Annotated in this window: 74 protein-coding genes, 1 other RNA gene and 2 pseudogenes (1 of these 77 only partly in view); 40 read left to right on the forward strand and 37 right to left on the reverse strand. The window is 67.4% G+C overall.

Going from position 1 to position 81,557, the window contains the following annotated elements:
* The 5 genes from leuS to HWX36_RS24920 all read left to right on the forward strand — a co-directional run.
* Nucleotides 1-503: the 3' portion of a leucine--tRNA ligase gene (gene leuS / locus HWX36_RS24900; RefSeq protein ID WP_175955682.1), read on the forward strand. Its footprint begins 2,092 nt before the window's first position; only the last 503 of its 2,595 coding nucleotides appear in the window; the start codon falls outside the window, past its left edge; it ends in the stop codon at nt 501-503.
* Nucleotides 504-541: 38 nt separating this feature from the next.
* A complete protein-coding gene (gene lptE, locus HWX36_RS24905; protein ID WP_175955683.1) occupies nt 542-1,096 on the forward strand; it encodes an LPS assembly lipoprotein LptE in 555 nt (184 codons plus the stop codon).
* A gap of 18 nt (nt 1,097-1,114) precedes the next feature.
* A complete protein-coding gene (gene holA / locus HWX36_RS24910) occupies nt 1,115-2,209 on the forward strand; it encodes a DNA polymerase III subunit delta (RefSeq protein ID WP_175955685.1) in 1,095 nt (364 codons plus the stop codon).
* 138 nt (nt 2,210-2,347) lie between these two features.
* The gene (locus HWX36_RS24915; RefSeq protein ID WP_175955687.1) at nt 2,348-3,619 is read left to right on the forward strand and encodes a glutamate-5-semialdehyde dehydrogenase; all 1,272 of its coding nucleotides are present in this window, start codon (nt 2,348-2,350) and stop codon (nt 3,617-3,619) included.
* A gap of 19 nt (nt 3,620-3,638) precedes the next feature.
* Entirely contained in the window at nt 3,639-4,061 is a 423-nt protein-coding gene (locus HWX36_RS24920) for a CopD family protein (protein ID WP_144245423.1), read from the forward strand.
* 98 nt (nt 4,062-4,159) lie between these two features.
* On the opposite strand, the gene HWX36_RS24925 is transcribed toward HWX36_RS24920, so the two are convergent.
* Complete coding sequence (locus HWX36_RS24925; protein WP_175955689.1) at nt 4,160-5,008, reverse strand: MurR/RpiR family transcriptional regulator; 849 nt, start codon at nt 5,006-5,008, stop codon at nt 4,160-4,162.
* Between the two features lie 293 nt (nt 5,009-5,301).
* Here HWX36_RS24925 and edd point away from each other — a divergent pair, with 293 nt between their 5' ends.
* The 4 genes from edd to HWX36_RS24945 all read left to right on the forward strand — a co-directional run bounded on the left by edd (nt 5,302) and on the right by HWX36_RS24945 (nt 9,903).
* Nucleotides 5,302-7,158, forward strand: a complete 1,857-nt coding sequence (gene edd / locus HWX36_RS24930) for a phosphogluconate dehydratase (RefSeq protein ID WP_175955691.1) — start codon at nt 5,302-5,304, stop codon at nt 7,156-7,158.
* Between the two features lie 19 nt (nt 7,159-7,177).
* A complete protein-coding gene (gene eda, locus HWX36_RS24935; RefSeq protein ID WP_011350938.1) occupies nt 7,178-7,804 on the forward strand; it encodes a bifunctional 4-hydroxy-2-oxoglutarate aldolase/2-dehydro-3-deoxy-phosphogluconate aldolase in 627 nt (208 codons plus the stop codon).
* Between the two features lie 220 nt (nt 7,805-8,024).
* Nucleotides 8,025-9,386, forward strand: coding sequence for a GntP family permease (locus HWX36_RS24940; protein WP_175955693.1), 1,362 nt, complete (start codon nt 8,025-8,027; stop codon nt 9,384-9,386).
* A 13-nt stretch (nt 9,387-9,399) separates the two neighbouring features.
* On the forward strand, nt 9,400-9,903 hold the full coding sequence (locus HWX36_RS24945; RefSeq protein ID WP_175955695.1) for a gluconokinase: 504 nt from the start codon (nt 9,400-9,402) through the stop codon (nt 9,901-9,903).
* A 74-nt stretch (nt 9,904-9,977) separates the two neighbouring features.
* Here the strand turns inward: HWX36_RS24945 and HWX36_RS24950 are convergent, their stop codons facing one another.
* On the reverse strand, nt 9,978-10,625 hold the full coding sequence (locus HWX36_RS24950; RefSeq protein ID WP_175955697.1) for a TetR/AcrR family transcriptional regulator C-terminal domain-containing protein: 648 nt from the start codon (nt 10,623-10,625) through the stop codon (nt 9,978-9,980).
* A gap of 277 nt (nt 10,626-10,902) precedes the next feature.
* On the opposite strand from HWX36_RS24950, the gene HWX36_RS24955 reads away from it, so the two are divergent.
* A complete protein-coding gene (locus HWX36_RS24955) occupies nt 10,903-12,324 on the forward strand; it encodes an FAD-dependent oxidoreductase (RefSeq protein ID WP_175955699.1) in 1,422 nt (473 codons plus the stop codon).
* 76 nt (nt 12,325-12,400) lie between these two features.
* On the opposite strand, the gene purB is transcribed toward HWX36_RS24955, so the two are convergent.
* Complete coding sequence (gene purB, locus HWX36_RS24960; RefSeq protein WP_175955701.1) at nt 12,401-13,789, reverse strand: adenylosuccinate lyase; 1,389 nt, start codon at nt 13,787-13,789, stop codon at nt 12,401-12,403.
* Nucleotides 13,790-14,012: 223 nt separating this feature from the next.
* On the opposite strand from purB, the gene HWX36_RS24965 reads away from it, so the two are divergent.
* The 6 genes from HWX36_RS24965 to HWX36_RS24990 all read left to right on the forward strand — a co-directional run bounded on the left by HWX36_RS24965 (nt 14,013) and on the right by HWX36_RS24990 (nt 19,898).
* Nucleotides 14,013-14,966 (forward strand): LysR substrate-binding domain-containing protein, encoded by a 954-nt coding sequence (locus HWX36_RS24965; RefSeq protein WP_105815965.1) that lies wholly within the window; start codon nt 14,013-14,015, stop codon nt 14,964-14,966.
* A 276-nt stretch (nt 14,967-15,242) separates the two neighbouring features.
* Complete coding sequence (locus HWX36_RS24970) at nt 15,243-16,529, forward strand: Glu/Leu/Phe/Val dehydrogenase (RefSeq protein WP_175955703.1); 1,287 nt, start codon at nt 15,243-15,245, stop codon at nt 16,527-16,529.
* Nucleotides 16,530-16,780: 251 nt separating this feature from the next.
* A complete protein-coding gene (locus HWX36_RS24975; protein WP_175955705.1) occupies nt 16,781-17,674 on the forward strand; it encodes a glutamate/aspartate ABC transporter substrate-binding protein in 894 nt (297 codons plus the stop codon).
* A gap of 84 nt (nt 17,675-17,758) precedes the next feature.
* On the forward strand, nt 17,759-18,499 hold the full coding sequence (locus HWX36_RS24980; RefSeq protein WP_175955707.1) for an amino acid ABC transporter permease: 741 nt from the start codon (nt 17,759-17,761) through the stop codon (nt 18,497-18,499).
* Nucleotides 18,499-19,176, forward strand: coding sequence for a glutamate/aspartate ABC transporter permease GltK (gltK, locus tag HWX36_RS24985; protein WP_175955709.1), 678 nt, complete (start codon nt 18,499-18,501; stop codon nt 19,174-19,176). The genes HWX36_RS24980 and gltK overlap by 1 nt, the downstream gene beginning before the upstream one ends.
* Nucleotides 19,173-19,898 carry an amino acid ABC transporter ATP-binding protein gene (locus HWX36_RS24990; RefSeq protein ID WP_011350949.1) on the forward strand — a complete coding sequence of 242 codons (726 nt, stop codon included), beginning with the start codon at nt 19,173-19,175 and terminating at the stop codon, nt 19,896-19,898. The genes gltK and HWX36_RS24990 overlap by 4 nt, the downstream gene beginning before the upstream one ends.
* A 92-nt stretch (nt 19,899-19,990) precedes the next feature.
* Here HWX36_RS24990 and HWX36_RS24995 read toward each other — a convergent pair whose 3' ends face one another.
* The 3 genes from HWX36_RS24995 to HWX36_RS25005 form a co-directional block, all read right to left on the reverse strand.
* Nucleotides 19,991-25,261 (reverse strand): autotransporter outer membrane beta-barrel domain-containing protein, encoded by a 5,271-nt coding sequence (locus HWX36_RS24995; protein WP_175955711.1) that lies wholly within the window; start codon nt 25,259-25,261, stop codon nt 19,991-19,993.
* Nucleotides 25,262-25,458: 197 nt separating this feature from the next.
* Nucleotides 25,459-25,773 (reverse strand): hypothetical protein, encoded by a 315-nt coding sequence (locus tag HWX36_RS25000; protein ID WP_175955712.1) that lies wholly within the window; start codon nt 25,771-25,773, stop codon nt 25,459-25,461.
* Nucleotides 25,774-25,901: 128 nt separating this feature from the next.
* Nucleotides 25,902-26,813: a class II glutamine amidotransferase gene (locus HWX36_RS25005; RefSeq protein ID WP_175955714.1), complete on the reverse strand. Its 912-nt coding sequence runs from the start codon at nt 26,811-26,813 to the stop codon at nt 25,902-25,904.
* Between the two features lie 205 nt (nt 26,814-27,018).
* On the opposite strand from HWX36_RS25005, the gene pyrC reads away from it, so the two are divergent.
* The 3 genes and pseudogenes from pyrC (at nt 27,019) to rnpB (ending at nt 28,774) form a co-directional block, all read left to right on the forward strand.
* Nucleotides 27,019-28,083 (forward strand): dihydroorotase, encoded by a 1,065-nt coding sequence (gene pyrC, locus HWX36_RS25010; protein ID WP_046544943.1) that lies wholly within the window; start codon nt 27,019-27,021, stop codon nt 28,081-28,083.
* 13 nt (nt 28,084-28,096) lie between these two features.
* A pseudogene (locus HWX36_RS25015) lies at nt 28,097-28,350 on the forward strand (DUF3025 domain-containing protein); the annotation flags it as partial.
* 12 nt (nt 28,351-28,362) lie between these two features.
* An RNA gene (gene rnpB, locus HWX36_RS25020) (RNase P RNA component class A) lies at nt 28,363-28,774 on the forward strand.
* 70 nt (nt 28,775-28,844) lie between these two features.
* On the opposite strand, the gene HWX36_RS25025 is transcribed toward rnpB, so the two are convergent.
* Together HWX36_RS25025 and HWX36_RS25030 are read right to left on the reverse strand one after the other, a co-directional pair.
* A complete protein-coding gene (locus HWX36_RS25025) occupies nt 28,845-29,309 on the reverse strand; it encodes an OsmC family protein (protein WP_175955716.1) in 465 nt (154 codons plus the stop codon).
* Nucleotides 29,310-29,719: 410 nt separating this feature from the next.
* The gene (locus HWX36_RS25030) at nt 29,720-30,025 is read right to left on the reverse strand and encodes a DUF1090 family protein (RefSeq protein ID WP_175955718.1); all 306 of its coding nucleotides are present in this window, start codon (nt 30,023-30,025) and stop codon (nt 29,720-29,722) included.
* Between the two features lie 311 nt (nt 30,026-30,336).
* Here HWX36_RS25030 and rplM point away from each other — a divergent pair, with 311 nt between their 5' ends.
* From rplM to erpA, 3 genes are all read left to right on the forward strand, one after another.
* On the forward strand, nt 30,337-30,765 hold the full coding sequence (rplM, locus tag HWX36_RS25035; RefSeq protein WP_009687896.1) for a 50S ribosomal protein L13: 429 nt from the start codon (nt 30,337-30,339) through the stop codon (nt 30,763-30,765).
* An 11-nt stretch (nt 30,766-30,776) separates the two neighbouring features.
* On the forward strand, nt 30,777-31,169 hold the full coding sequence (gene rpsI / locus HWX36_RS25040; protein WP_011883283.1) for a 30S ribosomal protein S9: 393 nt from the start codon (nt 30,777-30,779) through the stop codon (nt 31,167-31,169).
* Between the two features lie 218 nt (nt 31,170-31,387).
* Complete coding sequence (gene erpA / locus HWX36_RS25045) at nt 31,388-31,759, forward strand: iron-sulfur cluster insertion protein ErpA (RefSeq protein WP_011350956.1); 372 nt, start codon at nt 31,388-31,390, stop codon at nt 31,757-31,759.
* A 113-nt stretch (nt 31,760-31,872) separates the two neighbouring features.
* On the opposite strand, the gene HWX36_RS25050 is transcribed toward erpA, so the two are convergent.
* Nucleotides 31,873-33,021, reverse strand: a complete 1,149-nt coding sequence (locus tag HWX36_RS25050; protein ID WP_175955720.1) for an anhydro-N-acetylmuramic acid kinase — start codon at nt 33,019-33,021, stop codon at nt 31,873-31,875.
* Between the two features lie 142 nt (nt 33,022-33,163).
* On the opposite strand from HWX36_RS25050, the gene tyrS reads away from it, so the two are divergent.
* The 3 genes from tyrS to HWX36_RS25065 are packed head-to-tail and all read left to right on the forward strand — an operon-like array spanning nt 33,164 to nt 35,546.
* Complete coding sequence (tyrS, locus tag HWX36_RS25055) at nt 33,164-34,405, forward strand: tyrosine--tRNA ligase (RefSeq protein ID WP_039361454.1); 1,242 nt, start codon at nt 33,164-33,166, stop codon at nt 34,403-34,405.
* Nucleotides 34,402-34,860, forward strand: a complete 459-nt coding sequence (dtd, locus tag HWX36_RS25060) for a D-aminoacyl-tRNA deacylase (protein ID WP_048251602.1) — start codon at nt 34,402-34,404, stop codon at nt 34,858-34,860. Before tyrS ends, dtd begins: the two co-directional genes overlap by 4 nt.
* 23 nt (nt 34,861-34,883) lie before the next feature.
* Nucleotides 34,884-35,546, forward strand: a complete 663-nt coding sequence (locus tag HWX36_RS25065) for a histidine phosphatase family protein (RefSeq protein ID WP_175955722.1) — start codon at nt 34,884-34,886, stop codon at nt 35,544-35,546.
* Between the two features lie 59 nt (nt 35,547-35,605).
* Here the strand turns inward: HWX36_RS25065 and HWX36_RS25070 are convergent, their stop codons facing one another.
* The 10 genes from HWX36_RS25070 to HWX36_RS25115 form a co-directional block, all read right to left on the reverse strand.
* The gene (locus tag HWX36_RS25070; protein ID WP_175955809.1) at nt 35,606-36,733 is read right to left on the reverse strand and encodes a ParB/Srx family N-terminal domain-containing protein; all 1,128 of its coding nucleotides are present in this window, start codon (nt 36,731-36,733) and stop codon (nt 35,606-35,608) included.
* 152 nt (nt 36,734-36,885) lie between these two features.
* Entirely contained in the window at nt 36,886-37,839 is a 954-nt protein-coding gene (locus tag HWX36_RS25075; protein ID WP_175955723.1) for an oxygenase MpaB family protein, read from the reverse strand.
* 24 nt (nt 37,840-37,863) lie between these two features.
* Nucleotides 37,864-38,934: a Holliday junction branch migration DNA helicase RuvB gene (gene ruvB, locus HWX36_RS25080; protein WP_175955725.1), complete on the reverse strand. Its 1,071-nt coding sequence runs from the start codon at nt 38,932-38,934 to the stop codon at nt 37,864-37,866.
* 119 nt (nt 38,935-39,053) lie between these two features.
* The gene (gene ruvA, locus HWX36_RS25085; protein WP_175955727.1) at nt 39,054-39,635 is read right to left on the reverse strand and encodes a Holliday junction branch migration protein RuvA; all 582 of its coding nucleotides are present in this window, start codon (nt 39,633-39,635) and stop codon (nt 39,054-39,056) included.
* Between the two features lie 154 nt (nt 39,636-39,789).
* Nucleotides 39,790-40,332: a crossover junction endodeoxyribonuclease RuvC gene (gene ruvC / locus HWX36_RS25090; protein ID WP_175955729.1), complete on the reverse strand. Its 543-nt coding sequence runs from the start codon at nt 40,330-40,332 to the stop codon at nt 39,790-39,792.
* A 151-nt stretch (nt 40,333-40,483) separates the two neighbouring features.
* Complete coding sequence (gene purH, locus HWX36_RS25095; protein WP_175955731.1) at nt 40,484-42,049, reverse strand: bifunctional phosphoribosylaminoimidazolecarboxamide formyltransferase/IMP cyclohydrolase; 1,566 nt, start codon at nt 42,047-42,049, stop codon at nt 40,484-40,486.
* 44 nt (nt 42,050-42,093) lie between these two features.
* The gene (locus tag HWX36_RS25100) at nt 42,094-42,327 is read right to left on the reverse strand and encodes a Fis family transcriptional regulator (protein WP_006476892.1); all 234 of its coding nucleotides are present in this window, start codon (nt 42,325-42,327) and stop codon (nt 42,094-42,096) included.
* Nucleotides 42,324-43,391: a tRNA dihydrouridine synthase DusB gene (dusB, locus tag HWX36_RS25105; RefSeq protein WP_085041740.1), complete on the reverse strand. Its 1,068-nt coding sequence runs from the start codon at nt 43,389-43,391 to the stop codon at nt 42,324-42,326. Before dusB ends, HWX36_RS25100 begins: the two co-directional genes overlap by 4 nt.
* Nucleotides 43,392-43,515: 124 nt before the next feature.
* Nucleotides 43,516-44,703, reverse strand: a complete 1,188-nt coding sequence (locus tag HWX36_RS25110; RefSeq protein WP_175955733.1) for a UbiH/UbiF/VisC/COQ6 family ubiquinone biosynthesis hydroxylase — start codon at nt 44,701-44,703, stop codon at nt 43,516-43,518.
* 40 nt (nt 44,704-44,743) lie between these two features.
* Nucleotides 44,744-46,129: an aminopeptidase P N-terminal domain-containing protein gene (locus tag HWX36_RS25115; protein WP_175955735.1), complete on the reverse strand. Its 1,386-nt coding sequence runs from the start codon at nt 46,127-46,129 to the stop codon at nt 44,744-44,746.
* A 184-nt stretch (nt 46,130-46,313) separates the two neighbouring features.
* Here HWX36_RS25115 and HWX36_RS25120 point away from each other — a divergent pair, with 184 nt between their 5' ends.
* On the forward strand, nt 46,314-46,928 hold the full coding sequence (locus HWX36_RS25120; protein ID WP_175955737.1) for a glutathione S-transferase N-terminal domain-containing protein: 615 nt from the start codon (nt 46,314-46,316) through the stop codon (nt 46,926-46,928).
* Nucleotides 46,929-47,039: 111 nt separating this feature from the next.
* Here HWX36_RS25120 and HWX36_RS25125 read toward each other — a convergent pair whose 3' ends face one another.
* The 3 genes from HWX36_RS25125 to HWX36_RS25135 all read right to left on the reverse strand — a co-directional run bounded on the left by HWX36_RS25125 (nt 47,040) and on the right by HWX36_RS25135 (nt 50,438).
* A complete protein-coding gene (locus HWX36_RS25125) occupies nt 47,040-48,659 on the reverse strand; it encodes an FMN-binding glutamate synthase family protein (protein WP_175955739.1) in 1,620 nt (539 codons plus the stop codon).
* 118 nt (nt 48,660-48,777) lie between these two features.
* The gene (mnmA, locus tag HWX36_RS25130; protein WP_175955741.1) at nt 48,778-49,932 is read right to left on the reverse strand and encodes a tRNA 2-thiouridine(34) synthase MnmA; all 1,155 of its coding nucleotides are present in this window, start codon (nt 49,930-49,932) and stop codon (nt 48,778-48,780) included.
* Nucleotides 49,929-50,438: an NUDIX hydrolase gene (locus HWX36_RS25135; protein ID WP_175955743.1), complete on the reverse strand. Its 510-nt coding sequence runs from the start codon at nt 50,436-50,438 to the stop codon at nt 49,929-49,931. The genes mnmA and HWX36_RS25135 overlap by 4 nt, the downstream gene beginning before the upstream one ends.
* Before the next feature lie 277 nt (nt 50,439-50,715).
* On the opposite strand from HWX36_RS25135, the gene HWX36_RS25140 reads away from it, so the two are divergent.
* The 3 genes from HWX36_RS25140 to HWX36_RS25150 are packed head-to-tail and all read left to right on the forward strand — an operon-like array spanning nt 50,716 to nt 53,651.
* Nucleotides 50,716-51,855, forward strand: coding sequence for a Re/Si-specific NAD(P)(+) transhydrogenase subunit alpha (locus HWX36_RS25140; RefSeq protein ID WP_175955745.1), 1,140 nt, complete (start codon nt 50,716-50,718; stop codon nt 51,853-51,855).
* 18 nt (nt 51,856-51,873) lie between these two features.
* The gene (locus HWX36_RS25145; RefSeq protein WP_175955748.1) at nt 51,874-52,200 is read left to right on the forward strand and encodes an NAD(P) transhydrogenase subunit alpha; all 327 of its coding nucleotides are present in this window, start codon (nt 51,874-51,876) and stop codon (nt 52,198-52,200) included.
* Nucleotides 52,197-53,651, forward strand: a complete 1,455-nt coding sequence (locus tag HWX36_RS25150) for an NAD(P)(+) transhydrogenase (Re/Si-specific) subunit beta (RefSeq protein WP_175955757.1) — start codon at nt 52,197-52,199, stop codon at nt 53,649-53,651. Before HWX36_RS25145 ends, HWX36_RS25150 begins: the two co-directional genes overlap by 4 nt.
* A gap of 60 nt (nt 53,652-53,711) precedes the next feature.
* Here the strand turns inward: HWX36_RS25150 and HWX36_RS25155 are convergent, their stop codons facing one another.
* Nucleotides 53,712-54,632, reverse strand: a complete 921-nt coding sequence (locus HWX36_RS25155) for a LysR family transcriptional regulator (RefSeq protein WP_175955759.1) — start codon at nt 54,630-54,632, stop codon at nt 53,712-53,714.
* A gap of 81 nt (nt 54,633-54,713) precedes the next feature.
* Between HWX36_RS25155 and HWX36_RS25160 the strand changes: the two genes are divergently transcribed.
* Entirely contained in the window at nt 54,714-55,637 is a 924-nt protein-coding gene (locus HWX36_RS25160; RefSeq protein WP_175955761.1) for a carbon-nitrogen hydrolase family protein, read from the forward strand.
* Nucleotides 55,638-55,716: 79 nt separating this feature from the next.
* Here HWX36_RS25160 and HWX36_RS25165 read toward each other — a convergent pair whose 3' ends face one another.
* Nucleotides 55,717-56,403 carry a YafY family protein gene (locus HWX36_RS25165; protein ID WP_175955763.1) on the reverse strand — a complete coding sequence of 229 codons (687 nt, stop codon included), beginning with the start codon at nt 56,401-56,403 and terminating at the stop codon, nt 55,717-55,719.
* A 73-nt stretch (nt 56,404-56,476) separates the two neighbouring features.
* Entirely contained in the window at nt 56,477-56,887 is a 411-nt protein-coding gene (locus HWX36_RS25170; protein ID WP_175955765.1) for a VOC family protein, read from the reverse strand.
* Between the two features lie 169 nt (nt 56,888-57,056).
* Between HWX36_RS25170 and HWX36_RS25175 the strand changes: the two genes are divergently transcribed.
* Nucleotides 57,057-57,389, forward strand: coding sequence for a winged helix-turn-helix domain-containing protein (locus HWX36_RS25175; protein ID WP_175955767.1), 333 nt, complete (start codon nt 57,057-57,059; stop codon nt 57,387-57,389).
* Nucleotides 57,382-57,846: an SRPBCC family protein gene (locus HWX36_RS25180; RefSeq protein ID WP_175955769.1), complete on the forward strand. Its 465-nt coding sequence runs from the start codon at nt 57,382-57,384 to the stop codon at nt 57,844-57,846. The genes HWX36_RS25175 and HWX36_RS25180 overlap by 8 nt, the downstream gene beginning before the upstream one ends.
* A gap of 96 nt (nt 57,847-57,942) precedes the next feature.
* On the opposite strand, the gene HWX36_RS25185 is transcribed toward HWX36_RS25180, so the two are convergent.
* From HWX36_RS25185 to HWX36_RS25210, 6 genes are all read right to left on the reverse strand, one after another.
* Nucleotides 57,943-59,244: a class I SAM-dependent RNA methyltransferase gene (locus tag HWX36_RS25185; protein WP_175955771.1), complete on the reverse strand. Its 1,302-nt coding sequence runs from the start codon at nt 59,242-59,244 to the stop codon at nt 57,943-57,945.
* Between the two features lie 165 nt (nt 59,245-59,409).
* Nucleotides 59,410-61,533 (reverse strand): site-specific recombinase, encoded by a 2,124-nt coding sequence (locus HWX36_RS25190; protein ID WP_175955773.1) that lies wholly within the window; start codon nt 61,531-61,533, stop codon nt 59,410-59,412.
* 470 nt (nt 61,534-62,003) lie between these two features.
* Nucleotides 62,004-62,729 carry a PqiC family protein gene (locus HWX36_RS25195; protein ID WP_175955775.1) on the reverse strand — a complete coding sequence of 242 codons (726 nt, stop codon included), beginning with the start codon at nt 62,727-62,729 and terminating at the stop codon, nt 62,004-62,006.
* Nucleotides 62,726-64,345: an MlaD family protein gene (locus tag HWX36_RS25200; protein WP_175955777.1), complete on the reverse strand. Its 1,620-nt coding sequence runs from the start codon at nt 64,343-64,345 to the stop codon at nt 62,726-62,728. The genes HWX36_RS25195 and HWX36_RS25200 overlap by 4 nt, the downstream gene beginning before the upstream one ends.
* Nucleotides 64,338-64,967, reverse strand: a complete 630-nt coding sequence (locus tag HWX36_RS25205; protein ID WP_175955779.1) for a paraquat-inducible protein A — start codon at nt 64,965-64,967, stop codon at nt 64,338-64,340. Before HWX36_RS25205 ends, HWX36_RS25200 begins: the two co-directional genes overlap by 8 nt.
* Nucleotides 64,964-65,629 (reverse strand): paraquat-inducible protein A, encoded by a 666-nt coding sequence (locus HWX36_RS25210; protein ID WP_175955781.1) that lies wholly within the window; start codon nt 65,627-65,629, stop codon nt 64,964-64,966. The genes HWX36_RS25205 and HWX36_RS25210 overlap by 4 nt, the downstream gene beginning before the upstream one ends.
* Nucleotides 65,630-65,887: 258 nt before the next feature.
* On the opposite strand from HWX36_RS25210, the gene HWX36_RS25215 reads away from it, so the two are divergent.
* The 4 genes from HWX36_RS25215 (at nt 65,888) to HWX36_RS25230 (ending at nt 69,123) form a co-directional block, all read left to right on the forward strand.
* Complete coding sequence (locus HWX36_RS25215; protein ID WP_175955783.1) at nt 65,888-66,448, forward strand: cytochrome b; 561 nt, start codon at nt 65,888-65,890, stop codon at nt 66,446-66,448.
* An 8-nt stretch (nt 66,449-66,456) separates the two neighbouring features.
* Nucleotides 66,457-67,017 (forward strand): YceI family protein, encoded by a 561-nt coding sequence (locus HWX36_RS25220; protein WP_175955785.1) that lies wholly within the window; start codon nt 66,457-66,459, stop codon nt 67,015-67,017.
* Between the two features lie 65 nt (nt 67,018-67,082).
* Nucleotides 67,083-67,664: a YceI family protein gene (locus HWX36_RS25225; protein WP_175955787.1), complete on the forward strand. Its 582-nt coding sequence runs from the start codon at nt 67,083-67,085 to the stop codon at nt 67,662-67,664.
* A 181-nt stretch (nt 67,665-67,845) separates the two neighbouring features.
* Complete coding sequence (locus tag HWX36_RS25230; RefSeq protein ID WP_175955789.1) at nt 67,846-69,123, forward strand: MFS transporter; 1,278 nt, start codon at nt 67,846-67,848, stop codon at nt 69,121-69,123.
* A gap of 18 nt (nt 69,124-69,141) precedes the next feature.
* Here HWX36_RS25230 and HWX36_RS25235 read toward each other — a convergent pair whose 3' ends face one another.
* The 6 genes from HWX36_RS25235 to queA form a co-directional block, all read right to left on the reverse strand.
* Nucleotides 69,142-70,722 carry a S41 family peptidase gene (locus HWX36_RS25235; RefSeq protein ID WP_175955791.1) on the reverse strand — a complete coding sequence of 527 codons (1,581 nt, stop codon included), beginning with the start codon at nt 70,720-70,722 and terminating at the stop codon, nt 69,142-69,144.
* 188 nt (nt 70,723-70,910) lie between these two features.
* On the reverse strand, nt 70,911-71,861 hold the full coding sequence (gene secF, locus HWX36_RS25240) for a protein translocase subunit SecF (RefSeq protein WP_175955793.1): 951 nt from the start codon (nt 71,859-71,861) through the stop codon (nt 70,911-70,913).
* Nucleotides 71,862-71,879: 18 nt separating this feature from the next.
* Nucleotides 71,880-73,901 carry a protein translocase subunit SecD gene (gene secD / locus HWX36_RS25245; protein ID WP_175955796.1) on the reverse strand — a complete coding sequence of 674 codons (2,022 nt, stop codon included), beginning with the start codon at nt 73,899-73,901 and terminating at the stop codon, nt 71,880-71,882.
* A gap of 106 nt (nt 73,902-74,007) precedes the next feature.
* Nucleotides 74,008-74,331, reverse strand: coding sequence for a preprotein translocase subunit YajC (yajC, locus tag HWX36_RS25250; RefSeq protein WP_006476868.1), 324 nt, complete (start codon nt 74,329-74,331; stop codon nt 74,008-74,010).
* A 232-nt stretch (nt 74,332-74,563) separates the two neighbouring features.
* A complete protein-coding gene (gene tgt / locus HWX36_RS25255; protein ID WP_175955797.1) occupies nt 74,564-75,751 on the reverse strand; it encodes a tRNA guanosine(34) transglycosylase Tgt in 1,188 nt (395 codons plus the stop codon).
* 153 nt (nt 75,752-75,904) lie between these two features.
* Nucleotides 75,905-76,972 carry a tRNA preQ1(34) S-adenosylmethionine ribosyltransferase-isomerase QueA gene (gene queA / locus HWX36_RS25260; RefSeq protein ID WP_175955799.1) on the reverse strand — a complete coding sequence of 356 codons (1,068 nt, stop codon included), beginning with the start codon at nt 76,970-76,972 and terminating at the stop codon, nt 75,905-75,907.
* Between the two features lie 167 nt (nt 76,973-77,139).
* Here queA and recG point away from each other — a divergent pair, with 167 nt between their 5' ends.
* The 4 genes and pseudogenes from recG to HWX36_RS25275 form a co-directional block, all read left to right on the forward strand.
* Nucleotides 77,140-79,446, forward strand: coding sequence for an ATP-dependent DNA helicase RecG (gene recG, locus HWX36_RS25265; protein ID WP_175955802.1), 2,307 nt, complete (start codon nt 77,140-77,142; stop codon nt 79,444-79,446).
* Nucleotides 79,447-79,571: 125 nt separating this feature from the next.
* Nucleotides 79,572-80,531 (forward strand): hydrogen peroxide-inducible genes activator, encoded by a 960-nt coding sequence (locus HWX36_RS25270; RefSeq protein ID WP_043189592.1) that lies wholly within the window; start codon nt 79,572-79,574, stop codon nt 80,529-80,531.
* A gap of 392 nt (nt 80,532-80,923) precedes the next feature.
* On the forward strand, nt 80,924-81,052 hold the full coding sequence (locus HWX36_RS37685) for a hypothetical protein (protein ID WP_279613401.1): 129 nt from the start codon (nt 80,924-80,926) through the stop codon (nt 81,050-81,052).
* Nucleotides 81,053-81,172: 120 nt separating this feature from the next.
* Nucleotides 81,173-81,557: pseudogene (locus HWX36_RS25275) on the forward strand (catalase-peroxidase); the annotation flags it as partial.

Consider the following 81,557-nt stretch of genomic DNA (forward strand, 5'->3'; position numbering starts at 1 on the left):
CCGCGCTCGGCGAAGCCGACAAGGCGCTGCGCCGCGAGATCTACAACGTGCTGAAGCAGGCCGATTTCGACTACCAGCGCTTGCAGTACAACACGGTCGTGTCGGCTGCGATGAAGATGCTGAACGCGATCGACGGCGCGAAGGGCGCGACGCCCGGCGTGCTGCGTGAAACGTACGGCGTGCTGCTGCGCGTGCTGTACCCGGTCGTGCCGCACGTCACGTTCGAGCTGTGGAAGGCGCTTGGCTACGCGGACGAATTCGGGCCGCTGCTCGACGCACCGTGGCCGAAGGTCGACGAGGCCGCGCTCGAGCAGGCCGAGATCGAACTCGTGCTGCAGGTGAACGGCAAGGTGCGCGGCGCGCTGAAGGTGGCGAAGGACGCGAGCCGCGAGGCGATCGAAGCCGCGGCAGTGGCCGACGACGCGTTCGCGAAGTTCAGCGACGGCAAGCCGGCGAAGAAGATCGTCGTCGTGCCGGGCCGCCTCGTGAACATCGTCGTCTGACGGCCGCTGGCCGTCGGACGTACCCAGAAGGAGCGAAGGTGATCCGCAGATCGTTTTTGATGCTCGCTGTCGGCAGCGCGGTTGCGCTGTCGGCATGCGGCTTCCAGTTGCGCGGCCAGCAGGACTACGCGTTCAAGCACCTGCTGATCGCCGGCGCGCCGGCGCCGGTCGAGGCGCGCCTCGTGCGCCTCGTCGAGGCCGGCAGCGACACGAAGATCGTCAAGTCGGCGGACGACGCCGATGCCGTGCTGCGCATGTGGGAGTCGCGTGGCCAGAACACGCTGACGCTCAACAAGTACGGCTCGGTGCAGGAATACGCGCTGTTCTATACGCTGAACTACACGCTGACGAGCAAGGACGGCACGGTGCTGATCCCGCCGAGCGCGATCGCGCTGAACCGCGCGATGACGTACAGCGACCAGTACACGAACGCGAAGGCGCAGGAAGCCGACATCCTGTACGGCGACATGCAGAACGATGCGGTCGACCAGCTGATGCGGCGTCTCGCGATCGTCCATTCGCTGACGCCGGCGCCGGAAGACGTGGTGCCGGGCGTCGCACCGCGCGCGCCGCTGCCGCCGCCGCCGCTCTGATCGACGGCGCACGTATCGATGCAACTGCGACTTGATGCGCTGGAGCCGCACCTCGCGAAGGGGTTGGCCGGGCTCTATACCGTCTACGGCGACGAGCCGCTGCTCGCGCAGGAAGCGTGCGACCGCATTCGTGCGGCCGCGCGCGCGGCCGGTTTCACCGAGCGTTCGGTGCATACGGTCGAGCGCGGCTTCGACTGGAGCGTGCTGCTCGGCGCAACCCAGGCGATGTCGCTGTTCGGCGAGCGCCAGCTGATCGAGCTGCGCATTCCGTCGGGCAAGCCCGGCAAGGAAGGCGCCGATGCGCTGAAGACGCTCGCGGCCACGCCGAACCCCGACGCGCTGATGCTCGTCACGTTGCCGCGCCTCGACGCGGCCACGCAAAAATCCGCGTGGTTCACCGCGCTGCAGAACGGCGGTGTCGCGCTGAAGATCGATCCGGTCGACCGCGCGCAACTGCCGAACTGGATCGGCCAGCGCCTCGCGATGCAGGGCCAGCGCGCCGCGCCTGGCGAGGACGGGCGGCGTGCGCTGCAGTTCATCGCCGAGCGCGTCGAAGGCAACCTGCTTGCCGCACACCAGGAAATCCAGAAGCTCGGGCTGCTGTATCCGCAGGGGGCGCTGTCGTTCGAGCAGGTGCACGACGCGGTGCTGAACGTCGCGCGTTACGACGTGTTCAAGCTGAACGAAGCCATGCTCGCCGGCGACGCCGCGCGGCTCGCGCGGATGATCGACGGGTTGAAGGGCGAGGGCGAGGCGATCGTGCTCGTGATGTGGGCCGTCGTCGAGGAATTGCGCACGCTGCTGCGGATCAAGCGCGGCACGACGGCCGGCAAGCCGCTGGCGACGCTGCTGCGCGAGAACCGCGTGTGGGGGCCGCGCGAGCGGCTGGTCGGCCCCGCGCTGAATCGCGTGTCCGAAGCCGTGCTCGAGAAGGCGCTGGCGTTTGCCGCGAAGCTCGACCGTCAGGTCAAGGGGCTCACGGCCGTCGCACCGGGCCGCCGCACGCAGGACGAACCGCCGCCCGATCCGTGGGACGGGCTGTTCCAGCTCGCGATGACGGTGGCCGGTGCCCGCGGCGAGCGACCGCCGACCGCGGGGCGCGTGCGACGCTAAGTCCCGTCCGGGCCTTCAGCGCGCGCTGCGCAACCCGCTTACAATGTTTCGATAGCTGGCGCGGCTCTCCGGCCGCCGCCGCTCACGCTTCCCCACGAATTCATGCCGCCCAGCGCGGCGCGCTTCTCGAGTCACACGATGGATATCGATCAGTACATGACCGACCTGGGCCGTCGCGCCCGGCACGCTTCCCGCGCGATGGCGCGCGCCAGCACGGCCGCGAAGAACGCGGCGCTCGACGCCGTGGCGCGTGCGATCGAACGCAACGCGCAGGTGCTGAAGGACGCGAATGCGCGCGATGTCGCTCGTGCCCGTGAAAAGGGGCTCGATGCGGCGTTCGTCGATCGCCTGACGCTGTCGGACAAGGCGCTGAAGACGATGGTCGAGGGCTTGCGCCAGGTGGCGGCGCTGGCCGATCCGATCGGCGAGATCGGCAACCTCAAGTACCGCCCGAGCGGGATTCAGGTCGGCCAGATGCGCGTGCCGCTCGGCGTGATCGGCATCATCTACGAATCGCGCCCGAACGTCACGATCGACGCGGCTGCGCTGTGCCTGAAGTCGGGCAATGCGACGATCCTGCGCGGCGGCTCCGAAGCGCTCGAATCGAACGCGGCGCTCGCGAAGCTGATCGGCGAAGGGCTCGAAGCAGCCGGCCTGCCGCAGGACGCGGTGCAGGTCGTCGCGACGGCCGATCGCGCGGCGGTCGGCAAGCTGATCACGATGACCGAATACGTCGACGTGATCGTGCCGCGCGGCGGCAAGAGCCTGATCGAGCGCCTGATCAACGAGGCGCGCGTGCCGATGATCAAGCACCTCGACGGCATCTGCCACGTGTACGTCGACGAACGCGCCGATCTCGCGAAGGCGCTGACCGTCTGCGACAACGCGAAGACGCACCGCTACGGCACCTGCAACACGATGGAGACGCTGCTCGTTTCGAGCGGTATCGCGGCGACGCTGCTGCCGCCGCTCGGCAAGCTGTATCGCGACAAGCAGGTCGAACTGCGCGTCGATGCGGCCGCGCGCGCGGTGCTCGCCGATGCGGGTGTCGGCCCGCTCGTCGATGCCACCGAGGAAGACTGGCACACCGAATATCTCGCACCGGTGCTCGCGATCAAGGTGGTCGACGGCCTCGACGCCGCGATCGAGCACATCAACCATTACGGCTCGCACCACACGGACGCGATCGTCACCGAGGATCACGACCGCGCGATGCGGTTCCTGCGCGAGGTCGATTCGGCGAGCGTGATGGTCAACGCGTCGACGCGCTTCGCGGACGGCTTCGAATTCGGCCTCGGCGCGGAAATCGGCATCTCGAACGACAAGCTGCACGCACGCGGCCCCGTCGGCCTGGAAGGGCTGACGTCGCTGAAGTACGTCGTGCTCGGACACGGCGAAGGCCGCCAGTAAACAGCGAGGCACACAACCGATGGCGATGCTCTGGGTCAAGACGTTCCATATCGTTCTGATCGCCGCGTGGTTTGCAGGGTTGTTCTACTTGCCGCGCATCTACGTGAACCTGGCCATGGAAACCGATCCGGCCGCCGTGCGGCGCCTGCTGCTGATGGCGCGCAAGCTGTTCCGCTTCATGACGATGATCGCGGTGCCGGCGCTGGCCTGCGGGCTGTGGCTCTGGCTCGCGATCGGCATCGGGCAGGGGCAGGGCTGGATTCACGCGAAGGTGACGGTCGTGCTGCTGCTCATCATCTATCACGCGTATTGCGGGCACCTGCTGCGGGTGTTCGAGCGCGGCGAGAACCGCCGCACCGACAAGTGGTATCGCGTGTTCAACGAGCTGCCGGTGCTCGGCATGCTCGCGGCGGTCGCGCTGGTCGTGATCAAGCCGTTCTGAGCGGTTTGGCCGGAGAGGTTGCCCGGCACCGCCCGATGTGCAACGGCGCCCCGCGGGGCGCCGTTTGTCGTTTACGCGCGGTCGGCAGCAGTGCCGGCTCAATCCTTCGCGCCGTCGTCGATCCGGCGGCGCGTGATCGCCTCCTTCGCGCGGCCGACCCGCTCCATCAGCGCCGGGCCGCGCGACAGCGCGACGCCGACCGCGAGGATGTCGCCGATCGCGAGATGCGACATCCGCGACGTCATCGGCGAGAACACGTCCGTTTCCTCCGCAACGTTCGACGCGAGGCTCACCGTCGCGAGCTTCGCGAGCGGCGAATGGCTCTGCGTGATCGCGACGACCTTCGCGCCGCACGCGAGCGCGGAGCGCGCGGCGTCGACGATGTCGCGCGTGCGGCCGGTGTTCGAGATCGCGACGACGACGTCGTGCGGCCCGAGCAGCGCCGACGACATCGAGAACGTGTGCGGATCCGAATACGCGACGCTCGGCACGCCGAGCCGGAAGAACTTGTGCTGGATGTCCTGCGCGGCGATGCCCGAGCCGCCGGCGCCGTAGAACTCGATCCGCGAGGCGTTCGACAGCAGCGCAATCGCCTCGGCAACGCTGCCCGCGGACAGGCTGTTGCGCACCTCGATCAGCGCCCCGATCGTGCGGTCGAACACCTTGCCGATGATGCCGGGCGCCGGTTCGTCGGGCTTGACGTCGCGATACACCGACGACACGCCCGGCGCGACGCTCTGCGCGAGCCGGATCTTGAATTCGCGAAAGCCGCTGCAGCCGAGCGCCTGGCAGAAGCGGGCGATCGTCGGCTGGCTGACGCCCGCGCGCGTCGACAGCTCGGTCATCGCGAGGTCGAGCACCTCGCGCGGCGCGGCGAGGATGTAGTCGGCGAGCTTGCGCTCGGACGGGCGCAACTCGGCGCGGATCGCTTCTATGCGGGGCAGCATGGGACGGCAGGCAGAAATCGGGTTCGGATGAGCGAGTGTATCGCAATCGAAGTGTAGAAAATCTACATAAAAATACTAGCGTTACTACGGTGCTCTCGGCGCAGCGATGGCGAGAGGGATTAGGGTTTTCACTAGGAAAAGCCTTGCTGGTGGCGGGAATAAGGGTTGCGCGCGAATCGATCGGCATTGCATGCTTGTAGTTTTTCTACTAGACTGGCTTCGTTCTGTCGACGCGTTCGACCGTCCCCACGATTCCAACCGCCGGTGTCGGCCGGCATATAGGAGCGCCCAGCATGACGTCGCTGCACCCCACTCTGGCGAAGGTCACCGCACGCGTGATCGCCCGCAGCCAATCGACCCGTTCCGCCTATCTGCAGCGCATCGACGGCGCGCAGGGCAAATTTCCGGCGCGCGGCGTGCTGTCGTGCGCGAACCTCGCGCACGGCTTCGCCGGCCTCGAAGGCAACGACAAGTTCGCGATCAAGGCGATCCGCGAGCCGAACATCGGCATCGTGTCCTCGTACAACGAGATGCTGTCCGCGCACGCGCCGTACAAGGATTTTCCGGACATCATCAAGGCCGCCGCGCGCGAGAACGGCGGTGTCGCGCAGTTCGCGGGCGGCGTACCGGCGATGTGCGACGGCGTCACGCAGGGCAACCCGGGGATGGAGCTGTCGCTGTTCTCGCGCGAGGCGATCGCGATGGGCACGGCAATCGCGCTCACGCACAACATGTTCGACGCGGCGCTCTGCCTGGGCATCTGCGACAAGATCGTGCCGGGCCTGCTGATCGGTGCGCTGCAGTTCGGCCACCTGCCGACGATCTTCGTGCCGGCCGGCCCGATGACGAGCGGCCTGTCGAACGACGACAAGGCGAAGATCCGCCAGCAGTTCGCGACCGGCCAGGTCGGCCGCGATGCGCTGCTCGAAGCCGAATCGGCCGCGTATCACGGCCACGGCACCTGCACGTTCTACGGCACCGCGAACAGCAACCAGATGCTGATGGAGCTGATGGGGCTGCACCTGCCGGGTTCGGCGTTCGTCCACCCGCACACGCCGCTGCGCACCGCGCTGACGGCCGAGGCTGCGCGCCGCGTACTCGACCTGACCGTCGAGCGCGGCCACTACACGCCGATCGGCCATGTGATCGACGAGAAGGCGATCGTCAACGGGATCGTCGCGCTGCTCGCGACGGGCGGCTCGACCAACCACACGCTGCACCTCGTCGCGATCGCGCGCGCGGCCGGCATCCTGATCGACTGGGACGATTTCGACGAACTGTCGGCCGTCGTGCCGCTGCTCGCGAAGATCTACCCGAACGGCAAGGCCGACGTGAACCACTTCCACGCGGCGGGCGGCGTCGCGTTCCTGGTGCGCAACCTGCTCGAAGGCGGGCTGCTGCACGAGGACGTGACGACGGTGGCCGGCAAGGGACTGTCGCACTACACGAAGGAGCCGAAGCTGATCGACGGCAAGCTGACGTGGGTCGACGGCGCGGCGGAGAGCCACGACACGAAGGTGCTGCGCGGCATTGGCGACCCGTTCCAGCCGGACGGCGGCCTGCGCCTGATGCAGGGCCGGCTCGGCCGCGGCGTGATCAAGATTTCGGCGGTCGCGCCCGAGCACCGCAAGGTGAGCGCCCCCGCGATCGTGTTCGATTCGCAGGAAGCCGTGCAGGAAGCATTCGATCGCGGCGAGCTGAAGCGCGACTTCGTCGCGGTGGTGCGCTTCCAGGGTGCGCGCGCGAACGGGATGCCCGAGCTGCACCGTTTGACGCCGCTGCTCGGCGTGCTGCAGGATCAGGGCTTCCATGTCGCGCTCGTCACCGACGGCCGCATGTCGGGCGCGTCGGGCAAGGTGCCGGCCGTGATCCACGTGTCGCCCGAGGCGCTGCTGGCGGGCCCGCTCGGCAAGGTGAAGACGGGCGATACGCTCGTGATCGACGCGGAAGCCGGCGTGCTCGACATCGAGGTCGACGCCGCCGAATGGCAGGCGCGCCCGGTCGCGCAGCCGCTGCACCAGGCCGAAAACGAAGTCGGTTTCGGGCGTGAGCTGTTCGGCGTGTTCCGCGCGGCCGCCGCGCCGGCCGAGCAGGGCGCATCGGTTTTCGGCGCGCTGGTCGGCGAAACGGCCGCCCACGTCGCCGCATGAATTTCAAGGAGCCAATTCAATGAAGACGATTGCTGAAATCGTGAAGCTGGGCCCGGTCATCCCGGTGCTCGCATTCGACTCGGTCGAGCAGGGCGAACACGTGTCGCGCGCGTTGCACGCGGGTGGCGTGAAGGTGCTCGAGATCACGCTGCGCACGCCGGCCGGCCTGGAGGCGATCCAGCGTGCGAGCCAGCTCGCGGACGACATCGTCGTCGGCGTCGGCACGATCACGAAGCCGGAGCATTGCGAGCAGGCGAAGCGCGCGGGCGCGAAGTTCGGCGTGTCGCCGGGCCTGACGAAGGAGCTGCACCTCGCGTCGCTCGACGCGGGCCTGCCGCTGCTGCCGGGCGTGATGACGCCGAGCGACATCATCCAGGCGCTCGAATTCGGCTACGAGATCGTGAAGTTCTTCCCGGCTCAGCAGGCGGGCGGCGTACCGATGCTGCAGGCGTTCCACGGCCCGTTCCCGGCGCTGAAGTTCTGCCCGACCGGCGGCATCACCGTCGAAACGGCGCCGAATTTCCTGAAACTGCCGAACGTCGTGTGCGTCGGCGGTTCGTGGCTCACGCCGAAAGCCGCGCTCGCCGCGCAGGACTGGGCCGAAGTCACGCGTCTCGCGCAAGCCGCGAGCCAGCTCCCTCGTTAAGACTTGTACGAAATGATGGTTTGACCCTCGGAAAGCGAGCCTTAGTGCTTGTTTTGCCGAGGGTTTTTGCTGATGGAACCGGTTCTATCCGCGAACCGTAAAGATAAGTAAAATTCAGCGTCCTGACGGGGTGGGTACCCCCCCGTGTTTCGGAGACCTGCATAGCCGGGCATACTCGCAACAACTCGCCCGGTTCGAACAATCCAAGGAGGAGTGCCACATGGGGGCTGTCCAAGGCAGCATGCTGCTCGTATTCACGCTGATCGCGATCGCCGCGCTGATCCTGATGATCGCGCGCTTCAAGATCTACCCGTTCCTGGTGCTGATCATCGTCTCGCTCGGCCTCGGCCTGGTCGTCGGCATGCCGATGGACAAGATCGTCAAGTCGTTCGAGGCGGGCACCGGCGGCACGCTCGGCCACATCGCGATCGTCGTCGGCCTTGGCACGATGCTCGGCAAGATGATGGCCGAATCGGGCGGCGCCGAACGGATCGCGACCACGCTGATCGACTGGTTCGGTGAAAAGAACATCCACTGGGCGATGATGTTCGTCGCGATCATCGTCGGCCTGCCGGTGTTCTTCGAAGTCGGCTTCGTGCTGCTGATCCCGATCGCGTTCAACGTCGCGAAGCGCACCGGCAAGTCGCTGCTCGTCGTCGGCCTGCCGATGGTGGCCGGCCTGTCCGTCGTGCACGGCCTGATCCCGCCGCATCCGGCCGCACTGCTGGCCGTTCAGCAATACGGCGCCGATATCGGCAAGACGATCGCGTTCGGCCTGATCGTCGGCGTGCCGACCGCGATCATCGCGGGCCCGCTGTTCGCGCTGACGATCTCGAAGTTCGTGAAGCTGCCGGAGAACAACCCGCTCGCCGCCCAATTCGTCGACACCCACACGGATGGCCGCAAGCGTGAACTGCCGAGCTTCGGCATCACGCTGTTCACGATCCTGCTGCCCGTCGTGCTGATGCTCGTCGGCAGCTGGGCCGACCTGCTGTTCGCACCGAAGTCGCTGCCGAACAACCTGCTGCGCTTCGCCGGCAACTCGGACGTCGCGCTGCTGATCGCCGTGCTCGTGAGCTTCTTCACGTTCGGCAAGCTGCAGGGCTTCAACCGCGACCAGATCCAGAAGTTCTGCGGCGAGTGCCTGGCGCCGATCGCCGGCATCACGCTGATCGTCGGCGCGGGCGGCGGCTTCGGCGGCGTCTTGCGCGACAGCGGGATTTCGCAGCAGATCGTCGAAACCGCGAAGCACGCGCACCTGTCGCCGCTGCTGCTCGGCTGGTTCGTTGCCGCGCTGATGCGTCTCGCGACGGGTTCGGCGACGGTCGCGATGACCACGGCCTGCGGTATCGTCGCACCGATCGCGGCGGCGGCCGGCACGACGGTCAGCCCGGAACTGCTGGTGCTCGCCACGGGCTCGGGCTCGCTGATCTTCTCGCACGTGAACGACGGCGGCTTCTGGCTGATCAAGGAATACTTCGGGATGACGGTCGGTCAGACGTTCAAGACCTGGTCGTTGCTCGAAACCATCATCTCGGTGCTTGGTCTTGGCTTCACGCTGCTGCTGAGCATGGTTTTGTAACAAGGGGTAGTCAATGATTCTGATCGCAATGGGCGTGTCGGGCGCGGGCAAGTCGCGAATTGGCGAAATGCTGGCGGAACGCCTGTCGTGCAGCTATACCGATGGCGACGCGTTTCACAGCGCGGCGAACAAGGAAAAGATGCACCACGGCATTCCGCTGACCGACGACGACCGCTGGCCGTGGCTGCGCACGATCCGCGCGGCCATCGAGGAAAAGCAGCGTGCCGGCGAGACGGCCGTGTTCACGTGCTCGTCGTTGAAGCGCTCGTACCGCGACGTGCTGCGCGGCACCGACACCGACGTGCGGTTCGTGTATCTGAAGGGTTCGTTCGAGGTGTTGCACGAGCGCCTGAAGAGCCGCACCGGCCATTTCTTCGATCCGTCGCTGCTGAAGAGCCAGCTGGACACGCTCGAGGAGCCCGGCCCGGACGAAGCGATCGAGGTCAGCATCGAGCTGACGCCGGAGCAGATCGTCGATCAGGTCATGCTGAAGATCGGCCTCGCGCAGCAGCACTGAGCGCGATTCTCGGCAATCGTCAGCAAAAGGCGTCCTTCGGGGCGCCTTTTTCGTTGGTGCGGCCCGCGGCCCGGTCAGGCCGCGCGTGCCTGCGTCGCGATGCCGTCGAGCAGCACGTCGAGCATCGTGTCGTGCACAGCTGCCGGATCGAGCTGCGCATAGAGCGGGGCGGCTGCCTTGACGAGCGGATGCGCGGCGTCGGACAGCGCTGCCATTTCCGCGAGCTCGACGTCGTTCGCGGCGCGCGTGAGGCCGCCGGCTTCGGCAGCGGCAAGTCCGATCACGCTCGCATACCAGCCGACGCACACCGACGGCAGCGCCGCGCGCGGGAGGCCGGCGTCGGCCAGCGCGCGATGCACGGCCTCGATGTGCGCGAGATCGGCCGGCCCGGTACTCATGTGCCGCTGCAGCAGCGCGAACGCCGCCGGGTAGCGCAGCGCGAGCGCGCGGTACTGGCGTGCGAGGTCGCGCAGCCGTTCGCGCCACGGTAGCGTGGCGTCGACCGGCACGAGCGAGCGCGACAGCGCGTTCGCGATCGCGCGGCTCAGGCCTTCCTTCGACTTGAAGTGATACAGCACGCTCATCGGGTCGCAGCCGACCGACTGCGCGAGCTTGCGTACGCTGAACGCGGCTTCGCCGACGTCTTCGAGCAGCGCGAGCGCGGCTGCGACGATTGCATCCTTGTCGAGGCCGCGCGGGCCCTGGGCGGGTTTGTCTTTCATCGATGCGGGCTGGCGTGCCGATACGGCGCCGGCTGTAAACTTGACGAAAGTTCATTCTACACTGTAGAATTATTTCTGCGGTGTAGAAATTGGGTGTCCCGGCACCTTTCAAGACGTGCTTTCGCACAGTCCGGGATCCAGGCGGCACGAGCGTGCCCGCCGTCAACACGGGCCATCACGCCCCTTTTTTTCGTTGACACCCAAGTGGAACCGGCTGCCCCACCCGCGAAGCCAGAAGGCTCTTCGACAGGCGGCCCAAGACCATGCAAGTGCAATCATGACTTTCAACCATCAACCCCTGATCCAGGGCGAATCGCGTTTCGAACAAACGCAACTGAACATCGAAAAAGACAATTGGAACTGGTGCGAGCCGGCCCGCTACGATGGCGAGCGCCCGGCCAACTGGTACGAGGCGTCTCTGTCGCGTCATGCGAACGTCGCGCCGCTCGCGCACGACGCCGAATGCGACGTGCTCGTGATCGGCGCGGGCCTGCTCGGCGCGTCGGCCGCGCTGCATCTCGCGGAAGCGGGCGTCGACACGATCCTCGTCGACAAGCATCACGTCGGCTCGGCCGCATCGGGCCGCAACGGCGGGCAGCTCACGCCCGGCCTCGCGCGCTGGGAAGCCGCCGACATGATCGACTACCTGTCGCATGACGACGCGAAGCGGCTGTGGCGCTTCGCATCGGCCGAATCGATGGACCTGATCGATGCGATCGGCGCACGTTACGCGCTCGAACTCGACCGCAAGCGCGGCCACATTACGGCGGCGGTGCACCCGGGCCACATGAGCGCGCTGCTGGACGGCGCGGATGCGCGCCGTCATCTCGGCGACGCGGGCGTGACGCTCGTCGGCCGCCATCAGCTGCACGACGAATACGTGCGCTCGGGGCTGTACCACGGCGCGGCGATCGACGCGCTCGGCGGGCAGATTCATCCGCTCGCGCTGGTGCGCGGCCTCGTGCACGGCTTCCGGCTGAACGGCGGTGCGCTGTTCGAGGGCACCGAGGTGCTCGAACTCGACGAGACGCCGAACGGCGTCGTCGCTACGACGCCGGGCGGCACGATCACCGCGCGCAAGGGCGTCGTGCTCGCGCTGCACAACACGACGTTCCGGCTGCTCGACGACGGTGGCGCGACGACCGTGCCGTTCTTTACCTACGTGAGCGTGACGGCGCCGCTCGACGTCGATGTCGCGACGCTGATGCCGGCCGGCATGCCCGTGTACGACACGCAGTTCCAGATCGACTACTACCGGCCGGTACGCGGCAACCGCCTGCTGTTCGGCGGGCAGGGCACCGGCACGTGCTGGGCGCAGCCCGACGTGAACGCGTACCTGCTGACGCGGCTGAACGCCGTGTTCCCGCAGCACGACGGCCGGTTCGCGCTCGACTACTGCTGGAGCGGCGTCAGCGACTTCACGCTGAACGGCGCGACCGATAGCCGCAAGACCGACGGCCGCGTGCCGATGTACATGGTGCAGGGCTGGAGCGGTCACGGCGTCGCGCAGACGGTGCGGATCGGCAAGGCGATCTGTGACGATTTCGTCGGCCGCAACGACGATTTCTCGATGCTGACCGGCATCGACCATCGCGCGATTCCGCTCGGCCGCCAGTTGTCGCCGATCGCGATTCCCGCCGCGAAGGCCGCGATGAGCGTGATGAGCGCGCTCAACCCGGGGCGGATGATCTCGTTCTGACCGGCGGCTGCAGGCAACGAAAAAGCCCGATGCGATTGCTCGCATCGGGCTTTTTTACGTGCGGCGGCGGTGGCGCTTACGCGATCCGCTTCGCGAGTTCGACGGCCTTGCCGATGTACGACGCAGGCGTCATCGCGAGCAGGCGATCCTTCGCATCCTGCGGGATCGCGAGCGTGCCGACGAATTCCTGCAGCGCTTCGCGCGTGATGCCCTTGCCGCGCGTCAGCTCCTTCAGCTGCTCGTACGGGTTCTCGATGCCGTAGCGGCGCATCACCGTCTGCACCGGCTCGGCGAGCACTTCCCAGCAGTTGTCGAGGTCTTCGTTCAGGCGCTGCGGGTTCACTTCGAGCTTGTCGAGGCCGCGGATCAGCGAGTCGTACGCGAGCAGCGAGTAGCCGAGCGCGACGCCCATGTTGCGCAGCACCGTCGAGTCGGTCAGGTCGCGCTGCCAGCGCGACACCGGCAGCTTGTCGGCGAGGTGGCGCAGCGTCGCGTTCGCGAGGCCGAGGTTGCCTTCCGAGTTCTCGAAGTCGATCGGGTTGACCTTGTGCGGCATCGTCGACGAGCCGATTTCGCCGGCCTTCGTCTTCTGCTTGAAGTAGCCGACCGAGATGTAGCCCCACACGTCGCGGTCGAGATCGAGCAGGATCGTGTTCGCGCGCGCCACGGCGTCGAACAGCTCGGCCATGTAGTCGTGCGGCTCGATCTGGATCGTGTACGGGTTGAACGTGAGCTTCAGGCGGTTCTCGATCACGTCGCGCGAGAACGCTTCCCAGTCGAATTCCGGATACGCCGAGAGATGCGCGTTGAAGTTGCCGACCGCACCGTTCATCTTGCCGAGGATCTCGACCTTCTCGATGCGCGCGATCGCGCGGGCGAGGCGGGCCGCGACGTTCGCGAGTTCCTTGCCGAGCGTCGTCGGGCTGGCCGGCTGGCCGTGCGTGCGCGACAGCATCGGCTGCTCGGCGTGTGCGTGCGCGAGTGCGACGAGGCGCTGGTAGACCGTGCGCAGTGCCGGCAGGATCACGTGTTCGCGCGCGCCGGCGAGCATCATCCCGTGCGACGTGTTGTTGATGTCTTCCGACGTGCACGCGAAGTGGATGAATTCGCTGGCCTTTTCGAGTTCTTCCTGGCCCTTCACCGATTCCTTCAGCCAGTATTCGACGGCCTTCACGTCGTGGTTCGTCACGCGCTCGATTTCCTTGATGCGGGCGGCGTCGTGCGCGGTGAAGCGCTCGGCGAGCTGCAGCAGGAATTGTTCGGACGCGTCGGAGAAGCGCGGGACTTCGGCGAAGCCGGCGCGCGACAGCGCGATCAGCCAGTGCACCTCGACGGTGACGCGGTGGCGCATGAAGGCGGCTTCGGAGAGCCAGTCGCGCAGCGCTTCGGTCTTGCTGGCGTAGCGGCCGTCGATGGGCGAAAGCGCGGTGAGGGCGAAAAGCGTATCGGGACGAGTGTCGGACATGATCGGGCGGGCCTTGGGGCCGGGTCGAGCGAGGGGGAAGGAGAATCCGGCATTTTACCATTGGCGCGGGACAATCCCGGTCGCGCGCCGCCGGCGGGCGCCGCCGCGTGCGGACACCGCGCCGGCGCCCGTTCGCGGCGGGGCGCCGGGCCGCTCGCCGCACCGCCGGCCGGGCCGGCGCGCCGGTAGAATGCAGGCTTCTTCCCGACCGCCGCCCGCCTGCATGGAACTGAAATGGCTCGAAGACTTCGTCTCGCTCGCGGAAACGCGCAGCTTTAGCCGGTCCGCCGAGCTGCGGCACGTGTCGCAGCCGGCGTTTTCGCGGCGCATCCAGGCGCTCGAGGCATGGCTCGCGACCGAACTGATCGATCGTTCGGTCTATCCGACGCGGCTCACGCAGGCCGGGCAGATCTTCTACGAACAGGCGCTGACGATGCTGTCGCAGGCGCACGAGGCGCGCACGCTGCTGCGCGGCCATGTCGGCGCGCCGGTGCCGACGATCGAGTTCGCGGTGCCGCACACGCTGTCGCTCACGTATTTCCCGCGCTGGCTGCAGCGGATCGAGGCGAAGATGGGCCAGGTCCACACGCGGCTGCGCGCGCTGAACGTGCACGACGCGGTGCTGTCGCTCGTCGAGGGCGGCTGCGATCTCGTGATGGGCTACCACCACCCGAGCCATCCGGTCGCGCTCGATCCCGCGCGCTACGACATGCTGATCCTCGGCAGCGAGCCGATCAGCCCGTTCTCGGCGCCGGGCCGCGCGGGGCGGCCGCGCTATACGCTGCCCGGCACGGCCGACGCGCGCGTGCCGTACCTGTCGTATACGCCGAACGCGTATCTCGGCCGGATGACGGAGGTCATCGTCGCGAATGCGTCGACGCCGCTGTTCCTCGATCGCGTCTATGAAACCGACATGGCCGAAGGGCTGAAGGCGATGGCGCTCGCGGGCCACGGCATCGCGTTCCTGCCGCACAGCGCGGTCGAGGATGCGGTCGCGGGCGGCCGCCTGATCCGGCTCGACCGGTCGGTGCGTGGCGGCGCGCATCCGTTCACGCTGACGATGGAGATCCGGCTGTACTGCGACAAGCTCGCGCTGCAGGGCGACGATCCGCGGCAGAAGCTCGTACGCGCGCTGTGGGACGTCGTGCGCGACGAACTGCGCGAAACCGCGGGTTAACCGTGGGCGGTTAACCGCGACCGCGCGGGCCGGCCGGCTGTCGTCGAGCTTGCGCCGCCTGTCGGGCGGCTGTCCGCCAGCCCTCCCGCATCCTGGAAACACGACTTTTCACGCACGCGATGCACGATCGATCGCGTGCGTTCTTGCGCAAATCGACCGGAGATTTGCGATAAATCGCGATCATGCAAGAAACGCATAATCGAATAAGCAAACGGCATTGGATAAAAAAAACGGGTTTTTCGACAATGTGCGCACCTGTTGACCGTTGGAGCATCCATGTCTTCGCAATTGCAGTCCATCCCGTCCTACCTGCACGCCGACGATCTCGGCCCGTGGGGCAACTACCTTCAGCAAGTCGATCGCGTCGCGCCGTACCTCGGCTCGCTGTCGCGCTGGCTCGAAACGCTGAAGCGCCCGAAGCGCATCCTGGTCGTCGATGTGCCGATCGAGCTCGATAACGGTACCGTCGCGCACTTCGAAGGCTATCGCGTGCAGCACAACGTGTCGCGCGGCCCGGGCAAGGGCGGCGTGCGTTACCACCAGGACGTGACGCTGTCGGAAGTGATGGCGCTGTCCGCATGGATGTCGGTCAAGAACGCGGCCGTGAACGTGCCGTACGGCGGCGCGAAGGGCGGTATCCGCGTCGACCCGCGCAAGCTGTCGCGTGGTGAGCTCGAACGCGTGACGCGTCGCTACACCAGCGAAATCGGCATCATCATCGGCCCGAACACCGATATTCCGGCGCCGGACGTCAACACCAACGAACAGGTGATGGCGTGGATGATGGATACCTTCTCGATGAACCAGGGCCAGACGTCGACCGGCGTCGTGACCGGCAAGCCGATCGCACTCGGCGGTTCGCTCGGCCGCAAGGAAGCAACGGGCCGCGGCGTGTTCGTCGTCGGCTGCGAAGCGGCGAAGAAGAAGGGCCTCGAAATCGCAGGCGCACGCATCGCGGTGCAGGGCTTCGGCAACGTCGGCGGCATCGCGGCGAAGCTGTTCCAGGAAGCGGGTTCGAAGGTGATCGCGGTGCAGGATCACACGGGCACGATCTACCAGCCGGCCGGCCTCGATTCGAACAAGCTGCTCGACCACGTCGCACGCACGGGCGGCGTCGCGGGCTTCGAAGGTGCGGAGCCGATGCCGAATGACGAGTTCTGGACCGTCGAAACCGACATCCTGATCCCGGCGGCACTGGAAAACCAGATCACCGAGAAGAACGCAGCGAAGATCCGCACGAAGATCATCGTCGAAGGCGCGAACGGCCCGACGACGACGGCGGCGGACGACATCCTGACCGCGAACGGCGTGCTCGTGATCCCGGACGTGATCGCGAACGCGGGTGGCGTGACCGTGTCGTACTTCGAATGGGTGCAGGATTTCTCGAGCTTCTTCTGGACGGAAGACGAGATCAACCACCGTCTCGAGCGCGTGATGCGCGAAGCGTTCTCCGGCGTGTGGGCAGTCGCGGAAGAGCACAAGGTGTCGGTGCGTACGGCAGCGTTCATCGTTGCGTGCAAGCGCATCCTGATGGCGCGTGAAATGCGCGGCCTGTACCCCTGATCGGCGGTTGCCGATTTCAGATCGGTTGACTACGATCAATCCATGACGCAATCCATCCGGTTGCGTGCATGAACCCTCGCGGGCGGTGCCGAATCCGGCACCGCCCGCGTGCGCATTCAGGCGCCGGAAGAGGGGGCGAAGCCGGGAGGAAGGTTTCGCGCGGCGCGATTCGCAGTGCGGTAAACAACCAGTACTTTCAAAAATATTACTTTGATACACTGGCGCGGGTTTTAGCCAAGGAGATGACCAAAATGAAATACCAAAAGGCAGTCCTGATGGTCGCGGCGCTTTGCGCGTTCGCAAGTGGCGCACATGCTCAGGAGACGGGCACGCTGAAGAAGATCAAGGACACGGGCGTGATCGCGCTGGGACACCGCGAGTCGTCGATTCCGTTCTCCTACTACGACGAAAAGCAGCAGGTGGTCGGTTATTCGCGCGACTTCCAGATGAAGGTGGTCGACGCGGTGAAGAAGAAGCTGAACCTGCCGAACCTGCAGGTGAAGAACATCCCGGTCACGTCGCAGAACCGCATTCCGCTCGTGCAGAACGGCACGGTCGACATCGAGTGCGGCTCGACGACCAACAACACCGAGCGCCAGCAGCAGGCCGCCTTCTCCGACACGATCTTCGTGATCGGCACGCGCCTGATGACGAAGAAGGATTCGGGCGTCAAGGATTTCGCGGACCTGAAGGGCAAGACGGTCGTGACCACCGCCGGCACGACGTCCGAGCGCCTGCTGCGCAAGATGAACAACGACAAGCAGATGGGCATGAGCATCATCAGCGCGAAGGATCACGGCGATTCGTTCAATACGCTGGAGTCGGGCCGCGCGGTCGCGTTCATGATGGATGACGCGCTGCTCGCGGGCGAACGCGCGAAGGCGAAGCAGCCGGGCGACTGGGTGATCGTCGGCACGCCGCAATCGGAAGAGGCGTACGGCTGCATGATGCGCAAGGGCGATGCGGACTTCAAGAAGGTCGTCGACGACGCGATCTCGCAAGTCGAGAAGTCGGGCGAAGCCGCGAAGATCTACACGAAGTGGTTCGAGAACCCGATCCCGCCGAAGGGGCTGAACCTGAACTTCCCGCTGTCCGAATCGATGAAGAAGCTGTACGCGAACCCGAACGACAAGGCGCTCGACTGAGCACACGGCCGTTGATGCAGAAATGACGCTAATGAGACGGAAGAGGCCCCGCTTCTTCCGTCTCTTTTTGCTGGAGTCTTGCCCATGTCTTACCACTGGAACTGGGGCATCTTCCTGAGCCCCGTGTCGACCGGCGAGCCGACGACTTATTTCGGATGGCTGATGTCCGGCTTCTGGGTGACCATCGAAGTGTCGCTCGTCGCGTGGGTCATCGCGCTGATCGTCGGTTCGCTGTTCGGCGTGCTGCGCACGGTGCCGAACAAATGGCTGTCCGCGATCGGCACCGTGTACGTGTCGATCTTCCGGAACATTCCGCTGATCGTGCAGTTCTTCGTCTGGTATCTCGTGATACCGGAGCTGCTGCCTGCGTCGATCGGCACCTGGATCAAGCAGTTGCCGCCCACCACGCAGTTCTTTACCGCGTCGATCATCTGTCTCGGCCTGTTCACGGGCGCGCGCGTGTGCGAACAGGTGCGCTCGGGGATCAACGCGCTGCCGAAGGGCCAGCGCGCCGCCGGCCTCGCGATGGGCTTCACGCAATGGCAGACGTACCGCTACGTGCTGCTGCCCGTTGCGTACCGGATCATCGTGCCGCCGCTCACGTCGGAATTCCTGAACATCTTCAAGAACTCCGCCGTCGCGTCGACGATCGGCCTGCTCGACCTGTCCGCGCAAGCGCGCCAGCTCGTCGACTACACCGCGCAGACCTATGAGTCGTTCATCGCGGTCACGCTCGCGTACGTGCTGATCAACCTCGTCGTGATGGCGCTCATGCGCTGGATCGAAGGCCGTACGCGGCTGCCCGGCTATATCGGAGGCAAGTGATGCATCAGTTCGACTGGAGTAGTATTCCCGGCGCGCTGCCGACGCTGTGGACGGGGGCCGTCGTCACGTTCCAGATCACGCTGATCGCGATCGTGGTCGGGATCGTCTGGGGCACGCTGCTGGCGCTGATGCGGCTGTCGGGCGTGAAGCCGCTCGCGTGGTTCGCGCAGGGCTACGTGACGGTGTTCCGCTCGATCCCGCTCGTGATGGTGCTGCTGTGGTTCTTCCTGATCGTGCCGCAGCTGCTGCAGGGCGTGCTCGGGTTGTCGCCGACGATCGACATCCGTCTCGCCTCGGCGATGGTCGCGTTCTCGCTGTTCGAAGCCGCGTATTATTCCGAGATCATCCGCGCCGGCATCCAGGCGGTGCCGCGCGGGCAGGTGAACGCCGCGTTCGCACTCGGCATGAACTACGCGCAGGCGATGCGCCTCGTGATCCTGCCGCAGGCGTTCCGCGCGATGGTGCCGCTGCTGCTCACGCAGGCGATCGTCCTGTTCCAGGATACGTCGCTCGTGTACGTGATCAGTCTCGCGGACTTCTTCCGCACGGCGGCCAACATTGGCGATCGCGACGGCACGACCGTCGAGATGGTCCTGTTCGCCGGCGCATGCTATTTCGTGATTTGCTCGTTGGCGTCTGTTCTCGTCAAGAGTCTCCAGAAAAAGGTCACACGATGATTTCCATCAAGAACGTTTCGAAGTGGTACGGCCAGTTTCAGGTCCTCACCGACTGCACGACCGAGGTCAAGAAAGGCGAAGTGGTCGTCGTGTGCGGCCCGTCGGGTTCGGGTAAATCCACGCTGATCAAGACCGTGAACGGCCTCGAGCCGTTCCAGCAGGGCGAGATCCTCGTGAACGGCCAGTCGGTCGGCGACAAGAAGACGAACCTGTCGAAGCTGCGCTCGAAGGTCGGGATGGTGTTCCAGCATTTCGAGCTGTTCCCGCACCTGTCGATCACCGAGAACCTGACGCTCGCGCAGGTCAAGGTGCTCGGCCGCGGCAAGGACGAGGCGAACGAGAAGGGCATGAAGCTGCTCGATCGAGTCGGCCTGAAGGCGCATGCACACAAGTTCCCGGGCCAGCTGTCGGGCGGCCAGCAGCAGCGTGTCGCGATCGCGCGCGCGCTGTCGATGGATCCGATCGCGATGCTGTTCGACGAGCCGACGTCCGCGCTCGACCCCGAGATGATCAACGAAGTGCTCGACGTGATGGTCGAACTTGCGCAGGAAGGGATGACGATGATGGTCGTCACGCACGAGATGGGCTTCGCGAAGAAGGTCGCCCATCGCGTGATCTTCATGGACAAGGGCGCGATCGTCGAGGACGACCGCAAGGACGATTTCTTCTCGAATCCGAAATCGGAACGCGCGAAGGACTTCCTCGCGAAGATCCTGCACTGAGCGTTCGCGCGCGTCGGCGCCGCATGCGCGCCGATACGAAAACCGCCCGGCCGAGCGCCGGGCGGTTTTTTTTCGTCCGCGGCCAGCAGGCGTTACCAGCTGTAGCGGTAGCCGACCTGCCCGACGATGCCGCGCCGGTAATCGCCGCCGATGTTGCGCGCGATCTTCGCGTTCGCGTACAGCTCGCCCGACTTGCCGAAACCCGCGGTCACGCCGACGCCGAGCTCGTACCACGTGCGGCCGAGATGCGTGGCGAACGGCGTGCCGCCGACGACGGTCTGGCCCGGCGACAGGAAGTCGTGCAGCACGTCGGCCGTGAAGTACGGCGTGGCGGCACCGCCGCCCGAATCCGACTGGAGGTTCGGCCGGAAGATGCGCACGCCGACGCGACCGCGCAGCGCGTTCGTCGCCGTGCCCGATACCGCCGACACGTTGTCGTTGAAGCCGTTCAGCTTCAGGTACTGATACATCAGTTGCGCCTGCGGCTCGACCGCGACCGGCAGCGCGCCGATCGCGAACGGCTTGCCGACTTCCTGCGACAGCGCGACGCCGAAGCCGTTCTGCGACGCCTCGTTGCCGTAGCTGTCGCGATAGCGGTTGCCGTAGTGCGTGACCTGCCCGACGCTGTCGAAGTACGTGCCGTCGGACAGATACTTCGTCCAGTAGCCGCCGATGCCCTGCGCGTGCATTTCGACCGAGCCCGTCGACGTCGACAGGTTGGCCGTATCGGCGCGCGCCATGTCGCCGAAGCTTGCGTTCGATACGCCGATGCTGGCCGTCACGCCCGCATGCGTGCTGCCGCCGCCGTTCGGCGCCTGGTCGAGCGTCCAGTCCTTGCCGAACTGCGCGAAGAACGTGCGCTCGTCGGCCGCGAAGCGGCCCGCGTTCGCGTCGAGACTCTGGCCGCCGATGCGCCCCCACACGCCGTCGCGATTGCCGGGCTGCTGCTTTTCGAGGTTGGTGATGTCGCCGACGCGTTCGTGCAGCTTGCCGAGCGTCGAGAAGCCGTAGTCGGCGTTGAGCAGCGGCGTGAGTGCATAGCCCGAGACACCGGGGCGATACGCGATCGTGCCGCCGTTGTTGCCGTTCCCTGTGTTGCCGCCGTCACCGTTACCGGACGGGTGGATCGGGTCGCCGGGGTCCGAGGGGTCGAGTTGCGAGCGCAGGTACCAGCCGTTCGCGTCGCCTTGCCCGCCGCGATAGAGCCGGTATTCGTACGCGCCCGCCTGCACGGGGCCCGCGAGCTGGAATGCCGATGCGGTGGTCGTGCCGCCGTTGGCCGTGACGACCACCGGAATCCCGTCGCCCTTCGTCTGCGCGCCGGTGCCGGCCGTGTTGGCGATCTTCAGGCCCGTCGTGCCGCTCGCGGCGCCGCCATTCACGATCACCCGATCGGTCGGCGAGGCGTCGGCGCCGAGGAACGTGTTGAGCGCGATCGTGCCGCCGTTGCCGACGTAGCTGCCGGTCGTCAGCGTCTTGTAGCTGCCCGCGAGCGTCGGCGAACCGGTCGGTGCGGCGAATGCGACGAGGCCTGCGTTGTTCAGGCTGCTCAGCACGGAGCTGCCCGTCATGCGCCACGTGCTGGTGTTGTCGACGGTCAGCGCGACCGGATCGATCTTGCCGGTCAGCGTCGTGCCGTTCGCAAGGAACACGTTGCCGGCGCTCGATGCGTCGGAGACGATGTCGCCGGCCAGGTTCACGGCCAATGCGGTGAAGGTGGCGTTGCTGCCGTTCGACAGGTCGAGCAACGTGCCATTGCCGGCCGTCACGACCGTGCCGTTGCGCACGGCGATGTCGGCCGTGCCGCCGCGCACGGCGAAGGCCGGCCCGGTGACGGACGTGACGCTGCCGCCGTCGACGAGTACCGAGCTCGTCGCGCCGTTTGCGAGCGTATCGGACGCCAGTATGCCGGCCGTCGCGCCCTTGAGCGTCGTGCCGGTCAACGCGAGCACGCCGCCGCTGTCGGCGGTTGCGCCGTTGCCGGCGGCGCTGGCGACCGTCGAGCCCGTATCGCCGATGGCGCCGCCGTTCTGCGCAACGAGGCCGTCGGCCGTCGTGCCGGCCGTGGTGATCTTCGCACCCGACAGCAGTGCGGTCGCGCCGCCGGTCGTCACGATCGCGGCCGAACCCGCGCCGGTCGTCGCGACGGTCGTGCCGTTGGCCGCCAGCGTCGAATCCGCGCCCGACACGAAGAAGCCGCGCGCGTTGTCGCCGGTGGTGCTGACGACGGTCGCCGCATCGGCCGCGATGCGTGCGCCGGCGCCCGTCGACGACAGGCCGTCGGCGCCGCCGCCGGTCGTGCCGATCCGCGTGCCGGACAGCGCGATCGTTGCGTTCGTGCCCTGGTTGTCGATCCCCTTGCCCGAGCCGCCGACCGCGATCGACGTCGCGCCGGCCGCGAGCCCGCCGCCCGTCACGGTCGAGTCGATCAGCACGCCGTCGGCGCTGCCGTTCGCGATCACGGTGCCGGCGCCCGACAGCGCGACCGATGCGCCGGTGCCCGTCAGGTGGACGCCCGCGATGCCATCGTCAGCCTCGATCGAACCTGCGTTGGCGAGCGTCGCCGACGCGCCCTGGACGAGCGCGCCGGTGCCGTCGGAGACGCGGATCGTCGACAGGTTGTTCACGGTGCCGAGCGTGCCGATCGCGACGCCCGTCGAGCCGGCGCCCGTCAGCAGCACGGTGTCGCGATTCTCGAGCGTGCCGAGGTTTTGTGCGACGAAGCCCGTCACGCCGGCCGTCGACGACGTGACGGCGGCGTGGTTGGCGAGCGTCGTCGCGACCGGTGCGCCGGCATTGGCGCCGGCGAGGTCGTGCGCCTGGCCGTCGACGACACCGGCGATCGCACCGGCCGCGTTCAGGTTGATCGTCGCGCCCGCATCGATCGTGCCTTGCGCGCCGCCTTCGACCGCGATCGCGATGCCGTTCGCGCCGTTGACGTTGTAGGTTGCGTTGCCGGTCGACAGCACGGTGCCGGCATCGGTCGCGAGCACGCCGTGCGCGCGCTGGCCGTTGACGTCGGTCGTCAGCGCGCCGGCCGTCGACGCGCCCGTGTAGGCCGCGCCGCCCGCGACGCGGAACAGCGTCGAATCGTCGGTGTCGACGCTGACGTGCTGCGCGGCAACGTTGATCTTCGAGCCCGCGCCATAGGCATAGAAGCCGATCTGGTTGGTGCCCGACATGAACGCGGGCACGGCATTGGCGCCGACGTCGATCGTCGCGCCCGAGCGTGCATGCACGCCGATCGCGCCGGCGCCCGTCAGGTTGAGCGCACCGTCGAGCGTGGCTTTCGCGAGCGGCCCCTCGGCCCACACGCCGTAGTTGCGCGTGCCCGAGGCGGGATCGAGGCCGCCGGCCACGTTGATCGTGCCGGTCGAGGTCGCGGCCGTCGCGGTCGTGCCGGTTCCGACGACCATGATGCCGATGCCGTTGACGCCATTCAGCGTGATGGTGCCGGTGTTGGTCACGGTCGCGGCCGTGTTGGCCGCGAGCATGCCGACGTTGGCGAGCGGCGTGCCGGACGCCGCGCCGTTGACGACGATCGCGCCCGCGTTGTTCAGCGTGCCGGAGGACGAGCCGATGCTCGCCAGCGCGGCGCCGTTCTGCGTCTGCGAGCCGATCACGATCGTGCCGAGGTTGCTCGCGGTGCCCGATGCCCCGAGCAGGATGCCGTACGCGTGCGCGGACAGCGCGACGTCGTTCACGGCTTCCGGCGCGCCGGCGTCGTACTGGGCTGCGCGGCCGATGTAGATCGTGCCGCCGGCTTCGTTCGTGAAGCTGCCGCCGGCGACGAGGCCGCCGATCACCTGGCTGTCGAGCGTCGTCGCGTTGACGCCGACGTTGATCGTGCCGGCGTTCGATGCGCTCGCGCCGTCGGTCGCGGCCACCGCGTAGTTCTGCAGGTCGAGCCGGTTGCGGATGAGATCCCATGCGCCGACGTTCATCACGCCGTTGTTGACGAACGTGGTGCCCGCGCCGTTTGCGTACACGCCGCTGCCTTCGACGTACGTGTCGAGGCCGAAGTTGTCGGGCCGCGCGGCGCCGCCCGTGCCGACGTCGTCGCCGACCGTATAGCCGGACGAAATCGAACCGTTGTTGACGCCGCTCGCGCCGCTCAGCAGGCGCACCAGCGTAAAGTCGCCCGACAGGCGTCCGTCGTTGATGAAGTGCGCGCCGTTCTCCGCGATGACGGCGGCGCTCGCATCGATCGTGTTGGAGCCGCGGAAGTCGATCTGGCCGTCCTTGCCGATGTGCAGCGTCGCGTTCGCGCCCGTGCCGTGCATCGCGGACGGGTAGTTTCTGGGCAGCGCGTTCTTGTCGCCGGGCGACACGTCGTTCGCATACTCGAAGGTCTGCGGGGAGAGCGTCACGGCCTGGCCGAATGCGTTGTCGTAGGCGGCCTGCGAGCCGAGCGCGCCGTTCGCGACCGAGCGCACGAGAAAGTTGTTGTATGCGGCGAGCGACGCGGCGTCGGTGACGGTCCACGTGCTGCCGTCGAACGCGGTGAAGGTGCCCGCGTAGGTCGGCACGTCGAGCTGGACGCTGCCGACGGGGCCGCCGCTCGCGAGATAGTCGCCGGTGATGAACCAGATCTGGTTCCGCGAATTCCAGTTGATGACGCTCGGCGCCGAGCCGGTGCCGTCCGCGTAGGCGAGGTCGGTCTGCTTGGCCGCGATCGTCATGACGTTGCCGGCCGCCGTGGGCGCGTTCGCCGGGTTGCCGATCGATATGTCGAGCGTGCCGCCCGAGTTCTCGACCGTGCCGATCCGCGTGTTCACGTACTGGTTGCCGTTCACGTCGTGGTAGACCTGCACGATGGTCGAGCCTGCGACCGACGAAGTGAACGCGGACGAATCGTAGGTGGCGACCGACGTGCGGCCGCCCGTGATCGAATCGGGGGTGCCGATGCTTTGCGTCTTGCCGCCGAGCGTCAACAGCGGCTGATTCGGGTTGCCCGAAATGATGGACGTGTTGCCGAGCGGCATCGGCGTGTAGCCCATGTCGCCGGTCGCGCCGGTCCATGGGCCGGTCAGGCTGACCCGGTCACCGCCCGACACGGTCGTGGCGCCGACCAGGTTGTCGTTGACGGTCGGGCTGAAACTGCCGAGCGTGCAGGTGCCGCCGCTCGCGACGGCCGCGCCGCTGCCGCACGTCGATGCGTACGCGGAGCTGGCCGACAGCGCGGCCAGCGCGGCGCCGACTGCCGCGATGCGAAGCGAGATCCGGCGCGTTGTCGCGTGTGCGGCGCGGCGGCTCGCGCAGGATGAGCCGCCCGAACGTTTGCCGCGCGCCCGTGCCGTTTCCGCAACCGCGACCCAGCAACCGGTGGTCTCGCTCCATATCGATCGAAATGAGTGATTCACGACAAGCCCCTCTCTCTTGTTTTGATGTGGTTTTCACCGCGGCGCAGTGAAATCGCAACCGGCGGTGGAGAATGGCGTGAATGGAGCGCGGCGGCCGTGGCCGTTTCTCCGCCAATCGCAATTCGTTACACCGAGGATGGGCGGAGTCTATTGATCGGACGGGCGGTTGATTGTCGGGAAGCTAACAAATGCGGCAATCATGCCGTTTTCATCGGGTATTTTTTGGTTATGTGATGAATCGAACTGAAAGCCTTGATGGATAAGGATTCGGCGGGCTTGAGCGATGCGAGGGCGCGATTGCTGGATCGGTGAGGTGGCGTACGGTTTGCGCCGGATTGGCGCGTTAAAATGCGGTCCGCCAGATTATGGGCAGACTGGGCGCCGTGTTTTTTTTCTGTCTTTTGATTATTTTCGCTTGAAAATAAATCGAATCGGGCAAATGTCGTGCTGCGTCGCTTTGATATACCGGACTGTGATCCGGATGAAGCGAGGTCGGTGCCGGGTTGGGCCATTTGCTCCGACGGCAAGCGTTGCCGTCTCGCCTGCGCACGAAGCCGCCGCCGCGATCGGACGCGGCGGGCCATCGACTTGCCGCGCAGTGGCGAAAAGCTAAAGGGAAGAGGGCGCGGGCGTGCCGGGCTCAGAAGTCGATCGCGTCGTCGGAATCGACTTCGGCGGCAGTGGCGAGCGCCTCGCGTGCGCCGCGCGGTGCCGACGCCGATGCGTCGAGCGCCGGATTGCGCAGCTTCTCGAGCACGCATTCGGGCACCGGGATCCGCATCCGCGCGGCGACGTCGCCGCACTGGAACATGATCAGCTCGCCCGGTTCGAACGCGGTCCAGACCTCGTTGTCGGTGAGCGGCTGTGTCGCGATCACGGCGACCCGATCCTCGGGCGTCGTGTATTTCGCGAAGTCGATCGACAGGTCTTCGTCGACGAGGTGCGCCGTCGAGAACGGCCAGCGCCGCACGAGGTAGTGCAGCCGCGTCGAGCAATGCGCGAACAACGCCTGGCCGTTCGACATCAGGAAGTTGAACACGCCGTGATCGGTGATGCCGCGCGTCAACTCGCCGACGCGCTCGAACAATTCGGGCAACGGCGGCTGCGCGCCGGGGAACGCTTCGCGCAGCCCCTGCATCAGCACGCAGAACGCCTGTTCGCTGTCGGTCGTGCCGACCGGATGGTAGACGCTGCCGTCCATGTCCGGTGCGTAGCCCTGCAGGTCGCCGTTGTGCGCGAAGATCCAGTGCCGGCCCCACAGCTCGCGCATGAACGGATGGCTGTTCTCGAGCAGGATGTGGCCTTGCGTCGCCTTGCGGATGTGCGCGATCGTGTTCTTGGACTTGATCGGGTAGCGCTTCACCATTTCGGCGATCGGCGACGTGGCCGAGGCCTGGTGATCGATGAACAGGCGGCAGGCCTTATCCTCGAAGAACGCGATGCCCCAGCCGTCGGCATGGTGATCGGTGAGCCCGCCCCGGGCCGCGAAACCTGTGAAGGAGAATGTGACGTCCGTCGGCGCGGCGCAGTTCATTCCTAAGAGTTGGCACATTTTACTTGGGGCAGCAGGCTGAGGCGGGGGGTAACGAACCGGGCGAACCCCGGTACAATGCGGCTTCTAGCATATCACCGAGCCCTGAGCGGAAAAAAGCGGATTCCGCCGGCCGAAGGCCCCGTGTTGCGGTTTGCCGTCAGTCGGCCCGCGCACGCGCGATCCGGCCCCGCCGATGGCCCGGCCGTTCCTCACGACGCCTCCTATGACTGCCTCGAACGCTTCCTCCCCGGCGACGCTCTCGCTCGCCCGTCCCGACGACTGGCACCTGCACCTGCGAGACGGCGACATGCTGGCCGCCGTGCTGCCGCACACCGCACGCCAGTTCGGTCGCGCAATCGTCATGCCGAACCTGAAGCCGCCGGTGACGACCACCGCGCAGGCGCAGGCCTATCGCGAGCGCATCCTCGCCGCGCTGCCGGCCGGGATGACGTTCGAACCGCTGATGACGCTGTACCTGACCGACAACACGCCGCCGGACGAGATCCGCCGCGCGCGCGAAAGCGGCTTCGTGCACGGCGTGAAGCTGTATCCGGCAGGCGCTACGACGAATTCCGACCACGGCGTCACCGATCTCGCGAAATGCGCGAAGACGCTCGAGGCGATGCAGGAAACCGGCATGCCGCTGCTCGTGCACGGCGAGGTGACCGATGCGTCGATCGACTTGTTCGACCGCGAGAAGGTCTTCATCGACCGCGTGATGACGCCGCTGCGCCGCGATTTCCCGGGCCTGAAGGTCGTGTTCGAGCACATCACGACGAAGGACGCGGCCGACTACGTGCGCGACGCGGACGCGGCGCCCGGCCTGCTCGGCGCGACGATCACCGCGCATCACCTGCTGTACAACCGCAACGCGCTGTTCGTCGGCGGGATTCGCCCGCATTACTACTGCCTGCCGGTGCTGAAGCGCGAGACGCATCGCGTCGCGCTGGTCGAGGCCGCGACGTCGGGCAACCCGCGCTTCTTCCTCGGTACCGACAGCGCGCCGCATGCGCGCGACGCGAAGGAAGCCGCGTGCGGCTGCGCGGGCTGCTACACGGCGCTGCACGCGCTCGAACTGTATGCGGAAGCGTTCGATCACGCCGGCGCGCTCGACAAGCTGGAAGGCTTCGCGAGCTTCTTCGGTGCCGATTTCTACGGGCTGCCGCGCAGCGCCGAGACGGTCACGCTGCGTCGCGAGGCATGGGAACTGCCGCGCGAGATCTTCGCGGGCGATACGCCCGTCGTGCCGCTGCGCGGCGGCGAGACGATCGGTTGGAAACTGGCGTGACCTTCACGCCGCCGCGCACACGTGGGGCATCGAAGTGAGTGCCGACCATTTTCGTGGTCCGACGCGCAACGCATCGCGTGTGTCGACCCGCGCGTTGCGGCCGAACTCGCGGCGCGCACACTGACGGGCCGCGCGCTCGCATCGCTCCCGGGGCTCGGCGCGCCGGGTGGGTGCGACGCGAATGCCGAGGTTGCGTTCTACGACGATCCGGCCGTGTTTTGCAGCGGCGGCCGCTCGCGTGCTGCCGGCGGCGGCGCGCAGTGCTAGAATGCGCGTCGCAAAGCAGGCCAGGCAGTCGCGGCCTCGCCGCCTTCGGGCGCGCGGGGGCGAGGAAAGTCCGGACTCCACAGGGCAGGGTGATGGCTAACGGCCATCCGTGGCGACACGCGGAACAGGGCAACAGAAAGCAAACCGCCGATGGCCCGGCGCAAGCCGGGATCAGGTAAGGGTGAAACGGTGCGGTAAGAGCGCACCGCGGCGACGGCGACGTTCGCCGGCACGGTAACCTCCACCCGGAGCAATTCCAAGTAGGCAGGCGCGCATTTTCGGATGCAGGACGGGGCCCCCGTCTCGTCTGCGGGTAGGAAGCTTGAGCGCGTCAGCAATGGCGCGCCTAGAGGAATGGCTGCCACGCGTTGTGTGCTTCGGCGCGCAGCGTGCACAGAATCCGGCTTATCGGCCTGCTTTGCCGTTCGAATGTGAAAGAGGGCCGGCGTCTCCCCATGGAGCGCCGGCTTTTTTCATGCGCGCTCGCCGCGCGTTCAGGCAGCGACGATGTCGAACGAGTGCGTGAGTTCCGCCGTCTTCGCGATCATGATCGACGCGGAGCAATACTTGTCGTGCGACAGGTTGATCGCGCGTTCGACCGTGGACGGGTTCAGGTTGCGCCCGGTGACGGTGAAGTGGAAGTGCACCTTAGTGAACACCTTCGGGTCTTCACTCGCGCGCTCGGCCTTCAGCGTGACCGAGCAGCCGCTGACTTCCTGGCGGCTCTTCTTCAGGATCAGCACGACGTCATAGGCCGTGCAGCCGCCGGTGCCGAGCAGCACCATTTCCATCGGGCGCGGCGCCAGGTTGTGACCGCCGCCTTCGGGCGCGCCATCCATCGTAACGAGGTGGCCGCTGCCGGTCTCGGCGGAAAACGCCATGCCGTCCTGGCCCATCCAGCTTACTTTGCATTCCATGCTTGCACTCCAGCGTTGCCTGATTCGGGTTCGATCCGGCATTGTAGCCCGCTGCGCAACGGTCGGCTGATGCGCTGCACGACGCGCAATGCCGGCGCCTCGCGCGTGGCGCGCCGGACGGCCAATTCCCTCTCGCATTTAGGGGTTTTGCTCTAGAAGAGGGCGATTCCTGAGCCAGCTTTCCGGAACCAGGCGATTGATTTTAAAGGGAAAACACATTTTTCAAACGCGCTGCGAGAAATTCCGCATTATGGTATTTGATTTCGTAATGCAAATTTTCTTGTGGAGTCGGCGGCGCGTTCGTATAATGAGCCTCATTGGTTGTCGCGCTGCGGCAACCTCCGAATGTCTCCTCCACCCTCCTCCTATGGTGGATTAAGCCCGAACCATCCGTTCGGGCTTTTTTTCGTCCCATGCAAGCATCGGCGCGCGGTTTGCGCGCCTCGGCATCGTTAAACGGGCTGCTTTGCAGCCGGCTGCGATGTCGTGCCGGACGGCGTGCCGGGCGAGCGTACGTCAGGTGCCGGCGCGTGGACGGCCGACGCGTGGCCCCCGCGTGCGCAGAAGTGGCGGACGCGTTCGCGCACTGCGCGCAGGCGGGCGACGCGATCCTCGGCATGGGCGGCGCGGGCTTCGGCAATGCGCGTATCGAGTGTGTCGAGCTTGGCTTCGCAGTCGGCGCGGGCGGCGGCGGCAGCAGGCGCCGCGGCGGCCAGCAGCGCGGCCGCAAGGAAGGGCGTAAGTCGTTGATTCATCATGCTTGTTTGTTGTTTTCCGTATTCGGCCGGTCTGGCGCGGGCGGGTCATGCGCCGCGCTTCGATGGGTGCCTCCCCGGGCGCTCGGTTCGCCTGGCTTGTCGGGGCACGAACGGATTTTGGCCCATTTCGGCCGCCTTGGGCACGGGAAGCGGATTCCCTTTGACCGCGTTGCCGTATTTCCTTTATAATTCAGGGCTTTTCCGCATTCATGCCCACGGAAAAAGAACAGGGAGAGCCTGCACCGCGCCTCGAAGCGCACACAGACAAGCAGGAAGAACACATCGGGCAAAGCAATTTTTTTGGATCGATCATGAAGACGTTTTCCGCAAAAGCCCATGAGGTGACGCGCGAATGGTACGTGATTGACGCGACGGATAAGGTTCTCGGCCGTGTTGCCAGCGAAGTGGCACGCCGTCTGCGCGGCAAGCACAAGCCTGAGTTCACCCCGCACGTCGACACTGGTGATTTCATCATCATCATCAACGCAAGCAAGTTGAAGGTCACGGGCAACAAGACTCTGGACAAGAAGTACTACCGTCACTCGGGTTACCCGGGCGGTATCTATGAAACGACGTTCGGCAAGATGCAAGAACGCTTCCCGGGCCGCGCGCTCGAGAAAGCGGTCAAGGGCATGCTGCCGAAGGGCCCGCTCGGCTACGCAATGATCAAGAAGCTGAAGGTCTACGCTGAAGCGACGCATCCGCACTCGGCTCAACAGCCGAAAGCGCTCGAGATCTAAGGGGAGCCCACATGATCGGTAACTGGAACTACGGTACGGGCCGCCGCAAGAGCGCAGTCGCACGTGTCTTCATCAAGGCTGGCAAGGGCGACATCATCGTCAACGGCAAGCCCATCGCTGACTACTTCTCGCGCGAAACGTCGCTGATGATCGTGCGTCAACCGCTGGAACTCACGAACCACGGCCAGACGTTCGACATCAAGGTCAACGTCAACGGCGGCGGCGAAACGGGTCAGGCAGGTGCAGTGCGCCACGGCATCACCCGTGCGCTGATCGACTACGATGCGACGCTGAAGCCGTCGCTGTCGAACGCAGGCTTCGTCACGCGCGATGCACGTGAAGTCGAGCGTAAGAAGGTCGGTCTGCGCAAGGCACGCCGCGCCAAGCAGTTCTCGAAGCGTTAATTCCGCTTCATGGCCTCGCCGCTCCCGGGCGGCGTCCGCCGGAAAAACCGCCAGCGTTCGCGTTGGCGGTTTTTTTATGTCCGTTTCCAGGCGCGTGCCGCCGCGGCCCGCGCGGGCGCGTTTGATGAAATCGACAAGAACCTATTGATTTCATGGACATCAGCACGATCTTCTGATCGGCCCTACAATAGCGGCTAAAGCTTTTTGGAGAGTTCGCAATGAACGCTGTTACCGAATCCGCAGCAACGACGGCCGAAATGCCGGTTCCGTTCGTCTTCACCGACGCCGCGGCCGACAAGGTCAAGCAACTGATCGACGAAGAGGGCAATCCCGACCTGAAGCTGCGCGTGTTCGTGCAGGGCGGCGGCTGCTCCGGCTTCCAGTATGGCTTCACGTTCGACGAGGAAGTCAACGAGGACGACACCGTGATGAACAAGAACGGCGTCCAGCTCCTGATCGACTCGATGAGCTACCAGTACCTGGTCGGCGCCGAGATCGACTACAAGGATGACCTCAACGGCGCCCAGTTCGTGATCAAGAACCCGAACGCGAGCACCACCTGCGGGTGCGGCTCGTCGTTCTCGGTCTGAGCGCACGGCAATTCCGCGCCGGTTCGCCGGAATGAAAAACGGGGCTTCATGCCCCGTTTTTTAATGCCCGCGCGCAATGGCGATGCGGCGCCCGCCGTGCGGCAGGCGTCGCGTCAGCGCGGATAGAGCGCGCCGAGCACGCGGTTGCCGGCCGCCCCGGTGACCGTCGCGAGATTGCCGGGCTGGCGTGCGGCGAAGCGGTACGCGAGCCACGCGAATGCGAGCGCTTCGACCTGCTGCGGCGGCACGCCGAGTGCGTCCGTCGTATCGACCGTGGCCGGCACGCCGGCCGCGTCCAGCGCATGCCGAAGCGCGTCGAGCAGCACCGGATTGCGTGCGCCGCCGCCGCATACGAACACGGCCTTGCAGCCCGCCGCGTGCTGCGCGATCTCGCGTACGACCGACACGGCGGTGAGCGCGGTGAGGGTCGCCTGCACGTCCTCTGGCGCGAGCTGTGCGAACGCGGCGAGCTTCGCGTCGAGCCATGCGGGATTGAACAGGTCGCGCCCGGTGCTTTTCGGCGGTGGTGCGGCGAAATACGGCTCGTCGAGCAGCGCGTCGAGCAGCGGCGCATGGACGGTGCCGCGCGCGGCGAACTTGCCGCCGTCGTCGTATGGCTTGCCGAGATGGCGGGTCGCCCATTCGTCGAGCAGCGCATTCGCGGGGCCGCAGTCGAAGCCGCGCACGTCGCCGCCTTCGCCGGGCAGGATCGTGATGTTGCTGATCCCGCCGAGATTGCAGACGACGCGCGCCTCGCCCGGCGCGCCGAACACCGTGGCATGGAAGGCCGGCGCGAGCGGCGCGCCATGGCCGCCTGCCGCGACGTCGCGGCTGCGGAAATCGGCGATCACGTCGACCTGGGTCAGCTCGGCGAGCAGTGCCGGGTTGTTGATCTGGCGTGTATAGCCGCGCTCGGGGCGATGACGCACGGTCTGGCCGTGCACGCCGATCGCGCGGATCTCGTCGCGCGACAGGCCGGCCTTGCGCTGCAATTCGTGGCAGCACACCGCATAGCGCGTGACCAGCGCGTTCGCCGCGAGCGACTCGCGGTCGATTTCGTCATCGCCGGGCTGCTGCAGTGCGAACAGCGCGTCGCGCAGCGATTGCGCGAAGCCGACGAACGCTTCCGCGAGCACGTTCGGCGCCTTGCCGGCCTCGAAACGGACGGCGACGCCATCGACGCCGTCCATGCTGGTTCCCGACATCAGCCCGAAGTAGATGCCGTCGGCCGGATGGGCGTGTTGCGGCTGTCGTTGCGGCACGTTGGGTTCTCCTGGATCGTGCGGCGCGGGCCGGTGCCGCGCGCCTTGCGCCCGATTATCCGCGCAACGTGACGCGCCGTTAAGCGATGGGCGCGCAAGTTATGGGAAAATCCCTGTCTTTGCGACATTCTTCCTGGCACCGATGAGCACCGAACCCAGTTCCAAGCCCGTTTTCCCGATCACCGACGAAGTCCGGCATGCGCTCGCCGTCACGAAGCGCGGCGTCGACGAACTGCTGGTCGAGGAAGAGTTCGCGCAGAAGCTCGCGCGCAGCGCGGCGACGGGCACGCCGCTTCGCATCAAGCTCGGCCTCGACCCGACCGCGCCTGACATCCACATCGGCCATACGGTCGTGCTGAACAAGATGCGTCAGCTGCAGGACCTCGGCCACACGGTGATCTTCCTGATCGGCGATTTCACGTCGCTGATCGGCGACCCGTCGGGCCGCAACGCGACGCGCCCGCCGCTCACGCGCGAGCAGATCGAATCGAACGCGAAGACCTACTTCGAGCAGGCCGCGCTCGTGCTCGACCGCGACAAGACGGAAATCCGCTACAACAGCGAATGGTCGATGCCGCTCGGCGCGGACGGGATGATCAAGCTCGCGTCGCGCTACACGGTCGCGCGGATCCTCGAGCGCGAGGATTTCACGAAGCGCTTCCAGGGCGGCGTGCCGATCTCGATCCACGAATTCCTGTACCCGCTGATGCAGGGCTACGACTCGGTCGCGCTGAACGCCGATCTCGAGCTCGGCGGCACCGACCAGAAGTTCAACCTGCTGGTCGGCCGCGAGCTGCAGAAGCAGTACGGCCAGGAACAGCAGTGCATTCTCACGATGCCGCTGCTCGAAGGCCTCGACGGCGTCGAGAAGATGTCGAAGTCGAAGGGCAACTACGTCGGCATCAGCGAGCATCCGAACGACATGTTCGGCAAGCTGATGAGCATCTCGGACACGCTGATGTGGCGTTACTTCGAGCTGCTGTCGTTCCGCCCGATGGACGAGATCGCCGGCTTCAAGCGCGAGATCGAAGGCGGCCGCAACCCGCGCGATTTCAAGGTGCTGCTCGCGCAGGAAATCGTCGCACGCTTTCACTCGCAGGCCGACGCCGAGCGTGCGCTCGAGGACTTCAACCACCGCGCGAAGGGCGGCGTACCGGACGACATTCCGTCGGTCACGCTCGCGGGCGCGCCGCTGGCGATCGGCCAGCTGCTGAAGCAGGCCGGCCTCGTGCCGTCGACGAGCGAGGCACTGCGCAACATCGAGCAGGGTGGCGTGAAGATCGATGGCGCGACCGTGTCGGACAAGGGCCTGAAGGTCGAAGCCGGCGAGTTCGTCGTACAGGTCGGCAAGCGCCGCTTCGCACGCGTCACGCTGACCGCATGATCGCGCTGATCCAGCGCGTGAAGCGCGCCGACGTGCGCGTCGGCGAGCGCACGACCGGCGAGATCGGCGCGGGCCTGCTCGCGCTGGTTTGCGCGGAGCGTGGCGACACCGACGCAGCGGCCGACAAGCTGCTCGCGAAGATGCTCGGCTATCGCGTGTTCAGCGACGCCGCCGGCAAGATGAACCTGCCGGTGTCGAATATCGATGGCGAGGGCCGCGCAGGCGGCCTGCTGCTCGTGTCGCAGTTCACGCTGGCGGCCGATACCAACAGCGGGCTGCGTCCGAGCTTCACGCCGGCCGCGCCGCCCGACGAAGGCGCGCGGCTGTTCGACTATTTCGTCGCGGCCGCGCGTGCGCGCCATCCGGTCGTCGAGACGGGCGAGTTCGGCGCCGACATGCAGGTGTCGCTCGTCAACGACGGCCCCGTGACATTCTGGCTGCAAGTGCGGCCCTGATTCTTCCCCGGAGACGCGCCGCGATGGCCACCACGCAGATTCTTTTCATCCGCCATGGCGAGACGGCCTGGAATCGCATCAAGCGTATCCAGGGTCATATCGACATCCCGCTGGCCGAAACGGGCCTCGAGCAGGCGCAGCGGCTTGCCGTGAGGCTCGCGCGTGAGGCGCGTGACGGCGCACGGCTCGACGCGATCTATTCGAGCGACCTGATGCGCGCGCAGCAGACCGCGCAGCCCTTCGCCGACGCGCTCGGGCTTTCGCCGCGGCTGCGAGAAGGGCTGCGCGAACGTTCGTACGGCCAGTTTCAGGGGCACGACAGCGCCGAGATCGAGACGTTGTTCCCCGACGCCTACGCTGCCTGGCAGACGCGCGACCCCGGCTTTGCGCCGGAAGGCGGCGAGTCGCAGCGCGAGTTCTACCACCGCGTGCTGCATGCGCTCGAACCGATCGTGGCCGAGCATCCGGGCGGCCGGATCGCGTGCGTCGCACATGGCGGCGTGCTCGACAGTGTGTACCGGTTTGCGAACGGCATCGAACTGTCGGCACCGCGCAACTATCCGCTGCTCAATACGAGTATCAACGTCGTCGATTACGTCGATGGCCGCGCGCAGATCGTGCAGTGGGCCGACGTGTCGCACCTGGACGCCGCAAGCGACGACGACGGGTATCGCAAGGTACTCTGAGCCCGCAGCCCCGTCCGGCGTCGCCGGCCGGGGCTTTCTTCCTGCGCGGCGCTGGCGGCTTATTGCGGCAGTGCGTGGCGCGTCTTGTAGTCGAGCGCGTACGCGATCTTGCCGGGCTTGTCCGCCGTGATCGGCTGGCGCAGCTTGTCGAATTCTCCCTTGTTGTACTTCTTCCCGCCGTTGATCGCGTCCGCGCGCCCGAGGTCGGCGCCCGTCTTGCCATCGATCACCGGGTCCGTGGCCGCGACCATGCGCGTCGACGCATTCCAGACCGCGTTCAGGTAGCCCGTGTCGGCCTTCGCCGGATCCGGGTCGGTCGTGCCGGCGCGCGTCAGGTCATAGCCGGCGAGCGCGAACGTGCCCGGTTGCGCGCGCAGCCAGTCGGCCCAGTAGAACTCGAGGTAGTCGGTGGCTTGTGCGGGCTTGCTGTAACCGATGTCGCGCGTGAAATAGACGAGCGAGCGGTAGCGGTCGTTCGTCATCCCGAGCTTCAGGCCGAGCCCGGTCGGCAGTTGCGCGGTCGTGATCGCGTTGCCGTCGCCGTTCTTGAGGCGCAGATAGCCTCGGCTCTGCATCTGCTGCCAGAACGCATCGCCCGAGTAGTCGCTGAGGTTGTCCTTGACGACGACGTGCACGTGCAGCGTCGGGCCGCCGTCGGGCGTCTCGTAGTAGGTCGACAGGCCGTGGTGGCCGTCGGTCAAGTACAGCGCATCGCCGTTCGGGCCGATCACGACCGGGTTCAGCACCGAGCGGTCGCGGGCGTTCGCGTCGGTCGTCGCGCACGTGTAGCTCGCGGGCTCGCGCAGCGTCGACCTGGCCGTGTAGCCGCCCGAAGCGACGCCGCCGAGACCTTCGTCCGCGCAGAAGTCGTCGAATTTCTTGTCGGGTTGCAGTTCGTAGCGGCCGAGCTTGTAGTAAATCTGGTCGTAGCCGATTGCGCCCTGCGTCGGGTGGAGGTCGCCGAGCGTCACGTCGATCAGGTCGCCCGCGCGAGCGGCCTTCCACTTGCCCGGTTGCGGCGTGACGGTGGCGGGCGGCGTGGGGGCCGGCGTGGTCGGGGTGCCGACAGAAGGCGTTTGTGCGTCCGAACGCGCGACGGCGGCGACATCGTCGCCTCCGCAGGCGGCGAGGGCGAAGACGGTGAACAGGCTGGCGGCAAGGGCGAAACGGATCGGCAGGCGTGGCATCGCTGGCATCGGGTGTCGGTCGGGTTGGCGGGACACCGCGCGGGTCACGGGCAGGCGTGACGTACGGCACGTGCGACCGTGCGCGGGTGCAAGCCCGTCAGCTTGTCACAGGTATTTGACAGTAAATTGAAATAATAAGAGGAAGCGGATCGTCAGGCTGGCGGAGTGCCGTCGGGCGGTGTCGCAGTGGCGCGGCGGCGCGCACGTTTTGACGCGCCGTTCACGAGCGCCCAGCGGAGCACGGGTGCGACGACGCGTATGCCGGGCCGGACCACCGCGCGTCGCAGCGGTGCGAACGCCGATACGCCGAGCATGCGCTGCGCCCACGGCGGCAGCAGGTCGATTCCCGCATGCATCACCAGCGACGCGGCCGGCCGCAGCGCGGGCTTCGCGACCGGCACGTTCAGCAGGATGGACATCACGTCGAACGTGCGCGGCCCGGCCTCGAGCGCGGGCTGCATGCGCGCGAGATAGGCGGCCACCTCGGCACGCGAACGGGGCACCTCATGTGCGCCGAGCAATTCGGCGATCAATGCCGTTTCGGCGTAGTAGCGGTCCTGCAACTCGCCCGGCAGCGCCGGATTCACGTAGCGCAGATGCGCGGCGAGGAAACTCGACACTTCCGCGACATGCACCCAGGTCAGCAGCGCCGGATCGTCCGCGCGGTATGGCCGACCGTCCGGCGCGGTACCCGATATGTGCGCGTGGATCGATTTCACGCGCTCGATCAGCGCGAGTGCGTCCGCGCGACTGCCGAACGTCGTCCCCGTGATGAACGTGGCGGTGCGCCGCAGGCGGCCGAGGATGTCGGTGCGGAACGACGAGTGATCCCAGACGCCCGCGAGGGCGAGCGGGTGGAGCGCCTGCAACAGCAGCGCGGCGATGCCGCCCGTCATCATCGACGTGAAGTCGGCATGCACGCGCCAGCAGACGGCATCGGGGCCGAACAGCCCCGGGTCTCCCGGCGGCGAAGAGAGGTCGAGTGACGGGCCGCCGCCGCCCGCTGTCAGGTGCGTGACGCCGGCCACGAGCCGCTTGCGGATCGGCTCGGCCCAGCGCGGGCCCGGCGCGGGTGCGGCAGGGTGGGAGCTGGGCGGTGTCGTCATGGCGGGTGCGGCTCGGGCGACGGGTTACTTCCCGTCGGGGGTATCCCACTCGCCGCGTTCGGTGCGGCCGGTGTCGGGTACGGAAAGCCCGAAGTGGCGATACGTGAGCAGCGTCGCGACGCGACCGCGCGGCGTGCGCTGCAGGAAGCCCTGCTGGATCAGGTACGGTTCGAGGACGTCCTCGATCGTGTCGCGCTCTTCGCCGATCGCCGCCGCGAGGTTGTCGATACCGACCGGGCCGCCGTCGAACTTGTACAGGATCGCCTCGAGCAGCTTGCGGTCCATCAGGTCGAAGCCGACCGGATCGACGTCGAGCATCGCGAGCGCGGCATCGGCGACGGCCGAGGTGATCTGGCCGTCGGCTTTTACTTCCGCGAAATCGCGCACGCGGCGCAGCAGCCGGTTCGCGATCCGCGGCGTGCCGCGCGAGCGCTTCGCGATTTCGAGCGCGCCGTTCGGATCGATCTGCGCGTTCAGCAGCGACGCCGAGCGCCGCACGATGCGCGACAGCTGGTCGGCGTCGTAGAACTCGAGGCGCGCGACGATTCCGAAACGATCGCGCAGCGGGTTGGTCAGCATCCCGGCGCGGGTGGTGGCGCCGACCAGCGTGAACGGCTGCAGGTCGAGCTTCACGCTGCGCGCGGCCGGGCCTTCGCCGATCATGATGTCGATCTGGTAATCCTCGAGTGCCGGATACAGGATTTCCTCGACGACCGGCGACAGCCGGTGGATCTCGTCGATGAACAGCACGTCGTTCGCTTCGAGGTTCGTCAGCAGCGCCGCGAGGTCGCCCGCGCGCTCGAGCACGGGGCCCGACGTCTGGCGCAGGTTCACGCCCATCTCCCGCGCGATGATGTGTGCGAGCGTCGTCTTGCCGAGGCCCGGCGGCCCGAACAGCAGCACGTGGTCGAGCGGCTCGGAGCGGCGCTTGGCGGCTTCGATGAAGATCTCGAGCTGGCCGCGCACCTTTTCCTGGCCGACGTAGTCGTCGAGCTGGCGCGGCCGCAGCGCACGTTCGAACACCTCCTCGTGCGACGAGGCGGGTGAGGCGGCGATGATCCGCTGCTCGGTGGCGAGTTTGTCGGTTTCAATCATGCGGCCATTGTACCGCGCGCCGCTGTCCCGCCTACCTGGCCGAACGGCCGACTGGCGAGCGCCGCGCGGCCGCGCGACACTGGCTTCAACGCACCGGTTGGCGGCGCGTCAAGCGGGCGTTACACCTTCGACAGCGCCTTCAATGCGAGCTTGATGCCTTCGGATACGCCGGTACCCGCCGGCACGTTCTTGATCGCGGCAAGGCCTTCCTTTTCGGAATAGCCGAGCGCAAGCAGCGCGTTGAGGATGTCGGTCGCGTGGTCGGACTGCGATGCGGCGCCGGCGAGCGCGCCGAGATCGGCGCCGAGCTTGCCCTTCAGTTCGAGCAGCAGGCGCTCGGCCGTCTTCTTGCCGATGCCGGGCACGCGCGTGAGGCGCGCGGCGTCCTGCATCGTCACGGCCTGCGCGAGTTCCTGCACGCTCATGCCGGACAGCACGGCGAGCGCCATGCGCGCGCCGATGCCGGTGATCTTCAGCAGCTCGCGGAAGGTCGTGCGCTCCTGCGGCGTGAGGAAGCCATACAGCAGATGCGCGTCCTCGCGGACGATCTGCTGCGTGAGCAGCACGACGCGCTCGCCCGTTTGCGGCAGGTTGTAGAAGGTGCTCATCGGCACGTCGATTTCGTAGCCGACGCCGTTGCAGTCGACGAGCAGGTGAGGCGGGTTCTTTTCGAGCAGGATGCCGGCGATGCGACCGATCATGGATGGCGGGATACGAGGAAGAAAGCGCGAGTGTAGCGCACGCGCGGCGCCATGCCGACGGGATCGGCCATCGGGCCGGGGCGATGCGCGTCGCAAGTGCGTCGCGCGCTGGCGCGGCGGCCGATCCGGCGTGCCGCGTGAGGGCGCGCCGGTGTCAGCCGACCAACCGCCCGCGCCGCACGCGCAGCCCCTTCTTCGCGAGCGCGGGCGCGAGGCCGCCGAGCGCGCTGAGCGTGTCGCCGCCGTGCGCGTGGCAGATCGCCATGCCGAGCGCATCGGCCGCGTCGGAGCCCGGTTGTCCGGAGAGGTTGAGCAGCCGCGTGACCATTTCCTGCATCTGAGTCTTGGTCGCGCGGCCGTAGCCGACCACCGCCTGCTTGAGCTGCAGCGCCGTGTATTCGGCCACGGGCAGGCCGCCCGCGACGAGGCCGCAGATCGCGGCGCCACGCGCCTGGCCGAGCAGCAGCGTCGACTGCGGGTTCACGTTGACGAACACTTTTTCGATCGCGGCCTGGTCGGGGGCATGCTCGCGCACGATGGTCGATACGCCCTGGAAGATCGTGCCGAGGCGGGTGGCCAGGTCGGCGGTCGGCGTGCGGATCACGCCGCTCGCAACATACGCGAGCCGGTGGCCGCTGACGTCGATGACGCCGAAGCCGGTGACGCGCAGGCCGGGGTCGATGCCGAGAATTCGCATGGGTAGGGAGAAAAGCCTGATGCAGCGATACTACAACGAATGGTGCGGTGCGCTGGCCGCACGGCCGCGTACGAGGGCGCGGCGCAATAAAAAACCCGGCGGGTGCAGCGCCGCCGGGTTGTCGTGCAGCGGCCGCGCGGGCCGCGCGCGATCAGTGACGGAAGTGGCGCACGCCCGTCAGGATCATCGCGATGTTGTGCTCGTCGGCTGCCGCGATCACTTCGTCATCGCGCATCGAGCCGCCCGGCTGGATCACGCAGGTCGCGCCGGCCGCCACGACGACGTCGAGGCCGTCGCGGAACGGGAAGAACGCATCCGATGCCACAGCCGAACCGGCCAGCGTCAGGCCCGCGTTCTGCGCCTTGATGCTCGCGATGCGCGCGGAATCGACACGGCTCATCTGGCCTGCGCCGACGCCGAGCGTCATGCCGTTGCCGCAGAACACGATCGCGTTCGACTTCACGTACTTCGCGACACGCCAGGCGAACAGCAGGTCGTCCATTTCCTTCGGCGTCGGGTGGCGCTTCGTGACGACGCGCAGCTCGTGCGGCTGCACGTTCTTCGAGTCGAGCGACTGCACGAGCAGGCCGCCGCCCACGCGCTTCAGGTCGAACGCGTTATGGCCGTCGCCCAGCGCGATTTCGAGCAGGCGCACGTTCTGCTTCGCGGCGAACACCTGCTTCGCGGCGTCGGAGAACGACGGAGCGATCAGCACTTCGACGAACTGCTTCGCAACCGCTTGCGCGGCCGCTTCGTCGACTTCGCGGTTGAACGCGATGATGCCGCCGAAGGCCGACGTGGGATCGGTCTGGAACGCCTTCGCGTACGCGTCGGCCGAATCGTTGCCGACCGCGACGCCGCACGGGTTCGCATGCTTGATGATCACGCAGGCCGGCGCGTCGAACGTCTTCACGCATTCCCACGCCGCGTCCGAATCGGCGATGTTGTTGTACGACAGTTCCTTGCCCTGCAGCTGGCGGTAGTTCGCCAGCGCGCCGGCCGGCGTCGCGAGGTCGCGGTAGAACGCGGCGCTCTGGTGCGGGTTCTCGCCGTAGCGCAGGTCCTGCACCTTGTCGAACGCCATGTTCAGCGTCGCCGGGTACGCGCTGCGCGATGCGTGCTTCAGCTCGTCGGTCAGGCTCGTCAGGTAGTTCGTGATCGCGCCGTCGTATTGCGCGGTGTGCGCGAACACCTTCGTCGCGAGGCGGAAGTTGGTCGCATAGCCGACCGCATTGCCGTTCGCCTTCATTTCATCGAGCACGACCGCGTAATCGGCCGGATCGACGACGACCGTCACGTCGCGGTGGTTCTTCGCGGCCGAGCGCAGCATCGTCGGGCCGCCGATGTCGATGTTCTCGATCGCGTCGGCGAGCGTGCAGTCGTCCTTCGCGATCGTCGCGACGAACGGGTACAGGTTCACGACGAGCAGGTCGATCGTCGGGATGCCGTGCTGTTCCAGCGCCTGCATGTGCTCGGGCAGGTCGCGGCGAGCCAGGATGCCGCCGTGCACCTTCGGGTGGAGCGTCTTCACGCGCCCATCGAGCATTTCCGGGAAGCCCGTGTAATCAGCCACTTCGGTAACGGGCAGGCCCGCGTCGGCGAGCAGTTTCGCGGTGCCGCCCGTCGACAGCAGCTTGACGCCGAGGTCGGACAGCGACTTCGCGAAGTCGACGATGCCGGTCTTGTCGGAAACGGAAATGAGCGCTTGCTTGATCATGATGGAACCACCAATAGCCAGGGAAATGGGGACGGGACGGCCGCCTACAGCAGGCCGTGCTGCTGCAGTTTCTTGCGCAGCGTATTGCGATTGATGCCGAGGTACTCGGCGGCGAGCGACTGGTTGCCGCCTGCCTGTACGAGCACGACCTCGAGCATCGGCTTTTCGACGCAGGACATCACCATTTCATAGACGTCGTGCGGATTGGAGCCGTCTAGATCCCGGAAATACACGTCCAGGCTCTCGCGGACACATTGTTCGATGTTGTGCTTGCTCATGCTGCTAACTGGTTATGGTCGTCCGACTCGCCCTGGCCGTTTTCCTCTTCGTCATCGACGTAGACGAGGTGGTCCGACAGCGCCTTTTGCGCCTCGAAGAAGGCATTGACGGCGGCGAGCTGCTCGCGGGTGGAATCGAGCGTGTTCATCCTGTGCCGGAACCCGTTGGCACCGGAAAGGCCGCGAGTGTACCAGCCGATGTGCTTGCGCGCAGTACGGACTCCCGTGAATTCACCATAGAAAGCGTAGTGGTCTTCCAGGTGTTCGTTCATCACGTGCTGGATCTCGTCGATCCGCGGCGGGGGCAGCAGCTCGCCGGTTTGCAGGAAATGGTCGATTTCGCGGAACAGCCATGGCCGACCTTGCGCGGCACGACCGATCATCAGTGCGTCGGCGCCGGTTGCGTCGAGCACGGCCTTCGCCTTCGCGGGCGACGTGATGTCGCCGTTCGCGACCACCGGAATCCGCACCGCCGCCTTCACGGCCGCGATGGTTTCGTATTCGGCGTCGCCGCGGTACAGGTCGGCGCGCGTGCGGCCGTGCACGGTGAGCATCGAGATGCCGGCGGCTTCGGCCAGGCGCGCGACCGTGATCGCGTTCTTGTGCTCGCGATCCCAGCCCGTGCGGATCTTCAGCGTGACGGGCACCGCATCGGGCCCCGTGCCGACCGCCGCGACGACGGCCTCGACGATGCGCTGCACGAGCGGCTCGTTCTGCAGCAGCGCGGAGCCGGCCGCGACGTTGCAGACCTTCTTCGCCGGGCAGCCCATGTTGATGTCGATGATCTGCGCGCCGTTGTCGACGTTGTAGCGGGCCGCTTCGGCCATCATCGCGGGATCGGCGCCGGCGATCTGGACCGCAATCGGCTCGACCTCGCCTTCGTGGTTCGCGCGCCGCATCGTCTTCGCGCTTTTCCACAGCTGCGCATTGGACGCGACCATCTCGGACACGGCGTAACCGGCTCCCAGCCGCTTGCAGAGCTGGCGGAACGGACGATCCGTGACGCCGGCCATCGGGGCGACGAACAGGTTGTTACGCAATACGTGAGGGCCGATAACGGGCATCGCAATGGCACCGCCTGCGGCGGGCGCGGGCAGGGAAGAGGCAGACGGAAACGCGCATTTTACCGTATTCCCATGCCCCGCCGATTTGACCCGGTTTGAGTGGCGCGACTGTGCGCGCCGCGCGTCAGTTGCGCTGGCCGAACATCATCTGGCGCGCGATCGCCTTCTTGAGCGGCGGCACGAACTCGAGCGCGGTGAGCGCGGCGCCGCGCAGCAGCGGGAGCGGGCCCGAGTCGATCGTGAACAGGCGAGCCAGCGTGTCGGTCGCGCCGATCGTGAAGCGCCGGTCGAGTGCGCGTCGCGCGTTGAAGGTGGCGAGCGCGGTGGCTTCGAAGCCTTGCGCGGACAGCGTATCGACGAGCGTATGCGCATCGCGCAGCCCGAGGTTGAGCCCCTGGCCGGCGACGGGGTGCAGGGTTTGGGCGGCATTGCCGACGATCGCGACGCGGCCGTTGACGAGCGTCTGCGCGGCGTTCAGGCCGAGCGGGAACGACGCGCGGCCCGCGATCGCGACGAACGCGCCCATGCGTTCGCCGAACGCGGCGCCGAGCTCGCGCAGAAATACGTCGTCGGGCAGCGCGGCACGGCGCGCGGCTTCGCCGGGCGCGCAGCACCAGACGAGCGCGTACTCGGCCTGGCGCGGCCCGCCGAGCGGCAGCAGCGCGAGCGGGCCTTCGTGCGTGAAGCGTTCCCACGCGACGTTCGGGCGCGGCGCCGATACGGTGACCGTGCCGACGAGCGCGGTCTGCCCGTAGTCGCGGCGATGCTTGGCCGTATCGGCCTGCTGTTCGTGGAACAGCCCGCCTTCGGCGTTGATGGCGATGCGTGCGCGCAGCGTGCGCTCGCCTTGCGGGCCGTCGAGCGTCAGCGTGACGCCGTCGGCGTCCTGTTGCGGCGCGCGCGCGGTGGTCGACGTGAGCCAGTCGACGCGCGTGCCGCGCACGGCGCCCGCGAGCGCCTGCATGAGCGAGCCGTAGCGCACGACATAGCCGAGCGCGGCGAGGTCGTGCTCGTCGCGGTCGATCAGCGTGCGGCCGAAATGGCCGCGCTGCGAGACGTGGATGTGTTCGATCGGCGTCGCGTCGGCGGGCCACGCGAGGGTGTCGAGCAGCACGCGGCTGCCGTGCGACACGGCGATCGCACGCGGATCGTTCGCGCTCGCGGCCGGTTCACGTGCATCGATCAGGGCGATCGATGCGTGCTGCGTCGCGCTGCGGCGCGCGAGCCAGCCGGCGAGCGCGAGCCCGACGGGGCCCGCGCCGACGATGGCGAGGTCATAGGCCGGCGTGGCCGGGGAGGATGCGGTCGTCATCTTGATTCGTGAAACGGAGGTAACGGTCGGCGATAGCCGGTCATGCGCCCGCGCGCATCAGCGCTTCGATCTCGTCCGCCGCGACGGGCACGCCGCGCGTGATCAGCTCGCAGCCGTGCTCGCGAACGATCGCGTCGTCCTCGATGCGGATGCCGATGTTCCAGTACTCGGGCGGCACGTCGTCGGCGGCGCGCACGTACAGGCCCGGTTCGATCGTCAGCGTCATGCCGGTTTTCAGCGTGCGCCAAGGCAGCGCGCCGTTGGCGTCACGCTCGGCGAGCCGCTCGCGGTAGTCGCCGCAATCGTGCACGTCCATGCCGATCCAGTGGCCGGTGCGGTGCATGTAGAAGCGCGCGTACGCGCGCTCGGCGATCACGTCGTCGACGTTCGAGAAGCGCGTTTTCGGGATGATGCCGGTGTCGAGCAGCCCCTGCGCGAGTACGCGCACGGCGGCGTCGTGCGGCGCCTCGAACGGCACGCCGGCGCGGGTCGCGTCGATCGCGGCCTGCTGCGCGGCGAGCACGATGTCGTACAGCGTGCGTTGTGCAGGCGAGAAGCGCCCGTTGGCCGGGAACGTGCGCGTGATGTCCGACGCGTAGCCGTCGAGTTCGCACGCGGCGTCGATCAGGATCAGGTCGCCATCTTTCGCGACCGCATTGCCGGCCGGGTAGTGCAGCACGCACGCGTTCGCGCCGGCCGCGACGATCGAGCCGTACGCGGGCGACTGCGCGCCATGCTTGCGGAATACGTACAGCAGCTCGGCCTCGAGTTCGTATTCGCGGATGCCGGGGCGGCACGCCTGCATCGCACGGCGGTGCGCGAGCGCGGAGATGTGCGCGGCGCGCATCATGATCGCGAGCTCGTGCTCGTCCTTCACGAGCCGCATGTCGTCGAGCAGCGGCGTGAGGTCGAGCATCGCGTCCGGCGCGGCGACGCCCGTGCGCGCCAGCGTGCGCACCGCGTCGATCCAGCCCGCGAGCTGCCGGTCGAAGTCGGCCGATGCGCCGAAGCGGTAGTGCACGGTGCCCGCGTCGGCGAGCAGGCGCGGCATCTCGGTGTCGATCACGTCGACCGCGAACGCCGCGTCGAAGCCGAACGCGTCGCGCGCGGCTTCGGGCCCGTAATGGAAGCCTTCCCAGATTTCCCGGTCGGCATTCTTGCCGCGGCAGAACAGGATCGACTCCGGCGCGCCGTGCGGCGCGGCCGCGTTCAGCACGAGGACGGCATCCGGCTCGCTGAAGCCCGTCAGGTAGTGGAAGTAGCTGTCGAACCGGTACGGATAGTCCGTATCGCGGTTGCGCGGCACTTCGGGCGCGGTGGGGACGATGGCGACGCCGCCGCCGGCGGCACGCAGTGCGGCAAGCACGCGTTCACGGCGCTGGCGGTAGACGTCGACGGCGATGGCGGTATCGAGGGGCGCGTTCATTCGTGCGATTGTAGCGCCGCGGGACGCCGTGCGTGAGAGAGGGGGCGGGAAGCGGCCCTGGAAGGGCCGCGCGGCGGTTGTTGCAAACCATCCACAGGCCGTTCGGGCGATTTTCTGTCGCGCGACGCTGGCCGGTTATGATCGGCGACAACGTATACTCTCGGCGGTTCCCTTAAAAAGGCAGATGATGAAATTAATCGGTTCGCTCAGCAGCCCGTACGTCCGCAAGGCGCGGATCGTGCTGGCTGAAAAGAAGATCGACTACAAGCTGGAGCTCGAGAACGTGTGGGCGCCGGAGACGGATATTCATGCGTCGAATCCGCTCGGCAAGGTCCCGTGCCTCGTGATGGAAGACGGTGCCGCGGTGTTCGATTCCCGCGTGATCTGCGAATACGTCGATACGCTGTCGCCGGTCGGCAAGCTGATTCCGCCGTCGGGCCGCGAGCGCGTCGAGGTGCGCTGCTGGGAAGCGCTGGGCGACGGCGTGCTCGACGCGGCGGTCGCGATTCGTCTCGAACACACGATGCGCGACGAGGCGCAGCGCAGCGCGAGCTGGATCGCGCGCCAGCAGCGCAAGATCGACGACGGTCTCGTCGCGATGTCGCAGGGTCTCGGCGGCAAGACGTGGTGCGTCGGTAATCATTACTCGCTCGCGGACATCGCGCTCGGCTGCGCGCTCGGCTATCTCGACTTCCGGATGCCCGAGGTCAATTGGCGCGATCGCCATCCGAACCTTGACAAGCACTTCGCGAAGCTGCTGCAGCGGCCGTCGTTCGCCGACACGCTGCCGCAGAACTGAGCCGCACGCGACGCATTCGCGCGTTGACGGATTCGGCAGACAAAAGAAAAGCGCCCCGCGGGGCGCTTTTCTTTTTGCCGGGCCTCCCCGTGGCGGGGGAGGTCGCCCGCGTCATTCGATCGACGCGTACACGGCCTCGCCGAGCGTGAACGAATCGCTGCGCGCAATCGGCCACCACTTGTCGTACAGCGTAAAGCCGCACGTGTTGCCGTCGAGCAGCGCGCCCGGCTTCAGGTACTTCAGCAACTGCGACATCAACCGGACCTCGTGCGGCGCGATGCGCTGCACGATGTGATGCGCACGCAGCTCCGACGGATGCGCGAGGCCGGCTGCCTGCACGAGCTCCTGCAGCGCGTGCAGCGTATTGCGGTGGAAGTTGTATACGCGCTCGGCCTTGTCGGGCACGACGAGCGCGCGCTGGCGCACCGGATCCTGCGTCGCGACGCCGGTCGGGCAACGGCCCGTGTGGCAGGTCTGCGCCTGGATGCAGCCGACCGCGAACATGAAGCCGCGCGCCGAGTTCACCCAGTCCGCGCCGATCGCGAGCGTGCGGGCGACGTCGAACGCACTGATGATCTTGCCGCTCGCGCCGATCTTCACGCGATCGCGCACGCCGATCCCCACGAGCGTGTTGTGCACGAGCAGCAATCCTTCCTGCAGCGGCACGCCGACGTGGTCGGTGAATTCGAGCGGCGCCGCGCCCGTGCCGCCTTCCGCGCCGTCGACGACGATGAAGTCCGGCACGATGCCGGTCTCGAGCATCGCCTTCGCGATCCCGAAGAATTCCCACGGATGGCCGACGCACAGCTTGAAGCCGGTCGGCTTGCCGCCCGACAGCGTGCGCAGCCGTTCGACGAATTCGAGCAGCCCGCGCGGCGTGGAGAACTCCGAGTGCGTCGCGGGCGAGATGCAGTCCTTGCCCATCGGCACGCCGCGCGTCTCGGCGATTTCCGGCGTGATCTTCGCGGCCGGCAGCACGCCGCCGTGGCCGGGCTTCGCGCCCTGCGACAGCTTCACCTCGATCATCTTGACCTGCGGATCGGCGGCCTGCTTCGCGAACCTGTCGGGGTTGAATGTGCCGTCGTCATTGCGGCAGCCGAAGTAGCCGGACGCGATTTCCCAGATGATGTCGCCACCGTTTTCGCGGTGGTACTTCGACAGCGAGCCTTCGCCCGTGTCGTGCGCGAACCCGCCTTTCTTCGCGCCGAGGTTCAGCGAGCGGATCGCGTTCGCGGACAGCGAGCCGAAGCTCATCGCCGAGATATTGAAGATCGAAATGTCGTACGGCTGCGCGCGATTCGCGCCGACGCGGACGCGGAAATCGTGGTTCGGCAGTTTCGTCGGCGCGAGCGAGTGGCTGATCCATTCGTGCGCGACGGCCTTCACGTTCAGCTCGGTGCCGTACGGGCGATTGTCGGCGACATTTTTCGCGCGCTGGTAGACGAGGCTGCGCTGCGCGCGCGAGAACGGCTTCTCGTCGGTGTCGTCCTCGACGAAATACTGGCGGATTTCAGGTCGGATGAATTCGAACAGGAAGCGGAAGTGGCCCCAGAGCGGGTAGTTGCGCAGGATCGCGTGGCGGTCCTGCCTCAGGTCGTACAGGCCGAGCGCGACGAGGGCGAAGGGAATGATGACCCAGAACCAGGAAAGCGCGTGGATCGAGGCGAGCGCGGCCGCAGCGACGAGCAGCAGGACCGCAAACCACATCGCCAGATAGCGTCGTGAAAGCATGGGGACTCCGTAAGAATCTTGAAATACCGCCATGCGTGCGCTGCGCGGCGGCGTGCCGGCCGCGGCGGAATCGTGTTCTGCCGGGCGCGGCGTGCCGCAAGTCTAAACCGAATAGGTGTCAGCGTGCTTCGGCGAGCGCCCGCGCGGGGCCGTCCGCCGGGGCGGGCGGGCTGGCGGCAGCGGATTCGATGATCCCACCGCCGAGGCAGATCTCGCCGTCGTACAGCACGGCGGACTGGCCGGGCGTGATGGCCCACTGCGCGTCGTCGAACGCGAGCGAGAAGCGCGCTTCGCCTGCCGGGCCGGGCGTGGCGGCGCCGAATGCGCACGCCGCGTCGGCCTGCCGGTAGCGGGTCTTCGCGCCGCACGTGAAGCCTTCGGCCGGCGGTTCCCCGGCAACCCAGCTCACGTTGCCGGCGACCAGCTCGCGCGCCAGCAGCCACGGATGATCGTGCCCCTGCACGACGTACAGCGTGTTGGACGCGATGTCCTTCGCGGCGACGAACCACGGATCGCCGTTGCCGCTCTTGCTGCCGCCGAGGCCGATGCCCTTGCGCTGGCCGAACGTGTAGAACGCGAGACCGATGTGCTCGCCGACGACCTTGCCGTCCGGCGTCTTCATCGGGCCGGGTTTCGTCGGCAGATAGCGGTTCAGGAAATCGCGGAACGGCCGTTCACCGATGAAGCAGATGCCGGTCGAATCCTTCTTCTTCGCGTTCGGCAGCCCGATTTGCGCGGCGATCTCGCGCACCTTCGTCTTCGGGATCTCGCCGAGCGGGAACATCGACTTCGACAGTTGCGCCTGGTTCAGCCGGTGCAGGAAGTACGACTGGTCTTTCGTATGATCGAAGGCCTTCAGCAGTTCGAAACGCCCGTCGCGCTCGCGCACCCGCGCGTAGTGGCCGGTCGCGATCATTTCCGCGTCGAGCGACATCGCGTGATCGAGGAATGCCTTGAACTTGATTTCGGCGTTGCACAGCACGTCGGGGTTCGGCGTGCGGCCGGCCGAGTATTCGCGCAGGAATTCGGCGAACACGCGGTCCTTGTATTCGGCGGCGAAGTTGACCGCTTCCACGTCGATGCCGATCAGGTCGGCCACCGACACGACGTCGATCCAGTCCTGGCGCGTCGAGCAGTATTCGCCGTCGTCGTCGTCTTCCCAGTTCTTCATGAACAGGCCGACCACGTCGTAACCCTGTTCCTTCAGCAGCCACGCGGTCACCGACGAATCGACGCCGCCCGACATGCCCACCACTACACGGCGCTTGCTCATTTGTTGACCGCCTGACGTTCGAATGATTCGGGGCGCGGCGCGACCGAATGCGTGTGCACGAAATCGAGCGGAATGCGCCGCCCGGCGAGGTAATCGTCGACGCAGCGCATCACCGCGGGCGAGCGATGGCGCCCGCCGCACGCGCGCACTTCGTCGGCGGTCATCCACAGCGTGCGGACGATGCCGTCGTCGAGCGCATGGCCCGCGATCGGCTCGCCGGCCGTGCCGCAGAACGTGAAGCGCAGGTAGGTCGCGCCGGCGGTGCCGGGGCGGTCGTAGTGCGCGAGATAGACGCCGACGAGCGCGTCGGGCGTGAACGGGTGCGCGGTTTCCTCGAGCGTTTCTCGGATCACGGCGTCGGCCAGCGTTTCGCCGGCTTCGAGATGGCCTGCCGGCTGGTTGATGCGCAGGCCCGACGAGGTTTCTTCCTCGATCATGAGAAAGCGGCCGGCGTGCTCGACGAGCGCGGCGACCGTCACATGCGGGGTCCAGATTTCGGGTTTCATGGTTCGGCATTTTACCGGTTGCGCCCGAACGCTGCCGGTCGCTACGCTAAACGAATCGGACCCTTTCAATTCGTTTGTCTTGCCGATACGCGGCGACGCCGGACGGGCCGGCATCAATATCTCGCACGACCGTGCGGAGCCTGCCGGTACGGCCCTCGCTTTCGCCTAAAGTGAGGATGAGCGTCGTTGCTCGTGAGCCGGTGGTGAGCCTGCCCGGCCCGTTGTGCAGCAGAAGTCGTCAGAAACGAAATACCGGCAATGACTGGAGGGACCGACGATGCATATTGGCGTGCCCGCTGAAACGCGGGCGAACGAGGCGCGTGTGGCTGCGACGCCGGAAACCGTGAAGAAATACGCGGCGGCCGGGCATCGGGTCAGTATCGCGAAAGGGGCCGGCATCGCGGCGAGTTACCCCGACGAGGCCTATGCGGCCGCCGGGGCCGACCTGACCGGCCAGTCGGCGGCTTTCGATGCCGACATCGTGTTGAAGGTCCAGGCGCCGACCGACGCGGAACTGCCGTTGCTCAAGCGCGGCTCCGTGCTGGTCGGCATGCTCGAGCCGTTCAACGGCGAGCAGGCGGCGACGCTCGCCGCGGCCGGCGTGACGGGCTTCGCGCTCGAAGCCGCGCCGCGCACGACGCGTGCGCAGAGTCTCGACGTGCTGTCGTCGCAGGCGAACATCGCGGGCTACAAGGCCGTGCTGGTGGCCGCGGCGCTGTATCCGCGCTTCTTTCCGATGCTGATGACGGCCGCGGGCACCGTGAAGGCCGCGCGCGTGCTGATTCTCGGCGCGGGCGTCGCGGGCCTGCAGGCGATCGCGACCGCGAAGCGGCTCGGCGCGGTGATCGAGGCGTCCGACGTGCGGCCGGCCGTGAAGGAGCAGATCGAGTCGCTCGGCGCGAAATTCGTCGACGTCCCGTATGAAACCGACGACGAGCGCGAGGCGGCGCAGGGGACGGGCGGCTACGCGCGCCCGATGCCGCCGTCGTGGCTCGGCCGCCAAGCCGCGCTCGTGCACGAACGCGCGAAGCAGGCCGACATCGTGATCGCCACCGCGCTGATTCCCGGGCGCCCCGCACCGACCTTGATTTCGGTCGAAACCGTGCAGTCGATGAAGCCGGGCTCGGTGCTCGTCGATCTGGCGGCCGGCCGCGGCCCGGAATTCGACGGGCGCAAGAGCGGCAATTGCCCGTTGACGGTTGCCGACCAGGTGATCGTGCACCACGGCGTGACGATCGCGGGCTACACGAATCTCGCGTCGATGGTCGCGGCGGATGCGTCGGCGCTGTATGCCCGCAACCTGCTCGACTTCATGAAGCTGATCGTCACGAAGGACGGCACGCTGAACATCGACCTGACCGACGACATCGTCGCCGCGACGCTCCTGTGCCGTGACGGCGAAGTCGCGCGCAAGTAACCGGGGGAGGAGGCGGCCATGGAAGTCATCAATCACACGGTGATCAACGTGATCATCTTCGTGCTGGCCGTGTACGTCGGCTATCACGTGGTATGGAACGTCACGCCGGCGCTGCATACGCCGCTGATGGCCGTGACCAACGCGATCTCGGCGATCGTCATCGTCGGCGCGATGCTGGCGGCGGCGCTGACCGTCGGCACGACCGGCAAGGTATTCGGCACGCTCGCGGTCGCCCTTGCGGCCGTCAACGTGTTCGGCGGCTTCCTCGTGACGAGGCGCATGCTCGAGATGTTCCGCAAGAAGGCGCCCAGGCAGGCCGGGGGCGGCAAGGAGGGCGCGCGATGAGCATGAACGTCGTCACGCTGCTGTACCTCGTCGCGTCGGTGTGCTTCATCCAGGCGCTGAAGGGCCTGTCGAACCCGAAGAGCGCGCGGCGCGGCAACCTGTTCGGGATGGCCGGGATGGCCATCGCGATCCTCACGACGATCGCGCTGATCGTCAGGCAGGCCGCGTGGCTCGGCGCGAACCTGCCGCTCGGCATCGCGCTGGTGCTCGGCGCGCTGATCATCGGCGGCGGCGTGGGCGCGTTCGTCGCCGCGCGCGTCGAGATGACGAAGATGCCGGAGCTCGTCGCGGCGATGCACTCGCTGATCGGTCTCGCGGCCGTGTGCATCGCGTATGCGGTGGTGTCGGAGCCGGAAGCGTTCGGGCTCGTGCCGCAGGACGCCGTGTCGTCGAACTTCATCCCGTACGGCAACCGCGTCGAGCTGTGCGTCGGTTCGGTCGTCGGCGCGATCACGTTCTCCGGTTCGGTGATCGCGTTCGGCAAGCTGTCGGGCAAGTTCCGGTTCCGGCTGTTCCAGGGCGCGCCGGTCGTGTATGCGGGCCAGCACCTGCTCAACCTGATGCTCGCGCTCGCGATGCTCGGCTTCGGCATCCTGTTCTTCATCACGCAGTCGTGGCTGCCGTTCATCATCATGACGGCGATCGCGTTCGCGCTCGGCGTGCTGATCATCATCCCGATCGGCGGCGCGGACATGCCGGTGGTCGTGTCGATGCTGAATTCGTACTCCGGGTGGGCAGCGGCCGGCATCGGCTTCTCGCTGAACAACGCGATGCTGATCATCGCCGGCTCCCTCGTCGGATCGTCGGGCGCGATCCTGTCGTACATCATGTGCCACGCGATGAACCGGTCGTTCTTCAACGTGATCCTCGGCGGCTTCGGCGGCGACGCGGCGGCGGGTGGCGCGGCCGGTGCGAAGGAGCAGCGGCCGGTGAAGTCGGGCTCGGCTGAAGACGCGTCGTTCATGCTCGGCAACGCGGAAACGGTCGTGATCGTGCCGGGCTACGGGCTGGCCGTGGCCCGTGCGCAGCACGCGCTGAAGGAGCTGACCGACAAGCTGATCGAGAAGGGCATCGACGTGAAGTACGCGATTCATCCGGTCGCGGGGCGGATGCCGGGCCACATGAACGTGCTGCTCGCGGAAGCGGAAGTGCCGTACGAGATCGTGCACGAGATGGAGGACATCAACGGCGAATTCGGCCAGGTCGACGTCGTGCTCGTGCTCGGCGCGAACGATGTCGTGAATCCGGCCGCGAAGAACGATCCGGCGTCGCCGATCGCGGGGATGCCGATCATCGAGGCGTACAAGGCGCGCACGGTGATCGTGAACAAGCGCTCGATGGCGGCCGGCTACGCGGGGCTCGACAACGATCTCTTCTACATGGACAAGACGATGATGGTGTTCGGCGATGCGAAGAAGGTCATCGAGGACATGGTGAAATCGGTCGAGTGACGCACGCGCCGGCCATGCGGCTGCCAGCTTCGATTCATGGCCGGCGTGACCGGGTTTTTTTCATGGCGCGACGAGATGTGCGACGCACGCGGCGATCGTGTCGCGTACGCGCACGATCGCCGGATCGCGCTGCGTGCTCGTGCGCCAGCCGATTTCGACCGGGTAGCGCGGCAAGTCGAGCGGGCATGCGAGCGCGCGCAGCGGCGTGGATTGCGCGATCGCGCGTGCCGCGTGCGCGGGGATCGTCGCCACCGCATCGGAGCCGGCGAGCAGGTACGGCAGCGCGGCGAAATGCGTGGTCGATGCCGCGACGCGCCGCTTGTGGCCGAGCGTGGCCAGCGCCTCGTCGACGATCCCGATCACGCCGCCCGACGACACGAGCAGGTGGTCGCGCCGCAGGAAATCGGCGAGCGTCAGCGCGCGCGGGGCCCGCTCGCGGGCGGCCGGATCGATCAGGCACGCGTAGCCGCCCGTCGCGACCGCGCGCCGGCTGAGCCCGTTCGCCGAGAAGCCGCCCGACGCGATCGCGAGGTCCACACCGTGACGCAGCAGCGCGTCGCCGGCGATGCCGCTGTGCGTCTGCCGGAAGATCAGCCGGATGCCGGCGGCTTCCCGCGCGACGGCGTCGATCAGCGCGCGGCCGAGCGCGATCTCGAAGTCGTCCGACAGCCCGATCGAGATCGTGCGGCCGATGCGGTCGCCGCCGTCGGCCGCGATCGCGAGACTTTCGCGGCAACGGTCGAGGGCGTCGGACAGGATCGGCTTGAGTTCGTCCGCGCGTGGCGTCGGCGCGAGCCCGCGGCCGGTGCGCACGAACAGCGGATCGGCATAGATCACGCGCAGCCGCGCCAGCGCCGCGCTCACCGCCGACTGCGTGAGGCCGAGCCGCAGCGCCGCGCGGCTCGCGCCGCCTTCCTCGTACAGCGCCTCGAACACTTTCAGCAGGTTCAGGTCGAGGCTGGCGATATCATCCGCATTCATGACACTTATCGTTCTATCGATTTGATCGATGACATCATATCGATAAAGATGGCGTTACCCCATTCACCGGAGACGCCCCCCATGCCCACCTCAGTCATCGCCGCGCTGCAGATCGGTGCATCGCCCGCCGGCACGCGCGCCACGCTCGACACGATCCTCGGCTACGAAACCGCGATCCGCGACAGCGGCGCGTCGCTCGTCGTGCTGCCCGAGGCCGTGCTCGGCGGCTATCCGAAAGGCGAGATCTTCGGCACGCGGCTCGGCTACCGGCTGCCTGAAGGCCGCGACGCGTATGCGCGCTACGTCGCGCAGGCGATCGACGTGCCGGGGCCGGAAACCGACGAGCTGGCTGCGCTGTCGCAGCGCACGGGGGCGAGCCTCGTGGTCGGCGTGATCGAGCGCGGCGGCAGCACGCTGTACTGCACGGCGCTGTTCTTCGATCCGCGCGACGGGCTCGTCGCGAAGCACCGCAAGCTGATGCCGACCGGCACCGAGCGCTTGATCTGGGGGCAGGGCGACGGCTCGACGCTGCCCGTCGTCGACACGGCTGCGGGCCGTGCAGGCGCCGCGATCTGCTGGGAGAACCACATGCCGTTGCTGCGCTGCGCGATGTACGCGAAGGGCGTGCAGATCTGGTGCGCGCCGACCGTCGACGAGCGCGACGTCTGGCAGAGCGCGATGCGGCATATCGCGCACGAAGGGCGCTGCTTCGTCGTCAGTGCGTGCCAGGTGCAGCCGTCGCCGCGCGCGCTCGGCATCGACGTGCCGGGCTGGGATCCGGAGCGGCCGCTGATCCGCGGCGGCAGCGTGATCGTCGGGCCGCTCGGCGACCTGCTGACGCAGCCGCTGATCGGCGAAGCCGGGCTCGTGGCCGCACGCATCGATACCGATGAACTCGTGCGGGCGCGCTACGACTTCGACGTGGTCGGGCATTACGCGCGCCCCGATGTGTTCTCGCTGCACGTCGACGAGCGGGCGAAGCGGACCGTGGTGTTCGGCGGGTAGGGAGGGGTGGGCCGGGCGCCGCACGGCGGCCCGGAACATGAACGGCGGCGGCGCGCGGCACGCACGCCGTCGTACCGCGTCAGCGCATCGGCGCTTCCGCGATCCGCAGGTAGTCGGCGATCCGCCGCCCTTCCATGTCCGGAAACTGCTCGTGCACGATGACGTCGCCCATCCGCGCGATGTCGAAGGTGCGGAAATCGCCGCGCAGTTCGCACCACGCGCCGATCGTCCAGCGCCCGCCCCAGTAGACGAGCCCGAGCGGCCACACGCGGCGTTGCGAATGCGCGCCGAGCCGGTCGCGGTAGTCGAAGCTGACGACGTGGCGCGTGTCGATGGCCTGGTGGATCGCGTCGACCTTCGCGCAAAACGTCTCGTCGATGTGGAACGACGGCGCGAACACCGGCAGGCGGTCGAGCGCCGTGCGCTTGTCGGCCGGCATCGCCGACGCGATCTTCGCGAGCGCCGAACGCGCGCCGCTCGCGAAGCGCGCACCGCCCCAGGTTTCGAGCATGCGCGCGCCGGTGGCGAGTGCAGCGAGTTCCTCGGCCGTGAACGTGAGCGGCGGCAGGCTCGCGTTGCGGTTCAGCCGGTAGCCGATGCCGGCTTCGCCTTCGATCGGGACCCCTGACAGTTGCAGGTCGCGCACGTCGCGATAGACCGTGCGCGGCGACACCGACAACCAGTCGGCCAGCTGCTGCGCGGTCGTGAGACGACGCCCGCGCAAGAGCTCGGCGATCTGGAACAGGCGGTCGGCACGGCGCGTCATGACGGCACCTCGATTCCAACGGCGGTGGGGACTTCGCGATGATAGCGCCGCGCGGGCGCGACGGCCGCCGTGCTCAGTGGCATTTCGGCGCGTGCAGGCCGACGCGGTTGCCTTCGGTGTCGATCAGGTAGCCGACGTAGCCGTAGTTGTTCGGCAGCTCGACGACCGAGCCCTGCACGACGCCGCCCGCGCGCTTCGCGCGTTCGAGCGCGGCGACGACCGATGCGCCGGCGTTCAGGTAGACGAGCACGCCGTTTGCGCTCGGCTTGAGCTGCTGCGGATCGAACACGATGCTGCCACCCGTGCTCGATGCGTCGCGGTCGAACGTGGCCATCGGCACGCCGCCGATGACTTCTCGCTGGAGCGTCGTCTGCAGCACGGTTTCGTAAAAGCGGATCGCCCGGTCGAAATCGAGGGACGGAATGTCGAACCACGCGATCGCGCGCTCCAGGGTGGGGGTGGCAGTGGCCGTTGCGGATGTCATGACGCGCTCCTAGTTGCGTTGTTATTCGGGTTCCGTGCGGAAACCGGCGTTGCATTGCGCCGGGATTGCAGTGTGATCGCGGCCTGCTGACACCGTATTGTCAGTAGAGTTGTCACCCTTGAAATGCAACCATTTGGTTGCAAAATAAGCTCATTGACCCGGGAGTGGCATGGATCTCGTTTTCAGGGCGCTGGCCGATGCCACGCGCCGCCAGTTGCTTGATTTGCTGTGCGCGAAGAGCGGACAGACCCTGTCCGAGCTGTGCGACGGGCTCGCGATGAGCCGGCAGGCCGTGAGCAAGCATCTCGCGCTGCTCGAGGCCGCGAATCTCGTCGCGACGACGTGGCGCGGCAGGGAGAAGCTGCATTACCTGAATCCGGTGCCGATCCACGACATCGCGGAACGCTGGATCGGCAAGTTCGAGCGTCAGCGCCTGCAGGCGCTGGCGGACCTCAAGCGCGGGCTCGAAGCGGCCGGCGATTCTGGAGACAACGATGAGTAATCCCGCCTTTGTGTACGTGACGTTCATTGCATCGACGCCCGAGCGTGTGTTCGATGCGCTCACCAACGCCGAGCTGACGAAGGACTACTGGGTGCGGCACCGCAACGCGTCGCCAGACTGGCGGCCGGGCTCGCGTTGGGAACATCAGGACTACGACGATCCGGCGCGGGTCGACATCGTCGGCGAAGTGGTCGAGAACGATCCGCCGCACCGGCTGGTCGTCACGTGGCGCTCGCCGTCGGGGGAGAGCCGGGAATCGCGCGTGAGCTATGTCGTCGAGCCGCACGAGGGCGTCGTGAAGCTGACCGTCACGCACGAGGGGCTGGTGCCGGGCTCGGAGATGGATCGCAGGATTCGCGGCGGGTGGCCGGTCGTGTTGTCGAGTCTCAAGACGCTGCTCGAGACGGGGCAGGCGCTGCCGTTCACGATGGGGCGCTGGGAGTGCTCGAAGCACTGAAACGAAACGCCGCCGTTGCCGCGGGTGCGGTAACGGCGGCGCTCCGGTTGCCGCAGAGGGGCCGCGCAAGCGGCCCCATCGCGATCATGAGGCGGACTACGCGTCGCCTTCCGGTGCGGCCGGGCGCGCCTTCACGCTGCCGGCGATCAGGTCGAAGCGGAACAGCCGGCATTCGAGCGCGCCGTTGAACAGCGGCGTCTTCGCCGATTCGCGCAGCCGCAACTGGCCCGGCAGCGAACGGTCGGACGTCAGCAGGAACGCCTGCCAGCCCGTGAAGCGCTGCTTCAGCGCATCGCCGAGCGCGTTGAAGAACTCGCTGTCCGGTGCGTCGGTGTGGGTGCGGCGGAATGCGTCATCGTTGCCGCGGTTGCGGCCCGTCTCGCGCACCTCGCCGCGCGCGCTGCGGCCGCGCACTTCGATCCGTTCGCCGTACGGCGGGTTCGCGAGGAGGATGCCCGGGCCGTCGCACGGCGGCGTCATCCCGCGTGCGTCGACCTGCTTGAGCCATACCGACGGCACGCCTGCACGCTCGAGGTTCGCGCGCGCTTTCTCGAGCATGTCGCCCGAGATGTCGCTGCCGTACACGCCGAGCGTTTCGCCGCGCTTGCCGCGCGCCGCGCGCTTCGCGTCCAGCGCCGGGACCTTCAGCCCCTGCCACGCGGTGATGTCGTATTGCTTGAGTTTCTCGAAGCCGAACCGGCGCTCGACGCCCGGCGCCACGCCTAGCGCGATCTGCGCGGCTTCCGCGAGGAACGTGCCGCTGCCGCACATCGGGTCGTACAGCGCCGTGCCGGGCGTCCAGCCCGTCAGGCGCAGGATGCCGGCCGCGAGGTTTTCGCGCAGCGGCGCCGCGCCCTTGTCGAGACGCCAGCCGCGCTTGAACAGCGGCTCGCCCGACGTGTCGAGGTACAGCGTGCACTCGCCCGCCGTCAGGAAGGCGAACACGCGCACGTCCGGCGCGCCGGTGTCGATGCTCGGGCGCGCGCCGGTCTTGTCGCGCATCCGGTCGCAGATCGCGTCCTTCACGCGCAACGTCGCGAATTCGAGGCTCTTCAGCGGCGACTTGATCGCGGTGATGTCGACGCGCAGCGTCTGCGTCGCCGCGAACCAGCGCTCCCACGGCTGCTCGAGCGCGAGCGCGTAGACGTCCTGCTCGTTGCGGTACGCGCGGTGGGCGATCTTCAGCAGGACCCGGCTCGCGATCCGCGAATGGAGGTTCGCGGCCATGCCGGCAGCCCAGCCGCCGCTGAAGTGGACGCCGCCCGGCACCTGCGCGCCCGCAGTGAACGGCGCGCCGTTCAGGTGGCGGCCGGCGATTTCGGCCAGCTCGGCGGCAAGCGCCGCTTCGAGGCCGCGCGGGCAGGGGGCGAAGAATTCGTACAGGGTGGGCGAGGACATAAGGCGGGTGGGGACGTGCAAAAGTCCACTATTGTACGCGGCGCGGGCGGCCGGGGCCGGCGTTGCGTCGCGTTTCGATGCCGCGGCGCGGGCCCGGGCGCCGCGCAGGCGTGTCGGAAGGCCGCGCGGCGGCGCAAGGGCGGGCGCCGCCATGCCGCCGCAAGGTCAGTGCGAGCCCGGCTGGCCGGCGCGCGCGGCCTGGCCGCTGCCTGGCCAGAACAGCGCGAGCGGATTCGACAGCACCGTGCGGACGATCGCGGCGACGAGCGCGCGCACCTTGGTCGGGCGCAGGCTGCGCGAGCGCACGGCCATCGTGAACGCGAGCGCGAAGCTCACGAGCACGTTGAGAATCGCCATGCTGAGCACGCCGGCGCCGGCCCACCACAGCTCGGGCGTGCCGAGCGCATCCTTGCCGAGCACGCCGAGCGCGACGCCGATCGAACCGGCCGACAGCGTCACGTGCCGCACCTCGAACGGGAACATGAACACGGTGACGATCGCCGGAACGAGGCCGAGCATCAGGCCGAGGCCGACGTTCGCGACCACGCCGGCCACGTTCGACCGGCAGAAGTGCGCGAGCTTCGCCGCGCCGGCGGCGCCGAGCGTCAGGCGCAGCCGGCGGTTGTACGTGAGCGCGTCGCCGACCCGGTGCAGCACGAACCAGTTGTCGGCCCAGCCGGCGAGCAGGCTCGACGCCCACAGCAGCACGCCCGTCAGCGCCGCGTAGAGCGGCGTCGGGCCGAGCAGCGAGAACGAGTGCAGCGTCGCGTGCGCCTTCTCCGGCGAGATCAGGTTCGCGTGCAGCACGTTGCCCGCGAACAGTTGCACGAGCAGGCACACGGGCAGCACGACGAGCACGTTGCCGGAAATCGCGGCGGCCTGCGTGCGGATCAGCGCGATCACCGACGACACGAACGCCTTCACGCCTTCGTCGTGGCCGGTGTCGTCGAGCTCGCGCGCGAGCGTCGGCGCGGTCATCGCGGGCTGCTTGGTGGCGAGCGTGAAGTGCAGGAAGTGCATCAGCATGAAGCTGGCCGCGTAGTTGACGCCCGCGAGCAGCCCTTCGAGCATCGACTGCAGGTGCGCGCCCGTGATCGCGAACTTCACGCATACGGTCACGACCGTGACGAGGCCGCCGCCGGCGGCCATCCGCAGCATCTTCAGGTACTCGGCGCGGCCGCGCGAGATGTAGTGCTCGCCGGTGTCCGCGTTGGTTTCGACGAGCTTGCGCGCGAACAGCGAGAAGTTGCTGCGCACGAGGTGCGACACGCTCTGGCTGTTGTTGTTCGCGTCGATGAGCTCGGCCGTCAGGTGCGCCATTCCGTGCAGGTCGTCGCGCGCCATCCACGCGTTCAGCAGCATTTCGGCGCGCACGATGCGCATGCGCATCCGCTCGACCTGGAACACGATGTCGACCGATACGCCGTTGCGGTACAGGTGCGAGAACACGTCGTCGACGGCGATCCGGCATTCGTCGAGCAGCACGCGCAGGTAGTTCACCTCGTGCAGCAGCTTGCTCGGGTCGCCGCCGTCCTCGACGGCCGCATGCGCGGTTTCGACCGCGAGCATCGCGCGCGTGAGGCGGTAGAACGGCTGCGTTTCGAGCGGCTTGCGCGCATCGTCGTCGGAGAGCCGGCTGCGCACCGTCTGCGACAGGCCGGTCGAGCTGATCTGGCAGGTCAGGTTGTGCAGCGCGGCCAGCAGGTCGCGCGAGAACGAGCCGGGCTCGTGGCGCTCCTCGTCGGTGACGTCGAACGAGAGCAGCTCGGCGAGGCGCGTGAGGAGATCGCCGGGCAACGCGTCGATCCATTGCGCGTCGTCCGGCGTCGGGAACATCAGCGTGAACAGCGCCGAGAGCTCGCGGCGGTTCGGTGCGGGCGGGATCAGCGACGAGTCGATCCGCTCGAACAGCGCGCCGAAGAAGCCCGAGTGCACGGGCATGCCGGCGTCGCACAGGAGCGAGATGCCATCGCACTCGCGCAGGATGCCGCGCAGGATGCGCGCGGCGTGGGTTTTCCACGCGGGATTGCGATCGAGCACGTGGAACAGGTAGCGCAACCGCGCATGGGCCGGATACGCGCGCGCATCGTCGTCGCGATCGGCGGGCGCGTCTTGCGCGGCCTGCATCGTGCCGGTGCGGCGCAGCCAGTGCGCCAGCTCGATCAGCCATTCGCTGCGCTCGGCGTACGACGCATCGGCATCGGCGTGCGCGAGCAGCGCATCGAGCTGGTGACCGGCATTGCGCGACGCGCGCCACTTCTTGATCAGGGTCGTCAGGGAACGAAACATAAACGGAATAGCGAAAGCCCTCGGCGGGCGGGTTCGGGATGCCGGCCGGGGAAACGGCGCGGCGCCGGGGAGAACGGGTGAGACGGGGCCGGTTGCCGGACGATGCGCGGCGACCCGCGATGCGGCTGCCCCGCTGCGGTGCACGCCGATTGCGTGCGGGCGCCGGGAGGCACGGCGGTCGGGTCGAACCCGGCCCGGCGCCGCTGGCTGGCGCGCACGACGAGCGGCGCGGGCCTGAAAGTGCGTAGGATCGTCAATCGGGCCCGAAAATGCAAGCCGACCGCGTTACATGGCGCCGGTTCCGGCCGACTTTGACAAACAATGCAAATGGCCGTCCGGCCGATGCATTTCGATGCGAGCCCGGTTGCGGCAGGGCGACGCCGACGGCAGCCGGCGATCGCTCGCGGACGCGCCGGGCCGGACGAAGCCGCGCAGGCGAGCGCGCTGTCGAGCGTCCACCCGCCGCATGTTTATGCGCCGGACTTGCCCGTCGCGCCGGCGTCGCCGCCCGGCGTCGCGTTGGCCGGGCACGGCACGAACGGCGCGGTGGCCGTCTTGCTGCCGGCGGCAGACGCCTTGGCGGCCGGTGTGCCGCGGTGCGCGGCCATCGCGCGCACGCCGGCCGCGGCTTGCGTGGCAATCACGTCGAGCGCGCGCCGGTGGCCGGCGACGAGCGCGTCGTAGCCATCGGCGACCGGTTCCGCGACGCTCGTGCGGCACGTCATCACGGCCTGCGTGGCGAGCGAGCGCACGCTCCACACGGCGTCGACCGCCGCGCGCTTGCCGGGCCACGACTCGAAGCGCTGCACGTTCACGCTGATGCGATACACGGGCACGCCGGGCGGGTACGCGGAATTCGCGACGTCGATCGTGCCGAGCTGCGCGGCGAGATCGTCCGACAGCGCGCGGCGGATCTCGTCGGCGGGCGGCGACGCCCAGCGTTCCTGCTCGAGCACGTCGACCTGCGCGGCGTTCTTCTGCACGACCAGCTGGTTCTTCGCGACCTGCTCGGGCACGCCGACGGACGGCACCTCGATCAGGAACGCCGGGTTGGCCGGCGCGGTGCGCAGTGGCGCTGCGGCATCGGCCGGGCTGAGCGTGTAGAACCGCGCGGGCGGCGAGCTGCACGCGGCGAGCGCGAGGGCGGCGACAGCCGCCGCCGCGCCGCTCGCGAAACCGTTCACGCGTGTGGTCATGGTTGATCTCCTGGCTTGCCCTTGAGCAGCGATTCGGGGTGACGCTCGAGGTAGTCGGCGAGCGCGTTCAGCGACTGCAGCGTGCGCGTGAGCTCCTTCAGCGCGCCGCGCACGTCGGACTGCAGCGGCGAATCCTGCTGCAGCGTCGCTTCGGCGGTCGAGAAGGTCTGCTTCGCGGCCGACAGCGTGTCGCGCGCTTCCGGCGCGACCTGCGTGTCGAGCTGCTTGAACAGCTTGTCGGCGTTCGAGAGCGCGCTGTTCAGGTTTGCGCCGATCTGGTCGAACGGCACCTTGTCGAGCTTCTTCGCGATGTCGGCGACCTGCAGCTGCAACTCGTCGAGCGTGTTCGGCACGGTCGGCAGCTCGAGCGGCTGGCGCGCCGTGTCGATCTTCACGGCCGGCGCCTTCGGGAAGAAGTCGAGCGCGACGTACAGCTGGCTCGTCAGCAGGTTGCCGGTGCGCAGCTGGCCGCGCAGCCCGTGCTGGACGAGCCGCTCGATGATCTCGCGGCGGGCCGGTTCGCCCTTGCTCTCGATCGTTTCGCGGAAGCGGCGTCCGAGGCGCTCCGGATACACGTTCATCGTCACCGGCATCAGGAAGTTCTTCGTCTTCGGATCGAAGTCGATGCCGATGTTCGTCACTTCGCCGAGCACGATGCCGCGGAAGTCGACCGTCGCGCCGACGGCGAGCCCGCGCAGCGACTGGTTGAAGTTCATCACGACCTGCAGCGGCTGGCCGTCCGGGTCGCGCATCGCGTCGCCCTCGTCGGACGCGAGGCGGAACGTCGTGTTGTTCGGCGCCGTCGCGCCGGAGCCCTGGTTCGGCGGCGTCTGGAACGCAATGCCGCCGAGGATCACCGTGGCGAGCGACTGCGTGTTCAGCTTCAGGCCGCTCGAGTCGAGCCGCAGGTCGACGCCGCTTGCCTGCCACCAGCGCGAGTTCACGCCGACATACTGGTCGTACGGCGCATTGACGAACACGTTGAACGTGACGCCGGTGCCGTCCTTGTCGAGCGAGAAGCCGACCACCTGGCCGACCTGCACGCGGCGGTAGTAGACGGGCGAGCCGATGTCGACCGAGCCGAGCGAATCGCCGCGCAGCACGTATTGGGTGCCTTTCTGGTCGCCCGTGACGGCGGGCGGCGTCTCGAGGCCCGTGAAGTCGGTCAGCGTATCGTCCGAGCGCCCGGCGTCGACGCCGATGTACGCACCGGACAGCAGCGTGCCGAGCCCCGACACGCCGGTCGCGCCGACGCGCGGCCGCACGATCCAGAAGCGCGAGCCCTTCACCGCGAAGTCCTCGGCTTCCTTCTTGAGCTGCACCTGGACGAGCACGCGCGACAGGTCCTTCGACAGCTTGATCGTCTTGACCATGCCGATCTCGACGTCCTTGTACTTGACCTGGGTCTTGCCGGGCTCGAGCCCTTCGGCGCTGTGGAAGCTGATCGTGATTTCGGGGCCGCGCTCGCGCACGGACTTGATCACGAGGCCGATGCCGATCAGCGCGGCGATCAACGGCACGAGCCAGACGAGCGACGGCAGCCAGCCGGATTTCGTCGAGATCGTCGGATCGGGCGGCCGGGGCGCGTCGTGCTGCGGGCCTTGTGGACTATTCATGGTGATTCCCTGAGGTTTCGACTGGATCCCAGATCAGGCGGGGATCGAACTGCATCGACGCGAGCATCGTCAGGATCACGACCGAGCCGAACGCGAGCGCGCCGGGGCCGGCCGTGATGACGGCGAGCGAACGGAAATGGACGAGCGCGACGGTCAGCGTCACGACGAAGATGTCGAGCATCGACCAGCGGCCGATGCGCTCGACGATCCGGAACAGGCGCGTGCGCTGCAGCGGCCGCCAGGCGGTGCGGCGCTGCGCGCTGATCACGAGGATCAGCAGCACGCCGAGCTTGAGCATCGGCACGAGGATGCTCGCGACGAACACGACGACGGCGAGCGGCCAGTCGCCCGATACCCAGAAATAGATCACGCCGCTCATGATCGTGTCTTCCTGCGAGCCGACGATCGACGCGGTGCGCATGATCGGCAGCAGGTTCGCGGGAATGTAGAGAATCGCGGCCGCGAGCAGCAGCGCCCACGTGCGCATCAGGCTGTTCGGCGTGCGGAAATGGAGGGCGCTGCCGCAGCGCGCGCAATGTGCGTGCGGATGGTCGAGCGTCTGCACGAGGCCGCACGTGTGGCAGCTGACATAGCCTTCGCGGGCGGCGGTCGGGATCGTCATCGGCGGGCGGCTTCCGGCAGCGGGGCGGCATCGTCGGGCTGCCCGGGAGCGCGCCCGGCGCGCAGGTCGTCGGCGATGTCCCACAGCGTGCGCGGATCGAACATCAGCACGACCGCGATCATCAGCGTGAGCGCGGCGAACGCGAACAGCGCGGCATCGGGTACGACACGCGCGAGGCTGACCATCTTCACGATGGTCACGAGGATGCCGAGCATGAACACCTCGATCATCCCCCAGGGCCGCACGAGTTCGATCGCACGCAGCACCAGGTTGAAACCGGGCGGCACGACACCGCGCCGGATCGGCAGCAGCAGGTACAGCAGCGCGGCCATCTCGACGAGCGGGAACAGCACGGTCGAGCAGAACACCATCACGCCGACGATCGCCATGTCCTGGTGCCACAATGAATCGATCGCACCGATCAGCGTGGTCTGCACGCGGTTGCCGTTCACGTCCATTTCGAGGATCGGGAACGCCTGCGCGATCGTGAACGTGATCAGCGCCGCGAGCGCGAGCGCGCAGATCCGCTCGATCTGCGCGGCGCTGTTGCGATAGAGCAGCGCGTCGCAGCGCGGGCAGCGCGCGGATTCACGTCCGCTCAGGCGCGGTTTGTGCAACAGTGCGTCGCATTCGTGACAGGCAATCAGGTCGTTTCGTTGCATGGAAAAGGCAGTTGTGCGACGGTTGGGAAGACGCGTCGACGGGGCCGGAACCCGCGCCAATCTTACCAAAAGGCCTTTTTCGGCGTGTCAACGATCGCGGGTTCGGTGACCGAGCGGTAACATGACAGGAAACCGTCAGCCGGCTGGCGTGCCTGTCTTCAGAGTCCGCGCGTGTCAAAAGGTTGCGGTAGCATGGCGCCCTTGACAAGCGTCGGACGAATGGCCGGCGCGGCCGTTCGCTGAACTGAGGAATCCAAGATGGCATCGAAATCGCTGCCGGCCAGGCCGGTACGCTATACGCAGACGGCGATCGCGCTGCACTGGCTGATCGCGCTGCTGATCGTCTGCGCGTTCGCGCTGGGCTGGGTGATGACCGACATCCCGGGCTTCACGCCGACCAAGCTGAAGTACTTTTCGTGGCACAAGTGGATGGGCGTGACCGTATTCGCGCTGGCCGTCATCCGTGTGCTGTGGCGTGCGACCCACGTGCCGCCGGCGCTGCCGGGCGGTACGCCGGCGTGGCAGCGTGCGGCGTCGCATGGCGTGCACATCCTGCTGTACGTGCTGATGATCGTGATTCCGGTGACGGGCTACCTGTACAGCTCGGCGTCGAACATCCCGGTCGTCTATCTCGGCATCGTGCCGCTGCCGCGGCTGATCGACCCCGATCCGGTGCTGAAGGAAACCTTCAAGACGCTGCACGTGTCATTGAATTACATTCTGCTTGCGCTCGTCTCGCTGCACGTGCTCGCGGCGCTCAAGCACCAGCTGTTGGACCGCGACGGCCTGCTGTCGCGGATGCTCCCCTTTGCCAAATGAAGGATCCCATGAAGATGTCGTTCTCCCGCCCCATGCTGGCCGCGCTCGCCGCGGTGTCGTTTGTCGCGTCGGGCACGGCGCACGCCGATGTCGATCTCGCGAAGAGCAAGGTGTCCGCCGTGTCGAAGCAGATGAACGTGCCGACCGAAGGCGCGTTCAAGAAGTTTTCCGCGCAGGTGAAGTTCGACCCGGCCAAAGCCGCGCAGGGCAGCGCCCAGATGACGATCGACGTCGCGAGCTATGACCTCGGCGACAAGATGTACAACGACCAGGTCGCCGGCAAGGACTGGTTCGACGCGAAGACGTATCCGCAGGCCACCTTCGTGTCGTCGGCGATCGCGCCGGCGGGCGGCAACAAGTACAACGTGACCGGCAAGCTGACGATCAAGGGCAAGTCCGAGAACGTCACGGTGCCCGTCACGGTCACGCAGAGCGGCGCGACGCAGACCTTCGACGGCGTGCTGCCGATCAAGCGCTCGACGTTCAACGTCGGCACCGGCGAGTGGAAGGACACGTCGGTCGTCGCGGACGAAGTGCAGATCAAGTTCCATCTCGTCGCCACCAAGTAAGCGGCGGGCTGTCGTCTCACCTGAATGCCGCGCGAGGGCGCGGCGCCGTTCCAAGGAGAAAGAGTTTGAAAAAGCAACTGATCATCGCCGCAGGCGCGCTGGCAGCGTCGCTGTCGTTCTCGGCCTTCGCCGAAAGCGTGACGTACCAGTTCGACCCGAGCCACACGTACCCGAGTTTCGAGGCTGACCACATGGGTGGCCTGTCGGTCTGGCGCGGCAAGTTCGACAAGTCGAGCGGCACCGTGACGCTCGACCGCGCGGCGAAGACGGGCACGGTCGACGTGACGACCGACATCGCATCGATCCACACCGGCAGCGCGAAGCTCGACGAGCATCTGCAGACGGCCGATTTCTTCGACGCAGCCAAGTTCCCGCAGGCGAACTACAAGGGCGCGATCAAGTTCGACGGCGACAAGCCGGTGTCGGTGGTCGGCAACCTGACGCTGCATGGCGTCACGAAGCCGGTGACGCTGAAGATCGATTCGTTCAAGTGCATGCAGCACCCGATGCTCAAGCGTGAAGTGTGCGGTGTCGACGCCGTCGGCGAGTTCGACCGCAGCGATTTCGGCCTCGACTACGGCAAGCAGTACGGCTTCAAGATGAAGACGAAGCTGCTGATCACGGCCGAAGCGCTCAAGCAGCAGTAAGCCCGCCGGCCGGGCCAGCCTTCGCGCCGGCCCGCCGCGAGAGCGCCGCCGCGTTCCCGTCAGGGGCGCGGCGGTTTTTTTTGCGCGCCTATAATCGCCCGAGCGTCGTGCGCGGCGCCGGGCAGGCCGACGGCGCGCGCGGCCGCCTCGAACAGAACGTACAACGACAAGGAGATCGCCGATGCATGCCGTCACGCAGTCCCGTTCCATTGCCTCGTCGCCGCGCGTGTGGCGCGCGGTGGTCGCCGCGTCGATCGGCAATGCGCTCGAGTGGTTCGATCTCGTCGTCTACGGCTTCTTCGCGGTGACGATCTCGAAGCTGTTCTTTCCGGCGGGCAACGATACCGTGTCGCTGCTGCTCACGCTCGGCACGTTCGGCGTGTCGTTCTTCATGCGCCCGCTCGGCGCGATCGTGCTCGGTGCGTACGCCGACCGCGCGGGCCGCAAGGCCGCGCTCACGCTGTCGATCCTGCTGATGATGGCCGGCACGCTGATCATCGCGGTGCTGCCGACCTACGAGACGATCGGCGTTGCCGCGCCGGTGATCCTCGTCGCCGCGCGGCTGATGCAGGGCTTCTCGGCCGGCGGCGAGTTCGGCAGCGCGACCGCGTTCCTCGCCGAGCACGTGCCGGGCCGGCGTGGCTTCTTCGCGAGCTGGCAGGTCGCGAGCCAGGGGCTCACGACGCTGCTTGCGGCGGGCTTCGGCACCGTGCTGAACGCGCAGCTCACGGCCGCGCAGATGGCCGCCTGGGGCTGGCGCGTGCCGTTCTTCTTCGGCCTGCTGCTCGGGCCGGTCGCGTACTACATCCGCACGAAGGTCGACGAGACCCCCGAATTCCTCGCGGCGGAAGGCACCGCGAACCCGCTGCGCGATACGTTCGCGTCGCACAAGGCGCGTCTCGTCGCCGCGATGGGCGTGGTCGTGCTCGGCACCGTCGCGACCTATCTCGTGCTGTTCATGCCGACCTACGGCGTGAAGCAGCTCGGCCTCGCGCCGTCGGCCGCGTTCGCGGCGATCCTCGTCGTCGGCGTGATCCAGATGGCGTTCGCGCCGCTCGTCGGCCACTGGTCGGACACCTACGGCCGCGTGCGCGTGATGATCGCGCCGGCCGTCGGCATTCTCGTGCTGATCTACCCGGCGTTCGCGTACCTGGTCGCCCATCCGGGCTTCGGCGCGTTGATTGCACTGCAGGTGCTGCTTGCGTTCCTGATGACCGGCTACTTCGCGGCGCTGCCGGGTTTGTTGTCCGAAGTGTTTCCGGTGCAGACGCGCACGACCGGGATGTCGCTCGCGTATAACGTCGCGGTGACGATCTTCGGCGGCTTCGGGCCGTTCATCATCGCGTGGCTGATCAAGGCGACCGGCTTGAAGACCGCGCCGAGCTTCTACCTGATGTTCGCGGCCGTGCTGAGCCTCGCGGCGCTGGTCGTGCTGCGCAAGCGGTTCGGCTTCCGGTAACAGGGCGGGCAGCGCGCGTCAGTTGCCGGCGCGCTCGCATACGGGCTGCGCGGGCATCAGTTGCGGTCGGGCTTCGACCGTCTGCACGGGGCGCCCGGCGAGCGCGGCAAGCGCCTGCCTGAGCTGCCAGTCGGTCGCCGTGCCGAACACGCGCTGCGGCAGCGCCGCGCTCTTTGCCGTATCGATCTTCGCGAGCGCACGCTGCTCGCGCAGCTTCTGCCGTTCCTTGCGCACCTTCGCGAACGGATCGGGCGCCAGCCGGTCCGCATACGGCGCGCGGGCGAGATCGGCTTCCCGGTACCACAGCAGTACGCCGTCGACGTCCGAGTCGCGGCGCGGCGGCACGAGCCAGTCCGGCACGACGCCGTAGCCGTCCATCGGGCAGCCGTTCGGCCGCAGGTTGCGCGCGAACGTGAAATTCAGGCGCGTGCCGTCGATCAGGTCGACCCCCGTCTGCGCGAGCCCCTTCCCATAGGTCGGCATGCCGAGCAGTTTCGCGCGGCCGAGATCCTTCAGCGCCGCCGCGGTCGCTTCGGCGGCCGACGCGCTCTGTCCGTCGACGAGCACGACGAGCGGCACGGTGCGCCACCAGTCGTCGGCCTGCAGTGGCGCGAGCGGATCCTGTCCATGCATGACCGGCAATTCGTAATCGGGCCAGTTGGTCGTGTAGCGGCGGCGGTTGGCGTCGCCGCGCTCGACCGTCACCATCGCGGTGCGGTCGCGGCCGGCGAACAGCGCGGTGATGCCGATCGCCGCATTGAGCGCGCCGCCGCCGTTGATGCGCAGGTCGAGAATCACGCCTTTCACCGGCGGCCCCGCGCGGCGCGCGGCCTGCACCGCGTCGATGTAGTCGCCGACCGCCGGTTCGGGAAAGCTCGACAGCCGCGTGTACAGGATGTCGCCGTCGAGCCGTTTTGCGGTCGCGGGATGCGGTTTGAGGATCGCCCTCACGGGCGCGAAGCTCAGCACCGCGTGCGACGGGCCGCGCTGGACCGTGAGCTTCAGCGGCACGCCCGCGTCGCCCTTGGCGAGCCGGGTCAGGTCGGCGGCGTCGATGCCGATGACGCTCGTATCGTTCATCGCGACGACGAGATCGTCGGGGCGCACGCCGGCCTTTTCCGCGGGCGCGTCGGGAATCACGTCGACGATGTGCAGCCCGTCGGGTCGCGTCTCGAACACGATGCCGATGCCGGGCGTGCCGTCGCGCACGCGCCGTTCGTCTTCGCGCCGCTCCTGCTCCTCCTTCGCGTCGAAGAAGCGCGCGTACGGTAGCGTCTTGATGCCCGCGTGGGTCGTTGCGTCGAGCAGCGCGCCGATGTCGACGTCGGTCAGGTGCTGCCGCTTCAGGACTTCAACCGCGGCCTTGAGCTCGCAGATCTGCGGCTCCCAGTCGGGCGGGCAGGGCGAGGGCGGCCGGGCGGTGGCGGGCGAGGAGGCGGATGAGGAAGGGAGGGCAGAAGCGGGCGCAGAAGCGGGCGCAGAAGCGGGCGGGGCGGACGCCGGCTGTTGGGCACCGGCGGACGACGCACACGGCAGGAGCGCGGCCGCGACGGTTGCGCAAGCGGCAAGGCGAAGAACGACACGCGTGGGAGGCATCATCGGGACCGCACGTTTGAACGGAGGGTGAAGGTGCGTTAGCCGGCAGGCGGCGCGGCGGGACGGTCACGATTGTAGCCGACGCGCGTGACGGGGCTGGGCGAGCGGGCTGCGCGGTGTCGGTCGAGTGGGCATGAAAAAAGCCGACCCAACCGGGCCGGCTTTTCGTCTGTGCCGAAGCAGCGTGGCGCTTAAACCTGCGCGCCCGCGTTCGGATCGTCCGGATCGTGCGCGGTCTTCTTTTCCTTGATCAGGTCTTCGCGCTTGATGCCGAGCCACATCGCGAGCGAGCCCGCGACGAACACCGACGAGTAGATGCCGAACATGATGCCGACCGTCAGCGCGAGTGCGAAGTAGTGCAGCGTCGGGCCGCCGAAGAAGAACATCGACAGCACCATCATTTCGGTCGACGTGTGCGTGATGATCGTACGCGACATCGTGGTCGTGATCGCGTGGTTGATCACTTCCTGCACGCTCATCTTGCGTTCGCGGCGGAACGTTTCGCGGATCCGGTCGAAGATGACGACCGACTCGTTGACCGAGTAGCCGAGCACCGCGAGGATCGCCGCGAGCACCGCCAGCGAGAACTCCCACTGGAAGAACGCGAAGAAGCCGAGAATGATCACGACGTCGTGCAGGTTGGCGATGATGCCGGCCACTGCGTACTTCCACTCGAAGCGGAACGACAGGTAGATCACGATGCCGATCACGACGCACGCGAGCGCGAGCAGGCCGTCGGTCGCGAGCTCCCGGCCGACCTGCGGGCCGACGAACTCGACGCGCTGCAGCGTGACGTCCGGGCTCTGCGCCTTCAGCGCGCTCATCACCTGGTCGCTCTGCTGCGCGGACGTGAGGCCCTCCTTCAGCTGCAGGCGGATCAGCACGTTGCGCGACGTGCCGAAGTTCTGCACCTGCGCGTCGGCGTAGCCGAGCTTGCCGAGCGTCGCGCGCACGGGTTCGAGTTCAGCGGCCTGCTGGTACTGCACCTCGATCACCGTCCCGCCGGTGAATTCGACGGACAGGTGCAGCCCGCGGTGGAACAGGAAGAACACGGCGGCGAGGAACGTGACCAGCGAGATCACGTTGAACACCAGCGCGTGCCGCATGAACGGAATGTCTTTACGGATGCGGAAAAATTCCATGGTTTCGTCTCCGGGGCCTTATTGGGTCGAGCCCGGTTTCTTCGGCGACACGCCTTGCTGCGCGCGGTTGCGCAGCTGCGGCTTGCCGGTGCGCGGCGCGTTGCCCTTCGCGGGGGCGGCGAGCTTCGCGGCACGCGCGGTGTCGGTCGATTCGTCGGCGTCGGAGAACGATGCGCCGGCAGCGGCGCCTTCCGGCTTCCACACCTGGCCGATCGCGAGCGACTTCAGCTTCTTGCGGCCGCCGTACCAGAGGTTGACGATCCCGCGCGAGAAGAACACCGCGGAGAACATCGACGTCAGGATACCGAGGCAGTGCACGATCGCGAACGCGCGAACCGGGCCCGAGCCGAACGCGAGCAGCGCGAGGCCGGCGATCAGCGTCGTGACGTTCGAGTCGAGAATCGTCGCCCATGCGTGCGCGTAGCCGGACTGGATCGCGAGCTGCGGCGGCTGGCCGGCGCGCAGTTCTTCACGCACGCGCTCGTTGATCAGCACGTTCGAGTCGATCGCCATGCCGAGCGCGAGCGCGATTGCGGCGATACCGGGCAGTGTCAGCGTCGCCTGCATCAGTGACAGCACGGCGACGAGCAGCAGCAGGTTGACTGACAGGCCGATCACCGAGACCACGCCGAACAGCATGTAGTACGCGATCATGAACACGGCGATCGCGCAGAAGCCCCAGATCACCGAGTGGACGCCCATCTTGATGTTGTCGGCGCCGAGGCTCGGGCCGATCGTGCGTTCCTCGATGATGTCCATCGGCGCGGCGAGCGAACCGGCGCGCAGCAGCAGCGCGAGGTCGGCCGCGGCCTGCGGCGTCGGCTGGCCCGTGATCTGGAAGCGGTCGCCGAGTTCCGACTGGATCGTCGCGACCGTCAGCACCTCGCCCTTGCCCTTCTCGAACAGCACCATCGCCATCGGCTTGCCGATGTTGTCGCGCGAGACCGTGCGCACCGCGCGGCCGCCGGCCGAATCGAGACGGATGTTGACCGACGGACGCTGGTGTTCGTCGAAGCCGGCCGACGCATCGATGATGCGGTCGCCGGTGAAGATCACGTCCTTCTTCAGCAGCACCGGCGCCTGGTTGCCCTGCGTGAACAGCTCTTCGCCCGGCGGCACCGGGTCGTTCGGGTTCGGGTGCGTGTTGATCGGGTCGGCGAGGCGCGCCTCGAGCGTCGCGGTGCGGCCGATGATGTCCTTCGCCTTCGCGGTGTCCTGCACGCCCGGCAGCTCGACGACGATGCGGTCGCTGCCCTGCTGCTGCAGGATCGGCTCGGACACGCCGAGTTCGTTCACGCGGTTGTGGAGCGTCGTCAGGTTCTGCTTGAGCGCGGCGTCCTCGACGGACTTCTGCACGGCCGGCGTGAACGTGCCGACGACCTGCGTGCCGCCGCCGCCGGGCTGGGTCGCCCATTGCAGTTCGGTGATCGACAGCGCGAGCACCTTGCGGGCGTCTTCCGCCGTCTGCGCATCGCTGAAGTTGACGACCACGGACTGGTCGACGCGGCTCACGCCGCCGTCGCGGATGTTCTTGTCGCGCAGCAGCGTGCGCGCGTCGGACGCGTCGGAATCGAGCTTCTTCGTCAGCGCGCCCGTCATGTCGACCTGGAGCAGGAAGTGGACGCCGCCGCGCAGGTCGAGGCCGAGATACATCGGCAGCGCGTGCAGGGCGGTGAGCCAGCGCGGCGACGCGCTCTGCAGGTTCAGGGCGACGACGTACTGCGGATCGTTCGGGTCGGCGTTCAGCGACTTCTGCAGCAGGTCCTTGACGCGCAACTGCGTATCGGTGTCCTTCAGGCGCACGCGGATGTTCGCGTTGGTCGCCGTGTTCTCGAAGGTGACGTCGTCCGGCGTGATCTGCGCGGAGGCGAGCGCCGATTCGACCTGGGTCAGCGTGGTCGAGTCGAGCTTGACCGTGGCCTTGCCGCTCGACACCTGCACCGCCGGCGCTTCGCCGAAGAAGTTGGGCAATGTGTACAGAAGGCCGATGGCGAGCGCCACGACCATCACGACATATTTCCAGAGTGGATAACGATTCATGAGGGAGCCGAACGGGTGGTTGGCGTGAAAGCGTCGCGTCCGGCGCCGCGGCGGCCCGCTCTCTCAGGCGGGCACGGCGCGGGGAGCCGGACGCTCGGTGAAGGGCTTACAGCGACTTGATCGTGCCCTTCGGCAGAATGGTCGTGACCGCAGCCTTCTGCACGGTGATTTCGGTGCCTTCGGCGATCTCGACGCCGATGTAGCCTTCGGTGACCTTCGTCACCTTGCCTACGAGGCCGCCGCTCGTGACGACTTCGTCGCCCTTGGCCATGGCCGCGAGCATGTTGCGGTGCTCCTTCTGACGCTTCATCTGCGGGCGGATCATGATGAAGTAGAGCACGGCAAACATCAGGATGAGCGGCAGGAAGCTCATCAGGCTCGATTCGGCGCCACCGGCACCTTGGGCGAACGCGTTGGAAATGAACGGCACGTTGGTCTCTCCGTAGAGGAAGATCGAAAAATAAGCCGGTTATTCTACCACCGGCCCCATGCGCTAACGGCGCTGCAAATGCGCTTTCGGATCAAGCCGTTAAAGCGCGAACCGGCACCGTTGCGACTTGTTTGGAAAGGCAATTGTAATGTTTGGCGGTCGAGTTCGGCAGTTGGCGCGCGTTATTTAGTGCATGTCCTATGTGGCGAACCGCCGCGCGGCCCGCCGGCCGTCAGTCGACGCCTCTTGCACGATCCTCCGCGAAGCGCTGGCGGAACGCGTCGAACGTGTGGGTCTCGATCGCTTCGCGGATCTCGCTCATCAGCTGCAGGTAGTAGTGCAGGTTGTGGATCGTGTTGAGCTGCGCGCCGAGGATCTCGCCGACGCGGTGCAGGTGATGCAGGTAGCCGCGCGAGAAGTTCTGGCACGTGTAGCACGTGCAGCTCGCGTCGAGCGGCTTCAGCGAGTTCTTGTGCGTCGCGTTGCGGATCTTCACGTCGCCGAAGCGCGTGAACAGCCAGCCGTTGCGCGCGTTGCGGGTCGGCATCACGCAGTCGAACATGTCGACGCCGTTCGCGACGCCTTCGACCAGATCCTCCGGCGTGCCGACGCCCATCAGGTAGTGCGGCTTGTTGGCCGGCAGCTTCGGGCCCACGTGGCGCAGCACGCGCATCATGTCTTCCTTCGGCTCGCCGACCGACAGCCCGCCGATCGCGAGGCCGTGGAAGCCGAGTTCCGCGAGGCCCGCGAGCGATTCGTCGCGCAGGTCCTCGAACATCCCGCCCTGGACGATCCCGAACAGCGCGTTCGGGTTGCCGAGCCGGTTGAACTCGTCGAGCGAGCGCTTCGCCCAGCGCAGCGACATGCGCATCGAGTCGGCCGCTTCCTTGTGCGTGGTCGGCACGCCGTTGGTCGCATACGGCGTGCACTCGTCGAACTGCATGACGACGTCGGAGTTCAGCACCTTCTGGATCTGCATCGACACTTCCGGCGACAGGAACAGCTTGTCGCCGTTGATCGGCGACGCGAACGTGACGCCGTCCTCGGTGATCTTGCGCAGGTCGCCGAGCGAGAACACCTGGAAGCCGCCCGAGTCGGTCAGGATCGGCTTGTTCCAGCCCATGAAGCCGTGCAGGCCGCCGTGCGCGTCGATCGTGTCGAGGCCCGGGCGCAGCCACAGGTGGAACGTGTTGCCGAGGATGATCTGGGCCTTGATCTCGTGCAGCTCGCGCGGCTGGATCGCCTTCACGGTGCCGTACGTGCCGACCGGCATGAAGATCGGCGTCTCGACCACGCCGTGATTGAGCTTCACGCGGCCGCGGCGCGCATGGCCGTCGGTCGCCAGCAGTTCGAATTCGAGCCCGTTCGCCGGGCGCTCCTGCACGGGGGCGTGCGTATCTTGGGATGAACCTTCGGTCATCGCGTCATTCTCCTTGCCACCGGAGAACAGTCCGGCGCGTGTTGGAAACGCCGCCGGCAAGCCGGCAGCGGGGAAAAACGGGGGGTGCGCCATCGTAGCGCGCGGCGGGCGAACGGCGGCTGAGCGGCGTGCGGGCCGTCGCGCCTGCTTCGCTCAAACGCGCGGCGCCTCCGGCGTGTCGCGCCGCGTGAGCAGCATCGCATCGCCGTAGCTGAAGAAGCGGTAGCGTTGCCCGATCGCATGCCGGTACGCGGCGCGGATCGTCTCGACGCCCGCGAACGCGGACACGAGCATCAGCAGCGTCGACTTCGGCAGGTGGAAGTTCGTGACGAGCCGGTCGACCACGCGAAAACGATAGCCGGGCGTGATGAAGATGTCGGTCTCGGCCTGCGTGGCCGCGAGCGGGCGGCCCGCTTCGTCGGCAGCGCGCGCGGCGGCTTCGAGCGCGCGCATCGACGTCGTGCCGACCGCGATCACGTTGCCGCCGCGCGCGCGGGTCGCGGCGATCTTGTCGACGAGCGACTGCGGCAGGTCGTACCACTCGCTGTGCATCTTGTGCTCGGCGATGTTGTCGACGCGCACCGGCTGGAACGTGCCGGCGCCGACGTGCAGCGTCAGCGTCGCGCGCTCGACGCCCATCGCGTCGAGCCGGTCGAGCATCGGCTGGTCGAAGTGCAGCCCGGCCGTCGGTGCGGCGACCGCCCCCGGGTTGCTCGCGTAGACGGTCTGGTAGCGCGTCTCGTCGGTCGCGTCCGGATCGTGCTCGATATAGGGCGGCAGCGGCAGGCGGCCGTACCGTTCGATCAGGTCGAGGCACGGCTCGGGGAAGTTCAGCGTGAAGAACGGCTCGACGCGCTCGCCGACCGTCACGTCGAACGTATCGGCGAGGCGCAGCGTCGTGCCGGCGCCCGGCGACTTGCTCGCGCGGATCTGCGCGAGCGCCGTGTGCGTACCGGTCACGCGCTCGATCAGCACCTCGATCTTGCCGCCGCTGGCCTTCTGGCCGAAGAACCGCGCCTTCAGCACCTTGGTATCGTTGAAGACGAGCAGGTCGCCGGCCGAGATGCACGACGGCAGCCCGGTGAAATGGCGGTCGACCAGGCGCGCGGGCGCGACGGTGCCGTCGACCTCGAGCAGGCGGCTCGCGGTGCGATCGGGCAGCGCGGTTTGTGCAATCAGCTCGGGCGGCAGATTGAAATCGAAATCGGAAAGCGTGAACATGCGGGCTGGTTCGAAGCGGCCGGCGGGCGTCGCCGGCAGGGCGGAAACGCGTAAATGGGGCGCGCGAGCCGCTATGATGGCGGGATGCGCGGCCTGGCCGGCGTCGTTCGTTCGGACGACGTGAAAGCCGCTATTGTACTTGCCTTGCGAAGCACCCAGACGATCCGATGCCAGTGTCACCACGCCGTTCCCCCGCTGCCGTTGCCGATTCCGCCGATCCGTTCGACGCGGAGGATGTCGCGCCGCCCGCGCCAGACGCGGCGGAGCGCACCGCGCCGCGCCGTGCCGGCCTGAAGCGCGGTGCCGACGGCAGGCTCGCGCAGCCGGCCGCCGCCGCGCCCGATGCCGATAGCGCTGCTGCAAGCGACGCAGCGGGCGCGAAGCGCAAGAAGAAGCCGGCCGCCGACAAGCCCGTGAAGACTGTCGACAAGCTCGCGAAGCTCGGCCTGACGCGCTCGATCGATCTGGTGCTGCATCTGCCGATGCGCTATGAGGACGAAACCACGCTCACGCCGATCGGCGAGCTGCTGCCGGGCGGGATCGCGCAAACGGAAGGCGTCGTGTTCGACAACGAGGTCGCCTACCGGCCGCGTCGCCAGCTGGTCGTGAAGATCCAGGACGACGACGGCGAGCACCTCGTGCTGCGCTTCCTGAATTTCTACGGCTCGCAGGTCAAGCAGATGGCCGTCGGCCAGCGCCTGCGCGTGCGCGGCGACGTGCGCGGCGGTTTCTTCGGGATGGAGATGGTGCATCCGGCGGTGCGCGTCGTCGAAGCGGATGCGCCGCTGCCGCAGGTGCTCACGCCCGTCTATCCGAGCACGGCCGGCGTGTCGCAGGCCTATCTGCGCAAGGCGATCGAGAACGCGGTCGAGCGTACGCCGCTGCCCGAGCTGTTGCCGCCCGAGATCCAGCGCGACTACCTGAAGCCGCTCGACGTGCCGACGCTCGAGCAGGCGGTGCGGATCCTGCACCACCCGCGTGTCGATTCCGACGAAGCCGCGCTGATGGATGGCTCGCATCCGGCCTGGACGCGCATCAAGTTCGAGGAACTGCTCGCGCAGCAGCTGTCGCTCAAGCGCGCTCACGAGGAGCGCCGCACGCGCGCGGCACCCGCGATGCCGCGCCGCACCGCGAGCGATGCCGATGCGCTCACCACCCGGCTCTACGCGGCGCTGCCGTTCACGCTGACGGGCGCGCAGGCGCGCGTCGTCGACGAGATCGCGCACGATCTCACGCTCGCGCACCCGATGCAGCGCCTGCTGCAGGGCGACGTCGGCAGCGGCAAGACCGTCGTCGCGGCACTGGCCGCCACGCAGGCGATCGACGCCGGCTACCAGGCCGCGCTGATGGCGCCCACCGAAATCCTCGCGGAACAGCACGCGCGCAAGCTGCGTGCGTGGCTCGAGCCGCTCGGCGTCACGGTGGCGTGGCTCGCGGGCAGCCTGAAGGCGAAGGAAAAGCGCGCGGCGATCGAGGCGGCCGCGCTCGGCACCGCGCAGCTCGTGATCGGCACGCACGCGATCATCCAGGACACGGTCGAATTCGCCCGGCTCGGCCTCGTGATCGTCGACGAACAGCACCGTTTCGGCGTCGAGCAGCGGCTCGCGCTGCGTGCCAAGGCCGCGAACGCGGCCAACGGCGCGCGCGACTTCCAGCCGCACCAGCTGATGATGTCGGCCACGCCGATTCCGCGCACGCTCGCTATGACGTATTACGCGGATCTCGAGGTCTCGACGATCGACGAGCTGCCGCCGGGCCGCACGCCCGTGCTGACGCGCCTCGTCGGCGATGCGCGGCGCGAGGAAGTGATTGCCCGCGTGCGCGAGGCCGCGCTGACCGGGCGTCAGGTGTACTGGGTGTGCCCGTTGATCGAGGAGAGCGAGACGCTGCAGCTGCAGACGGCCGTCGAGACCTACGAGACGCTCGCCGCCGCGCTTCCGGAGCTGAAGGTCGGGCTCGTGCACGGCCGGCTGTCGCCGGCCGACAAGGCGGCCGTGATGGAAGCGTTCACGCGCAACGACGTGCAGCTGCTGGTCGCGACGACCGTGATCGAGGTCGGCGTCGACGTGCCGAACGCGTCGCTGATGGTGATCGAGCACGCGGAGCGCTTCGGCCTCGCGCAGCTGCACCAGTTGCGCGGCCGGGTGGGGCGCGGCACCGCGGCGTCGGTGTGCGTGCTGCTGTACACGGGGCCGCTGTCGCCGACCGGCCGCGAGCGGCTGAAGACGATGCGCGAGACGACCGACGGCTTCGAGATCGCCCGGCGCGATCTCGAGATCCGCGGCCCCGGCGAATTCCTCGGCGCACGCCAGTCGGGCGCGGCGATGCTGCGCTTTGCGAACCTCGAGACCGACGGCTGGCTGATCGAACCGGCCCGCGAAGCCGCGACGCGGCTGATTGCCGCGTATCCCGAGATCGTCACGCAGCATCTCGCGCGCTGGCTCGGCGCACGGGAGCAGTATCTGAAGGCCTGATCCCCGGGGCGGGGCCGGATTTAAAACCGCCGTTTGAAGCATTTCGATGCCGAGAAACTTGGCGAACCGGCGTCACAGGGTGTATAAATTAAACCTATCGCCTGTATATCCCTGATTGACCCACAATGACGCTGACTGAATTGAAATACATCGTCGCGGTCGCGCGCGAACGGCATTTCGGCCGCGCGGCCGAAGCATGCTTCGTGAGCCAGCCGACGCTGTCGGTGGCGATCAAGAAGCTCGAAGACGAGCTCAACGTGCAGATTTTCGAACGCGGCGCGAGCGAAGTGAGCGTGACGCCGATCGGTGACCAGATCGTCACGCAGGCGCAGCGCGTGCTCGAGCAGACCTTCGCGATCAAGGAGATTGCGAAGCAGGGCAAGGACCCGCTGGTCGGCCCGTTCCGCCTTGGCGTGATTTACACGATCGGGCCCTACCTGCTGCCGACGCTCGTCAAGCAGATGATCCAGCGGGTCCCGCAGATGCCGCTGATGCTGCAGGAAAACTACACGCTCAAGCTGCTCGAACTGCTGAAGCAGGGCGAGATCGACGCCGCGATCATGGCGCTGCCGTTTCCGGAAACCGGCCTGATGGTGCGTCCGCTGTACGACGAGCCGTTCGTCGTCGCGCTGCCCGCCGGTCATCCGTGGGAAAAGCGCGAGGAAATCGACGCCGAGGACTTGAAGCAGGAAACCATGCTGCTGCTCGGCAACGGCCACTGCTTCCGCGATCACGTGCTCGGCGTGTGCCCGGAGCTGATGCGCTTCTCGCAAACGGCCGACGGCATCCAGAAAACCTTCGAGGGCTCGTCGCTCGAGACGATCCGCCACATGGTCGCAAGCGGCGTCGGCATCACCGTGCTGCCGCGCATGTCGGTCGCCGAGGTCGGCCCGCGCGCGAACGGCCCCGACGCCGAACTGCTGTCGTATGTGCCGTTCAACGAGCCGGTGCCCGACCGCCGCGTGGTGCTCGTGTGGCGCAAGAGCTTCACGCGGATGCCCGCGATCGACGCGATCAGCGACGCGATTTCCGCGTGCGAGCTGCCGGGCGTCGCGAAGCTCGACATGCCGGCGACGATGAACTGAGCACGCCGCGCATGCGCGAGTGGCAGCACGATGAACGGGGTCGAGCGACCTCGTTTATTTTTCCCTATAGCATAGATAAAATTTATTAAATTTACTTAATTGATAGATATTAATAGAATGATTTACATGGATCGGCGTGATGTCGACGACTGATCCGCACGGTGAATGCAAGCGTCAAAGGAGGATGTCATGATGCGGTCGGTATTGCAGCACGCGCAGCGGAACATCCCGTCGCGCGACGCGGTCGTACATCGCGCCAGGGCGGCGGTTCGCAGCCTGCGTCCGATTGCGTTCGCGTACTTGGCGGACCGTGTGTATGGTGGCTGACCGCCGCCACGCGCCGGTTCAGTGTTCCCCCGATTCACCGCCGTCAAGCCATGAGGGAGCATCGCATGTCCGAAAGATGGAATACCGCCCGCAGCGCCGGCACGACGCCTGCCGGCAGCCGGTTCCCCGAGCGTCCCGCCTGCGGCCCATCGCGGCAGGAGCGCGCGCCACAGGCCGCGCACGACATCCCGTAGTACGACAGGAGGACCAACCTGTTCCGTTTCCCATCCCCGCAATGACACTCCATCAACCGCGTCCGGCATGCCGCCGGAGCAAACCGGTGGAGTCATACGAGCAAGCCAAGGAGAAATCGCATGTCGAACGAAACGAAGTGCCCGTTCAACCACACCGCTGGTGGCGGCACGTCGAACAAGGACTGGTGGCCGAATCAACTGAACCTGAACATCCTGCACCGGCACTCGGCGCTGTCCGATCCGATGGACCAGGATTTCGACTACGCCGAGGCGTTCAAGCAGCTGGACCTTGCGGCGGTGAAGCAGGACCTGCACGCGCTGATGACGACGTCGCAGGACTGGTGGCCGGCCGACTTCGGCCACTACGGCGGCCTGTTCATCCGCATGGCCTGGCATAGCGCCGGCACGTATCGCACGGCCGACGGCCGCGGCGGCGCGGGCGGCGGGCAGCAGCGCTTCGCGCCGCTCAACAGCTGGCCGGACAACGTGAGCCTCGACAAGGCGC

Source organism: Burkholderia sp. BCC0405 (genome assembly GCF_902833075.1).
Taxonomy (GTDB): domain Bacteria; phylum Pseudomonadota; class Gammaproteobacteria; order Burkholderiales; family Burkholderiaceae; genus Burkholderia.

Bases quoted from the DNA above. Each gene is read 5' to 3' on its own strand.
- queA (WP_175955799.1), bottom strand. From the start codon at position 76,972: ATGTTCACGCTTTCCGATTTCGATTTCAATCTGCCGCCCGAGCTGATT.
- HWX36_RS25075 (WP_175955723.1), bottom strand. From the start codon at position 37,839: ATGACGACACCGCCCAGCTCCCACCCTGCCGCACCCGCGCCGGGCCCG.
- HWX36_RS25000 (WP_175955712.1), bottom strand. From the start codon at position 25,773: ATGGCCCAACCCGGCACCGACCTCGCTTCATCCGGATCACAGTCCGGT.
- gltK (WP_175955709.1), top strand. From the start codon at position 18,499: ATGCATCAGTTCGACTGGAGTAGTATTCCCGGCGCGCTGCCGACGCTG.
- HWX36_RS25155 (WP_175955759.1), bottom strand. From the start codon at position 54,632: ATGAATGCGGATGATATCGCCAGCCTCGACCTGAACCTGCTGAAAGTG.
- HWX36_RS25190 (WP_175955773.1), bottom strand. From the start codon at position 61,533: ATGTTTCGTTCCCTGACGACCCTGATCAAGAAGTGGCGCGCGTCGCGC.
- HWX36_RS25005 (WP_175955714.1), bottom strand. From the start codon at position 26,813: ATGTGCCAACTCTTAGGAATGAACTGCGCCGCGCCGACGGACGTCACA.
- purH (WP_175955731.1), bottom strand. From the start codon at position 42,049: ATGATCAAGCAAGCGCTCATTTCCGTTTCCGACAAGACCGGCATCGTC.
- recG (WP_175955802.1), top strand. From the start codon at position 77,140: ATGCCAGTGTCACCACGCCGTTCCCCCGCTGCCGTTGCCGATTCCGCC.
- HWX36_RS24925 (WP_175955689.1), bottom strand. From the start codon at position 5,008: ATGCTGCCCCGCATAGAAGCGATCCGCGCCGAGTTGCGCCCGTCCGAG.
- HWX36_RS25065 (WP_175955722.1), top strand. From the start codon at position 34,884: ATGGCCACCACGCAGATTCTTTTCATCCGCCATGGCGAGACGGCCTGG.
- ruvB (WP_175955725.1), bottom strand. From the start codon at position 38,934: ATGATTGAAACCGACAAACTCGCCACCGAGCAGCGGATCATCGCCGCC.
- tgt (WP_175955797.1), bottom strand. From the start codon at position 75,751: ATGACCGAAGGTTCATCCCAAGATACGCACGCCCCCGTGCAGGAGCGC.
- HWX36_RS25025 (WP_175955716.1), bottom strand. From the start codon at position 29,309: ATGCCGGATCGAACCCGAATCAGGCAACGCTGGAGTGCAAGCATGGAA.
- HWX36_RS25150 (WP_175955757.1), top strand. From the start codon at position 52,197: ATGAGCATGAACGTCGTCACGCTGCTGTACCTCGTCGCGTCGGTGTGC.
- dtd (WP_048251602.1), top strand. From the start codon at position 34,402: ATGATCGCGCTGATCCAGCGCGTGAAGCGCGCCGACGTGCGCGTCGGC.
- dusB (WP_085041740.1), bottom strand. From the start codon at position 43,391: ATGCCCGTTATCGGCCCTCACGTATTGCGTAACAACCTGTTCGTCGCC.
- HWX36_RS25180 (WP_175955769.1), top strand. From the start codon at position 57,382: ATGAGTAATCCCGCCTTTGTGTACGTGACGTTCATTGCATCGACGCCC.
- HWX36_RS24950 (WP_175955697.1), bottom strand. From the start codon at position 10,625: ATGAAAGACAAACCCGCCCAGGGCCCGCGCGGCCTCGACAAGGATGCA.
- HWX36_RS25140 (WP_175955745.1), top strand. From the start codon at position 50,716: ATGCATATTGGCGTGCCCGCTGAAACGCGGGCGAACGAGGCGCGTGTG.
- HWX36_RS25125 (WP_175955739.1), bottom strand. From the start codon at position 48,659: ATGCTTTCACGACGCTATCTGGCGATGTGGTTTGCGGTCCTGCTGCTC.
- HWX36_RS24920 (WP_144245423.1), top strand. From the start codon at position 3,639: ATGGCGATGCTCTGGGTCAAGACGTTCCATATCGTTCTGATCGCCGCG.
- HWX36_RS24915 (WP_175955687.1), top strand. From the start codon at position 2,348: ATGGATATCGATCAGTACATGACCGACCTGGGCCGTCGCGCCCGGCAC.
- HWX36_RS25195 (WP_175955775.1), bottom strand. From the start codon at position 62,729: ATGACCACACGCGTGAACGGTTTCGCGAGCGGCGCGGCGGCGGCTGTC.
- HWX36_RS25030 (WP_175955718.1), bottom strand. From the start codon at position 30,025: ATGATGAATCAACGACTTACGCCCTTCCTTGCGGCCGCGCTGCTGGCC.
- HWX36_RS25185 (WP_175955771.1), bottom strand. From the start codon at position 59,244: ATGTCCTCGCCCACCCTGTACGAATTCTTCGCCCCCTGCCCGCGCGGC.
- pyrC (WP_046544943.1), top strand. From the start codon at position 27,019: ATGACTGCCTCGAACGCTTCCTCCCCGGCGACGCTCTCGCTCGCCCGT.
- mnmA (WP_175955741.1), bottom strand. From the start codon at position 49,932: ATGAGCAAGCGCCGTGTAGTGGTGGGCATGTCGGGCGGCGTCGATTCG.
- HWX36_RS25145 (WP_175955748.1), top strand. From the start codon at position 51,874: ATGGAAGTCATCAATCACACGGTGATCAACGTGATCATCTTCGTGCTG.
- edd (WP_175955691.1), top strand. From the start codon at position 5,302: ATGACGTCGCTGCACCCCACTCTGGCGAAGGTCACCGCACGCGTGATC.
- HWX36_RS25270 (WP_043189592.1), top strand. From the start codon at position 79,572: ATGACGCTGACTGAATTGAAATACATCGTCGCGGTCGCGCGCGAACGG.
- secF (WP_175955793.1), bottom strand. From the start codon at position 71,861: ATGGAATTTTTCCGCATCCGTAAAGACATTCCGTTCATGCGGCACGCG.
- HWX36_RS25165 (WP_175955763.1), bottom strand. From the start codon at position 56,403: ATGACGCGCCGTGCCGACCGCCTGTTCCAGATCGCCGAGCTCTTGCGC.
- HWX36_RS37685 (WP_279613401.1), top strand. From the start codon at position 80,924: ATGTCCGAAAGATGGAATACCGCCCGCAGCGCCGGCACGACGCCTGCC.
- secD (WP_175955796.1), bottom strand. From the start codon at position 73,901: ATGAATCGTTATCCACTCTGGAAATATGTCGTGATGGTCGTGGCGCTC.
- ruvC (WP_175955729.1), bottom strand. From the start codon at position 40,332: ATGCGAATTCTCGGCATCGACCCCGGCCTGCGCGTCACCGGCTTCGGC.
- erpA (WP_011350956.1), top strand. From the start codon at position 31,388: ATGAACGCTGTTACCGAATCCGCAGCAACGACGGCCGAAATGCCGGTT.
- HWX36_RS25205 (WP_175955779.1), bottom strand. From the start codon at position 64,967: ATGACGATCCCGACCGCCGCCCGCGAAGGCTATGTCAGCTGCCACACG.
- HWX36_RS25110 (WP_175955733.1), bottom strand. From the start codon at position 44,703: ATGACGACCGCATCCTCCCCGGCCACGCCGGCCTATGACCTCGCCATC.
- HWX36_RS24940 (WP_175955693.1), top strand. From the start codon at position 8,025: ATGGGGGCTGTCCAAGGCAGCATGCTGCTCGTATTCACGCTGATCGCG.
- HWX36_RS25210 (WP_175955781.1), bottom strand. From the start codon at position 65,629: ATGCAACGAAACGACCTGATTGCCTGTCACGAATGCGACGCACTGTTG.
- HWX36_RS25120 (WP_175955737.1), top strand. From the start codon at position 46,314: ATGATGAAATTAATCGGTTCGCTCAGCAGCCCGTACGTCCGCAAGGCG.
- HWX36_RS25160 (WP_175955761.1), top strand. From the start codon at position 54,714: ATGCCCACCTCAGTCATCGCCGCGCTGCAGATCGGTGCATCGCCCGCC.
- rpsI (WP_011883283.1), top strand. From the start codon at position 30,777: ATGATCGGTAACTGGAACTACGGTACGGGCCGCCGCAAGAGCGCAGTC.
- HWX36_RS24945 (WP_175955695.1), top strand. From the start codon at position 9,400: ATGATTCTGATCGCAATGGGCGTGTCGGGCGCGGGCAAGTCGCGAATT.
- HWX36_RS24975 (WP_175955705.1), top strand. From the start codon at position 16,781: ATGAAATACCAAAAGGCAGTCCTGATGGTCGCGGCGCTTTGCGCGTTC.
- HWX36_RS25200 (WP_175955777.1), bottom strand. From the start codon at position 64,345: ATGAATAGTCCACAAGGCCCGCAGCACGACGCGCCCCGGCCGCCCGAT.
- rplM (WP_009687896.1), top strand. From the start codon at position 30,337: ATGAAGACGTTTTCCGCAAAAGCCCATGAGGTGACGCGCGAATGGTAC.
- holA (WP_175955685.1), top strand. From the start codon at position 1,115: ATGCAACTGCGACTTGATGCGCTGGAGCCGCACCTCGCGAAGGGGTTG.
- HWX36_RS24970 (WP_175955703.1), top strand. From the start codon at position 15,243: ATGTCTTCGCAATTGCAGTCCATCCCGTCCTACCTGCACGCCGACGAT.
- HWX36_RS25230 (WP_175955789.1), top strand. From the start codon at position 67,846: ATGCATGCCGTCACGCAGTCCCGTTCCATTGCCTCGTCGCCGCGCGTG.
- HWX36_RS25170 (WP_175955765.1), bottom strand. From the start codon at position 56,887: ATGACATCCGCAACGGCCACTGCCACCCCCACCCTGGAGCGCGCGATC.
- HWX36_RS25070 (WP_175955809.1), bottom strand. From the start codon at position 36,733: ATGCCACGCCTGCCGATCCGTTTCGCCCTTGCCGCCAGCCTGTTCACC.
- eda (WP_011350938.1), top strand. From the start codon at position 7,178: ATGAAGACGATTGCTGAAATCGTGAAGCTGGGCCCGGTCATCCCGGTG.
- HWX36_RS24990 (WP_011350949.1), top strand. From the start codon at position 19,173: ATGATTTCCATCAAGAACGTTTCGAAGTGGTACGGCCAGTTTCAGGTC.
- HWX36_RS25100 (WP_006476892.1), bottom strand. From the start codon at position 42,327: ATGAGCAAGCACAACATCGAACAATGTGTCCGCGAGAGCCTGGACGTG.
- HWX36_RS25220 (WP_175955785.1), top strand. From the start codon at position 66,457: ATGAAGATGTCGTTCTCCCGCCCCATGCTGGCCGCGCTCGCCGCGGTG.
- HWX36_RS25135 (WP_175955743.1), bottom strand. From the start codon at position 50,438: ATGAAACCCGAAATCTGGACCCCGCATGTGACGGTCGCCGCGCTCGTC.
- HWX36_RS24980 (WP_175955707.1), top strand. From the start codon at position 17,759: ATGTCTTACCACTGGAACTGGGGCATCTTCCTGAGCCCCGTGTCGACC.
- purB (WP_175955701.1), bottom strand. From the start codon at position 13,789: ATGTCCGACACTCGTCCCGATACGCTTTTCGCCCTCACCGCGCTTTCG.
- HWX36_RS25175 (WP_175955767.1), top strand. From the start codon at position 57,057: ATGGATCTCGTTTTCAGGGCGCTGGCCGATGCCACGCGCCGCCAGTTG.
- HWX36_RS24965 (WP_105815965.1), top strand. From the start codon at position 14,013: ATGGAACTGAAATGGCTCGAAGACTTCGTCTCGCTCGCGGAAACGCGC.
- tyrS (WP_039361454.1), top strand. From the start codon at position 33,164: ATGAGCACCGAACCCAGTTCCAAGCCCGTTTTCCCGATCACCGACGAA.
- HWX36_RS25235 (WP_175955791.1), bottom strand. From the start codon at position 70,722: ATGATGCCTCCCACGCGTGTCGTTCTTCGCCTTGCCGCTTGCGCAACC.
- HWX36_RS25115 (WP_175955735.1), bottom strand. From the start codon at position 46,129: ATGAACGCGCCCCTCGATACCGCCATCGCCGTCGACGTCTACCGCCAG.
- ruvA (WP_175955727.1), bottom strand. From the start codon at position 39,635: ATGATCGGTCGCATCGCCGGCATCCTGCTCGAAAAGAACCCGCCTCAC.
- HWX36_RS24955 (WP_175955699.1), top strand. From the start codon at position 10,903: ATGACTTTCAACCATCAACCCCTGATCCAGGGCGAATCGCGTTTCGAA.
- HWX36_RS25215 (WP_175955783.1), top strand. From the start codon at position 65,888: ATGGCATCGAAATCGCTGCCGGCCAGGCCGGTACGCTATACGCAGACG.